The 110663-nt window shown below is 72.8% G+C and carries 120 protein-coding genes and 2 tRNA genes (1 of these 122 running past the window's edge); 58 read left to right on the forward strand and 64 right to left on the reverse strand.

Annotation, left to right across the window (positions count from 1 at the left end):
- Positions 1 to 1187: DUF222 domain-containing protein (locus DSZ44_RS07170; protein ID WP_146237494.1), on the reverse strand; the 1187-nt coding region annotated here is incomplete at its 3' end.
- A gap of 113 nt (positions 1188 to 1300) precedes the next feature.
- On the opposite strand from DSZ44_RS07170, the gene DSZ44_RS07175 reads away from it, so the two are divergent.
- From DSZ44_RS07175 to DSZ44_RS07225, 11 genes are all read left to right on the forward strand, one after another.
- Positions 1301 to 2158 (forward strand): DUF72 domain-containing protein, encoded by an 858-nt coding sequence (locus DSZ44_RS07175; RefSeq protein ID WP_110851947.1) that lies wholly within the window; start codon positions 1301 to 1303, stop codon positions 2156 to 2158.
- Positions 2155 to 2568, forward strand: a complete 414-nt coding sequence (locus tag DSZ44_RS07180; protein ID WP_110851948.1) for a pilus assembly protein CpaE — start codon at positions 2155 to 2157, stop codon at positions 2566 to 2568. The genes DSZ44_RS07175 and DSZ44_RS07180 overlap by 4 nt, the downstream gene beginning before the upstream one ends.
- A gap of 209 nt (positions 2569 to 2777) precedes the next feature.
- On the forward strand, positions 2778 to 3677 hold the full coding sequence (locus tag DSZ44_RS07185; protein WP_110851949.1) for a CAP domain-containing protein: 900 nt from the start codon (positions 2778 to 2780) through the stop codon (positions 3675 to 3677).
- Between the two features lie 154 nt (positions 3678 to 3831).
- The gene (locus tag DSZ44_RS07190) at positions 3832 to 5463 is read left to right on the forward strand and encodes a TIGR04028 family ABC transporter substrate-binding protein (protein ID WP_110851950.1); all 1632 of its coding nucleotides are present in this window, start codon (positions 3832 to 3834) and stop codon (positions 5461 to 5463) included.
- On the forward strand, positions 5460 to 6467 hold the full coding sequence (locus DSZ44_RS07195; protein WP_110851951.1) for an ABC transporter permease: 1008 nt from the start codon (positions 5460 to 5462) through the stop codon (positions 6465 to 6467). The genes DSZ44_RS07190 and DSZ44_RS07195 overlap by 4 nt, the downstream gene beginning before the upstream one ends.
- The gene (locus tag DSZ44_RS07200; protein WP_110851952.1) at positions 6464 to 7339 is read left to right on the forward strand and encodes an ABC transporter permease; all 876 of its coding nucleotides are present in this window, start codon (positions 6464 to 6466) and stop codon (positions 7337 to 7339) included. Before DSZ44_RS07195 ends, DSZ44_RS07200 begins: the two co-directional genes overlap by 4 nt.
- Positions 7336 to 8952 (forward strand): dipeptide ABC transporter ATP-binding protein, encoded by a 1617-nt coding sequence (locus DSZ44_RS07205; RefSeq protein ID WP_110851953.1) that lies wholly within the window; start codon positions 7336 to 7338, stop codon positions 8950 to 8952. Before DSZ44_RS07200 ends, DSZ44_RS07205 begins: the two co-directional genes overlap by 4 nt.
- A complete protein-coding gene (locus DSZ44_RS07210) occupies positions 8949 to 9584 on the forward strand; it encodes a CMD domain protein (protein ID WP_110851954.1) in 636 nt (211 codons plus the stop codon). The genes DSZ44_RS07205 and DSZ44_RS07210 overlap by 4 nt, the downstream gene beginning before the upstream one ends.
- Positions 9581 to 10186 carry an alkylhydroperoxidase domain protein gene (locus tag DSZ44_RS07215; RefSeq protein ID WP_110851955.1) on the forward strand — a complete coding sequence of 202 codons (606 nt, stop codon included), beginning with the start codon at positions 9581 to 9583 and terminating at the stop codon, positions 10184 to 10186. The genes DSZ44_RS07210 and DSZ44_RS07215 overlap by 4 nt, the downstream gene beginning before the upstream one ends.
- The gene (locus DSZ44_RS07220) at positions 10183 to 11199 is read left to right on the forward strand and encodes a putative FMN-dependent luciferase-like monooxygenase (protein WP_110851956.1); all 1017 of its coding nucleotides are present in this window, start codon (positions 10183 to 10185) and stop codon (positions 11197 to 11199) included. Before DSZ44_RS07215 ends, DSZ44_RS07220 begins: the two co-directional genes overlap by 4 nt.
- 111 nt (positions 11200 to 11310) lie before the next feature.
- Positions 11311 to 11535, forward strand: coding sequence for an ECF-type sigma factor (locus DSZ44_RS07225; RefSeq protein ID WP_110851957.1), 225 nt, complete (start codon positions 11311 to 11313; stop codon positions 11533 to 11535).
- 18 nt (positions 11536 to 11553) lie between these two features.
- Here the strand turns inward: DSZ44_RS07225 and DSZ44_RS07230 are convergent, their stop codons facing one another.
- The 3 genes from DSZ44_RS07230 to DSZ44_RS07240 are packed head-to-tail and all read right to left on the reverse strand — an operon-like array spanning position 11554 to position 14428.
- Positions 11554 to 12627: a Gfo/Idh/MocA family protein gene (locus DSZ44_RS07230; RefSeq protein WP_110851958.1), complete on the reverse strand. Its 1074-nt coding sequence runs from the start codon at positions 12625 to 12627 to the stop codon at positions 11554 to 11556.
- On the reverse strand, positions 12627 to 13658 hold the full coding sequence (locus tag DSZ44_RS07235; RefSeq protein ID WP_110851959.1) for a Gfo/Idh/MocA family protein: 1032 nt from the start codon (positions 13656 to 13658) through the stop codon (positions 12627 to 12629). The genes DSZ44_RS07230 and DSZ44_RS07235 overlap by 1 nt, the downstream gene beginning before the upstream one ends.
- Positions 13655 to 14428: a FadR/GntR family transcriptional regulator gene (locus DSZ44_RS07240; RefSeq protein WP_110851960.1), complete on the reverse strand. Its 774-nt coding sequence runs from the start codon at positions 14426 to 14428 to the stop codon at positions 13655 to 13657. The genes DSZ44_RS07235 and DSZ44_RS07240 overlap by 4 nt, the downstream gene beginning before the upstream one ends.
- Positions 14429 to 14515: 87 nt before the next feature.
- Here DSZ44_RS07240 and DSZ44_RS07245 point away from each other — a divergent pair, with 87 nt between their 5' ends.
- The 7 genes from DSZ44_RS07245 to DSZ44_RS07275 all read left to right on the forward strand — a co-directional run bounded on the left by DSZ44_RS07245 (position 14516) and on the right by DSZ44_RS07275 (position 22680).
- Positions 14516 to 16129, forward strand: a complete 1614-nt coding sequence (locus tag DSZ44_RS07245) for an ABC transporter substrate-binding protein (protein ID WP_110851961.1) — start codon at positions 14516 to 14518, stop codon at positions 16127 to 16129.
- 68 nt (positions 16130 to 16197) lie between these two features.
- On the forward strand, positions 16198 to 17154 hold the full coding sequence (locus DSZ44_RS07250; RefSeq protein ID WP_110851962.1) for an ABC transporter permease: 957 nt from the start codon (positions 16198 to 16200) through the stop codon (positions 17152 to 17154).
- A 2-nt stretch (positions 17155 to 17156) separates the two neighbouring features.
- Positions 17157 to 19130 carry a dipeptide/oligopeptide/nickel ABC transporter permease/ATP-binding protein gene (locus DSZ44_RS07255; RefSeq protein ID WP_110852172.1) on the forward strand — a complete coding sequence of 658 codons (1974 nt, stop codon included), beginning with the start codon at positions 17157 to 17159 and terminating at the stop codon, positions 19128 to 19130.
- The gene (locus tag DSZ44_RS07260; RefSeq protein ID WP_110851963.1) at positions 19127 to 19930 is read left to right on the forward strand and encodes an ABC transporter ATP-binding protein; all 804 of its coding nucleotides are present in this window, start codon (positions 19127 to 19129) and stop codon (positions 19928 to 19930) included. The genes DSZ44_RS07255 and DSZ44_RS07260 overlap by 4 nt, the downstream gene beginning before the upstream one ends.
- Before the next feature lie 66 nt (positions 19931 to 19996).
- Positions 19997 to 20935, forward strand: a complete 939-nt coding sequence (locus tag DSZ44_RS07265; RefSeq protein WP_110851964.1) for a dihydrodipicolinate synthase family protein — start codon at positions 19997 to 19999, stop codon at positions 20933 to 20935.
- Between the two features lie 61 nt (positions 20936 to 20996).
- On the forward strand, positions 20997 to 21983 hold the full coding sequence (locus DSZ44_RS07270; RefSeq protein ID WP_110851965.1) for an ROK family protein: 987 nt from the start codon (positions 20997 to 20999) through the stop codon (positions 21981 to 21983).
- A 10-nt stretch (positions 21984 to 21993) separates the two neighbouring features.
- The gene (locus DSZ44_RS07275) at positions 21994 to 22680 is read left to right on the forward strand and encodes an N-acetylmannosamine-6-phosphate 2-epimerase (RefSeq protein WP_110851966.1); all 687 of its coding nucleotides are present in this window, start codon (positions 21994 to 21996) and stop codon (positions 22678 to 22680) included.
- Here DSZ44_RS07275 and DSZ44_RS07280 read toward each other — a convergent pair.
- Positions 22677 to 23462: a DUF1206 domain-containing protein gene (locus tag DSZ44_RS07280; RefSeq protein WP_110851967.1), complete on the reverse strand. Its 786-nt coding sequence runs from the start codon at positions 23460 to 23462 to the stop codon at positions 22677 to 22679. The two genes, DSZ44_RS07275 and DSZ44_RS07280, sit on opposite strands and share 4 nt — an antisense overlap.
- 118 nt (positions 23463 to 23580) lie before the next feature.
- Here DSZ44_RS07280 and DSZ44_RS07285 point away from each other — a divergent pair, with 118 nt between their 5' ends.
- The 13 genes from DSZ44_RS07285 (at position 23581) to DSZ44_RS07340 (ending at position 36418) form a co-directional block, all read left to right on the forward strand.
- Entirely contained in the window at positions 23581 to 24285 is a 705-nt protein-coding gene (locus tag DSZ44_RS07285; RefSeq protein ID WP_181424560.1) for an NADPH-dependent FMN reductase, read from the forward strand.
- Positions 24286 to 24453: 168 nt separating this feature from the next.
- Positions 24454 to 24738 carry an HU family DNA-binding protein gene (locus DSZ44_RS07290; protein ID WP_110851969.1) on the forward strand — a complete coding sequence of 95 codons (285 nt, stop codon included), beginning with the start codon at positions 24454 to 24456 and terminating at the stop codon, positions 24736 to 24738.
- 242 nt (positions 24739 to 24980) lie between these two features.
- The gene (gene nagB / locus DSZ44_RS07295) at positions 24981 to 25766 is read left to right on the forward strand and encodes a glucosamine-6-phosphate deaminase (protein ID WP_110851970.1); all 786 of its coding nucleotides are present in this window, start codon (positions 24981 to 24983) and stop codon (positions 25764 to 25766) included.
- Between the two features lie 73 nt (positions 25767 to 25839).
- Complete coding sequence (locus DSZ44_RS07300) at positions 25840 to 26184, forward strand: DUF3039 domain-containing protein (RefSeq protein ID WP_110852173.1); 345 nt, start codon at positions 25840 to 25842, stop codon at positions 26182 to 26184.
- Positions 26185 to 26210: 26 nt separating this feature from the next.
- Positions 26211 to 28019 (forward strand): DEAD/DEAH box helicase, encoded by a 1809-nt coding sequence (locus DSZ44_RS07305; protein ID WP_110851971.1) that lies wholly within the window; start codon positions 26211 to 26213, stop codon positions 28017 to 28019.
- Between the two features lie 133 nt (positions 28020 to 28152).
- On the forward strand, positions 28153 to 29487 hold the full coding sequence (locus tag DSZ44_RS07310; protein ID WP_110851972.1) for a nicotinate phosphoribosyltransferase: 1335 nt from the start codon (positions 28153 to 28155) through the stop codon (positions 29485 to 29487).
- A 97-nt stretch (positions 29488 to 29584) separates the two neighbouring features.
- Positions 29585 to 29740, forward strand: coding sequence for a hypothetical protein (locus DSZ44_RS18230; protein ID WP_181424561.1), 156 nt, complete (start codon positions 29585 to 29587; stop codon positions 29738 to 29740).
- A gap of 118 nt (positions 29741 to 29858) precedes the next feature.
- Entirely contained in the window at positions 29859 to 30164 is a 306-nt protein-coding gene (gene clpS, locus DSZ44_RS07315; RefSeq protein ID WP_110851973.1) for an ATP-dependent Clp protease adapter ClpS, read from the forward strand.
- Position 30165: 1 nt separating this feature from the next.
- Positions 30166 to 30780: a DUF2017 family protein gene (locus tag DSZ44_RS07320; protein ID WP_110851974.1), complete on the forward strand. Its 615-nt coding sequence runs from the start codon at positions 30166 to 30168 to the stop codon at positions 30778 to 30780.
- 17 nt (positions 30781 to 30797) lie between these two features.
- A complete protein-coding gene (gene murI / locus DSZ44_RS07325; protein WP_110851975.1) occupies positions 30798 to 31622 on the forward strand; it encodes a glutamate racemase in 825 nt (274 codons plus the stop codon).
- Positions 31619 to 32413, forward strand: a complete 795-nt coding sequence (locus DSZ44_RS07330) for an MBL fold metallo-hydrolase (RefSeq protein ID WP_110851976.1) — start codon at positions 31619 to 31621, stop codon at positions 32411 to 32413. The genes murI and DSZ44_RS07330 overlap by 4 nt, the downstream gene beginning before the upstream one ends.
- Before the next feature lie 223 nt (positions 32414 to 32636).
- Positions 32637 to 33605, forward strand: a complete 969-nt coding sequence (locus DSZ44_RS07335; protein ID WP_110851977.1) for an NAD-dependent epimerase/dehydratase family protein — start codon at positions 32637 to 32639, stop codon at positions 33603 to 33605.
- Positions 33606 to 33745: 140 nt separating this feature from the next.
- On the forward strand, positions 33746 to 36418 hold the full coding sequence (locus tag DSZ44_RS07340) for a phosphoenolpyruvate carboxylase (protein ID WP_258369301.1): 2673 nt from the start codon (positions 33746 to 33748) through the stop codon (positions 36416 to 36418).
- A 77-nt stretch (positions 36419 to 36495) separates the two neighbouring features.
- Here the strand turns inward: DSZ44_RS07340 and DSZ44_RS07345 are convergent, their stop codons facing one another.
- Genes DSZ44_RS07345 through DSZ44_RS07360 form a run of 4 tightly spaced genes read right to left on the reverse strand, consistent with a single transcriptional unit; the run spans position 36496 to position 41556 of the window.
- Positions 36496 to 38055, reverse strand: coding sequence for an ATP-binding cassette domain-containing protein (locus DSZ44_RS07345; protein WP_110851978.1), 1560 nt, complete (start codon positions 38053 to 38055; stop codon positions 36496 to 36498).
- Positions 38052 to 38900, reverse strand: a complete 849-nt coding sequence (locus DSZ44_RS07350; RefSeq protein ID WP_110851979.1) for an ABC transporter permease — start codon at positions 38898 to 38900, stop codon at positions 38052 to 38054. Before DSZ44_RS07350 ends, DSZ44_RS07345 begins: the two co-directional genes overlap by 4 nt.
- Positions 38897 to 39886: an ABC transporter permease gene (locus tag DSZ44_RS07355; protein WP_110851980.1), complete on the reverse strand. Its 990-nt coding sequence runs from the start codon at positions 39884 to 39886 to the stop codon at positions 38897 to 38899. Before DSZ44_RS07355 ends, DSZ44_RS07350 begins: the two co-directional genes overlap by 4 nt.
- An 11-nt stretch (positions 39887 to 39897) precedes the next feature.
- The gene (locus DSZ44_RS07360) at positions 39898 to 41556 is read right to left on the reverse strand and encodes an ABC transporter substrate-binding protein (RefSeq protein WP_110851981.1); all 1659 of its coding nucleotides are present in this window, start codon (positions 41554 to 41556) and stop codon (positions 39898 to 39900) included.
- Between the two features lie 81 nt (positions 41557 to 41637).
- Between DSZ44_RS07360 and DSZ44_RS07365 the strand changes: the two genes are divergently transcribed.
- Positions 41638 to 42249 (forward strand): TetR/AcrR family transcriptional regulator, encoded by a 612-nt coding sequence (locus DSZ44_RS07365; protein ID WP_110851982.1) that lies wholly within the window; start codon positions 41638 to 41640, stop codon positions 42247 to 42249.
- Positions 42250 to 42259: 10 nt separating this feature from the next.
- Here the strand turns inward: DSZ44_RS07365 and DSZ44_RS07370 are convergent, their stop codons facing one another.
- A complete protein-coding gene (locus DSZ44_RS07370) occupies positions 42260 to 43684 on the reverse strand; it encodes a lipase maturation factor family protein (RefSeq protein WP_110851983.1) in 1425 nt (474 codons plus the stop codon).
- Between the two features lie 124 nt (positions 43685 to 43808).
- Between DSZ44_RS07370 and DSZ44_RS07375 the strand changes: the two genes are divergently transcribed.
- From DSZ44_RS07375 to DSZ44_RS07395, 5 genes are all read left to right on the forward strand, one after another.
- A complete protein-coding gene (locus DSZ44_RS07375; protein ID WP_110851984.1) occupies positions 43809 to 44831 on the forward strand; it encodes a LacI family DNA-binding transcriptional regulator in 1023 nt (340 codons plus the stop codon).
- A gap of 363 nt (positions 44832 to 45194) precedes the next feature.
- Positions 45195 to 46502 carry an ABC transporter substrate-binding protein gene (locus DSZ44_RS07380; protein WP_110851985.1) on the forward strand — a complete coding sequence of 436 codons (1308 nt, stop codon included), beginning with the start codon at positions 45195 to 45197 and terminating at the stop codon, positions 46500 to 46502.
- Between the two features lie 79 nt (positions 46503 to 46581).
- Positions 46582 to 47589 (forward strand): carbohydrate ABC transporter permease, encoded by a 1008-nt coding sequence (locus tag DSZ44_RS07385; protein WP_110851986.1) that lies wholly within the window; start codon positions 46582 to 46584, stop codon positions 47587 to 47589.
- Positions 47586 to 48476 carry a carbohydrate ABC transporter permease gene (locus DSZ44_RS07390; protein WP_110851987.1) on the forward strand — a complete coding sequence of 297 codons (891 nt, stop codon included), beginning with the start codon at positions 47586 to 47588 and terminating at the stop codon, positions 48474 to 48476. The genes DSZ44_RS07385 and DSZ44_RS07390 overlap by 4 nt, the downstream gene beginning before the upstream one ends.
- A 55-nt stretch (positions 48477 to 48531) precedes the next feature.
- Positions 48532 to 49968 (forward strand): GH1 family beta-glucosidase, encoded by a 1437-nt coding sequence (locus DSZ44_RS07395; RefSeq protein WP_110851988.1) that lies wholly within the window; start codon positions 48532 to 48534, stop codon positions 49966 to 49968.
- A 53-nt stretch (positions 49969 to 50021) separates the two neighbouring features.
- Here DSZ44_RS07395 and DSZ44_RS07400 read toward each other — a convergent pair whose 3' ends face one another.
- Together DSZ44_RS07400 and DSZ44_RS07405 are read right to left on the reverse strand one after the other, a co-directional pair.
- Positions 50022 to 50669, reverse strand: coding sequence for a response regulator (locus DSZ44_RS07400; protein WP_110851989.1), 648 nt, complete (start codon positions 50667 to 50669; stop codon positions 50022 to 50024).
- Positions 50666 to 51883 (reverse strand): sensor histidine kinase, encoded by a 1218-nt coding sequence (locus tag DSZ44_RS07405; protein ID WP_146237496.1) that lies wholly within the window; start codon positions 51881 to 51883, stop codon positions 50666 to 50668. The genes DSZ44_RS07400 and DSZ44_RS07405 overlap by 4 nt, the downstream gene beginning before the upstream one ends.
- 113 nt (positions 51884 to 51996) lie before the next feature.
- Between DSZ44_RS07405 and DSZ44_RS07410 the strand changes: the two genes are divergently transcribed.
- The 3 genes from DSZ44_RS07410 (at position 51997) to rdgB (ending at position 54216) form a co-directional block, all read left to right on the forward strand.
- Entirely contained in the window at positions 51997 to 52725 is a 729-nt protein-coding gene (locus DSZ44_RS07410) for a GAP family protein (protein ID WP_110852175.1), read from the forward strand.
- Positions 52726 to 52822: 97 nt separating this feature from the next.
- The gene (gene rph, locus DSZ44_RS07415; protein ID WP_110851991.1) at positions 52823 to 53593 is read left to right on the forward strand and encodes a ribonuclease PH; all 771 of its coding nucleotides are present in this window, start codon (positions 52823 to 52825) and stop codon (positions 53591 to 53593) included.
- Positions 53590 to 54216, forward strand: a complete 627-nt coding sequence (gene rdgB, locus DSZ44_RS07420) for an RdgB/HAM1 family non-canonical purine NTP pyrophosphatase (protein ID WP_110851992.1) — start codon at positions 53590 to 53592, stop codon at positions 54214 to 54216. The genes rph and rdgB overlap by 4 nt, the downstream gene beginning before the upstream one ends.
- 131 nt (positions 54217 to 54347) lie before the next feature.
- On the opposite strand, the gene DSZ44_RS07425 is transcribed toward rdgB, so the two are convergent.
- From DSZ44_RS07425 to bcp, 4 genes are all read right to left on the reverse strand, one after another.
- Entirely contained in the window at positions 54348 to 54794 is a 447-nt protein-coding gene (locus DSZ44_RS07425; RefSeq protein ID WP_258369302.1) for a DUF3054 domain-containing protein, read from the reverse strand.
- Positions 54791 to 55324 (reverse strand): NUDIX hydrolase family protein, encoded by a 534-nt coding sequence (locus DSZ44_RS07430; protein ID WP_110851993.1) that lies wholly within the window; start codon positions 55322 to 55324, stop codon positions 54791 to 54793. Before DSZ44_RS07430 ends, DSZ44_RS07425 begins: the two co-directional genes overlap by 4 nt.
- Before the next feature lie 50 nt (positions 55325 to 55374).
- Positions 55375 to 55456 (reverse strand) — tRNA-Leu (locus DSZ44_RS07435).
- Positions 55457 to 55475: 19 nt separating this feature from the next.
- Entirely contained in the window at positions 55476 to 55952 is a 477-nt protein-coding gene (gene bcp / locus DSZ44_RS07440) for a thioredoxin-dependent thiol peroxidase (RefSeq protein ID WP_110851994.1), read from the reverse strand.
- A 98-nt stretch (positions 55953 to 56050) separates the two neighbouring features.
- On the opposite strand from bcp, the gene DSZ44_RS07445 reads away from it, so the two are divergent.
- Positions 56051 to 56542: an ArsR/SmtB family transcription factor gene (locus DSZ44_RS07445; RefSeq protein ID WP_181424562.1), complete on the forward strand. Its 492-nt coding sequence runs from the start codon at positions 56051 to 56053 to the stop codon at positions 56540 to 56542.
- Complete coding sequence (locus DSZ44_RS07450) at positions 56539 to 57372, forward strand: M23 family metallopeptidase (RefSeq protein ID WP_181424563.1); 834 nt, start codon at positions 56539 to 56541, stop codon at positions 57370 to 57372. The genes DSZ44_RS07445 and DSZ44_RS07450 overlap by 4 nt, the downstream gene beginning before the upstream one ends.
- A gap of 41 nt (positions 57373 to 57413) precedes the next feature.
- Here the strand turns inward: DSZ44_RS07450 and DSZ44_RS07455 are convergent.
- Positions 57414 to 57489 (reverse strand) — tRNA-Lys (locus DSZ44_RS07455).
- Positions 57490 to 57626: 137 nt separating this feature from the next.
- Between DSZ44_RS07455 and DSZ44_RS07460 the strand changes: the two genes are divergently transcribed.
- Together DSZ44_RS07460 and DSZ44_RS07465 are read left to right on the forward strand one after the other, a co-directional pair.
- Positions 57627 to 58541 (forward strand): ATP-grasp domain-containing protein, encoded by a 915-nt coding sequence (locus DSZ44_RS07460; protein ID WP_110851996.1) that lies wholly within the window; start codon positions 57627 to 57629, stop codon positions 58539 to 58541.
- 91 nt (positions 58542 to 58632) lie between these two features.
- Positions 58633 to 59208, forward strand: coding sequence for a dihydrofolate reductase family protein (locus tag DSZ44_RS07465; protein WP_110851997.1), 576 nt, complete (start codon positions 58633 to 58635; stop codon positions 59206 to 59208).
- Here DSZ44_RS07465 and DSZ44_RS07470 read toward each other — a convergent pair.
- Positions 59193 to 59753 (reverse strand): DUF488 domain-containing protein, encoded by a 561-nt coding sequence (locus DSZ44_RS07470; RefSeq protein ID WP_110852178.1) that lies wholly within the window; start codon positions 59751 to 59753, stop codon positions 59193 to 59195. The two genes, DSZ44_RS07465 and DSZ44_RS07470, sit on opposite strands and share 16 nt — an antisense overlap.
- A 36-nt stretch (positions 59754 to 59789) precedes the next feature.
- On the reverse strand, positions 59790 to 60119 hold the full coding sequence (locus DSZ44_RS07475) for an ArsR/SmtB family transcription factor (RefSeq protein WP_110851998.1): 330 nt from the start codon (positions 60117 to 60119) through the stop codon (positions 59790 to 59792).
- Between the two features lie 16 nt (positions 60120 to 60135).
- On the opposite strand from DSZ44_RS07475, the gene DSZ44_RS07480 reads away from it, so the two are divergent.
- Positions 60136 to 60612, forward strand: a complete 477-nt coding sequence (locus DSZ44_RS07480; RefSeq protein ID WP_110851999.1) for an SRPBCC family protein — start codon at positions 60136 to 60138, stop codon at positions 60610 to 60612.
- A gap of 10 nt (positions 60613 to 60622) precedes the next feature.
- Here DSZ44_RS07480 and DSZ44_RS07485 read toward each other — a convergent pair whose 3' ends face one another.
- Positions 60623 to 62164, reverse strand: coding sequence for an SDR family oxidoreductase (locus DSZ44_RS07485; protein WP_110852000.1), 1542 nt, complete (start codon positions 62162 to 62164; stop codon positions 60623 to 60625).
- A 93-nt stretch (positions 62165 to 62257) separates the two neighbouring features.
- On the opposite strand from DSZ44_RS07485, the gene nadE reads away from it, so the two are divergent.
- On the forward strand, positions 62258 to 63100 hold the full coding sequence (nadE, locus tag DSZ44_RS07490) for an NAD(+) synthase (RefSeq protein ID WP_110852001.1): 843 nt from the start codon (positions 62258 to 62260) through the stop codon (positions 63098 to 63100).
- Between the two features lie 97 nt (positions 63101 to 63197).
- On the opposite strand, the gene DSZ44_RS07495 is transcribed toward nadE, so the two are convergent.
- Entirely contained in the window at positions 63198 to 64148 is a 951-nt protein-coding gene (locus DSZ44_RS07495) for a DUF808 domain-containing protein (protein ID WP_110852002.1), read from the reverse strand.
- A 122-nt stretch (positions 64149 to 64270) separates the two neighbouring features.
- Between DSZ44_RS07495 and DSZ44_RS07500 the strand changes: the two genes are divergently transcribed.
- The 3 genes from DSZ44_RS07500 to DSZ44_RS07510 are packed head-to-tail and all read left to right on the forward strand — an operon-like array spanning position 64271 to position 66695.
- Complete coding sequence (locus DSZ44_RS07500; RefSeq protein ID WP_110852003.1) at positions 64271 to 65248, forward strand: zinc-dependent alcohol dehydrogenase; 978 nt, start codon at positions 64271 to 64273, stop codon at positions 65246 to 65248.
- On the forward strand, positions 65249 to 65635 hold the full coding sequence (locus tag DSZ44_RS07505; protein WP_110852004.1) for a 6-pyruvoyl trahydropterin synthase family protein: 387 nt from the start codon (positions 65249 to 65251) through the stop codon (positions 65633 to 65635).
- 4 nt (positions 65636 to 65639) lie between these two features.
- The gene (locus tag DSZ44_RS07510; RefSeq protein WP_110852005.1) at positions 65640 to 66695 is read left to right on the forward strand and encodes a glycosyltransferase family 4 protein; all 1056 of its coding nucleotides are present in this window, start codon (positions 65640 to 65642) and stop codon (positions 66693 to 66695) included.
- Here DSZ44_RS07510 and ribA read toward each other — a convergent pair.
- The 4 genes from ribA to DSZ44_RS07530 form a co-directional block, all read right to left on the reverse strand.
- Complete coding sequence (ribA, locus tag DSZ44_RS07515) at positions 66672 to 68081, reverse strand: GTP cyclohydrolase II (RefSeq protein ID WP_110852006.1); 1410 nt, start codon at positions 68079 to 68081, stop codon at positions 66672 to 66674. The two genes, DSZ44_RS07510 and ribA, sit on opposite strands and share 24 nt — an antisense overlap.
- Before the next feature lie 36 nt (positions 68082 to 68117).
- On the reverse strand, positions 68118 to 68801 hold the full coding sequence (locus DSZ44_RS07520) for an HAD family hydrolase (RefSeq protein WP_181424564.1): 684 nt from the start codon (positions 68799 to 68801) through the stop codon (positions 68118 to 68120).
- 78 nt (positions 68802 to 68879) lie between these two features.
- Positions 68880 to 70553, reverse strand: a complete 1674-nt coding sequence (locus tag DSZ44_RS07525; protein ID WP_181424565.1) for a sodium:solute symporter family protein — start codon at positions 70551 to 70553, stop codon at positions 68880 to 68882.
- Positions 70550 to 70870, reverse strand: coding sequence for a DUF4212 domain-containing protein (locus DSZ44_RS07530; protein WP_110852008.1), 321 nt, complete (start codon positions 70868 to 70870; stop codon positions 70550 to 70552). The genes DSZ44_RS07525 and DSZ44_RS07530 overlap by 4 nt, the downstream gene beginning before the upstream one ends.
- A gap of 259 nt (positions 70871 to 71129) precedes the next feature.
- Between DSZ44_RS07530 and DSZ44_RS07535 the strand changes: the two genes are divergently transcribed.
- From DSZ44_RS07535 to DSZ44_RS18235, 6 genes are all read left to right on the forward strand, one after another.
- On the forward strand, positions 71130 to 71633 hold the full coding sequence (locus tag DSZ44_RS07535) for a hypothetical protein (RefSeq protein WP_110852009.1): 504 nt from the start codon (positions 71130 to 71132) through the stop codon (positions 71631 to 71633).
- Positions 71630 to 71947 (forward strand): hypothetical protein, encoded by a 318-nt coding sequence (locus tag DSZ44_RS07540; RefSeq protein ID WP_110852180.1) that lies wholly within the window; start codon positions 71630 to 71632, stop codon positions 71945 to 71947. The genes DSZ44_RS07535 and DSZ44_RS07540 overlap by 4 nt, the downstream gene beginning before the upstream one ends.
- Positions 71944 to 73563 carry a sodium/solute symporter gene (locus DSZ44_RS07545; RefSeq protein ID WP_110852010.1) on the forward strand — a complete coding sequence of 540 codons (1620 nt, stop codon included), beginning with the start codon at positions 71944 to 71946 and terminating at the stop codon, positions 73561 to 73563. The genes DSZ44_RS07540 and DSZ44_RS07545 overlap by 4 nt, the downstream gene beginning before the upstream one ends.
- Positions 73563 to 74876, forward strand: coding sequence for a histidine kinase (locus DSZ44_RS07550; protein WP_258369303.1), 1314 nt, complete (start codon positions 73563 to 73565; stop codon positions 74874 to 74876). Before DSZ44_RS07545 ends, DSZ44_RS07550 begins: the two co-directional genes overlap by 1 nt.
- A gap of 59 nt (positions 74877 to 74935) precedes the next feature.
- Positions 74936 to 75733, forward strand: a complete 798-nt coding sequence (locus tag DSZ44_RS07555) for a LytR/AlgR family response regulator transcription factor (protein ID WP_110852182.1) — start codon at positions 74936 to 74938, stop codon at positions 75731 to 75733.
- 505 nt (positions 75734 to 76238) lie between these two features.
- On the forward strand, positions 76239 to 76391 hold the full coding sequence (locus tag DSZ44_RS18235) for a hypothetical protein (protein WP_181424566.1): 153 nt from the start codon (positions 76239 to 76241) through the stop codon (positions 76389 to 76391).
- 200 nt (positions 76392 to 76591) lie between these two features.
- On the opposite strand, the gene DSZ44_RS07560 is transcribed toward DSZ44_RS18235, so the two are convergent.
- The 17 genes from DSZ44_RS07560 to DSZ44_RS07635 all read right to left on the reverse strand — a co-directional run bounded on the left by DSZ44_RS07560 (position 76592) and on the right by DSZ44_RS07635 (position 93607).
- Positions 76592 to 76999 carry a hypothetical protein gene (locus DSZ44_RS07560; protein ID WP_110852011.1) on the reverse strand — a complete coding sequence of 136 codons (408 nt, stop codon included), beginning with the start codon at positions 76997 to 76999 and terminating at the stop codon, positions 76592 to 76594.
- A complete protein-coding gene (locus tag DSZ44_RS07565) occupies positions 76996 to 77382 on the reverse strand; it encodes a DUF7718 family protein (protein ID WP_146237497.1) in 387 nt (128 codons plus the stop codon). The genes DSZ44_RS07560 and DSZ44_RS07565 overlap by 4 nt, the downstream gene beginning before the upstream one ends.
- A gap of 217 nt (positions 77383 to 77599) precedes the next feature.
- Positions 77600 to 77899: a hypothetical protein gene (locus tag DSZ44_RS07570; RefSeq protein ID WP_110852013.1), complete on the reverse strand. Its 300-nt coding sequence runs from the start codon at positions 77897 to 77899 to the stop codon at positions 77600 to 77602.
- A gap of 10 nt (positions 77900 to 77909) precedes the next feature.
- Positions 77910 to 79244, reverse strand: coding sequence for a PKD domain-containing protein (locus tag DSZ44_RS07575; RefSeq protein WP_110852014.1), 1335 nt, complete (start codon positions 79242 to 79244; stop codon positions 77910 to 77912).
- A 14-nt stretch (positions 79245 to 79258) separates the two neighbouring features.
- Positions 79259 to 80323: a hypothetical protein gene (locus DSZ44_RS07580; protein WP_110852015.1), complete on the reverse strand. Its 1065-nt coding sequence runs from the start codon at positions 80321 to 80323 to the stop codon at positions 79259 to 79261.
- The gene (locus DSZ44_RS07585) at positions 80320 to 81378 is read right to left on the reverse strand and encodes a hypothetical protein (RefSeq protein ID WP_110852016.1); all 1059 of its coding nucleotides are present in this window, start codon (positions 81376 to 81378) and stop codon (positions 80320 to 80322) included. The genes DSZ44_RS07580 and DSZ44_RS07585 overlap by 4 nt, the downstream gene beginning before the upstream one ends.
- 147 nt (positions 81379 to 81525) lie before the next feature.
- The gene (locus DSZ44_RS07590) at positions 81526 to 82038 is read right to left on the reverse strand and encodes a hypothetical protein (protein WP_110852017.1); all 513 of its coding nucleotides are present in this window, start codon (positions 82036 to 82038) and stop codon (positions 81526 to 81528) included.
- Positions 82039 to 82042: 4 nt separating this feature from the next.
- A complete protein-coding gene (locus DSZ44_RS07595) occupies positions 82043 to 83035 on the reverse strand; it encodes a hypothetical protein (protein WP_110852018.1) in 993 nt (330 codons plus the stop codon).
- Positions 83035 to 83205, reverse strand: coding sequence for a hypothetical protein (locus DSZ44_RS18240; protein WP_181424567.1), 171 nt, complete (start codon positions 83203 to 83205; stop codon positions 83035 to 83037). Before DSZ44_RS18240 ends, DSZ44_RS07595 begins: the two co-directional genes overlap by 1 nt.
- A 61-nt stretch (positions 83206 to 83266) precedes the next feature.
- Entirely contained in the window at positions 83267 to 83524 is a 258-nt protein-coding gene (locus DSZ44_RS07600; protein ID WP_110852019.1) for a hypothetical protein, read from the reverse strand.
- 16 nt (positions 83525 to 83540) lie between these two features.
- A complete protein-coding gene (locus DSZ44_RS07605) occupies positions 83541 to 83984 on the reverse strand; it encodes a hypothetical protein (RefSeq protein WP_110852020.1) in 444 nt (147 codons plus the stop codon).
- Positions 83981 to 84175 (reverse strand): hypothetical protein, encoded by a 195-nt coding sequence (locus DSZ44_RS07610; protein WP_110852021.1) that lies wholly within the window; start codon positions 84173 to 84175, stop codon positions 83981 to 83983. Before DSZ44_RS07610 ends, DSZ44_RS07605 begins: the two co-directional genes overlap by 4 nt.
- Positions 84175 to 86886, reverse strand: coding sequence for a tail fiber domain-containing protein (locus DSZ44_RS07615; RefSeq protein ID WP_110852022.1), 2712 nt, complete (start codon positions 86884 to 86886; stop codon positions 84175 to 84177). Before DSZ44_RS07615 ends, DSZ44_RS07610 begins: the two co-directional genes overlap by 1 nt.
- Positions 86886 to 88376, reverse strand: coding sequence for a hypothetical protein (locus tag DSZ44_RS07620; protein ID WP_110852023.1), 1491 nt, complete (start codon positions 88374 to 88376; stop codon positions 86886 to 86888). The genes DSZ44_RS07615 and DSZ44_RS07620 overlap by 1 nt, the downstream gene beginning before the upstream one ends.
- On the reverse strand, positions 88373 to 89383 hold the full coding sequence (locus DSZ44_RS18245; protein ID WP_181424568.1) for a hypothetical protein: 1011 nt from the start codon (positions 89381 to 89383) through the stop codon (positions 88373 to 88375). The genes DSZ44_RS07620 and DSZ44_RS18245 overlap by 4 nt, the downstream gene beginning before the upstream one ends.
- Positions 89384 to 89405: 22 nt before the next feature.
- Positions 89406 to 90263: a hypothetical protein gene (locus tag DSZ44_RS07630; protein WP_110852024.1), complete on the reverse strand. Its 858-nt coding sequence runs from the start codon at positions 90261 to 90263 to the stop codon at positions 89406 to 89408.
- Entirely contained in the window at positions 90260 to 93607 is a 3348-nt protein-coding gene (locus DSZ44_RS07635) for a phage tail tape measure protein (RefSeq protein ID WP_110852025.1), read from the reverse strand. The genes DSZ44_RS07630 and DSZ44_RS07635 overlap by 4 nt, the downstream gene beginning before the upstream one ends.
- Positions 93608 to 93651: 44 nt before the next feature.
- Between DSZ44_RS07635 and DSZ44_RS07640 the strand changes: the two genes are divergently transcribed.
- On the forward strand, positions 93652 to 93834 hold the full coding sequence (locus DSZ44_RS07640; RefSeq protein WP_146237498.1) for a hypothetical protein: 183 nt from the start codon (positions 93652 to 93654) through the stop codon (positions 93832 to 93834).
- Here DSZ44_RS07640 and DSZ44_RS07645 read toward each other — a convergent pair.
- The 15 genes from DSZ44_RS07645 to terL form a co-directional block, all read right to left on the reverse strand.
- Positions 93831 to 94121 carry a hypothetical protein gene (locus DSZ44_RS07645; RefSeq protein ID WP_110852027.1) on the reverse strand — a complete coding sequence of 97 codons (291 nt, stop codon included), beginning with the start codon at positions 94119 to 94121 and terminating at the stop codon, positions 93831 to 93833. The two genes, DSZ44_RS07640 and DSZ44_RS07645, sit on opposite strands and share 4 nt — an antisense overlap.
- A 41-nt stretch (positions 94122 to 94162) precedes the next feature.
- On the reverse strand, positions 94163 to 94762 hold the full coding sequence (locus tag DSZ44_RS07650) for a hypothetical protein (RefSeq protein ID WP_110852028.1): 600 nt from the start codon (positions 94760 to 94762) through the stop codon (positions 94163 to 94165).
- Positions 94763 to 94878: 116 nt separating this feature from the next.
- The gene (locus DSZ44_RS07655; protein WP_110852029.1) at positions 94879 to 95394 is read right to left on the reverse strand and encodes a phage tail tube protein; all 516 of its coding nucleotides are present in this window, start codon (positions 95392 to 95394) and stop codon (positions 94879 to 94881) included.
- A gap of 4 nt (positions 95395 to 95398) precedes the next feature.
- On the reverse strand, positions 95399 to 95578 hold the full coding sequence (locus DSZ44_RS07660) for a hypothetical protein (RefSeq protein WP_110852030.1): 180 nt from the start codon (positions 95576 to 95578) through the stop codon (positions 95399 to 95401).
- A gap of 10 nt (positions 95579 to 95588) precedes the next feature.
- The gene (locus tag DSZ44_RS07665; protein WP_110852031.1) at positions 95589 to 95993 is read right to left on the reverse strand and encodes a hypothetical protein; all 405 of its coding nucleotides are present in this window, start codon (positions 95991 to 95993) and stop codon (positions 95589 to 95591) included.
- The gene (locus DSZ44_RS07670) at positions 95990 to 96352 is read right to left on the reverse strand and encodes an HK97-gp10 family putative phage morphogenesis protein (RefSeq protein ID WP_258369304.1); all 363 of its coding nucleotides are present in this window, start codon (positions 96350 to 96352) and stop codon (positions 95990 to 95992) included. The genes DSZ44_RS07665 and DSZ44_RS07670 overlap by 4 nt, the downstream gene beginning before the upstream one ends.
- A complete protein-coding gene (locus DSZ44_RS18065; protein ID WP_146237499.1) occupies positions 96349 to 96810 on the reverse strand; it encodes a DUF6093 family protein in 462 nt (153 codons plus the stop codon). Before DSZ44_RS18065 ends, DSZ44_RS07670 begins: the two co-directional genes overlap by 4 nt.
- 3 nt (positions 96811 to 96813) lie before the next feature.
- Complete coding sequence (locus DSZ44_RS07675; protein WP_110852032.1) at positions 96814 to 97185, reverse strand: hypothetical protein; 372 nt, start codon at positions 97183 to 97185, stop codon at positions 96814 to 96816.
- Between the two features lie 148 nt (positions 97186 to 97333).
- A complete protein-coding gene (locus DSZ44_RS07680) occupies positions 97334 to 98461 on the reverse strand; it encodes a phage major capsid protein (protein WP_110852033.1) in 1128 nt (375 codons plus the stop codon).
- A 10-nt stretch (positions 98462 to 98471) separates the two neighbouring features.
- Positions 98472 to 98810: a DUF2190 family protein gene (locus DSZ44_RS07685; RefSeq protein ID WP_110852034.1), complete on the reverse strand. Its 339-nt coding sequence runs from the start codon at positions 98808 to 98810 to the stop codon at positions 98472 to 98474.
- Position 98811: 1 nt separating this feature from the next.
- Positions 98812 to 100098, reverse strand: coding sequence for a hypothetical protein (locus DSZ44_RS07690; RefSeq protein ID WP_110852035.1), 1287 nt, complete (start codon positions 100096 to 100098; stop codon positions 98812 to 98814).
- Between the two features lie 220 nt (positions 100099 to 100318).
- Entirely contained in the window at positions 100319 to 101365 is a 1047-nt protein-coding gene (locus DSZ44_RS07700) for a phage minor head protein (RefSeq protein ID WP_110852037.1), read from the reverse strand.
- 2 nt (positions 101366 to 101367) lie between these two features.
- Positions 101368 to 101556: a hypothetical protein gene (locus DSZ44_RS07705; RefSeq protein WP_110852038.1), complete on the reverse strand. Its 189-nt coding sequence runs from the start codon at positions 101554 to 101556 to the stop codon at positions 101368 to 101370.
- Positions 101556 to 103166 (reverse strand): hypothetical protein, encoded by a 1611-nt coding sequence (locus DSZ44_RS07710; RefSeq protein ID WP_110852039.1) that lies wholly within the window; start codon positions 103164 to 103166, stop codon positions 101556 to 101558. The genes DSZ44_RS07705 and DSZ44_RS07710 overlap by 1 nt, the downstream gene beginning before the upstream one ends.
- A 21-nt stretch (positions 103167 to 103187) precedes the next feature.
- The gene (gene terL / locus DSZ44_RS07715) at positions 103188 to 104714 is read right to left on the reverse strand and encodes a phage terminase large subunit (RefSeq protein WP_110852040.1); all 1527 of its coding nucleotides are present in this window, start codon (positions 104712 to 104714) and stop codon (positions 103188 to 103190) included.
- A gap of 85 nt (positions 104715 to 104799) precedes the next feature.
- Here terL and DSZ44_RS07720 point away from each other — a divergent pair, with 85 nt between their 5' ends.
- Complete coding sequence (locus tag DSZ44_RS07720; RefSeq protein WP_110852041.1) at positions 104800 to 105078, forward strand: CRISPR-associated endonuclease Cas2; 279 nt, start codon at positions 104800 to 104802, stop codon at positions 105076 to 105078.
- A 97-nt stretch (positions 105079 to 105175) separates the two neighbouring features.
- Positions 105176 to 105688: a hypothetical protein gene (locus DSZ44_RS07725; RefSeq protein WP_110852042.1), complete on the forward strand. Its 513-nt coding sequence runs from the start codon at positions 105176 to 105178 to the stop codon at positions 105686 to 105688.
- Positions 105689 to 105768: 80 nt separating this feature from the next.
- Here DSZ44_RS07725 and DSZ44_RS07730 read toward each other — a convergent pair whose 3' ends face one another.
- From DSZ44_RS07730 to DSZ44_RS07755, 7 genes are all read right to left on the reverse strand, one after another.
- Positions 105769 to 106737, reverse strand: coding sequence for a hypothetical protein (locus DSZ44_RS07730; protein WP_110852043.1), 969 nt, complete (start codon positions 106735 to 106737; stop codon positions 105769 to 105771).
- A gap of 5 nt (positions 106738 to 106742) precedes the next feature.
- Positions 106743 to 106868 carry a hypothetical protein gene (locus DSZ44_RS18750; protein WP_258369306.1) on the reverse strand — a complete coding sequence of 42 codons (126 nt, stop codon included), beginning with the start codon at positions 106866 to 106868 and terminating at the stop codon, positions 106743 to 106745.
- Entirely contained in the window at positions 106865 to 107548 is a 684-nt protein-coding gene (locus DSZ44_RS07735; RefSeq protein WP_110852184.1) for a hypothetical protein, read from the reverse strand. Before DSZ44_RS07735 ends, DSZ44_RS18750 begins: the two co-directional genes overlap by 4 nt.
- Positions 107549 to 107550: 2 nt before the next feature.
- A complete protein-coding gene (locus tag DSZ44_RS07740) occupies positions 107551 to 107847 on the reverse strand; it encodes a hypothetical protein (protein WP_110852044.1) in 297 nt (98 codons plus the stop codon).
- Entirely contained in the window at positions 107844 to 108383 is a 540-nt protein-coding gene (locus DSZ44_RS07745) for a hypothetical protein (protein WP_110852045.1), read from the reverse strand. Before DSZ44_RS07745 ends, DSZ44_RS07740 begins: the two co-directional genes overlap by 4 nt.
- A gap of 11 nt (positions 108384 to 108394) precedes the next feature.
- A complete protein-coding gene (locus DSZ44_RS07750) occupies positions 108395 to 108820 on the reverse strand; it encodes a hypothetical protein (RefSeq protein ID WP_110852046.1) in 426 nt (141 codons plus the stop codon).
- Between the two features lie 208 nt (positions 108821 to 109028).
- Positions 109029 to 110663 carry the 3' portion of a phage/plasmid primase, P4 family gene (locus DSZ44_RS07755; protein WP_110852047.1) on the reverse strand. 996 nt of this gene lie beyond the right edge of the window, so only the last 1635 of its 2631 coding nucleotides appear in the window; its start codon lies beyond the right edge, outside the window; the stop codon is at positions 109029 to 109031.

A 110663-nucleotide genomic window follows, 5' to 3' on the forward strand; every position in this document is an offset into this window, starting at 1 on the left:
GGCGCGTCCGCATCACGAGCCTGCTCGACGCCGGGTCGCCGACCGGCGTCCTGCTGGGGCTCGGCGGCCGGGTCCAGCGGCGGGCCCGCGTCCTGTGCACGGTCCTGGCAGCCGCAGGGGCAGGGGAGGTGGGCGCCTGGGCCGATGTGGCCGAGGGTGAGGGCGGTGTGGCCGATGAGGGCGAGGCTGTCGGCTCGTAGCTGGTCCAGGGTGCGGGAGTCGCCGGCGTTCTTGGCTGCGCGGGCAGCGCCGTCCAGGGCGAGGTCCATGGCGATGGCGTCGGCGGCAGGCAGCCGCGCGGAGAGCATCGCCATGCCGTCGGGCAGGGGGCGGGGGTGGTAGACGCAGCGCTTCTGGCGGGCGGCGATGTGGCGGTGGTCGGCGGAGTCGGGGTCCACGGCGATGACGGCCTTGGCGAGGTCCTCGCGGACCTGGCGCAGCGTGCGGCCTGGTGCCTTGTCGAGGACGTCCCACTGGGCGGCGAGGGCGACCTCGGCTGGGAGGTCGATGAGGGTGGTGACGATGGCCTGGGCTCTGGGCCAGTCGATGAGGCCTCGGTCGAGGAGCTCGCCGGTGGGCTGGAACATGCCGGTGAAGGCGCGGCCGCAGGTGGCCATCTTGACCGCGGCCTGCTTGGTGACCCGTAGCCGCATGGACAGCTCCTGGCCCACGACGCACTCCCCGCGGGTGCGTCCGGGGACGTCACCGGGCCAGGTGGGGTTGACCGAGTCCCGCTCGGCGAGGACCGCCGCGGCACGGGCCGCCTGGCCCGCGGACCAGGCTTCCATGCGCTTGTGGGCGGCGACGACCTCCACGAGGGAGAAGTCGTCCACGTCGGCGGGGTCGATCTCCTCCAGCACCCGCGCCAGACGCAGGCCCGGGGGCAGGTGCTCCAGGTACTCACCCAGCGCGCCGGGCTCGGGGATGAGCTCGGCGAGCACACTGCGCGGCCACCCCGGCGTCTCGCCTTCCCGGTAGGCCGGCAGGCGGAACTGCGCCCACTCGACTGGCGGAGCGTGCTGCGGGCCGGTGGGACGGGAGATGTCGATACGGATCCGGTCCTCACCCGGCGAGGCGAGCTCGAGGCTCTCGAGGTAGGGGACGACCAGACCGGCCGAGGCGTCCTCGACGGGACCGGCGGGCGCGCTGCTCGCCGCGGTCTCGGGCTCCTTGTCGTCGCGGTCCACCGGCGGCACCTCCTCGTACCACGATGATATCGAACACACGTTCGAGTGGCAAGCCCTATGTGCACCGAAGCGGCAGGGGGCGCTCGCCCGTGCGCCTCCCTACACTCGCTCCCATGGCCGAGGTGCGGATCGGCGTCTCCGGGTGGCGGTACGCCCCGTGGCGCGGCGACTTCTACCCGCCCGGGCTGGCCCAGCGACGGGAGCTCGAGTACGTCGGCCAGACCTTCCCGACGGTCGAGCTCAACGGCTCCTTCTACTCCCTCCAGCGGCCCGAGTCCTACGCGCGCTGGCGCGAGAGCACCCCGCCCGGGTTCACGTTCGCGGTCAAGGGCGGCCGGTTCATCACCCACTTCAAGGCGCTGCGCGACGTCGAGGTGCCGCTGGCCAACTTCTTCGCCTCGGGCGTGCTCGCGCTCGAGGACCGGCTCGGCCCGTTCCTCTGGCAGCTGCCGGCCCGTCAGCAGCTCGACCTCGACCGGGTCGCCGCCTTCCTCGACGCGCTGCCGACGAGCACCACCCGGGCCGCTCTCCTCGGCGAGCGGCACGACGAGCGCCTCGACGGCCGCGCCTGGACGACGACCGACGCCGACCGGCCCCTCCGTCACGCCCTCGAGGTGCGCCACGAGAGCTACGCGGACCCCGCCTTCCTGCGGCTGCTCGCGGAGCACGACGTCGGCCTCGTCGTCTCCGACGGCGGGGAGACCTGGCCCGTGTTCGAGGACGTCACGGCGAGCCTCGTCTACGTGCGCCTCCACGGCGCGACCGAGCTGTACGTCAGCGGCTACGACGAGCCGGCACTCCAGTCCTGGGCCAGCAAGGTGAGGGCCTGGTACGACGCGGGGCACGACGTCGTCGTCTACTTCGACAACGACGCGAAGGTGCGGGCGCCCTTCGACGCGCTCGCGCTCACCGACATGCTCGCGGACATCGCTGAGCGCCCCGCCGCCACGGTCGGCACACTGGGTGGATGATCAGCGACCGTCTCGCCCGTGAGCTCGAAGCCGCCGGACTGCGCTGGGACCCCGCACCCGGCGACCGGTTCCGCATCAAGGCGGAGGAGCTCTCCGAGGACGTCTTCATCCTGTCCCACATGGTCATCGAGGCCCGCACCTACGACACCGGCACCGTGCTGAACTTCAACGGGACCACCGAGTGGGCGCTGGACAACGTCGACCAGGACGACGCCCTGTGGCTGCCCCGCGAGGACCAGCTGCGCGAGTACCTCGGCGGGACCTTCCGCGGGCTGGAGCGGGCGGACGGGGAGTACGTCGTGACGACCGCCGGCCCGGACGGCGCGGATGTCACCTACCGCGCCGTCGACGTCGAGGACGCCTACGCAGCTGCGCTCCTCGAGCTCGTGGAGCGCGCGGTCTCGGCGTAGCGCGCCACTGAGGCGTTCGCCACGACGCCGTGACCAAAGCGTGACATTGCGTCGCGTGCGGGGTTAGTGTCGCCGGTGTCCCGCGAACCCTCCACGTGGGGCCCTCGGCCGGTTCCCTCTCCCGCCGCCGCCCGAGGACGACGACCCAGCGGCGGGTGGTGCCGTCCGGCCCCGTGCCGACGAGCCCAGGGAGTGAGAAGGGCCGGCCCGTGGCCGCACCGTCCCACCGCACCTCCACCCGTACCGAGCGCCTCGAGCGACTGCTCCCGCGCGAGCAGGTCGCCGCGCCGCTCCAGCGCCGCTACCGCGCGGGCCTCGCCGGTGCGCTCGCCGTCGCCCTCGTCTCGGGTGTCAGCGCCGCCGCCGTCGTCGACGACGGCGCCTCCGCGGCTCGCGCCGACCTCGCCGCCCTCGGGCTCGAGACCGGTCACGGCGTCGCGCCCGGCATCACGGTGCCCAGCTCCGCAGGCCTCGCGCTCGAGCCGCTGGACGTGGACGTCGAGCTGAGCAAGGACGACATCCAGGACCTCCCCGACGCCGTCGCGACCCTTGAGGCCGAGCAGGAGGCCGCGCGCCAGGCCGCAGCTGCCCGCGAGGCCGCCGCGGTCGCGAGCCGGTCCGCGTCCCGCTCCGAGGCGCCGGCAGCCGAGTCCGGTGGGGAGTCCGCCGAGGAGTCCGGTGCCGAGCCCGACGACGCCCCCGCGGCCGCCGTCTCCGTCGGACAGGGCGGCGAGCGCGGCGCGATCGGCGCCATGCTCAACAACTTCCGTGCCCAGAACGGCCAGCACACCCTCGGCCGTGACGGCACCCTCGACCAGGTCGCCCAGGGCTGGGCCGAGTGGATGGCATCGAACCAGACCCTCCAGCACAACCCGAACTACCGCTCGCAGATCGGCGGCGGCTGGTCTGCCTCCGGGGAGAACATCGTCCGGAACACGGGCGGTGCCTCGATGTCCTCCAGCGCGATCACGAGCTGGATGGTCGACTGGTGGAAGAACTCCAGCGTCCACCGCGCGAACATGCTCAACGGCAAGTACACCCACGTGGGCGTGGGCTACGCGATGGGCTCGGGCGGCCCCTACGCCGTCCTCCTCTTCGGCGGCCGCTGAGCCCAGCCGTCTCACCGCGCGCGGCGATGAGCCCCGCGCTTCTCACGCGCTGAGATTTCGCCCGAGCCCCCGGTTACACGGCGGCGGTCCACCTCCACGCTGATGGTCAAGCGTTCAACCGAACGCTCGACCATCGCCCGAGAGGACCGCCCCGATGAGCACCACCCATCGCCGCACGCTCGCCGCAGCCACCGCTGCCGCCGCGACCCTGGTCCTCGCCGCCTGTAGCGGCAGCCCCGGCGCCACGAGCGAGGCAGCCGCCGACGACGGCGCGCCCCGCCAGGGCGGCACCCTCACCTTCCTCGAGTACCAGTTCCCCACGTGCTTCTACGCGGGCGGCTCCGGCTACTACCCGGTCGCCACCGTCCTCAACCAGATCGCCGACAAGCTCACCTACCAGGACCCCGAGACCCGCGAGATCCACCCGTGGCTCGCCGAGTCCTGGGACGTGTCGGAGGACGCCACCGAGTACGTCTTCCACCTGCGCGAGGACGTCACCTTCTCCGACGGCACCCCGTTGACCGCCGAGCACGTCGCGGCCAACTTCGACCACCTCGGCCTCGGCGACGAGGAGCTCGGGCTCGCGAGCCAGGAGTTCGTCTCGAACTACGCCGGCTCCGAGGTGCGCGACGAGCACACGGTCGCCTTCGCCTTCGACGCCCCCGTGCCCGGCTTCCTCCAGGCCACCTCCGTCGTCGGCGCCGCGATCGTCGGCCCCGCGACCTACGAGCTGCCCTACGAGGAGCAGTGCCAGCTGGAGAACCTCGTCGCAACCGGGCCGTTCACCGTCACCGAGGTCGTGCCCGAGCAGGAGTACACCCTCACCGCGCGGGAGGACTACGACTGGGCGCCCCCGCACCAGGAGCACCAGGGCCGCGCCTACCTCGACGAGATCCACATCGTCGTCACCCCCGAGGACTCGGTGCGCATCGGCGCCCTCACCTCCGGGCAGGCCGACGCGGTCCGCTCGGTCCAGGCCTACGACGAGCCCACGATCGAGGCGGCCGGCTACCAGCTGTACGCGCCGCAGACCAACGGCGTGAGCCCGCAGATCGCGCTGCGTGCCGACAACCCGGTCCTCACCGAGCTGCCCGTCCGGCAGGCGCTGCTCAAGGCCACCGACACCCGCGCGATCGTCGACACGCTCTTCACCGAGAACTACCCGGTGGCCACGTCACCGCTCAGCTCCGGCGCCACGGGCTACGTCGACCTGTCCGGGGAGCTCGCGGCGGACCCGGAGGAGGCCAACCGACTGCTCGACGAGGCCGGCTGGGAGCGAGGCCCGGACGGCATCCGGACCAAGGACGGCCTGCGCCTGGAGCTCACGACGATCGTCCCGGCGGTCTTCCCGCTCGGCCAGGAGACCGCTGAGCTCGTCGCCCAGCAGTGGGAGGCGGTCGGGGCCCAGCTCCACATCGAGCTGCCGGACCCCGCCACCGCCGTCCAGCGCCAGCAGGACCCGGCCGACGTCGGAGTCCTCCTCAGCCACGTCGGGCGCGTGGACCCCGACGTCCTCTACAGCGCCTTCCACAGCAGCCAGCGCGACTACCTCGTCTCCACCGACGAGACCCTCGACGGCCTCCTCGAGGAGATCACCTCACTGCCCGGCACCGAGGAGCGCTACGCGAAGGCCGCTGAGGTGCAGGAGTACCTCGTCGACAACGCCCTGACCATCCCGCTGTACGACATGCCCCAGACCTACGCGGCCGGACCGCACGTCCACGGCCTGGGCTGGGAGCCGGTCGGGCGCCTGCGCCTGTACGACACGTGGCTGGAGGAGCGGTGACCGCCCGCTACGTCGTCGGACGGGTGGGGCAGGCGCTCCTCGTCCTGTGGGCCGCCTACACCCTGTCCTTCCTCCTCCTCGGCGCGCTGCCCGGGGACGGCATCCTCATCAAGTTCGAGAACCCCGAGCTGGGCCTGTCCGCCGACCAGATCGCGGTGATCCGCGAGTACTACCGCGTCGACGACCCCCTCCTCCTTCAGTACGTGCACGCGCTCTCCGGGACGCTGCAGGGAGACCTGGGCTACTCGGTCGAGACGGCCACCCCCGTCCTGGACCGCATCTCGGCCGCCCTGCCGGCCACGCTCCAGCTCGCGTCACTGGCCTTCGTCGTGGCGGCTGCCGTCGCCGTCGTGCTCGCCCTCGCGGCGAGCTACGCCCGCGGCCCGTGGCTGCACAACACGATCACCGCGATCCCCTCGCTGTTCGTGTCCGTCCCGGCGTTCTGGCTCGGCATCGTGCTGCTGCAGGTCTTCTCCTTCCGGCTCGGCTGGGTGCCAGTCATCGGGGCAGAGGGCTGGCAGCAGCTCGTGCTGCCCGTCCTCACCCTCGCCGTCCCGGTCAGCGCGCCGCTCGCCCAGATCGTGCTGCGCACCCTCGACGACGTCGCCACCCGGCCCTTCGTCCACGTCGTCGAGGCGAAGGGCGCCTCGCGGTGGTGGACGCTGACCCGGCACACCGCCCGCAACTCCCTGCTGCCGGTGCTGACGATCAGCGGGCTCCTCGTCGCCGAGCTCATCGCCGGCTCGGTCGTCACCGAGTCCGTCTTCGGCCGCGACGGGCTGGGCCGGCTGACCAACCTCGCGGTCGCGGCGCAGGACCTGCCCGTGATCCAGGCGATCGTCCTCGTGGCGGCCCTCGCCTTCGTCACGGTCAACCTCGTCGTCGACCTCCTCTACCCCGTCCTCGACCCGCGCCTGCGCCGGACGCGGACGACGACGGCGCCCCCGCCCGCCGTCGTCGCCGCCCCCGCCGCCGCCCGCCCGTTGGAAGGAGCCCGGTCATGACCGCGACGACCACCCGCGACCCCGCCGCGCCCGCGTTCCCCGTCGCCGTCACCCCCGACCCCGCGCCGGTGGCGCGCCGACGGCGCCCGGTCCCCGTCGGCCTCGTGCTCGCCTGGGCCGTCCTCGCCACCGTGCTGCTGTGGGCGGTGCTGCCCGGCGCCCTCGCCCCCTTCGACGCCTACACGAGCGTCGCGGCCGGGCTCCAGGCGCCGGGGGGCGAGCACCTCTTCGGCACGGACGCCAACGGACGCGACCTGTTCTCCCGCGTCGTCCACGGTGCCTCCGAGTCGCTCGCCGGCGCCGCCGTCGCCGTGACCCTCGGGCTCACCGCCGGCACCCTGCTCGGGGTCGTCGCGGGCACGGTCGGTGGGGTCGTCGAGGAGGTCCTCATGAGGGTGGTCGACGTCCTGCTCGCCATCCCGGGGCTCCTGCTCGCGCTCACCGTCGTCGTCCTCCTCGGCCCGGGCACCGTCAACGCGGCGCTCGCCGTCGGCGTCGGCGCGGTGGCCGGGTTCGCCCGGCTCGTGCGGGCGGAGGTCGTCCAGGTGCGCGCCACCGAGTACGTCGAGGCGGCCTACGGCAGCGGCGGGCGCGTCCTGTCGGTGCTGTGGCGGCACGTGCTGCGCAACTCGCTGCGGCCGGTCGTCGCGCTCGCGGCGATGCAGGTGGGCACCGCGATCCTCGCGCTGTCCACCCTCGGCTTCCTCGGCTACGGCGTCACCCCGCCGGACCCGGAGTGGGGCATGATCATCGCCCAGGGCCGCGACCTCCTCGCCGCGGCGTGGTGGGTCACCACGCTGCCCGGCCTGGTGATCGTCGCCGTCGTCCTGTCGGCGAACCGGGTCAGCCGCTCCCTGGGGAGCGAGCGATGAGCCTCCTCGACGTCCGCGACCTCTCCGTCACCTACCGCACCCGCCGCGGCGAGCAGCACACCGCCGTCGACGGCGTCAACCTCACCGTCGCTCCTGGGGAGGTGGTGGCGGTGGTCGGGGAGACCGGCTCGGGCAAGACGACGACGGCGCACGCCGTCCTCGGGCTCCTCGCACCGGGTGCGACGGTCACCTCGGGACAGATCCTCCTGCACGGCACCGACATCCGCGGCTGGTCGGACAAGCGGCTGCAGGACGTGCGCGGCCGGCGCATCGGCCTCGTCCCGCAGGACCCCGGCAGCTCCCTCGACCCTCTCCGGACCGTGGGCTGGCAGGTCGCCGAGACCCTGCGGGTGCACGGGGAGCGGGACGAGGACGCCCTGCGGGCCCGGGTGGCCGAGCTGCTCGACCGCGTGGGCCTGCCCGGCCCGCGCGTGGCCGGCGCCTACCCGCACGAGCTCTCCGGCGGCATGCGCCAGCGGGTGCTCATCGCCGCGGCGCTCGCGCTCCGGCCCGAGCTGCTCATCGCCGACGAGCCCACGAGCGCGCTCGACGTCACCGTCCAGCGGCGCATCCTCGACCTGCTCGACGAGCTGCGCACGCAGGACGGCACCGGCGTCCTCCTCGTCACCCACGACCTCGCCGCCGCCGCCGCCGAGCGCGCCGACCGGATCGTCGTCATGCAGGGCGGACGGGTGGTCGACTCGGGGCCGGCGAGCGAGGTGGTCGGCGCTCCCCGCAGCGACTACACGCGGCGTCTCGTGCGTGACGCGCCGGCGCTCAACCCGGCGCCGCTGCGTCCCGTCCCGCCGGTGCCCCCGCCCGGCGCGGTCCCGGCGATCGAGCTGCGCTCCGTGCGCAAGGACTTCACCGGCCGCGGCGGGCAGCACGTGCGAGCCGTCGACGACGTGAGCCTCACCGTGCCGTCCGGGACGACGCACGCCGTCGTCGGAGAGTCCGGCTCGGGCAAGTCGACGACGGCACGGATCCTGCTCGGGCTGGAGACGGCGACGGCGGGGACGGCCCAGGTCCACGGCACCGACGTCGCCTCGCTGCGCGGGGAGGCACGGCGCCAGTGGCGCCGCCAGGTCCAGCTCGTCCACCAGAACCCCTTCGGCTCCCTCAACCCCCGGATGACCGTGCTGGACATCGTGGCCGAGCCGCTGCGCAACTTCCGGCTCGGTGACCGGCGCGAGCGGCGGGCGCGGGCGGCGGCGCTCCTCGAGCGGGTCGCCCTCGGTCCCCAGCTGCACGGGCGGCGGCCACGCGAGCTCAGCGGCGGGCAGCGCCAGCGGGTGGCGATCGCGCGGGCGCTCGTCCTGGACCCGGGCGTCGTCGTGCTCGACGAGCCCGTCTCCGCGCTCGACGTCAGCGTCCAGGCCCAGATCCTCGGCCTGCTCGCCGAGCTCCAGCGCGAGCGCGGCCTCACCTACCTGTTCATCTCCCACGACCTCGGCGTCGTGCGCCAGGTCTCCGACACCGTCACCGTCATGCAGCACGGCCGGGTGGTGGAGAGCGGCACCACCGCCGAGATCTTCCACGGCCCACGCACGGAGTACACCCGCGAGCTGCTCGACGCCGTCCCCACGGCCCACGCCACCAGGAGAGAGCCATGACCCACGTCCTCGACCACACCCGCGCGCCCGCCGGGACCGCCGACGTCCTGCGCGAGCTCGCCGGGATCCCCGCCGGCGGCGCCGTCGACACGCTGCGCGACCTGCGGCCCGCCGCGCGGGAGAACGCCCAGCTCGCCTACCGGCTGCTCCTCGCCCCCGACGACGACGGCGAGGTGTCGGTCCTCGACCGCCTCGCCGTCGCCGTGTTCGTCGCGGCCCTGCACCGCGACGAGCGGGCCGTGGCGCACTACCGGCGCGCGCTGCTGGCCGCCGGAGGGTCGGACGCGCTCGCGGCCACCCTCGTGGCCGAGGCGGGGAGCGCCGGCGCCCTCGGGCCGGTCGGGACGTACCGGGAGCCGGGGCTGGCCACGGAGTCCGTCCCGGCCCCGGCCTACCGCGTCGTCGCGCGCGAGGTGCTGGGGGAGCGGCTGGCGGCCGCGGTCGAGCACGCCCGGCTGCTCGTCCTGCACCCCCGCGACGCCCGCCCGGCCGCGCTCGAGCGCCTCGTCGCGGCCGGCTGGACCGCGAACGGGACCGTCACCCTGTCCCAGCTCGTCGCGTTCCTCGCCTACCAGCTGCGCGCCGCCGCGGGCCTGTCCGTCCTCCACGCCACGCCGGGAGGCCCGCGATGATCCACCACCACCCCGAGCTCGCCCGCCCCGAGGCCTTCACGCGTGAGCCCCTCGGCTGGGTGCCGTGGCTCGAGCCGCTCGCCAAGGAGGAGCTCACCGAACGCCACTACGCGGGGCTCATCGAGCGGGCGCGGGCCGACTTCGCCTACTTCCGCCTCCTCGCCCGCGACCCCGAGCTGCTCGGGGCGCGCACCCGCCTCGACAACGACATCTTCTTCACCGAGGACGCCGGTCTGCCCCGCGCCGAGCGCGAGCTCGCCGCGGCCGCGGCCTCCCGCGTCAACGGCTGCGTGTTCTGCGCCTCCGTCCACGCCCGGGCCGCGGCCCGCCTCTCCGGACGTCCCGAGGACGTCGACCGGCTGCTCGACGAGGGGACCGGTGCCGAGCTCGGCGAACGGTGGGAGGCGATCGTCGCCGCCGCCGAGGCGCTGACGGCGACGCCCGTCCGCTTCGGTCCCGGGCACGTCGAGCGGCTGCGGGCGGCTGGCCTGGGCGACGACGAGATCCTCGACGTCATCGGCGGAGCCGCCTTCTTCAACTGGGCGAACCGGCTCATGCTCTCCCTCGGCGAGCCCGAGGTGCCCGCCAGGAGGCGCTCGTGAGCGGCCCCCGGCTCGGCTTCTTCACCCGGGTGCTCGACGACGCCCCGCCGGCGGAGCGCTACCGGCTGGCGCTCGAGCAGATCCGCACCGCCGAGGCCGCCGGGTTCGACGCCGTCGCCGTCGCGCAGCACCACCTCGACGGCGGCGAGGGCGGGCTGCCCTCGCCGCTCGTCCTGCTCGCCCACGTCGCAGCGGTGACCGCCCGGGTGCGGCTCACCACCGGCGTCATCACCCTCGCCCTGGAGGACCCGGTGCGCGTGGCGGAGGACGCCGCCGTCCTCGACCACCTCAGCGGGGGGCGGGTGGAGCTGGGTCTCGCCTCGGGCGGCTCACCGGGCGCCTTCGCGGCCCTCGGCCTCGACTTCGCCGACCGGCACGCCGTGTTCACGGCCAAGCTCGACCGTCTCGAGGCGGCCCTGCGAGGCGAGCCGGTCGCGTGCGGGCGGGCGCTGTACCCGCCGGCGGGGACGCTCACCGACAGACTGTGGATCGGCACCTTCTCCGAGCCGTGGGCGGTGGAGGCGGGACGGCGTGGCCACGGACTCATGCTCTCGCGGACCCAGCCGCGCCCGGCCGGCGAGCCCGACCTCGGTCTGGGTGCCCTGCAGGAGCGGCTCGTCGACGCCTACCTCGAGCACCTCCCGGCCGGGGTCGAGCCCCGAATCAGCGTGGCCCGCACCGTCGTCGTCACCGACGACGAGCGCCGGGCCACCGAGCTCGCCGAGTCCGGCCTGCGGAAGGTCGCACCCCTCGTCGAGCGGACGACGGGACGCCCCGCCGTCGGCCTGTCGACCGCCGAGCTCGTCGCGGCGACCGACTCGCACGTCGGGAGCCCGGCCACCGTCCTGGCCGGGCTCCGCGCCGACCCGGCCGTCGCCCGCGCCACCCACCTGTCCTTCCAGGTCCACTCCGTCGACCCGCCCCACCCCGAGGTGCTGCGCTCGGTGGAGCTCCTCGCGGGGGAGGTGGCGCCGGCGCTGGGCTGGCGTCCGGCGGCCCTGGTCACGGCCTGAGGCGCAACGCAGGACCCCGCCAGGCGCCCGCAGGAGCCAGGTCAACCAGGGTTGACGGACCGAACCTCGTCAACGTAGGTTGACACCGTGCCCGGCACCGAGGAGGTCCCGATGAGTGCTCTTGCCCACGCGGTGGACGACGACGGCGATGTCGTCGCCGCCCTCCACGCGCTCTCCGAGCTGCGCAGGCAGGCCGACCGCCGGGAGGCACTCCTCGTGAGACGCGCCCGGGCCCGGGGCCTGACCTGGGCCGAGATCGCGGTCCTGCTCGGCGTGTCCAAGCAGGCGGTCCACAAGAGGTACGGCGGGTCGCGGCGCGAGGCACGCTCACAGTAGGCGTGTCCGCGCCGTCGCTCACCCCGCCAGGTGCGGCCCCTCGCTGAGCGGCGGGGCCGGCAGGAGGGCGACGACGTCACCGCTGTGGGCCGAGCGGTAGGCGGCGTCGATGACGGCGATCGCGTCGCGGGCCTCGTGCACCGTGTAGTCCGGCGCCGTGCCGGCCAGCAGCGAGTCGACGACGTGGCGCAGGTACCGCTCCAGGGCCACCTGCCCGGCGTCGGCGACGATCGCGCCCGCGCCGTCGGGTCCGAACACCTCGACGGCGGGCGTGTCGTCGTCGGCGACGGCGTGGCCGTGGGAGCCGAGCAGGCGCAGCGAGCTCGTCGTCGGGGTGGTGCCGGGCGCGAAGGGGACCCGTCCGAGCGTCACCGTGGCGGTCACCCCGCGGTCCAGGAGCAGGCTGACGACCGCGCTGTCCTCGACCTCGTGCGCGGCGTGCGCCTCGGAGAACAGGGTGCCGGTGAAGGCGTGGACCTCGCGGACCGGCAGGCCGGTGAGGTACCCGATGGCGTCCACGCAGTAGCCGAGGAAGTTGAGCACCTCCCCGCCGCCGGACAGGGTGGGGTCGACGACGAGCTCGGGCCGCTCCACCGAGGTCGAGAAGTGGGCACCGGAGGCGAAGAGCTCCATGTCGACGTGCCTCGGCAGGCCGACGTGGCCGGCGTCCACCCAGGCGCGTGTGCGGCGCAGGGCGGGGGCGTGGGTGCGGTTGACGACGGCGCAGACGCGTCCGGTCCGTTCCACCGCGGCGACGAGGGCGTCGGCGTCGTCGAGGGTCGTCGCCACCGGCTTGTCGACGAGGACGTCGACGCCGGCGAGCAGCGCCGCGAGCGCGAGCCGGGCGTGCCGGGTGGGCGCGCCGCACACGAGGACGAGGTCGACCCGCTCCGGGTCGAGGACCTCCTCGACCTCCTCGGTGTAACGGAGGCCGGCCCGCCCGGCAGCGGCACGGGAGTCCGCGCGCACCCAGTCGGGCGCCGAGGGCTCCTCCGCCACGGCCACGAGCTCGACGCGCTCGTCCTGTCCGAGGATGCGCAGGTAGTCCGCGGCGTGCCGCACCGCGGAGAGGACACCGATCCGCAGCACCATCACAGGACCTCCTCGACGTCGACGTGCGCCCCGACCTCGGGGTCGCCCTCGATCTCGGTGACGTGGATCCGCCGTCCGGTGACGAGCGAGCGCTGGGCGGCGAGTGCGCCCGCGAGCGCGGCACGGACCTCGTCCGTCCGCACGAGCGGCTCGGCCTCGCCCGTGACGACGTCGGCCCAGTGCTCGAGCTGGTCGCGCAGCGCGCCCTCCAGGGACAGGGGGGCGGGGCGGGCGGCGTCGGAGACGAGGCCGGGCTCGTTCTCGGTGGTGTGGCTCAGTGTGCCCCCGGTGCCGACGAGCACGACGCGGCGCAGCATGTCCCCGCGCTGGCGCAGGGCGTAGCACAGCTCGAGGGTGGCGAGCCCGCCGTCGGCCGTCCGGAGCTGGACCTGGAAGGAGTCGGGGGACTCCATGTCGGGGGAGAAGGTGCGCATCCCGCGGGCGAAGACCTCGGTGGGGGCCGAGCCGAGGAGCCAGGTGGCGGCGTCGAGGATGTGCGTGCCGTTGTGCACGGGGTGGCCGCCGGACAGCGCCGGGTCCAGCTGCCAGCTGCGCCAGCCACCGGGCCAGGCGTGGCCGGTGTACCAGGTGAGGTGGAGCAGCCGGGGGTCCCCGACGCGTCCGTCCCTCACGGCCTGGGCGAGGCGGCGCACGGCGGGCTGGAAGCGCACCGTCTGCCCGACCATGAGGCTGGTGCCGGCGGTCGCGGCGACCATCGCGTCGAGCTCGCCGAGGGCCAGGGCCGCGGGCTTGTCGACGTGCACGTGCTTGCCGGCGCGGCCGGCGGCGATCGTCCAGGGAGCGTGACCCGGCGTCGCGTTGACGACGTCGACGGCGTGGACCGCCGGGTCCGTGACGGCGGCGCGGATGTCGGTCGTGGCGCGCGCTCCCACCATGCCGGCGAGCTCCTCGGCGCGGTCGAGGTCGGTGCCGGCGACCCAGGCGACGCGCAGCCGCGGCACCTGGCGCAGCGCGAGCAGGTGCTCGCGGGCGAAGGCGCCCGTCCCGACGACGGTGACGAGAGCCGTCATGGCTGGTCCTCCAGTCCGGCGGTGGCGGAGGTGCGCTGGGGGCGCACTCCCTCCAGTGTCCGCACGATCGGCTCGTAGTGCCGCCCGACGGAGGCGATGAAGGCCTCGGCGTCACCCTCCTCGGCGGCGCGCAGCATGTCCCCGTGGGCCATGGCCGTCTGCACCATGTCGGCGGACGGGGCGACGCCCAGGCTCGGCATGACGGCGGTGTGGACGTCCCAGAACGCCCCGACGAGCTGGCCGACGAGCTCGTTCTCGATCCGGGCGAGCAGCGAGGTGTGGAAGGCGCGGTCCTGGGCGGGGAACATCTGGCCGCGCGAGGCGAGGTCGACCATCTCGTCGACGAGGTCGTGGAGGTCCTTGTTGTAGGTGCCGCGCATCGTGGTCGCCACCTGCTCGGCCATCGCCGTGTCGAGAGCCTGGCGCACCTCGACGATGTCCCGCAGGGCGCGCAGGTCGTCACCGGGGATGAGCACGCCGCGGAAGACGAGCGACTCGACGAGGGCGTCCAGGCTCATGTCGCCGACGAAGGTCCCGTGGCCGTGCCGCACGGAGACGATGTTGAGGGTCGTGAGGGTACGCACCGCTTCCCGGACGTTGGACCGGGAGACACCGAGGAGCTCGCACAGCTCGGACTCGGTGGGCAGGCTGTCGCCCGGCTTGAGGCCGTTCGCCAGGATGTACTCCTTGATCTGGTCGGCCGTCGTCGCCCGCCGCCCCGCGGTCTCCCGTGCGCTGCCGTTCGCTCGTGCGCCTGCCGTGGTCGCCATGTCCGTCCTTGACCTTTCGCCGTCGGTGAGTCTAAGGTCACCCTACTACGTCAGACATCAGACGTCATCTGTCTCATAGGAGAGCTCATGCGGACATTGTCCTTCACCCGCCCTCGCCGGGCGGTCGGCCTCACGGCCGCTGTCCTCGCCGGGGCACTCGCCCTCACCGCCTGCGGTGGCGGCGACGCCGACGAGCCGGACACCGGCGCGACCGGGTCCGGGACCACCCCGGCCGGTGAGGTCGACCCCGACGCCATCATCGAGGCGGGCATCTCGTACCCCCTCAGCGGCGGCTTCGACCCGATGACGACCTCCGGCGCGGTCACCGTGGCGGCCAACTGGCACACCCTCGAGGGCCTCACCGAGCTCGACCCGGTGACCCGTGAGGTCTACGCCGCCCTCGGTGCCGAGCTGCCCGAGCAGATCGACGACACGACGTGGCAGGTGACGCTGCGCGACGGCGCCGTCTTCCACAACGGTGACCCCGTCACCACCGACGACGTCGTCTACAGCTTCGAGCGCGTGATGGACCCGGCGAACAACTCGCTGTACGTCTCCTTCATCGACTTCATCGAGTCGGTCGAGGCCGTGGACGAGACCATGGTCCAGATCAACCTCGAGCACCCCTTCAGCCTCACCCCCGAGCGCCTGTCGGTCGTCAAGATCGTCCCGCAGGCGGTCGTCGAGGCCGACTACGAGGCGTTCAACGCCCTTCCCACGGGCACCGGCCCCTACGTCCTCACCTCCGCCACCCCGGACGACGCGATCACCTTCGAGCGCTTCGAGGACTACACCGGTCCGCGTCCGGCCCAGGCGGCCGGGATGAACTGGAACCTCCTCGCCGACGCCGCCGCCCGCGTCACCGCGATGAGCTCGGGCACCGTCCACGCCATCGAGGACGTCCCCTACATCGACGTGCCGGCCCTCGAGGGGCAGGTCGACGTCGAGTCGGTCCAGTCCTTCGGCCTGCTCTTCATGATGTTCAACACCGACCTCGAGCCCTTCGACGACGTCCGCGTGCGCCAGGCCTTCCACCACGCGCTGGACCTCGACTCGATCATCGAGACCGGCATGCTCGGCAACGCCACCGCCGCGACGAGCTTCCTGCCCGAGGACCACCCGAACTACACCGAGGCCGAGACGGTCTACTCCTACGACCCGGAGCGCGCCCAGGAGCTGCTCGCCGAGGCGGGCGTGGAGTCCCTCGCCGTCACGCTGCTCACGACGGACACCGGCTGGGTGGCCGACGTCGCCCCGCTGATCAAGGAGGACCTCGACGCCGTCGGGATCAACACCACCCTCGACATCGGCCAGTCCGGTGGTCAGTACACCAAGGTGGACAACGGCGAGCTCGAGGTCATGGTCGCCCCCGGTGACCCCTCCGTCTTCGGCAACGACCCCGACCTCCTCATGCGCTGGTGGTTCGGTGACAACGTGTGGCCCCAGGACCGCTACCGCTGGGACGACACCCCCGAGTACGCCGAGCTGACCGCGATCCTCGACGAGGCCGTGCGCACCGAGGGCGAGGAGCAGCAGCAACTGTGGAACCAGGCCTTCGACCTCATCGCGGAGCAGGCCGTCCTCTACCCGCTGTTCCACCGTCAGCTGCCCACCGCGTGGAGCAGCGAGGACCTCGTCGGCTTCGCCCCCGTGCCGCTGACCGGGCTCTCCTTCCTCGACGTCGGCGTCGTCGCCGAGTGATCACCCGGTGCGGCGGCCGGCACCCCGGCCGCCGCACCGGTCCCACCCCTACCTAAGGAGCCCAGAGCGTGACCGCACTGCTGCGCCTGACGGGTCGGCGCCTCCTCCAGCTGCCCGTGATGATCCTGGGCATCACCCTGCTCGTCTTCGTCGTGATGTCCTTCTCCCCGGTCGACCCCGCCATCAACGCCCTCGGCGAGGGCGCCTCCGTCGAGGCACGCGAGGCCTACCGGGAGGCCAACGGCCTCGACGAGCCGCTGTGGACGCGCTACCTGCTGTTCCTCGGGGGTCTGCTCCAGGGTGACTTCGGCACCTACAGCGCCCGTCAGGTCCCGGTCGTCGACGAGATCGTCCGGGCCTTCCCGATCACCCTCCAGCTGACGTTCCTGGGCCTGTCGATCGGCATCCTCGCCGCCTTCGTCCTCGGCGTCGTCGCCGCCCTCTACCGTGACCGCTGGCCCGACCAGGCCATCCGGCTCGTCTCGATCGTCTCGCTGGCCACGCCCTCCTTCTGGCTGGCCGTCCTCCTCATCCAGGTGTTCACCCTCGGCCTGGGGTGGCTGCCCGGCTCCGGGCCGCTGCCGACCTTCCCCGAGGACCCCGGCGGCTACCTCGCGCGGATGGCGCTGCCCGCCTTCGCCGTCGGCCTGCCGCTGTCCGGCTCGCTCACCCGCGTGGTGCGCACCGCCGTCGTCGAGGAGCTCGACAAGGACTACGTGCGCACCGCGATCGGCGGCGGCGTCAGCCGGGTCGAGGTCGTGGCCCGCAACGTCCTGCGCAACGCCCTCATCACCCCGATCACCGTCCTCGGCCTGCGCATCGGCTACGCGATGGGCGGCGCCGTGGTCATCGAGGTCATCTTCGCGCTGCCCGGCATGGGCACGCTCATCCTCTCCGGCGTCACGGCCAACGAGCCGAACATCGTCCAGGGCGTGACCCTGACCGTGGCGCTCGCCTTCGTCATCATCAACATCGTGGTCGACATGCTCTACCTGCTCGTCAACCCGCGGATCAGGACGGTGTGACCGTGCGACGCAAGCTCACCGAACGTCTCTCCACGCCCGGCCTGCGGCTCGGCTCCCTGCCCCTGGGTGCCAAGGTCTCCCTCGGCGTCGTCCTCCTCGTCGCCCTCGCGGCCGTGCTCGCCCCGCTCGTGGCCACCCACGGCCCGCTCGCCAGCGGCGCGCCGGTCCAGCCGCCCAGCGGTGAGAACTGGTTCGGCACCGACCGCCAGGGCCGCGACATCTTCTCCCGCGTCGTCCACGGTGCCCGCTACTCCCTCGTCATCGGCCTCGGCGCCACCCTCGTGGCACTCGCCGCCGCCGCCCTCTTCGGCTCCATCGCGGCGACGGCGGGCAAGAAGGTCTGCGAGGTCATCATGCGGGTCATGGACATCATCATGTCCTTCCCCGGCATCGCCCTCGCCGCCGTCTTCGTCAGTGTGCTCGGCCGCTCGCTGCCGGTGCTCGTCCTGACGATCGCCTTCCTCTACACCCCGCAGCTCACCCGCGTGGTCCGCGCCAACGTGCTGGCCGCCTACGGGGAGGACTACGTCGCCGCGACGAAGGTCATGGGCGCCTCGACGCCGTGGATCGTCGTCAAGCACGTCGCCCGGAACACCATCGCGCCGGTCATGGTCTTCGCGACCGTCCTCGTCGCGGACGCGATCATCTTCGAGGCCTCGCTGTCCTTCATCCAGGCCGGCGTCCCGGACCCGGACCCCTCGTGGGGCAACATCATCGCCGCCGGCCGCGACCTCGTCATGAGCGGCTACTGGTGGGCGACGTTCTTCCCGGGCCTGGCGATCATGATCACCGTCCTGTGCCTCAACATCTTCTCCGAGGGCCTCACCGACGCGATGGTCGCGCCCAGGCCGGCCGGCAAGGGCCTCACCGCGCGCGACGAGGTCGTCGCCCCGGCCCGCGCCGCGGCCGCGACCCACGCCCCGGCGTCCGGCACCTCCCTGGAGGACCACCTCGCCCAGCTCCGCGAGGTCGAGCTCGCCCGCGGCGACCGTCTCGTCTACGACCGCGACGAGCCGCCGCTGCTCGAGGTCCGCAACCTGTGCATCCGCTTCCCCGAGCGCCACGGCGACGTCAACATCGTCGACAACGTCTCGTTCACGGTCCGCCCGGGGGAGACGATGGCCCTGGTCGGCGAGTCCGGCTGCGGCAAGTCGATCACCGGCCTGACGATCATGGGCCTCATCGACCGCGCCGCCGAGGTCAGCGGCGAGATCCTCTACAAGGGCCGCGACCTCCTGGCGATGTCGCCCAAGGAGCGGGCCGCGCTGCGCGGCCACCACGTCGCGATGGTCTACCAGGACGCCCTGAGCTCGCTCAACCCCTCGATGCTCATCCGCACCCAGATGAAGCAGCTGACCAGGCGCGGGGGGACGCGGACCGCGGAGGAGCTGCTCGAGCTCGTCGGCCTGGACCCCGAGCGCACCCTGGGCAGCTACCCGCACGAGCTCTCCGGCGGCCAGCGCCAGCGCGTGCTCATCGCCATGGCGCTCACCCGCGACCCGAGCCTCATCATCGCCGACGAGCCCACCACGGCCCTGGACGTCACCGTGCAGGCCCAGGTCATCGACCTGCTCAACGAGCTGCGCGAGAAGCTCGGCTTCGCGATGGTCTTCATCAGCCACGACCTCGCGCTCGTCGCCGAGCTCGCCCACCGCGTCACCGTCATGTACGCCGGCCAGGTCGTCGAGCAGGCCCCCACGCGGGACCTGCTCACCGAGCCGGTCCACGAGTACACCCGAGGTCTCCTCGGGGCGGTGCTGTCGATCGAGTCCGGTGCCGACCGCCTCCACCAGGTGCCCGGCACGGTGCCCTCCCCGCGGGACTTCCCCACGGGCGACCGGTTCGCGCCGCGGTCCTCACGACCGGACGTCGGCCTGGACCAGACGCCCGTGCTGCGCCGCATCGAGGGCACCGAGCACTACTACGCCGCGCACGTCGACGACGCGCCGGTCCTCGCGACGGGAGCCCTGCGATGAGCCAGACCACCACGCCGGTCATCGAGCTGCGCGACGTCCGCGTCGTGTACTCCGCGCGCACCGGCACCCTCTTCACGCCCGTCGAGGTCAACGCCGTCGACGGCGTGAGCCTGAGCGTCATGCCCGGCCGCACCCTCGGAATCGTCGGGGAGTCGGGCAGCGGGAAGACGACGACGGCGCGCATCCTCCTCGGGCTCGAGCAGCCCACCTCCGGTGAGGTGTGGTTCAAGGGCCACCTCACGGGCAGGCGCAACGCCCGCCAGCGCAAGGACATCGGCCGGGTCGTGTCCGCCGTCTTCCAGGACCCCGCGACGGCGCTCAACCCGCGCATGGTCATCCGCGACGCGCTGCGCGACCCGCTCGACGTCCACGGCATCGGCAGCGGCACGGAACGGGCAGCGAAGGTCCGCGAGCTCATCGAGCTCGTCGGGCTGCCCGCCTCGGCCCTCGACATGCTGCCCACCCAGCTGTCCGGCGGGCAGCGCCAGCGCGTGGCCATCGCCCGCGCCCTCGTCCTGGACCCGGACGTCATCGTCGCGGACGAGCCCACCTCGGCGCTGGACGTCTCGGTGCGCGCCCAGATCCTCAACCTGCTCGCCGACATCAAGTCCGAGCTGGGCCTGGCGATGGTCTTCATCTCCCACGACATCCAGACGGTGCGGTACGTGTCGGACGACATCGCCGTCATGAACCGCGGCCGGCTCGTCGAGCTGGGCCCCGCGGAGGAGGTCTTCACCAACCCGGAGGACGCGTACACGCGGACCCTGCTCGGCGCCGCGCCGTCCCTCCTGGCGGGGTGAGCGGCCGTCCCCACCACCACTCGCACGACAGTTCAGCCACACCCGGCGGCACCGCGCCGCACCCGAATGGAGCTCTCCGTGACCACCACCCGCTTCCGCGGCGTCATCCCCCCTGTCATCACCCCGCTCACCGCCGAGGGCGAGGTCGACACCACGACCCTCAGGTCGGTCGTCGAGCACCTCGTCAGCGAGGGCGTCGACGGCGTCTTCGCCCTCGGCTCCACCGGTGAGGTCGCCTACCTCGACGACGCGCAGCGCGACGTCGTCGTCCGCACCGTCGTCACCGCCGTCGCGGGCCGCGTGCCCGTGCTCGTCGGGGCCATCGACACGACGAGCGGGCGCGTGGCGCAGGCCGCCCGCCGGGCCGCCGAGGCCGGCGCCGACGCGATCGTCGCCACCGCCCCGCTCTACGCCATCAACGACCTGGCGGAGATCGAGCGCCACTTCCGTGCCGTCGCCGCGGCCACCGAGCTGCCGCTGTTCGCCTACGACATCCCGGTGCGCGTGCGGACCAAGCTCCCCGCGGACCTGCTCGTGCGCCTGGGCACCGACGGCGTCCTCGCCGGCGTCAAGGACTCCTCGGGCGACGACGTCGGCTTCCGCCGCCTCGTGGCCGCCAACGTGGCCGCGGGCCGCCCGCTCGCCGTCCTCACCGGCCACGAGGTCGTCGTCGACGGCATGCTCCTGCTCGGCGCCGACGGCGTGGTCCCCGGTCTCGGCAACGTCGACCCGGGCGGCTACGCGCGCCTGTGGCAGGCCGCGCAGGCCGGCGACTGGACCCGTGCCCGGGAGGAGCAGGACCGCATCGCCGCGCTCTTCGAGATCGTCTTCCAGGCGCAGGGCCGCTCCGGTGACGCGTCCGGTGTCGGCGCCTTCAAGACGGCCATGCACCACCTCGGTCTCATCCCCGGCGCGACGATGGCCTTCCCGGTCGAGCCGCTGGACGACGCGACCGCGGCGCGCATCGCCGCGATCGTCGACGCCACCATGCCCGCCCGCGTCTGACCGCTACCCTTCCCGCCGAGCGCCGGATCTCTCACCGGCATCCCTACGGAGAGGACCACACGTGAGCGACGTCGTCGTCGGGGTCGACCTCGGAGGAACGAAGACCGCGGCCGCGCTGGTGGGCGCGGACGGGGCCGTGGGCCCGGTCCGGTCCGTGCCCACCCCCGCCACCGCGGGACCGGACGCGGTGCTCGACGCCGTCGCCGCCCTCGTGCGTGACGTCGTCGCCCACGGCGGCACGCTCACCGCCGCCGACGGCACGACGACGGATGTCACCTCGCCCGTCGCCGTGGCCGGCCTCGGCGTCGGGACCGCCGGCGTCGTCGACACGACGACGGGCACGATCCTCTCGGCCACCGACGCCGTCCGCGGGTGGGCCGGCACCGACGTCCGCGGCGGGCTGCGCGCCCGGCTGGGGGAGGTCCTGGGTGACGGGCCGGTCACGGTGGAGAACGACGTCGACGCGCACGCCGGCGGCGAGGTGTGGCTCGGTGCCGCGGCCGGCGGGGACAGCGCCCTCATGGTCGCCGTCGGGACCGGCGTGGGGGCGAGCGTCGTGCTGGGCGGCCGGCCGCTGCGGGGCGCCCACCACGTGGCCGGGGAGATGGGTCACCAGCCCAGCCCCGACGCCGCGGGCCTGCGCTGTGGCTGCGGGCGCCCCGGCCACCTCGAGGCCATCGGCTCCGGACCGGCCCTGTACCGCCACTACCTGCGCCTGGGCGGGGACGTGGCCGTCGCGGACACCCGTGAGGTGTGCGCCCGGGCGGCCACCGGGGACGAGGTCGCCGAGCGGGCCGTGCGCGAGTCCGCCCGCGCCGTCGGCCGCTGCATCGCCGGCGTCGTCACCGTGCTGGACCCGGCGGCCGTCGTCGTCGGTGGCGGCATGAGCCAGGCCGGCCCGCTGTGGTGGGAGCCCATGGTCACCGCCCTGCGCGCGGAGCTCATCGAGCCCCTCGCCGACATCCCCGTCCGCCCGTCCGCGCTGGGGCCGGTGGCCGCCGTCCTCGGCGCCGCCCGCACCGCGCTCGCCGGGCGCGACCGACCGTAAGGAACCCCGCATGTCACCGATCCTCGAGCGCCTGCGCGGGCGGCTCATCGTCTCCTGCCAGGCCTACCCGGGCGAGCCCCTGCGCGTGCCGGAGGTCATGCAGCGCATGGCCCAGGCGGTCGTCGCCGGGGGAGCGGCCGGGCTGCGCGCCCAGGGCCTGGAGGACATCCGGCTCATCGCCGCCTCCACCGACGTCCCCCTCACCGGCCTGTGGAAGGACGGGGAGGACGACGTCTTCATCACCCCCACCCTCGAGCACGCCATCGCGGTGGCCGACGCCGGGGCGGACATCGTCGCGCTCGACGGGACCCGCCGGCCCCGCCCCGACGGGCGCACCCTCGCCGAGACGATCGCCGGCCTGCGCGCGCACGCCGACGTCCTCGTCATGGCCGACTGCGGCAGCCTCGACGACGCGCTGGCCGCGGAGGACGCCGGCGCCGACGTCGTGGGCACCACGCTGGCCGGCTACAGCGGCGAGCGGGAGAAGACCGACGGCCCGGACGTCGCGCTCATCGACCAGCTGGTCGCCCGCTGCCGGCGACCAGTCGTCGTCGAGGGGCGCGTCCACACCCCCGCCCAGGCCGCGGACGCGATCGACCGCGGCGCCTTCGCCGTCGTCGTCGGCACGGCGATCACCCACCCGACGACGATCACCAGCTGGTTCGACGCCGCCGTGACCGGACGCGCCCGTCGCTAGACCCGCGCGTGCCGCGCGCGGCCGAAGGAGTACACGCCGTACGCCGCGATCCCCAGGCCGACGGCGGTGAGCAGTGCCGTGCCCAGCGGCAGCTCGAGGAGGCTGCGCAGCGCGCCGTCGAGCCCCTTCGCCTCCTCGGGGTCGTTCTGCACGGCGGCGACGACGAAGAGCGCGCCCACGATCCCGAGCGCGATGCCCTTGGCGATGTAGCCGACCCTGCCGGCGACCGTCACGGCCCGGCCCGGGTTCCCCCGCAGGTCCTCGAGGAATCGCTCCCGCCAGCCCTTGACGACGTGGTAGCCGCCGACGACGACGACGCCCAGGCCCACCAGGCCGACGGCCACCTGCCCGAGCGGGTGCTCCATGACGCGCGCCGTGAGGCTGGTGGTCTGCTCCGACCCGCCCCCGCCGCTCTTGCCCGTGGCGGCGCGCGCCGCCAGCCCCGTGAGGACGAGGTACGTCGCCGCCTTGCCGACGGAGTTGAGCCGGTCCTTCGTCCCACCCGTGGCCACCGCGGTGGCGACCTGCCACAGGGTGAGGAGGGTGAAGCCGGCGACGACGACCCACAGGAGGAACGCGCCGAGGGGCGTCGAGCCGAGCTGCTCGAGGGCGCCGGACTGGTCGGCCGACTCACCCGAGCCGCCGGTGCCCCAGGCGAGGCCCACCGCGGTCCAGCCGAGGACGAGGTGGAGCACCCCGCTGGCCGCGTACCCGAGCCGGGCCCCGGTGGTGAGCGCGGGGTGGTCGTCGAGCTCTGCCGCGGTGCCGCGCACGGTGTTCATGCGCCACACCCTGCAGGATCCGGACGGGCGGCGCGACCCCTGGGCCAGTGCCGGAGGTCCCGGCCACCCGCACCGCGGAGCGGATACCGTGGCCGCTGTCCCCGGACCAGGAGCACCGATGATCCGCCTCGCCGTCCTCAACGCCGCGACGAGCCCGAACCGGCTCGGCAACCACATCACCGACTGGGTCATCGACCGGCTCGGCACGAACCGCGCCTTCGTCATCGACCGCATCGACCTCCGCGACGTCGGCCTGCCGCTCTTCGACGAGCCGGGCCTGCCCCGCTACGGCCGCCACCGCCACGAGCACACGCGGCGGTGGGCCCGGCGCATCGACGCCGCCGACGGCTTCGTCGTCGTCAGCCCCGAGTACAACCGCGGCTACTCCGCGCTGCTCAAGAACGCCCTGGACTACCTCGTCCAGGAGTGGGCCTTCAAGCCCGTCGGGATCGTCAGCTACGGCTCGGGGATGTCCGGCGGGCTGCGCGGGGCGGAGGCGCTGCGCACGGTGCTCAGCGCCCTGCAGATGTACCCGGTGCGCGAGATGGTCGTCGTGCCCTTCGTCACCGAGGCCGCCGTCCGTGAGGGCACCGTGGCGGCCTCCGCGGGGATGGTCGAGGGGATGGAGCTCATGATGGACGCCCTCGTGCGGATGGACGCCGCGATGCACCTGCTCCGGGCGCCCGACGAGGAGCTCGGGGACCAGCAGGGCGAGCAGGCCGGCCGCGACGGCGCCGAGACGCACTCCCACCCGCGCGATTCCGGGACGGACGCCGGGTGGAGCGCGACGAGCGCGCTGAAGCGTCCTCCGGGCTTCGTCTGAAGGCCCCGCGCACGGGTCACATCCACCCCACGCGCCCCACGACGGGGGCAGATCCGCAGGGACACGCCGAAATCTCGGCGCGTGAGGGCGACAACGGCCGCTCCGACGCCGTAATGTCTGCCCCGTCGCACCCACAAGGGTGCGCACGCCGACTGAGAGAGGGATTTCATGTCCGTCAACCGCACCGAGCTCGTCGCCGCCGTGGCCGAGCGCTCCTCGCTCACCAAGTCCCAGGCCGACGCCGCTCTGTCGGCGCTGCAGGACGTGCTCGTCGAGTCCGTCAGCAAGGGCGAGGCCGTCAAGATCACCGGCCTCCTCGCCGTCGAGCGTGTCGAGCGCGCCGCGCGCACCGGCCGTAACCCGCAGACCGGCGCCGAGATCCAGATCCCCGCCGGCTACGGCGTCAAGATCTCCGCCGGCAGCGCCCTCAAGAAGGCCGTCTCCAACAAGTGACGTCCTAGCGACATCACCGCAAGGCGGGCAGGACGAACGATCGTCCTGCCCGCCTTGCTGTTTCCCTACGGCCCGCGTGCGCTGACCTACCCGCTTGTCCTCCCACCTCCCACCTCCGCCCCGCGCTCGACGAGGAGAACCGGGGAGCTCGGGCCGGGAGTCCCTGCCGCGAGCAGTGGGGTCACATAGTCTGGAGTGCGGGTGCGCCCGCACCACGTTGCACGCAGAGGAAGAGGTACCCGGTGGAGGTCGTCATCACGTCCGGTGCGCAGGAGAGCGCACGGCTCGCCGCGGACGCCGTCGAGCAGCTGCTCGCCCGCAAGCCCGACGCCGTCCTCGGCCTGGCCACTGGGTCGACCCCGCTGCCCACGTACGACGAGCTCGTCCGCCGGCACGAGGCCGGGCAGGTCAGCTTCGCCCGCGCCCGCGGCTTCACCCTCGACGAGTACATCGGCCTGCCCGCCGACCACCCGCAGCGCTACCGCAACGTCATCGACCGCGAGCTCGTCGGCCGGGTCGACTTCGCGTCGGACGCCGTCACCGGGCCCGACGGGCTGGCGGAGGACCTGCAGGCGGCCGCCGAGGCCTACGAGCGCGCGATCGCCGCGGCCGGCGGCGTGGACCTGCAGATCCTCGGGATCGGCACGAACGGGCACATCGCCTTCAACGAGCCGGGCTCCTCCCTCGCCTCGCGCACGCGCGTGCAGCCGCTCGCCCCGCAGACCCGCACCGACAACGCCCGCTTCTTCGAGGACGACGTCGAGGCCGTGCCCCGCCTGTGCTTCACCCAGGGCCTAGGCACCATCATGGAGGCCCGCCACCTCGTGCTCATCGCCACCGGTGAGGGCAAGGCGGCCGCGGTGCAGCAGCTCGTGGAGGGGCCGGTGAGCGCGAGGTGGCCGGCGACGGTCATGCAGCACCACCCGCACGCGACCGTGCTCCTCGACGAGGCCGCCGCCTCCCGGCTCGAGCTCGCCGACTACTACCGCGAGGCCTACGCCGCCAAGCCGGAGTGGCAGGGGATCTGAGCCGGCAGGTGTGACGACCACGGCACGCCGGGCCACCGGGACCCGGGACGGGGGACGACCTAGACTGGTGACCATGAGTTCCACCGAGCCCCCCAGCACCCCGAGCGAGCCGTCGACGTCGTCGGGAACGAGCGTCCTCGAGCGCGAGGAGCTGCGCGAGCACGAGGCCGGTGACAACGACCGCTACGCCCACTACGTGAAGAAGGACAAGATCATGTCCTCCGCGCTGTCGGGCCAGCCGGTCGTGGCGCTGTGCGGCAAGGTGTGGACCCCGGGCCGCGACCCGAAGAAGTACCCGGTGTGCCCCACGTGCAAGGAGATCTACGAGGGCATCCAGGGCGGGGGCTCCGGCTCCGGCTCCGGTGGCGGACGCTTCGGCGGCTTCGGCCGCGGCGGCCGCGGCGGAAGCGGAGAGTGAGCGCCGCTCCACAGCGCAGGCCGGCCGTGACGACCACGCAGGGCACCCCTGCGGCCGTCTCCACCGCTGCCGCCGAGCACCTGCCCCCCGCCTACCCCGCGCGGGCGGCGTGGGGCACGGCGTCGCGGCTGCGCGCCTGGCAGGCCGAGGCGCTGGAGACGTACCTCGCCGACGACCCGCGCGACTTCCTCGCCGTCGCCACCCCCGGCGCCGGCAAGACGACCTTCGCGCTGCGGGTGGCCACCGAGCTGCTCTCACGCGGGGAGGTCACGGCGGTCACCGTCGTCGCCCCGACCGAGCACCTCAAGGGGCAGTGGGCCGAGGCGGCCGCGCGCGTGGGCATCCAGCTCGACCCGGCGTTCCGCAACGCCCAGGAGCGGCACGGCGCGAGCTTCGACGGCGTCGCCCTCACCTACGCGCAGGTCGCCGCCAACCCCGACCTGCACCGCCGTCGCACGACGAACGAGCGCACCCTCGTCATCCTCGACGAGGTGCACCACGGCGGGGACGCGCTGAGCTGGGGCGACGGCATCCGGCTCGCCTTCGAGCCCGCCCGCCGGCGCCTGGCCCTCACCGGGACCCCGTTCCGCTCGGACACCGCCGCGATCCCCTTCGTCACCTACGAGCGCGACGCCGACGGTGTGCGCCGCTCCCGGGCGGACTACTCCTACGGCTACGCGGACGCGCTGCGCGACGGCGTCGTGCGGCCGGTCATCTTCCTGTCCTACTCCGGGCAGATGCGCTGGCGCACCCGAGCCGGCGACGAGGTGAGCGCCGCCCTCGGCGAGCCGCTGACCAAGGACCTCGTCGCCCAGGCCTGGCGCACCGCCCTGGACCCGAAGGGTGACTGGGTCCCCGCCGTCCTCGCCGCCGCCGACCGGCGCCTCACCGAGGTGCGCCGCGGCGTGCCCGACGCCGGCGGCCTCGTCATCGCCACCGACCAGACGAAGGCGCGCGCCTACGCGCGGGTCCTCACCGAGCTCACCGGTGAGAAGCCGACCGTCGTCCTGTCCGACGACGACGGCGCCTCCGCCCGCATCGACGAGTTCGCCGCCGGTGAGCAGCGGTGGATGATCGCCGTGCGGATGGTGTCCGAGGGCGTGGACGTGCCCCGCCTCGCCGTCGGCGTCTACGCGACCTCCGCGGCCACGCCGCTCTTCTTCGCCCAGGCGATCGGCCGCTTCGTGCGTGCCCGACGACGCGGGGAGACCGCCTCGGTGTTCCTCCCCAGCGTGCCGGTGCTCCTCGAGCTCGCCGCCCAGCTCGAGGTGGAGCGCGACCACGCCCTGGACCGCGTCCTCACCTCCGAGGAGAAGGGCGACTTCTTCAGCCCGGAGGACGCCCTCGTCGCGGCCGCCAACCGCGAGGAGAAGGCCAGCGACGAGCTGATGCTGCCCGGCTTCGAGGCCCTGGACGCCCAGGCCTCCTTCGACCGGGTGCTCTTCGACGGCGGTGAGTTCGGCGCCGGCGCGGAGGTCGGGTCCATCGAGGAGGAGGAGTACCTCGGCCTGCCCGGGCTCCTCGAGCCGGAGCAGGTGCACTCGCTGCTCCGTGCCCGCCAGGCGGAGCAGGTCAAGCAGCAGAAGCGGCAGGCGGCTGCCCGTGCCCAGCGGGACGAGAACTCCGGGGTCTCGGACCACAAGCGGCGCGCGGCCCTGCGCAAGGAGCTCTCCGGCCTCGTGTCCGCGTGGTCGCGCCGCAGCAACATGGCCCACGCCATCGTCCACAGCGAGCTGCGCAAGGCCTGCGGCGGCCCCGAGGTGCCCCTGGCGAGCACCGAGGAGCTCGAGGCGAGGATCGCGCTCCTCCGCAACTGGTTCGTCGGCCGCAAGTAGCCCCCCGGCTTCGCGATTGGTCGAGTGACCGACGGGTCCGGGCGCTGAACCGTCGCCAGGTCGACCAGTTGCGAAGGTGGGGGACGTGGACCGGGGTCTGCGCGGGTCCCGCGACGTCGCTAGGTTTGTCCGCATGCCACGCGCGACGACCGCCCTCCTCACCGACCGCTACGAGCTGACGATGCTCGAGGCCTCGCTCCAGTCCGGTGCCGCGCACCGGCGCAGCGTCTTCGAGGTCTTCTCCCGGCGCCTGTCCGGCGGGCGCCGCTACGGCGTCGTCGCCGGCACCGGCCGCGTGCTCGACGCGATCGCCGACTTCACCTTCTCGGGCACCGAGATCGACTGGCTGCGTGAACGGGAGATCGTCAGCGGCGAGACGCTCGACTACCTCGCCGGGTACCGCTTCGGCGGGGACGTCCTCGGCTACGGGGAGGGGGAGTGCTTCTTCCCCGGCTCACCGATCCTCACCATCCGCGGCACCTTCGCCGAGGCCCTCCTGCTCGAGACGGTCGTCCTGTCCGTCCTCAACCACGACTCCGCCGTCGCCGCGGCCGCCTCGCGCATGACGACGGCGGCGCACGGGCGCCCGTGCGCCGAGATGGGTGCCCGGCGCACGCACGAGGAGGCGGCCGTGGCCGCCGCGCGGGCCGCCGTCGTCGGCGGTTTCGCCGCGACGAGCGTGCTCGAGGCGGGCCGCTCCTACGGGATCCCCACGATGGGGACCGCCGCCCACTCCTTCACCCTCGTCCACGACGACGAGGAGGCCGCCTTCGACGCGCAGGTGCGGGCGATGGGCCCGGGCACCACCCTCCTCGTCGACACCTACGACGTCGAGCGCGGCGTCGAGCGGGCCGTCGCGGCTGCTCGCCGCCACGGCGGGGAGCTCGGCGCGGTGCGTCTCGACTCCGGTGACCTCGTCGCCCAGGCCTTCACCGTCCGCCGTCAGCTCGACGCGCTCGGCGCGACGACGACGAAGATCACCGTCACCTCCGACCTCGACGAGTACGCCATCGCCGCCCTCGGCGCCGCGCCGGTCGACGCCTACGGCGTGGGCACCAAGCTCGTCACCGGCTCCGGGCTGCCGACGGCGGAGCTCGTCTACAAGCTCGTCGAGCGGGAGGGCGCGGACGGGCAGATGGTCGACGTCGCCAAGGCCTCCGCCGCCAAGGCGACCGTCGGCGGCTTCAAGGTGGCCGGGCGCGTCTTCGAGAACGGGGTGGCCCAGGAGGAGCTCGTCGTGGGCTGCGACGACGAGGCCGCCGGCGCCAAGGTCCTCGAGGAGCACGGCGCCCGCCCGCTCCAGCTGCCGCTCGTGCGCCAGGGCGTCATCGCCGAGGAGCACCGCGGCCCGGACGCGGTGCGCGCGGCGGCCGAGCGGCACGTCGCCTCGCGGGCCGCGCTGCCCTACGAGGGCTGGCGGCTGAGCGAGGGCGAGCCGGCCATCCCCACCCGCCACGTCCTCGGGTGAGTTGTCCCACGCCCGTTCAAGATGCCGACGTGAACAAGGTCCGCAACGATAAGGGCCACTGCGGTGCCGGACAGGCACCGGAACGAAGGGAGCTCGTATGTCCTTGTGGCTGATCCTCATCATTGTCGGCGTGATCATGCTCATCATCGGCGTGGCCGTCGAGGCCGCCCAGATCCTCATCTGGATCGGTGTCGCCATCCTCGTGATCTCGCTCATCCTCTCGCTGGTGGGACGCGGCAAGAACAGGGTGTAGCGCCTGGCGCGGTGGCCCTCCACCCGCGCACCGAGGCCCGGCAGGAACCTTCCTGCCGGGCCTCGCCGTGTCCGGGGTCATGGGCGCACCCGTCCCCGCTCGTGCCTAGTCTGGGAGCATGACGGTCACGACACCACGCCCGGTCACCGTGCCGGAGGAGACGCAGCAGGAGGAGCGCCGGCCCGCTCGCCCCTGGCGCACCATCGTGTGGAACGACCCGGTCAACCTCATGAGCTACGTGACCTACGTGTTCCGCACGTACTTCGGCTACTCCCAGGAGCGTGCCCACGAGCTCATGCTCCAGGTCCACCACGACGGCCGTGCCGTCGTCGCCGAAGGTGCCCGCGAGACGATGGAGGTCCACGTGACAGCGATGCACTCCTACGGCCTGTGGGCCACCCTCGCCCCCGAGGGAGAGGGCTGAGGTGCGCGCCTTCACCGCCGTCCCCGGCGGGTACGCCTGCGAGCTCGAGCAGGCCGAGCTGCGGATCATCGCGCGCGTGACCGCCGACACCTGCGAGCTCCTCGGCCTGCCCCTCGACGAGGCCGCCGTGGACGACGACGACGGCTCGCCCGCGCCGTCGACCGACGAGGAGGTCCTCGCCTCCCTCGACTGGGACCCCGCCGCCGGTCAGACGCCACGCGACCCGGCCCTTGCCCGGCTGCTGCCGCCGGCGAGCACCGACGACGACGAGCTCGCCGCCGAGATGCGCCGACTCACCGAGGGCTCGCTGCGGGAGACGAAGACCGAGCAGCTGCGGGTGGTCCACGACGCCCTCGCGGCGAGCACCGGCCTCGTCGTCGTGCGGGCGGGGCAGGAGCGGGCGTGGCTCGCCGCGCTGACCGACCTGCGCCTCGTCCTCGCCGCCCGGCTGGGCATCGAGACCGACGACGACGCCGAACGGGTCTACGAGCGGGCCGGCGCCGAGGAGCCGCAGACGGCGGCGGACGAGCTCGACGCCGCACTCACCAGTCTCTACGCCGCGCTCACGTGGTGGCAGGAGTCACTCCTGGAGGCCATGTCGGGCGGGACGTCGTGACACTACGCTCGGGCAGCGTGAACGACGCACCGATCGGTGTCTTCGACTCAGGTGTCGGAGGCCTCACGGTCGCGCGTGCGATCCTCGACCAGCTGCCCCACGAGTCGATGCTCTACATCGGAGACACCGCGCACACGCCCTACGGCCCCAAGCCGATCGCCGACGTCCGCGCCCTCGCGCTCGACGTCATGGACCGGCTCGTCGCCTCCGGGGTCAAGGCCCTCGTCATCGCGTGCAACTCGGCCTCCTCCGCCGTCCTGCGCGACGCGCGGGAGCGCTACTCGGTGGGCGGGGGGGTGCCCGTCGTCGAGGTCATCCAGCCCGCCGTGCGCCGCGCCGTCGCCGCCACCCGCAGCGGGAGGGTCGGGGTCATCGGGACCCGCGCGACCATCGAGTCCGGGGCCTACCGTGACGCCTTCGCCGCCGCGCCACACCTCGACCTCACGATGAACGCCGCCCCGCGCTTCGTCGAGTTCGTCGAGCGGGGCGTCACCTCGGGCCCGGAGGTCCTCGAGGCCGCCCGGGAGTACCTCGAGCCGGTGCGGGCAGCCGGCGTGGACACCCTGGTCCTCGGCTGCACCCACTACCCGCTGCTCACCGGCGTCATCTCCTACGTCATGGGCGAGGAGGTCACGCTCGTCTCGAGCGCCGAGGAGACGGCGAAGGACACCTACCGGATGCTCGTCGCCCACGACCTCGAGCGGGACCCGGCCGCCCCGCCGCCGGAGCACCGCTTCCTCGCGACGGGTGACGCCGCGAGCTTCTCCCGGCTGGCCCGCCGGTTCCTCGGGCCCGAGGTCGACCGCGTCGACAGCGACGCCGAGCTGGAGGTCACCGCATGAGGCTGACTGTCGTGGGCTGCTCCGGGTCGATGTCCGGCCCCGACTCCGCCGCCTCCTGCTACCTCGTCCAGGCCGACGCGCCGGACGAGGACGGCACCACGCGGACCTGGAGCATCGTCCTCGACCTCGGCTCGGGCGCCTTCGGCGCGCTGCTGCGCCACCTCGACCCTGCCCGGCTCGACGCCGTCGTCCTCAGCCACCTCCACGCCGACCACGTCGTCGACATGACCGGCCTGGAGGTGTACCGCCGCTACCACCCGGCGGGCGCTCTCGGGCCGGTGCGGGTGCTCGGCCCGGCCGGCACGCCCGAGCGGATCGGCGCACTGACGATGGAGGAGGACCTCAGCGCCCTGGACGCCTCCTTCACCTTCGCCGCGCACACGCCCGGCCGGGCGGTGACCGTGGGGCCGCTGCGGATCGAGTCCGCCCCCGTGGACCACCCCGTACCGGCGTACGGGGTGCGGGTGACCGGGCCGTCGGAGGACGGGGAGCGCGAGGTCGTGCTCGCCTACTCCGGGGACACCGACGAGTGCGCGGGGGTGGTCGACGTCGCCCGCGACGCCGACCTGTTCCTCTGTGAGGCGGCCTTCCAGGAGGGCCGCGACTCCGTGCGCGGGATCCACCTCACCGGCCGGCGGGCCGGTGAGGCGGCGACGCGTGCCGCCGTCCGGCAGCTCGTCCTCACCCACCTCCAGCCGTGGACCGACGCCGAGGTCGTCCGCGCCGAGGCCGCCGCGACCTACGGCGGTCCCATCGAGCTCGCGCGCCCCGACGCCGTCTGGCAGCTCTAGCCCGACCCCCATCCCGCCTCCCCCCTCCCGCCGACAGCGCACTTGCCGCCGACAGCGCACTTGTCGCCCCTCCGTCACCCGCGCTGACCTCCCCGGTTCTCCCCACCCCAGACCGTGCGGACCGGGGAGGTGGGACGGGAACCGGGGAGGTCGGCGCGTGCGCCCTGGGCGGAACTCGGGCCGGGGCCTTCCGCTGCGGGCCCGGAGCCGCTTGGCTACGGTGATGCGACGCGTCCTCGTCCTCGGCGGCACGGCCTGGCTCGGCCGTGAGGTGGCCGGCGCCGCCGTGGCGGACGGCGCCGAGGTGGTCTGCCTCGCGCGCGGGACGTCGGGCGACGTGCCCGACGGCGCGCGTCTGGTTCGCGCGGACCGCACTCGGCCCGGCGCGTACGGCGACCTCGACGGCGAGTGGGACGCCGTCGTCGAGCTCGCCTACCAGCCCGAGCTGGTGGGGCCGGCCCTCGACGCGCTCGCCGACCGGGCGGCCCACTGGACCCTCGTGTCGAGCATCTCGGTCTACGCCGGCCACGGCGAGCCGGGCGCGGACGAGTCGTCCCCGCTCGTCGACCCCACCGACCCCGCCGACTACGCGCACGCCAAGGTCAGCGCCGAGCGCGCCAGCGCCGAGCGCCTGGACGGACGGCTGCACGTCGTGCGGCCCGGACTCGTCGCCGGGCCGGGGGACCCGAGCGACCGCTTCGGGTACTGGCCGGCACGGCTCCGGCGGGGCGGCCGGGTCCTCACCCCGGAGGCCACGGGCCAGTTCGTCCAGGTGGTCGACGTCGCGGACCTGGCGGCCTGGATCGTCCGGGCGGGTCTGACGGGGTGGGCCGGGACCGTCGACGCCGTCGGGTCCAGCCTCCCGCTCGGCGACGTGCTCGGCGTGGTCGGCCGCGCGACCGGCTTCGCCGGCGAGCTCGTGCCGGCGGAGGAGGGGTGGCTGCTGGCCCACGACGTCCGGTACTGGGCCGGCCCGCGCTCGCCGCCGCTGTGGCTCCCCGCGAGCCACTCCGGGCACTCGCGACGGAGCAACGCGGCGTACCTCGCCGCCGGGGGCACGGTCCGCCCGCTGGGCGAGACCGTCGACCGGGTCCTGCGCGACGAGGTGGCGCGCGGCCTGGAGCGGGAACGCCGCTCGGGGCTGGGCGTGGCGCAGGAGGCGGAGCTCCTCGAGCTCCTGACCGGTCGGTAAGTGCGCTCTCGGCGGTAGGTGCGCTGTCGGCGGGAGGGGACGGAGGGGCCCGGCACCTACCACGACGCCCGGACTCCCGCACCCGTGCACCTGGTGGACGCGACGCACGACCCCGAGCCGGGTGTCGTTAACCTGAGCCCATGATGCAGACCTCCTCACCGGACGAAGCACGGAGCAACGCCCGCCTCGACATGCCCGACGACCTGCGCGCCGACGTCCGCACCCTCGGTGCGCTCCTCGGGCGGGTCCTGCGCGAGGACGGCGGGGACGAGCTCTTCGCCGACGTCGAGCGCCTGCGCGAGCTGGCGATCGGCGCCGTCGAGGACACCGACGGCGACGGTCGCCTGGCCGAGGCGCAGGCTCTCATCGACTCCTTCAGCGTCGAGCGCGCCGACCAGGTCGCCCGGGCCTTCACCTGCTACTTCCACCTCGTCAACCTCGCCGAGGAGTACCACCGGGTCCGCGCCCTGCGCGCCCGGGAGGACGCCACCCCGCGTGCCGACGCTCTCGCCGGCGCCTACGAGCAGCTGGCCGCCGAGACCTCCGAGGAGGAGGCCGCTCGCCGCCTGCGCGACATCGAGTTCCACCCCGTCCTCACCGCACACCCGACCGAGGCCCGCCGCCGCGCCGTCTCCGGTTCGATCCGCCGCATCTCCGAGCTCGTCGCCGAGGCGGACGACCCGCGCCTGGGCGCCAACGGCCGGCTGCGCATCGAGCGCCGCCTCCTCGCCGAGATCGACACGATGTGGCGTACCGCACACCTGCGCGAGACGAAGCCCTCGCCCGTCGACGAGGTCTTCACGGCGATGTCCGTCTTCGAGGCCACCCTCTTCGAGGTGCTGCCGCAGGTCTACCGCCAGACCGACGACTGGCTGCTCGGCGAGGAGCGCGGCCTCGCCGCCCCGCGCGCGACGCCCTTCGTGCGCCTGGGCAGCTGGATCGGCGCGGACCGCGACGGCAACCCCAACGTCACCGCGAAGGTCACCCGACAGGCCGCGGCGATCGCCGCCGAGCACGTCCTCACCGCCCTCGAGCGGGAGACCACGCGCGTCGGTCTGGCGATGACTCTCGACGAGAAGACCACCCCGCCCTCGGCCGACCTCGTCGCGCTGTGGGGCACCCAGCGCCAGCTCTCCGAGGAGGTCACCGCGCAGGTGGCCGCGCGCTCCCCGCGCGAGCCGCACCGCCAGGTGATGCTCGTGGCGGCGGCCCGGCTCGCCGCCACGCGTGAGCGCGATGCCGACCTCGCCTACGCCGGCGCCGAGGAGCTGCTCTCCGACCTGCGCGTGGTCCAGGACTCCCTGCGTCAGGCAGGTGCGCTGCGCAAGGCCCACGGTGACCTGCAGAACCTCATCTGGCAGGTCGAGTCCTTCGGCTTCCACCTCACCGAGCTCGAGGTCCGCCAGCACTCCAAGGTGCACGCCCAGACCCTCGCGTGGATCGCCGACCCCGAGTCCATGCCCGACCCGAGCGTCGCCCCGGAGGAGGTCCTCGAGACCTTCCGCTCGATCGCCGCGATCCAGCGCCGTCACGGCGTCGACGCCTGCCGCCGCTACACGGTGTCCTTCACCCGCAGCAGCGAGGACCTCATCGCCGTCTACCGCCTGGCCGAGCACGCGCTGGGCTCCGCCGAGGCGGCGCCGGTCCTCGACGTCGTCCCCCTGTTCGAGACCTTCGACGACCTCCAGAACGCCCCGCGCATCCTCGAGGAGATGCTCGAGGTGCCGCAGGTGCAGGAGCGTCTGGAGAAGACCGGCCGGCGCATGGAGGTCATGCTCGGCTACTCCGACTCCGCCAAGGACGTCGGCCCGGTCTCCGCGACCCTGGCGATCTACACCGCCCAGGAGGAGATCGCCGCCTGGGCGCAGCGCCACGACATCCGCCTCACGCTCTTCCACGGCAAGGGCGGCGCCCTGGGCCGCGGTGGCGGCCCCGCCAACCGCGCCATCCTCGCCCAGCCGCCGCACTCGGTGGACGGCCGCTTCAAGCTCACCGAGCAGGGTGAGGTCATCACCGCCCGCTACGGGGACCGTGCGATCGCCGCCCGGCACATCGACCAGGTGGCCGCCGCCACGCTCCTCGCCTCCGCGCCGTCGACGGAGAAGCGCAACGCGGAGGCCGCCGAGCGCTTCGCCGACCTCGCCGGCACCATGGACGGGCGCTCGCGCGAGCGGTTCTTCGAGCTCATCCACGCCGAGGGCTTCGCGCCGTGGTTCGCGCAGGTCACCCCGCAGGAGGAGGTCGGCCTGCTGCCGCTCGGCTCGCGCCCGGCCCGCCGCGGCCTGTCGGTGGAGTCCCTCGAGGACCTGCGCGCCATCCCGTGGGTCTTCGCCTGGACCCAGGCGCGCATCAACCTCACCGGCTGGTTCGGCCTGGGCACCGCGCTCGCCGCGGTGGGCGACATCGAGCAGCTGCGCACCGCCTACCGCGAGTGGCCGCTGTTCAACACGCTCATCGACAACGTCGAGATGTCGCTGGCCAAGACCGACCGGCGCATCGCCCGCCAGTACCTCGAGCTGGGCGACCGGGAGGACCTCGCCGAGCTCGTGCTCGAGGAGCTCGACCTCACCACCGAGTGGGTCCTGCGCATCACCGGGCACGACTACCCGCTCGAGGGGCGCCGGGTGCTGGGCCGCGCGGTGCAGCTGCGCAACCCCTACGTCGACGCGCTTTCGCTCATCCAGCTGCGCGCCCTGCGCGCGCTGCGCACGCAGAACGGTGAGGCCCGCAGCGAGGAGGAGCAGGCCGAGATCAAGCGCCTCCTCCTCCTGTCGGTCAACGGCATCGCCGCCGGCCTCCAGAACACCGGCTGACCCACTCCGACACGATCGCGCCGAGAGCTGAGTTGTTCCGCGGAACAACTCAGCTCTCGGCGCTCTTTCTTGGGGTGTCAGGCGTCGGGGACGGCGGCGGCGGCTGCCAGGAGGGCCCGGGTGAGGTCGGCCCGGGGCTCGGCCCACACCCGGTCCACCGGGCCTTCCTCCACCACGCGTCCGTCCTGCATGACGACGACGGCGTGGCACACCTGCCGCACGACGGCGAGATCGTGCGACACGAGCAGCAGGGCGGTGCCGGTCCGTTCCTGGAGCTCCACGAGGAGCTCGAGGATCGCCGCCTGGACGGTGACGTCGAGCGCGGAGACGGGCTCGTCGAGGACGAGCACGTCCGGGTCGGCCGCCAGGGCGCGCGCGATCGCCAGGCGCTGGCGCTGGCCGCCGGACAGTGCCCGCGGCCGCCGTCCCAGCGTGGCGGGGGGCAGCCGCACCAGCTCCAGCAGCTCCGCGGGCGTGCGGTCGCTGCCCGACGCCCTGATCGCCGCACGCAGCACCCGGCCGGCGCTCCAGCGCGGGTCGAAGGAGCCCAGCGGGTCCTGCGGGACGAGCCGCACGAGGTGGCGCCGGGGCCGGCGCCGGCGCTCGGGCAGCTCGCTCCACGGCTCCCCGGCCAGCTCCACCCGCCCGGCGTCCGGCTGCTCGGCGGCCACAAGCATCCGCGCGAGCGTCGACTTCCCGCTCCCGGACTCCCCGACCACCCCCACGGCCTCGCCGCGCCGCACGACGAGGGAGACGTCGTCGAGAGCGTCGACGCCGCCGCCGCCCGGGAGCCGGTAGCGGCGGTGCAGCCCCGTCGCCCGCAGCACCTCCGGCCCCGGCTCGCCCACCGGCGGCCGCGACCCGCGCGGGACGGCGGCCAGCAGCGCCCGCGTGACGTCGTGGGCGGGACGGGTGAGGACGACGTCGGCCGGTCCGGACTCGACCACGCGCCCGCCGTCGAGCGCGACGACGTCGTCGGCCAGCCGAGCGACGGCACCGAGATCGTGGCTCACGAGGAGGATCGCGGTCCCGGCGTCACGCAGCCGGCCGAGCATCTCGAGGACGCCGCGGGCGACGGTCGCGTCGAGCGCGGTGGTGGGCTCGTCGGCGACGAGGAGCGCGGGACCGGAGACGATCGCCGAGGCGATGAGCGCACGCTGCCGCATGCCGCCGGACAGCTCGTCCGAGCGCTGGGCCGCGCGCGTGGCCGGCTCGTCCAGGCCGGCCGCGGCCAGCGCGGCCAGCACCCGCTCGTGCCGCTCGGCACGCCCCACCCCGCGCACCGCGAGGGACTCGCCCACCTCGGCGCCCACGGTGCGGAGCGGGTCGAGGGACTGGAGGGCGTCCTGGAGGACGAGACCGACCTGCTCCCCGCGCAGCGCACGCCACTGCCGCTCGTCGGCGCCGAGCACGTCCTGCCCGGCCACGGTGAGCCGCTCGGCGCGCACCCGCGCGGGGGCGCCGCCCTCACCGGCCAGGCCCACGAGGCTGCGCGCCAGCACCGACTTCCCGGCGCCGGACTCCCCGACCACCGCGAGGCAGCGCCCCGCCTCCAGGCGCAGGTCCACCCCGCCCAGCACCTCACCCACCCCGGGGAAGGCGACGGTGAGCCCGGCGACGTCGAGCACGGCGCTCATGAGGGCGCCACCGCACTCAGCCGCCGCCCGAGCATCGTCAGGGCCGCCGCGGTCACCGTGATCGCCAGCCCGGGCGCCACGGTGAGCCACCACGAGGTCGTGATGTGGAGGCGGCCGGCGTTGAGCATCGCGCCCCACTCGGGGGAGGGCGGCAGGGCGCCGAGGCCGAGGTAGCTGAGCGCGGACACCCAGACGATCGCCTGGCCGACGCCGAGCGTCGCGACCGCCACGAGCGGCCACACCGTGTTGGGCAGGACGTGGCGGACGAAGGTGGTGGGTGCCCAGACGCCCTCGAGCCGCGCCGCGCCGACGTAGGCGCTCTGCGCCACCGCCTGGGCCCGCGCGCGCAGGATCCGGGCGTAGCCGGGCGCCGTCGCGAGCCCCACCGAGATGACCGAGGGCCCCACACCGGCGCCCAGCACTGCGACGAGCAGGAGCGCGAGCACGAGGCTGGGCAGGGCGAAGAGCACCTCGATGACCCGGCTGAGCAGGGCGTCGAGCCATCGCGGCCCGAGCGCGGCGCCGAAGCCGAGCACCACCCCGAGGGAGAGCCCGATCGCCGTCGCGAGCGCGCCCACCCCGAGGGACTGGCCGGCGCCGTGGACGACGCGCGTGTACACGTCGCGCCCGGACGCGTCGGTCCCGAGCAGCGCCCCGGCACCCGGAGGCTGGTAGGCCTCCGCGGGGGCGACGGCGGTCGGGTCGCCGGGGGCGAGCAGCTGCGGCCACAGCGCGGCCAGCAGCACGAGGGCGACGACGGCGGCACTCACCACCCCGCCCGGGCCCAGCACCTGCCACGCCCGGCGGGTCCACGTCCGCTCCGCACGCGTCGTGGTGGCCGTCACGAGACCACCTGCCCCTGCGGCGCGCTGCCCACGGCCTCGACCCGCCCGCGCAGCCGCGGGTCGACGACCCGCTCGAGGACGTCGGCCACCGACATGACGACGACGTAGCCGAGGGCGATGACGAGCACGACGCCGATGACGACAGGCACGTCCCGGGAGTGGGTCGCGTCGATGAGGAGCCGGCCGAGGCCGGGCCGGCCGAACAGCGTCTCGACGACGACGGCGCCGGACAGCAGCGAGCCGAAGGCCCAGCCGGACAGCGCGATCGCCGGCAGTGCCGCGTGCCGCAGCGAGTGGCGCCACAGCACCCGGCCCTCCGACGCGCCCCGGGCGCGCGACGTCGTCGCGAAGGGCGCCGCGTGCGCCTCCTCCAGCCCGTCGCGCATCACCTGGCCGAGGAAGCCGGCCACCGGCACCGCGAGGGTGACGGCGGGCAGGAGGAGGGAGCGCAGCGAGCTGTCGCTGCTCGTGGCGGGCAGCCAGCCCAGGCCGCCGGCGAAGACGGCGATGAGGACGGCTCCCAGCCAGAAGTGCGGCATCACCGAGGCGACGACCTCCGCCCCGCGCAGCAGCCCGACCGCGCGGCGCGCCACCCGTCCGCGGGCGAGGACCGCCGCCGTCGCCACCGCGAGCGCGATGACCCAGGCGAGCAGCAGGCCCAGCGCCGCGAGCACGAGCGTGCCGGTGAGCTGGTCGCCGACGAGCTCGGAGACCGGCCGCCGTCGGGCGTAGGAGTCCCCGAGCTGGAAGGTGACCGTGCGCCCGAGCTGGAGGAGGTACTGGACGACGAGCGGCTCGTCCAGGGAGTACTCCTCACGGACCCCGGCCACCGCCTCCGGGCTCGCCTGGGAGCCGGGCCCGCCGAGGATCGCCTCGGAGGGGTCCCCGCCCGCCGAGCGCAGCGCGAAGAAGACGACGGTGGCGACCACCCAGGCCACGAGCGCCGCCGCGGCGAGGCGCCCGAGCAGCCAGCGCAGCACGGTCATCTCCGGCGGCCTCAGGAGGTGAGCCGGGCGTTGACGAACGTCGGCGTGGACACCGTGCCCAGCGTCGTCACGCCCTCCACCCCGCGGGTGAGGAAGTGGTTCTGCTGGTCGTACAGCGGCAGGATGTAGTAGCCCTCGAGCACGCGGCGCTGGGCCTCCTCGTACAGCTCGGCGCGCCGGCCCGGGTCGGTGAGCCGGGCGGCCTCGTCGAGGAGGGCGTCGATCTCCGGGTCGGTGACCTGGGAGAGGTTGGCGAAGTAGCCGCTGGGCGCGGGGACCGTGCCGTCGGAGTGGTAGAGCGTGCGCAGCACGTCCGGGCCCACCTTCGTGTACGGGGCGCTGACGGCCTCGTAGGTGTTCTCCCCGCCGTCCTCGGGGGCGGCGAGCGCGCCGTACCACGCGGACAGGTCGAGCGGGGTGAGGACGACCTCGAAGCCCACCCGCCCGGTGTTGGCCTGGACCTGCTCGAAGAGTGCCTGCTCGGCGGCGACGGACTGGTTGGTGCTCACGGGGAAGCGGACGGTGAGCCGCTCCCCGTCGCGCACCCGGTAGCCCTCGGCGTCGACCTCGTCCCAGCCGGCGTCCTCGAGGAGCCGCTCGGCCTCCTCGAGGTCGGTGACGAAGAGCGAGGGGTCGCTGTAGCCCATCGGCTCCACGCTCGACAGCGGGGAGTGGGAGCGGGTGGCCACGCCCTGGTAGAGCGCCTCGATGCCGGGGTCGACGTCCGCGGAGTACACGAAGGCCTGGCGCACGCGGGCGTCGTCGAAGGGCGGCTGGGAGGAGTTGAGCTCGATGCGGTTGACCGAGCCGGGGCGCGGCGCGTCGATGTGGGTGATCTCCTCGCCCGCCTCGGCGGAGACGACGGCCTGCGGCTCGGGGTTGTCGATGACGTGGACCTCCCCGGACTGCAGGGCCGCACCGCGGGTCGCGGGGTCGGGGAGGAAACGCCACTCGATGCGCTCGAGGTGGGCGGGACCGTCGTGGTCGGCCTCCGGGCCGTGGGTGGCGTAGTCCTCGTTGCGCTCGAGGACGACGTGCTGCTGGGGGACCCACTCGGCGACGACGAAGGGCCCGGTGCCGATCGGCGCGGCGCAGTTCTCGTCCTGGCCGCGGGCGATGCCGGCGGGGGACTGCATCGCCGTCCACTGCATCGACAGCGACTCGAGGAGCGCCGAGTCCGGCTCGGAGAGGTGGAAGCGCACGTGGGTGGTGTCCACCGGCTCGACCTCCTCGATCTTCCGCACGCCGAGGTAGCCGGTGGATGAGGCGGTGTCCGGGTCCTGCAGGTGCTCGATGTTCACCTTGACGGCCTCGGCGTCCAGCGGCGTGCCGTCGGTGAAGGTGATGCCGTCGGCGAGGGTGAGGTCCCAGGTGAGGCCGTCCTCGCTCACCTCCCAGTCGGTCGCGAGCCACGGCTGGATCTCCCCGGCGGCGTCGCGGCCGACGAGCGGCTCGAGGTACTGCGTGCTGATGAGCGCCTGGGGGTAGTTGCCGCCCACGTGCGGGTCCAGGCAGGTGGGCTCGGCGTCGCCGGTGGCATAGACGAGCGTGCCGCCCTCGACGGGCTCGCCGCCGCCCGTCGCGGCGTCGTCGCCCCCGCCTCCTGCGCACGCGGCGAGGAGCAGGGAGGCCGCGACGGCGGCGGCGGCGAGGGACGTGGCCTTGGCCATGGGTGCACCGTTCACTCGGGGTTTCTGGTCCGCGTCCAAGAATAGACCTGCGGCGACGACGGCGGACCGTAGGATCTCGGTATGCACGAGGGACGCCGGGCGGGCCGGCCGCGGTCCGCAAGCCGCGAGATGCTCGAGGAAGCGGCCGTCGAGCTCTTCCTCGAGCAGGGGTACGCCGACACCTCCGTGGCGGACATCACCCGCCGCGCGGGCGTGAGCCGCGCCACCTTCTTCAACTACATCCCCGCCAAGAGCGACCTGCTGTGGACCTCCGTGGACGACGCTCTCGCGGCGCTCGCCGCGGACCTCGCCCCTGCCGACGACCGCGTGCCGGGCAGGGACGTCGGCGCCCCTGCCGGCGAGGGAGCCGTGGGGGAGGCGTGCGCGGCGCTCGTGCGCACCGCCGAGGCCCTCGAGCCGGGCACCGTCGTCCTCGCCTTCGGCAACGCCGAGCCCATGGGGGTGGCCGAGGAGCTCGAGGAGTCCGCGGCACGCCGCCAGCGGCGGGCCGCCGCCCTGCTCGGTGGCTTCCTCCGCCGCCGCGGGGTGACCGAGCTGGAGGCGGAGGTCCTCGGCGCGGCGCTGGCCGGCGCCTTCCTCGCGGCACTGCGCTCCTGGTCGCGCGCACCCGTGCCGCGCCCGCCGCTCACCGAGGTGCTCCACCGCGCGCTCACGGCGCTCGGCGCGGCCTGACGCCCACCCGCTACAGGCACCGCGGCGCCGTGAGCGCCCCGACCTCGCGGCGCACCCACCACACCCGCTCGCGCCGCAGCTCCTCCCACGTCGAGTACCGGTAGCGGAAGACGCGCGCCCGCACCCACGCCGGCCGCTCGCCGTCGAAGGGGTCGTGGGCGAGCAGCCGCAGGGTGGGCGGGTCCGCCTCCAGGAGCCGGTCGAGGAAGGGCAGGAACCACGAGAGCTGGGCGGAGGAGCCGAGCCCGAGGAACCACATGCCCCAGTCCAGGCGCAGGTGGTACGGCGCGTACTGGCGGGGCAGGCGGCCAGGTGGTCCCGGCTTGCCGCGGAAGACGTACTCCTGCCAGTCGTCCTCACCCGGGTCCGCGGCCCGCGTGCCCTCGACGACGATCTCCTCCCGCCGCCGCGTGATCGACCCGAAGGCCCCGTAGGCGCCCATGAGGTGGAAGGCGTTGAACGAGGCGTTCATCCGCTGCCGCCGCGAGAACAGGTTGCGGGCCGGCCACCAGCTGAGCACGAGCAGCACCGCCCCCACCGCGAGGACGACGACGGCGAACCACAGCGGGGTGGGGCCGTGCGCCTGCGCCGGGACGAGGACCGGGACCAGGCCGGCGACGACGTCGTCGCCCACCGCCGAGAAGGCGAGCACGATCGTCACCCAGTTGAGCCAGGCGAAGTTGCCCGACAGCACGAGCCACAGCTGCGTGACGACGACGGCGACGGCCGCCCACGTCGCGACCGGCTGCGGGGCGAGCAGGAGGACCGGCACGACGAGCTGGGTGACGTGGTTGGCGGCCACCTCGACCTTGTGCAGCGGGCCGGGCAGGTGGTGGAAGAACCAGCTGAGCGGGCCGGGCATCGGCTGGGTCTCGTGGTGGTAGTGCAGCGCGGTGAGGTCGCGCCAGGCCGGGTCGCCGCGCAGCTTGATGAGGCCGGCGCCGAGCTCGACGCGGAGGAGCAGCCAGCGGAAGGCGATGAGCGTGATCCACGGCGTGCCCACCCGGTCCGAGCCGAGGAAGGCGGCGAGGAAGCCGGCCTCGAGGAGCAGGGACTCCCAGCCGAAGCCGTAGAAGACCTGACCGACGTTGACCACCGACAGGTACAGCCCGTAGAGCACGAGGAACGCGAGCATCGGCACCCACGGCGGGCCCTGCTGCGGCAGCCCGAGGACGACGGCGAGCGCGAGCGCCAGCCCCGTCCAGGAGACCGCCCGCAGGAGCCGGTCGGAGGGGTAGCGCCAGTGGAACAGGCTGGGGGCGGCGCTCGCGGGGACGCGGGCGGTGAACCTCGGGACCGGCAGCAGGCCGCGCTCGCCGAGCAGGACGGGGAACTGCCGCAGCACGGCGACGAACGCGACGACGTACAGCACCGCGACACCGCGCTGCAGCACGACGCGCGCGAGCCCGTAGTCCTCCGCGACGAACCAGTCCACCGCTGCCCTCCCGCGCCCATGGAACACCTCACCGGGGGAGCCTGCACGCCTGGGTGGTGCTCCCGCTCCGTGGAAGCGGTGTGCATACTGTCCACCACGACCACCTGCCGGAGGGAGGAGCCTCATGGTCACGCCCCTGAGGGACACGGCCCCGACCCTCGACACGGTCGCCGAGCGTGCCGGTGTCTCCCGGGCCACCGCCAGCCGCGTGCTCAGCGGGGACCCCCGGGTCAGCGACCGCGCGCGGGAGGCGGTCCGCGCGGCCGCCGCCGAGCTCTCCTACGTCCCGCGCCAGGCCGCTCGCTCGCTGGCGACCAGCCGCAGCGACGCGCTCGCCTTCGTCGTCGCCGAGTCCGGTGAGAAGTTCTTCGCCGACCCGTTCTTCGCCGGGGTGCTGCGCGGGGCCCAGGTCGCCGCGGCCGAGCGCCGGCGCCAGCTGCTCTTCGTCGTCGTGAGCAGCGACGACGACCGCGCGCGGCTGGAGGAGTACGCGGCCGGTGGCCACGTCGACGGCGCGATGTTCCTCTCCGTCCACGGCGACGACCCGCTGCCCGGGCGCGTCAACCGCCTCGGGGTGCCCGTCGTGCTCGCGGGCCGCCCGCCGAGCCGCCGTGCCTCCTTCCCCTTCGTCAGCCCGGACAACTTCACCGGGGGGCGGCTCGCGGCGCAGGCGCTGCTCGCGCGCGGGTGCCGCAGGCCGGCGACCATCACCGGACCGCGTGACATGACCGCCACCAGCGACCGGTTCGGGGGCTTCCAGGCGGAGCTCACGGAGCAGGGCGTGGAGCTGCCGGACGCGCGCGTCGTCGAGGGCGACTTCACCATCGGCGGCGGCTACCGGACGATGCGGCAGCTGCTCGGCTCGGGGGAGGAGCTCGACGGGCTCTTCGCGGCGAACGACCTCACCGCCGTGGGCGCCCTGCGGGCGCTGCGCGAGCGGGGCCTGCGCGTGCCGGAGGACGTCGCCGTCGTCGGCTTCGACGACGTCCCGATCGCCGTCGACGCCGACCCGCCGCTCACGACCGTCCGCCAGCCACTCGAGGCGATGGGGCGGCAGATGGCCCGCATGCTCATCGACCTGGCCGACGGTGGCCAGGCCACGTCGGTGACCCTCGACGTCGCCCTCGTCCCCCGCGACTCCGCCTAGCCCCCCGGCGGGCCCCCGGCTGACCCGACCCGGCCACTCGCCGGCAGGCCCGGCTCCCTTGCGTCGTCCCTTCCGCTCCTCCGGGGACGACGGAGAGGGCGCCGCACGATCGGGAAGGGCGACGCACGTCGCGACGCCGGCCGCGCGCTGCCACCTCGGCGCCGTGACCTTGTCGTGACCTGGGTGGCGCTTGACACCACGTCGCTCCACCGGCACAGTACGTGGAACGTCATGGAACCGCTTCCACGGCGCCCATCCGTTCCCGAGCCGCCCAGGAAGAACTGGGGGCACGGACGGGGTGGACCAGGAAGGCCTGGTCCGCCCGCCGACACCAGCCGGCCGCTTCGGCCGGGAGGAGGAGCAATGCACACCAGGAAGTCTGTGGCCGTGATCGCGGCCATGACGGCGGGCGCACTGACGCTGTCCGCCTGCGGGGACAGCGCCAGCAGCGACTCGGCCGCGGCCGACGCCAGCAGCGACGGGAAGACCACCCTCACCGTCTCCCTCTTCGGCACCTTCGGCTTCGAGGAGTCGGGTCTCTTCGAGCAGTACATGGAGGAGAACCCCGACATCGTCATCGAGTACGACTCCACCCAGGGCGAGGACAAGTACTGGCCCGCCCTGCAGACCAAGCTCAACTCCGGCAGCGGCACCGCGGACATCCAGGGCATCGAGGTCGCCCGGATCTCCGAGGTCACCGCCAACCAGGCGGACCTGTGGACCGACCTGAGCGAGACCGTCGCCGGCGACCGGGTCGAGGACTACGTCCAGTGGAAGGCCGACGCCGCCACGACCGCCGACGGCCGCGTCCTGGGCCTGGGCACCGACATCGGCCCGATGGCCCTGTGCTACCGCTCCGACCTCTTCGAGGCGGCCGGCGTGCCGACGGAGCCCGAGGAGCTCGCCGCGCAGCTCGGCTCCTGGGAGGACTTCCTCGCCCTCGGTGAGGAGTTCACGGCCGGCGCCCCTGACGGCACCGCCTTCCACGACTCGGCCGGCGGCCTGTACAACGCGATCATCTCCACCGAGTCGGAGATCTACCACGACGAGAGCGGCGAGCTCGTCGTCGACAGCAACCCCGCCGTCCGCGCGGCCTTCGACATGGCGGCGCAGGCCGGCCAGGACGGGCTGACCGCCAAGCTCGAGCAGTTCGTCGACCCGAGCTGGGACGCCGGCTTCGGCAGCGGCACCTTCGCCTCGATCGCCTGCCCCTCGTGGATGATCGGCTACATCAAGGGCAAGGCCGGCGACGCCGGCAGCGGCCAGTGGAACATCACCACGCTCCCCGGCGGGCAGGGCGGCAACTGGGGCGGTGCCTACCTCGGCATCCCGGCCGCCAGCGAGAACAAGGAGGAGGCTGCCGAGCTCCTCGCGTGGCTGACCGACGCCGAGCAGCAGGCCGCCGTCTTCGAGAACGTCGGCAACTTCCCCTCCAACACCGGCGCCATCGAGCTCGTGGGCGACACGACCGACGAGTACTTCAACGGGGCCCCCACCGGTGAGGTGTTCACGACGTCCGCCGAGAACGCGCCGACGCAGATCCTCGGCCCGCACGACGGCGTGGCCAAGAACGCCCTCGTCCAGGCGCTGCTGTCGGTCGAGGTCAACGGTGTCGACCCGGCCGAGGCCTGGGAGAACGGCGTCTCCCAGATCCTCAACCAGGTCGGCTGACGGTCCCCGGTGGGGCGGGCGTACGCCGCCCGCCCCACCGGTCCGCCTCCTTCCCGTCCCGTCCCGCCGAGAGGCCCCCATGACTTCCACCGTCCCCGTGCGGCCGGCAGCGAGCGCGCCGGTCCCCGAGCCCCCGACGCGTCCCGCGCCGAAGCCGCCCCGCCGCACCCTGCGGTCGCGGATCTTCCGGTGGGAGGCCGTGACGGCGCCCTACGTCTACGTCGCGCCGTTCTTCCTGCTCTTCGCCGCCTTCGGGCTGTTCCCCCTCATCTACACGGTGTGGGTCAGCCTCTACGACTTCCGCCTCAACTCCGAGATGACATGGGTGGGGCTGGACAACTTCGTCTGGCTCTTCGAGAACCCGAAGTTCTACAACGCGCTGCTCAAGACCTTCACCATCGGGGTCCTGTCGACGGTGCCGCAGCTGATCCTCGCCCTGGGCCTGGCGCACCTGCTCAACTACAGGATGCGGGCCCGGAACTTCTTCCGGATCTCGATGATCATGCCGTACGCGACCTCCGTCGCCGCGTCGACCCTGGTCTTCGCGCAGATCTTCGGGCGCGACGGCGGCTTCGCGAACTGGATGCTGTCCCTCATCGGCATGGACGCCATCGACTGGCGCAACGGCAACCTCAGCGCGCAGATCGCGATCGCCGTCATCGTCACGTGGCGGTGGACGGGGTACAACGCCCTCATCTACCTCGCCGGCATGCAGTCGATCCCCTTCGACCTGTACGAGGCAGCCTCCCTCGACGGCGCGAGCCGGTGGCAGCAGTTCCGCCACATCACGCTGCCCGGCCTGCGCCCCACGATCGTGTTCACCGTCGTCGTCTCGACGATCGGTGCCACCCAGCTCTTCGGTGAACCCCTGCTCTTCGGCGGCGGCACACCCAACGGTGGCGCCGTCAACCAGTACCAGACCCTGGGTCTGTTCATGTACCAGCAGGGCTGGCAGTTCGGCAGCCTCGGCCGGGCGGCGGCGGTCGCGTGGGTGACCTTCCTCCTCATCGTCGTCCTCGTCCTGCTCAACACCGCGCTCGTGCGCCTGCGCACCCGCCAGCGCCTCACCGACGGGGGAGACCGATGACGACGATCACCCGCCCACCCGCCATCCCGGGCACGCCGCTGGCCGCGCCGCGCCGTTCTCGCAAGCGCGACAACCACGGGGCCGGCTGGCTGACCTACGTCATCCTCGGCGTCACCGCCTTCCTCTTCGTCGCGCCCTTCTACTACATGATCGTCGCGGCGAGCCGGCCGATGTCGGAGATGGTCCAGTCACCGCCTCCGCTCACGCCGGGCCCGAACCTGTGGGCGAACATCCAGACTGCGCTCGACCAGCAGAACATCGGCCTGGCCATCACGAACTCGGTCATCGTCTCCGGCACGGTCACCGTCGCCACGCTGCTCTTCTGCACGCTGGCCGGGTTCGCCTTCGCCAAGCTCCACTTCAAGGGCAAGAAGCAGCTGTTCGCCATGACTCTGGGGACGATGATGATCCCGCCGACGCTCGGCGTCGTGCCCCTCTACATGGTCATGTCCGAGCTCGACCTCGCCGGCCGGTTGTCCTCGGTCATCCTGCCGACGCTGGTCACGGCCTTCGGCGTCTTCTTCATGCGCCAGTACCTCATGCAGTCCCTGCCGGACGAGCTCATCGAGGCCGCCCGGGTGGACGGCGCGACGTCGCTGCGCACGTTCTGGAGCATCGTCCTGCCGATCGCGCGCCCCGGGATGGCCGTGCTCGGCATGCTCACCTTCATGACGGCCTGGAACGACTTCTTCTGGCCGGTCATCACCCTGAACTCCACCAACCCGACCGTCCAGGTCGCGCTCAACAACCTCGGCAGCGGGTACGTCCCGGACACGGCGATCATCATGGCGGGCACGCTCATCGGCACCCTGCCCGTCGTCGTCGTCTTCCTGCTGCTCGGCCGCCAGATCGTCAGCGGCATCATGGCCGGCGCCGTCAAGGGCTGACGCCACCTCTCACCCACGTAGAAGGGAGCAGGGCGTCAGCGCCCTGATTCACACCATGAGCATCCAGACCACCACCGCGCCCGACGCGCTCCGCCTCGACCTTCCCAAGAGCTTCGTCTGGGGCGCGGCGACCGCGGCCTACCAGATCGAGGGCGCCGCCCACGCGGACGGCCGTACCCCCTCCATCTGGGACACCTACAGCCACACCCCCGGCAAGGTGCTGAACGGGGACACCGGTGACGTCGCCGACGACCACTACAACCGTTTCCGCGAGGACGTCGCGATCATGAAGGAGCTGGGCCTGCAGACCTACCGCTTCTCCATCGCCTGGCCCCGCATCACCCCGCAGGTCACCGCCGACAGCCTCGGCCCGGTCAACGAGGCGGGCATCGACTTCTACTCGCGGCTCGTCGACGAGCTCCTCGCGGCCGGCATCACCCCGGCCGCGACGCTCTACCACTGGGACCTGCCCCAGGCCCTCGAGGACGCCGGCGGCTGGCCGGCGCGGGCGACGGCGGAGCGCTTCGCCGAGTACGCGGGCGTCGTCGCCGCCCGGCTCGGTGACCGCCTGCGCACCTTCATCACCCTCAACGAGCCGTGGTGCTCGTCCTACCTCGGCTACGGCAGCGGTGTCCACGCCCCGGGCCGCACGGACCACGCCGACGTCCTCGCCGCCGTCCACCACCTCAACCTCGCCCACGGCCTGGCCACGACGGCGATCCGCGCCGAGCGCCCGGACGCGACGGTCGGGCTCACGCTCAACCTCGCCTGGGTCAACCCCGCCAGCGACTCGCCGGCCGACGTCGCCGCCGCGCAGCGCATCGACGGCCTGCAGAACCGCGTCTTCCTCGACCCGGTCCTCAGCGGCTCCTACCCGCGGGACATCGTCGAGGCCACGGCGTCGGTCACGGACTGGTCCTTCGTCAAGGACGGTGACCTCGAGCTCATCAAGCAGCCCCTCGACGTCCTCGGGGTGAACTACTACAGCCCCACGGTGGTGCGCGCGTACGACGGCACGGGGGAGCGCGAGGAGGCCGACGGCCACGGGGCGAGTGCGGCCAGCCCCTGGCCGGCGTGCTCGGACATCGAGTTCCCGCAGCAGCCCGGCCCGTACACCGAGATGGGCTGGTCCATCGACGCCCGCGGTCTCACCGAGCTCCTCGTGCGGATGCACCGTGAGCACCCCGGCCTGCAGCTCATGGTGACGGAGAACGGAGCCGCCTTCCCCGACCAGGTCCAGGCCGACGGCAGCATCCAGGACCTGGACCGCATCGAGTACCTGCGCGACCACGTCCAGGCCGTCAGCGACGCCGTCGCCGCCGGTGCCCCCGTGCGCGGCTACTACGTGTGGTCGCTGCTCGACAACTTCGAGTGGGGCTACGGCTACTCCAAGCGCTTCGGCGTCGTCCACGTGAACTACGAGACGCAGGAGCGGACGAAGAAGGCCAGCGCCCACTGGTACGCCGACCTCATCAGCGCCCAGCAGGCCTGAGGAACCGTTCGGCCCCGCCCGCCGCACCACCCGGTGCGGCGGGCGGGGCCGTCTCACGCGAGGCCGGCCTCCCGCGCGCGGATGGCGGCCTGCACCCGTGAGGTGCAGCCCAGCTTGGCGAGCACCCGGGACACGTGGGTCTTGGCGGTCGCCTCGCTGATGTGCAGCGCCTGCGCCAGGCCCGCGTTCGACAGCCCCTGGCCGAGCCCCGCCAGCACCTCCCGCTCCCGGTCGGTGAGCGCGGCGACGTCGGCGGGGACCTCCGGCTCCACGTGCTCCGGTGCCTGCGCGAAGGCGGCGAGCAGCCGGCGGGTCACCTCCGGCGCGACGACGCCCTCCCCGGCGGCGACCCGGCGGACCGCGTCGAGGAGCGTCGCGGCGTCGGCGGTCTTGAGGAGGAAGCCCGCGGCGCCGGCCCGGAGCGCCCCGAAGACGTACTCGTCGAGGTCGAAGGTCGTGAGGACGAGGACGTCGGCCAGCCCGTCGGTGACGATCGCCCGGGTCGCGGCGATCCCGTCGGTCCCGGGCATGCGGATGTCCATGAGGACGACGTCGGGGCGCAGCGCCCGCGCGTTCGTCACCGCGCTCGCGCCGTCGGCGGCCTCGGCGACGACGGCGACGTCCTCGTCCGCCTCGAGGATGAGCCGCAGCCCGGAGCGGATCGCGGCGTGGTCGTCGGCGATGAGGACGCGGATGGTCACGGGGTCTCCTCGAGGGGGATGGTGGCGCGGACGAGCCACCGGCCGTCGGCCGGGCCGGCGTGGAAGCTGCCGCCGAGGGCCTCGGCGCGCTCCCGCATGGTGAGCAGGCCGACGCCCGTGCCTGCCGCGGGGACCGCGCCGTCGTCGACGGCGTTGGTGACCTCGACCCGCACCGCCGCGCCGGTGTGGGCGACGGTGACGTCGACGGGCCCGCTACGGCCGTGCTTGAGGGCGTTGGCGAGGGACTCCTGGACGATGCGGTAGGCGGCCTGGTCGACCGCCGCGGGCAGCTCGGGGGACGCGGCGGGGGAGGAGACGGTGAGCTCCATCCCCTGGCCGCGGAACCCGGCGGTGAGCGCGTCGAGCTCGGCGAGCCGGGCGGGGCTCGTGCGGGCCTCGTCGCCCGTGCGCAGGAGGTCGATCATCGCGCGCATCTCCCGCAGGGCCGCCACGCTCGCGGAGCGGATCGCGGTGAGGGCCTGCCGGTCGCGGCGGGCGGCACGGTCCTCGTCGTCGGCCCGCGGCGAGCTCAGGGCGGCCTCGGAGTGGATCGCGATCGCGGAGAGGTGGCTGGCGAGCGCGTCGTGCAGGTCGCCGGCCATCCGGGTGCGCTCGGCGTGGACCACCTCCTGCTCGCGCAGCTCGCCGATCCGCGCGAGGTCCCGCGCACGGGCCGAGGCCAGCGCGGCGAGCTCGGTCTGCTGGCGCACCGACCGTCCCCACCACAGCGGGGTGCCGAGCACCGCGAACGCGAGGAGGGCGACGTTCGCCGTGGCCCGCAGGTCACCGGTCGCGACGAAGGTCGCCGCCGCGCCGCCCGTGACGCTGAGGACGACCGCGACGCTCAACCTCCGGAGGGCGGCCCCGCCCACCCGCAGCGCGGCCGAGTAGATGAGGTCGAGCAGGCCGAGCATCGCGCCCATGCTGCCCCCGAGCAGGGCGTCGGCCCCGAAGACGAGGACGCCGGCACCGAGCGACGGCAGCGGGCTGCGCGCCTTCGCGAGCATGACGGCGCACATGACGACGAGGGTGAGGACGAACCACCACCGGTTCGTCGCGAGCGCAGGCCCGCCGCCCCACAGGCCGACCAGCCCGACGCCGAGCAGCGCGAGACCGGCGACGAAGGTGGCGACGGCGTCGCTCACGACGCGAGCGCGCTCGGTCCCGCGCACCCGCTGTCGCAACGTCCCGACCAGGCCTGGCACGCGTCCCATCCCAGCACACGCTCGGACACGACCAGGTCCGTCGAAGGATGTACGCGTCATGGCGGTGGCGTCGGTCCGTCGGCGGACGACGGCGACGGCAGGTGGGCGGCACCGTCGAGGGCATGACCACCGCGACCGCCGCGACCCTCGCCGTCCTCGCCCTCGTCGACTCGACGAGCTTCGGCACGCTTCTCATCCCGATCTGGTTCCTCCTCACCCCCGGCCGGGTCCGGGTGGGGCGGATCCTCCTCTTCCTCGGGACGGTGGCGGGCTTCTACCTGCTCCTCGGCGTCGCGCTCGTCGCCGGGCTGGGCGCGGTGCTCGGCGACCTCGACACCGTGCTCGAAAACCCGCTCGTCGCCCGGCTCCAGCTCGTGCTCGGGGTGGGGATGCTCGTCGGCAGCTTCTTCATCGGGCGCAGGCGGCCGGGGGAGCCCGCCCGGCCGGGGAGGCTGCTGCGGTGGCGGGAGCGGGCGATGGGGACGGAGACCGACTCCGGCGTGGGTGGCCTCGTCACGCTCGCGCTCGCCGCCGCGCTGCTCGAGGTCGCGACGATGCTGCCCTACCTCGCGGCGACGGGCATCATCGGCTCGTCCTCGCTCGCGGCGCCGGCCCGCCTCGGGGTGCTCGCCGTCTACTGCGTCGTCATGGTGCTGCCGGCGCTCCTGCTGCTCGGCGGCCGGCTCGCCGCGCGCCGGGCTGTGCAGCCGTTGCTCGAGCGTGTCGCGGCGTGGATGGAGCGCAGCGGAGGCGAGACGACGGCGTGGATCGTCGGCATCGTCGGCTTCCTCGTCGCGCGGGACGCCCTCGGCCGCATCCCCGAGCTCCTCTCCCTCCTCGACACACTGTGACGGCCGACGAGCGCCGCCGCGGGTCGACGGGGCGAGGAAGGTCACCTCGGCCGCTCGCGTCTCGCCCCGACGGCCGGGTAGTCGTTAGCCTGTCGGGATGACCAACACCTCCGCGAGCACCATCGTTCCGCGCGCCGACGGCCGCGCCCCCGACGAGCTCCGCGAGGTCCGGTTCACCCGAGGCTGGCTCGACAGCGCCGAGGGCAGCGTGCTCGTCGAGTTCGGCGCCACCCGGGTGCTGTGCGCCGCGTCCTTCACCCAGGGCGTGCCGCGCTGGCGCAAGGGCTCGGGCCAGGGCTGGGTCACCGCGGAGTACGCGATGCTGCCCCGCTCGACCAACACCCGCAGCGACCGGGAGTCGATCAAGGGGCGCGTCGGTGGCCGCACCCACGAGATCTCCCGTCTCATCGGCCGGTCCCTGCGCGCCATCATCGACGTGGGCGCGCTGGGCGAGAACACGATCGTCCTCGACTGCGACGTGCTCCAGGCCGACGGCGGCACCCGGACGGCCGCCATCACCGGCGCCTACGTCGCCCTCGCCGACGCCGTCGCCTGGGGAGTCGCCCACGGCGCCATCGCCGCGCGCACGACGCCGGTGCTCACCGACTCCGTGGCCGCCGTCTCCGTCGGCATCGTCGACGGGCAGCCCGTCCTCGACCTGCCCTACGTCGAGGACGTCGCCGCCGAGACGGACATGAACGTCGTCGTCACGGGGTCCGGCGGCTTCGTCGAGGTCCAGGGCACCGCCGAGCGCAAGCCCTTCGAGCGCCACGAGCTCGACGAGCTGCTCGACCTCGCCGTCACCGGCACCGCCAAGCTGACCGAGCTCCAGCGCGCGGCCCTCGCCGCGCCGCTCGCCGGCCGGTGAGCGCCGCAGCCGGGGCGCGGCTCGTCCTCGCCACGCACAACGCGCACAAGATCGGGGAGCTGCGCGCGATCCTCGCCCCGCTCCTGCCGGACCTCGACCCCGCGTCAGTCGTCGGCGCCGCCGACGTCGGTGCGCCCGAGCCGGTCGAGGACGGTGTCACCTTCGCCGAGAACGCGCTCGTCAAGGCCCGTGCGCTGGCGGCGGCGACGCGCCTGCCCGCCGTCGCGGACGACTCCGGACTCGCCGTCGACGTGCTCGGCGGGGCGCCGGGGATCTTCTCCGCCCGCTGGTCCGGCAGGCACGGCGACGACCGCGCCAACCTCGACCTGCTCCTCGCCCAGCTCTCCGACGTGCCGGTGGAGCACCGCCGCGCGCGTTTCGTGTGCGCCGCCGCCCTCGTGACGCCGTCCGGTGAGGAGGTCGTCGAGACCGGCGAGATGCCCGGGCGGCTGCTCACCGCGCCCCGGGGCAGCGGCGGCTTCGGCTACGACCCGATCCTCCAGCCCGACGGCGAGGACCGCTCCGCGGCCGAGCTCAGTGCCGAGGAGAAGAACGCGATCTCCCACCGCGGCAAGGCCTTCCGCGCCCTGGCCCCCCACATCGTCCGCGTCCTCGCGAACTGACGACCCGCCCGCCTAGCAGCCTCGCCCGCCCCGCACCCCCCTCCGCGAGTACGCACAGACGGTCACCTGGCGGGCGCCCGAGGGGCGTCCAGGCGACCGTATGTGCGTACTCGGCGAGGAGGAGGTGGGTCTCAGCGGTGGCGGGGGCGGGGGCGGGTCATCAGGAGCCACATGAGCCACATGAGCCGCCAGCTGAGGAACAGGGCGCCCAGGACCCCGAGGGCCACGAGGACGAAGGGCAGCGCTGTGCCGCCGCCGAGGGCGGCGCGCAGGGCCAGGCCACCGGCCCAGGTGACGAGCCAGGCGACGACGCCGCCGGGCCACAGCCGCAGCGACCCGTGCTGCACGAGCACGGTGACGAGGAGCCGCGCGACGAGGAAGGGCAGGGCCACCTCGAGGACGTCGGCGACCGACCGCCCGCCCTCGTGGGCACCGCGCCCGAGGTAGGCGAAGAGCACGACGGCGGCCATGTCGAGCAGCATCGCCGCCCCGCGCTGGCCCCACGTGCCCGGCCCGGCGGCCCGGGACGCGCGGCCCACGTCCAGCCCCTGCGGGCCGGTCCCGGGCTGGATGCTCACGGCAGGCGGCCGACGTGCGCCAGGGCCTGCCGCAGGAGGGTGCTGTGCCCGTCGACGAGCTCGGCCTGCACCTCGGGCAGCAGGGCCTCGCGGGGGGTGAACCAGCCGACCTCGAGGGTGTCCTGCTGGGGCTGGCAGTCGCCGTCGACGGGGACGACGTAGGCGAGCGACACCGCGTGCTGCCGCGGGTCGTGGAAGCCCTGGCCGGGGGTCGGGAAGTACTCACCGACCGTGAAGGGCTGCGGGGAGAGCGGGACGCGGGGCAGGCACAGCGAGCCGAGGTCCTTCTCCAGGTGGCGGGTCAGCGCCTCGCGCAGCGTCTCGTGGAACAGCACCCGGCCGGAGACGAGCGCGCGCTGCAGGCGGCCGTCGGTCGCGCGCAGGAGCAGGCCCACCTGCTGCACCTGGCCGGTGGCGTCCACCCGCACGGGCAGGACGTCGACGTAGAGCATCGGGACCTGACGGCGGACCCTGTCGAGGTCCTCCGGCGGCAGCCAGGGGGTGATGTCGTCCGAGGCCAGTCCGCTCATGGTGCTTCTCTTCCGTGTTGCGTGGGTGCCCGCGCGGGGCGAGTGCGTCGTGCGCGAGGCGGGACTCGAACCCGCACGTCCGAGGACACCAGGACCTAAACCTGGCGCGGCTGCCAGTTACGCCACTCGCGCGCGGGACCAGCCTACGGGGTCAGTCGACGCCCAGGTCCTTGCGCAGCCGTGCGACGTGGCCGGTCGCCTTGACGTTGTACCTCGCCAGCGTGACGGTCCCCTGCGGGTCGACGACGACGGTGGAGCGGATGAGGCCGGTGTAGGTGCGCCCGTAGTTCTTCTTCTCGCCCCACGCGCCCCACGCCTCGATGACCTCGTGGTCGGGGTCCGAGGCGAGCGGGAAGGTGAGGGACTCCGCCTCGGCGAAGCGGGCGAGCGTGTCGGTGCCGTCGGGCGAGACGCCGACGACGGCGTAGCCCTGGCCCTGGAGGGCCGCCAGGCTGTCGCGGAAGTCGCAGGCCTGGGTGGTGCAGCCCGGCGTGGACGCGGCCGGGTAGAAGTACACGACGACGCCCTTGTCGGCCGAGTCACGCAGCTGCGCCAGGCTCACCGTCGAGCCGTCGGCGGCGGGCAGGGTGAAGTCCGGGGCGGTCTCGCCGGGGGAGAGCTGGGGCACGGGGTCCTCCGTCGGTCGTGTGGCAGTCTCTCCCAGCATCGCACGGCCGGATGGCGCGAGGGCTATGCACGTACGAAAGTACGTAATAGCGTGGAGGGATGTCAGCAGACCGGATCGCCGCCCTCGAGGAGCGCGTCGCCGCCCTCGAGTCCCGCCTCGCCACCGAGCCCGACGACGTCGCCCCCGACAGTCCGCTCTGGGCGCTCGAGGGCCTGCAGGCGCGGGAGGAGGACCCGGGCGCGGTGCTCCTCGTCGGTCACGTCGAGCTGCCCGACGGGCGCCGCGCGCAGTGGCAGCTCGGCGCCGTCACCGACGACCTCCTCGGTGCCGACTGGACCGAGGGCGCCGACGTGCTCGTCGCCCTCGGCCACCCGGTCCGGCTGCGGCTGCTCCAGCGCGTCCTCGGTGGGGCCATGACCGTCGCGGAGCTGGTCGACACCGACGGCGTCGGCACGAGCGGGCAGGTCTACCACCACCTGCGCCAGCTCACCGCCGCCGGATGGCTGCGCGCGCTGGGCGGCGGCCGGTACGAGGTCCCTGTCGCGCGGGTCGTCCCGCTGCTCGCCGTCGTCCTCGCGGGGCGGCGATGAAGCGCGCCGTCGCCCGCCGGCAGACGTGGTGGACCCGGCTGTTCGTCGCGGCTGTCCTCGCCGCCGTGATCCTGCCGGTCCCGCAGCCGTGGGGGCTCGTCGTCGCCGCCGCGCTCTTCGCCCTGTCCCTCGTCCGCCCGCCGGCGACGACGTGCGAGCCCGTCGAGGTCGACGCGCCGCTGCGTGGCCGGTGGGTCGTCGTCAACGGCCCGGGGACGGCGGTGCCCAGCCACGGGATCACGGCCTACGGGCAGGCCTACGCCGTCGACGTCCTCCAGCCCGCACCCGACGCCCGCACGTCGGTCGGCTGGGGCCTGCGTCCCCGCCACCCGGAGAGCTACCCGGCCTTCGCTCGCCCCGTGCACGCGATGGCGGACGGCACGGTCGTCCGGGCGCGAGGCGCGCAGCGGGACCACGGCGCGCGCGACACGTGGCCCCTGCTCGTGTGGATGATGACCGTCGAGGGGTTCCTCCGGGACCTCGCCGGCGTCGGCCGGATCCTCGGCAACCACGTCGTCGTCCGGCACGAGGACGGCACCGTCGCCGTGTACGCGCATCTGCGCCGCGACTCGCCCCGGGTCCGCGAGGGGGAGGCGGTGCGCGCCGGTCAGGTGCTGGCCGAGGTGGGCAACACCGGCAACACCTCCGAGCCGCACCTGCACGTGCAGGTGATGGACCGGGAGCAGGCCACCGCGGCGGCGGGAGTGCCCATGCGCTGGCGCGGGGTCACGGCCGACGGCGAACGCGACCCGCGGTGGAGCACCGCGAAACGCCGCCCGACGGCGCTGCCGGACTTCCCGGAGAACGGGCACGTGCTCGAGCTCGGCTAGCAACGACGAAGGCCGCCTCCCGGGGGGAGACGGCCTTCGGCTGGTGCGCCATCTAGGACTTGAACCTAGAACCCACTGATTAAGAGTCAGTTGCTCTGCCAATTGAGCTAATGGCGCTCGCTGGTGCCCTGCGGCAGTGCTAAACGTTACCACCGGCTCCGGGCGGTGCCCAGCCGGGACGGGGCCTCGTGACGAGGATCACCGGGCCCGGCGACCGAGCCGCGACGTACCGCGGTTTCGGATAGGTTGAGCCCGTGCCGAAGCCTCGTGTCACTCTCGCGACCTGCCTGGACCACCCCGAGCTCGACCACGGTGAGGAGGGGCTCCCCGACGCCCTCGCCGAGCGAGGGATCGACCCGCGCGTCGCCGCGTGGGACGACGAGTCCGTGGACTGGTCCGAGGCCGGCATCGTCGTGCTCCGCTCCGTCCACAACTACGCCACCCGCCGGCAGGACTTCCTCGCGTGGGCCAAGGGCATCCGCAAGCTGCTCAACAGCCCGGACACCGTCGAGTGGAACACCGACAAGCACTACCTCCAGGAGCTGGGCGCCCGCGGCATGCCCACGATCGACACCGTGTGGCTGGAGCCGGAGAAGAACCTGTCCAAGCACCAGGTGCACACGCGGTTCCCCTCCCTCGGTGACTTCGTCGTCAAGCCGGCCGTCTCCTCCGGCTCCCGGGACACCGGCAGGTACACCGCGCGCGACGCGACGTCGCGCATGCACGCGATCCAGCACGCCTACGGGCTGCTCCAGGAAGGCCGCGCCGTCATGGTGCAGCGGTACGTGCAGTCGGTGGACGAGCGTGGTGAGACGGCGCTGGTCTACCTCAACGGCGTGCTGTCCCACGTCGTGGAGAAGGAGCCGATGCTCCTCGGTGCGCAGGCGGCCGCCGACGACCCGGGCGACGAGGTCGCCGCCGCGCGGCACGCCACCGAGGCCGAGCTCCGGGTCGGGGAGAGTGCCCGCGCCGCGATCCACGGCTACATCAAGTCCCGCATGGGCCGCGACGCGCAGCTGCTGTTCAGCCGCATCGACATGGTCGAGGGCGACAACGGTGAGCCGTGCGTCATGGAGGTCTCGCTCGTCGACGCCTCCCTCTACCTCGGTGCCGTCGAGGGTGCCGTGGGCGGCTTCGCCGACGCCATCGCCTCGCGCGCCTTCTGGTGAGCCGGGCGGCCCCACGCAATTCGCTCGCCGCGTCGTCGTCGACGACGGCAGGATGGCGCACGTCCGACGCCGCCTGACGAGGGGAGACTCCGTGCGCCGCCTCACGTACTACATCGCCGTCTCGGCCGACGGCCGGATCGCCGGCCCGGGGGACGAGGTCGACTTCTACCCCCAGCCGGAGGGGTACAGCGCGTGGATGCTGGAGGAGTACCCGGACACGATCCCCAGCCACGGCCGCGCCCACCTCGGCATCGCCGACCGCCCGAACCGGCACTTCGACACCGTCGTCATGGGCAGGCGGACCTACGAGCAGGGCCTCCGGGAGGGCGTCACCAGTCCGTACGCGCACCTGCGCCAGTACGTCGTGTCGACGACGCAGGAGGAGCTGGACGCGGACGTCACCATCGTCCGTGACGACCCTGTCGCCCTCGTGCGCCGGCTCAAGGCCGAGGACTCCCCGCTCGACATCTACCTCGCGGGCGGGGCGCGCCTCGCCGGAGCCCTGCTCGCGGAGATCGACCGTTTCGTCGTCAAGCTCTACCCCGTGGTCGCCGGCGCGGGTCGGCCCATGGTCGAGGGCGCCGGCTTCGCACCCGGTGAGCTCGAGCTGACGGACGTGCGGACGTTCACCGGCGGGAACGTCGTCCTCACCTACGACCGGCGCTGACCGCTCACGCCGGCGTCCGCGTCCCAGACGACGACGCCGTCGCCCACCCTGGCACCGGGCGAGGGCTCGTGGAGGCGGACCTCGCCGTCGTGCATGAGGTGGTGGACGGGCAGGTCGAGCAGGAGGGTGGCGACGTCGGCGACGAGCCGGCGGTGGCAGCGCCACCACACCGCCTCGGAGCACATGACGGCGACGCGGGCGTCACCGCGGGCCTCCTCGGCCACCTCGGCGAGGGCAGCGGTGAACTCCTCGGTGCGGGTGTACCCGGCGTACGCGCGGAAGGCGTCGACCTGCCACCACGTGTCGGGAGAGGCGGCGTCCTCGGACTTGCGCAGGTGGCGCCGCCCGCCCAGGCGCGGCTCCCACCGGTAGGCGACTCCTGCGTCGGGAAGCCACTCGCTCAGGGCGTCCCGCGCGACGTCGGGGTTGCGGCGGCTGCCGGGGAAGCGGCGGATGTCCACGACGGTGCCGACCCGCCTGCCGGTGAGGAGGGAGGAGAGCCCGGCGCGCTCGAGCGCGCCGTGGCCGACGGTGAGCAGAGGCACCACGCCATTGTTCGACAGGACGAGCGTGGGCGCAGGTCAGTCGCGGTCGAGGTCCTCGAGCAGCTCCACGGCCGCGCGGGCGTACGCGCCGATCCACCGGTCGTGGATGCGCTTGATCGGCAGCGGGGCGAGGGAGAGGTGGCGCTCGCGGCCGACCTTGCGTCCGGTGACGAGCTCGGCGCGCTCGAGGACGCGCAGGTGCTGGAGCACGGTCGTGCGGTCGAGCTCGGGGACCTGCGCGGCCAGCTCGCCGGTCGTCCGGGGGGCGACCTTGAGGAGGTCGAGGATGCGGCGACGGGTGGGTGAGGCGAGGGCCTTGAACACGAGGTCGTCACTGTCGGACCTGTTGACGTCACTCCCAGACATGTTGTAAAAATATCACATGAACACACCGGAACAGCTGACCGAGCTGAGCTTCACCGTGTCCGGGCGCGTCGCGCGGCCCTGTGCCGAGGTCTACGAGGCGGTCGCCGACCCCGCCCAGCTCTCGAGGTACTTCACCACCGGGGGCGCACAGGGGCGCCTCGAGGCCGGCACCGAGGTCACCTGGGACTTCCACGACTTCCCCGGCGCCTTCCCCGTGAAGGTCCTGGAGGCCGACAAGCCGCGGCGCATCGTCATCGAGTGGGACGGTGAGGCGACGGCGAGCGAGCGGGGGACGACGACGGTCGTCTTCGAGTTCGAGCCGCTCGACGACGACTCGCGCACGCTCGTCACCATCACGGAGTCCTCGTGGCGGGCAAGCCGGGACGGTGCCCAGCGCGCCTTCGACAACTGCGAGGGCTGGACGAGCATGCTGAACGCGATGAAGGCCTGGGTCGAGCACGGCATCAACCTGCGCGAGGGCTTCTACCGCTGACCGACCGGCGTCAGGACGGGTTGCCGGTCACCGGGTGCCGCTCGGCCTCGTGCAGGATGTTGCGCGCCATGACCGGGAAGATCAGGGTGTGGAAGGGCAGCACGGCCAGCCAGTACAGGCGCCCGAGGATGCCGCGGGGGAAGAAGATCGCGCGCTGCCGGTAGAGGGAGCCGCCGCTCGGCAGGGCGTCGACGGACAGCTCCAGCCAGGCCCGGCCCGAGGAGCGCATCTCGGCGCGCAGCGTGAGACGCCGCCCGGGCTCCACCGACTCCACCCGCCAGAAGTCGACGTGGTCCCCCACCTGGAGCCGGTGCGGGTGGCGCCGTCCGCGCGCCATGCCGGGGCCGCCGACGAGCTTGTCGAGGAACCCGCGCAGCCGCCACAGGAACGCGGGGGAGTACCACCCGTTCTCCCCACCGATGCCCTGGACCACCCGCCACACCGACTCCGGTGCGGCCCTGCCGTCGCGCTCGCGGACGTCGGTGTAGACGGTGTGGCCAGCCCAGTCGGGGTCGGAGGGCAGCGGGTCGGCCGGTCCGGCGGACGCGGTCACGTCGTCGTCCCAGCTGGCCGTCACCCGCCCGGAGACCTGCCGCTCGACCGCGAGCCGGCACGCGTCGGGGTACTGGGTGAGCCCGCCGGGAGGGTCGGGGATGACCGTGGCGATCTCGTGGTCCCCGGCCACGGCGTCCTCGGCCATCGACGCGGCCAGCGGCATCGCCAGCCCGCGGGGGATCGGCGTCGTCATCCCGATCCAGAAGCCCGACAGGCGCGGCGCCGGGATCGGCAGCGCCCAGATGCGCCGGGGCCGCAGCCCGGCCACCTTCGCATAGTCCGAGAGGAGGTCCTTGAAGGGCTGCGGCTTGCCGGAGCCGATGTCGAAGGTGCGGTTGACCGGCTCCTCCAGGGCGCTCGCGTGGGCGAGGTAGTAGAGGACGTCGCGGATGGCGATCGGCTCGATGAGGTTGTCGAGCCAGCGGGGGCCGGGCATGACGGGCAGCCGCTCGGTGAGGTGGCGGATCATCTCGAAGGACGCCGAGCCGGACCCGATGACGACGCCGGCGCGGAGCACGACCGTGGGGACGCTGGAGTCGAGCAGGATGCGGCCCACCTGCTCGCGCGAGCGCATGTGGTCCGACAGCTCGTCGAGCTCCTTGTCGGGGTGCAGGCCGCCGAGGTAGACGATCTGCTCCACGCCCTGCGCGGCGGCCGCCTCGGCCACCGTCCGGGCGATCTGGGCCTCCCGCTCGACGAAGTCCCCGCCCCCGCCCATCGAGTGGACGAGGTAGAGGACCGTGTGGACGTCGGCCATCGCGGCGCGCACCTGCTCGGCGTCCTCGAGGTCGGCGGTGACGAGCTCGACGTCCTTGGCCCAGGGGCGGTCCTCGAGCTTGCGCGGGTCGCGCGCCCCGGCGCGCACCGTGAAGCCGGCGGCGACGAGCTCGGGGACGAGCCGTCCGCCCACGTAGCCGCTCGCTCCGGTGACGAGGATCCGCCGGCCACCGCCGTCGGGCAGGGACAGGTCGAGCGGCGAGGTCGGGTTGGAGCTCATCCGCCCACGCTAGAGGCGGGTCGCTCCAGGCACCCGCCGAGAGTCCGGCCGTCCGGAATGACGACGAAACAATGCACCAGTAGATTCACGGGAATGGACACGCAGCTGCAGTCGGAGATCATCGCCGCCCTCGAGGTCATCGACCCCGACACCTTCGACGCCGCCGCCGAGGCAGAGCGTCGCATCGAGCTCCTCGCCCGCTACCTCCGGGACACCGGCGCCAAGGGCCTGGTCCTCGGCATCAGCGGCGGCGTCGACTCGACGGTCGCCGGGCGTCTGTGCCAGCTCGCCTGCGAGCGGGTGCGAGAGGCAGGCGGGGAGGCGACGTTCGTGGCCGTGCGCCTGCCCTACCGGGTGCAGAAGGACGAGCACGACGCCGTCGCCGCCATCGAGTTCATCGACGCCGACCTCGTGGAGACCATCGACATCGGGCCGGCCACCGACGCCCTGTGGGACCAGGTCCTCGCCTCGCGCACGCCGGTCACCGACGACAAGGACGACTACCACAAGGGCAACGTCAAGGCCCGGATGCGGATGGTCAGCCAGTACGCCATCGCCGGCGCCCGCGGCATGCTCGTCGTCGGCACCGACCAGGCGGCCGAGGCGGTGGTCGGCTTCTACACCAAGTACGGCGACGGCGCCGCTGACATCACCCCGCTCTTCGGGCTGACCAAGCGCCGTGTGCGGGACATCGGGCGCCACCTCGGCACGCCCGAGGAGCTCGTCAACAAGGTCCCCACGGCCGACCTCGAGTCGGACAAGCCGCTGCTGGCCGACGAGGAGGCGCTCGGCGTGCGCTACGAGGCCGTGGACGACTACCTCGAGGGCCGTGAGGTCTCGGCCGAGGACGAGGCGACCATCGTCGGCTGGTACCGCCGCACCGGCCACAAGCGCGCCCTGCCCGTGACGCCCGACGGCTACCTCGGCCGCCCCTGAGGCTCACCGCCAGTCACAGCTCAGCTCTCGGCGACAGGACGCCTGTCGTGTGCTGCGGCGACACATCCCCTGTCGCCGAGAGCTGAGCTGTTGCTCGTCAGTGGGCGGCGGCGTCCTTCTTCCTGCGCGGGACGAGGTGCATGACGGCGACGACGACGGCGCCGACGACGAGCCCGATGACCGCCGAGGACAGCGTGTTGACGAGCCAGGTGACGAAGCCGGCCAGCGCGCCCAGCCCACCGGCCACGGCCTCCTCGAGGTGGTGGACCAGCTCGTAGGGCGCGTGCCAGCCGAGGTCGTCGACCCCGACGAGCAGGATGTGGCCACCGACCCACAGCATCGCGACCACGCCGACGACGGACAGCACCGCGAGCACCTTCGGCATCCCCTTGACGAGGAGCCGGCCCACCGTCTGGGCGGCGGCGGAGTCGCGCTTCGCGAGGCTCAGCCCGATGTCGTCCATCTTGACGATGAGCGCGACCATCCCGTAGACGAGCAGCGTGATCCCCAGGGCCACGACGACGAGGATGATCGCCCGGTTGAGGAGCGGCTCGTCGGCGACCTCGTTGAGCGCGATGACCATGATCTCGGCGGAGAGGATGAAGTCGGTGCGGATCGCGCCGCTCACCATCGTCTTCTCGTGGTCCTCGCCCTTCGCGGCGGCGGGTGTCGCCGTCTTCTCCTTGTGGTGCCCCGTCACGTACTCGTAGAGCTTCTCCGCGCCCTCGTAGCTGAGGTAGAGCCCGCCCACCATGAGGATCGGGGTGAGCAGCCAGGGGAGGAACTGGCTGAGCAGGAGGATCGCCGGGAGGATGAAGACGAGCTTGTTGCGCAGCGAGCCGGTGGCGATCTTCCGGATCATCGGCAGCTCGCGGTTGGCGGTGAAGCCGTGGACGTAACGCGGGGTCACCGCGGTGTCGTCGATGACGACGCCCACGGCCTTGGTACTGGCGCGACCCGCTGCGGCCCCGATGTCATCGACCGAGGCGGCGGCGATCTTGGCCAGGGCCGCGATGTCGTCGAGCAGGGCGGCAAGGCCACCGGCCATGAGTTCTCACTTCCGTTCACGAGGCGTTCGTGCCGTTGTCAGCGTGAGCATAGGGCGTGCGGGAACCGTCGGCGCGCGCGTGCCGTTCGCGCGGAGCCGCGCTCGGTGGGCAGGATGGGCACGTGACGGCAGAGGCGTACTGGACGGTCGGGCCCGAGCAGGGAGAGATCCGGCAGGCGCCTCTCGCCCCTCCCGGCCCCGAGGAGGTGCTCGTCCGCGCCCTGTCCTCGGCGATCAGCCGGGGCACCGAGACCCTCGTCCACCGCCACGCCGTGCCCGAGGCGGTCCGCCCGCTCATGCGGGCACCCTTCCAGGAGGGCGACCTGCCCGGTCCGGTGAAGTACGGCTACCTCTCGGTGGGCGTCGTCGAGGAGGGACCCGGTGAGCTGGTCGGCCGGCGGGTGTTCTGCCTGCACCCCCACCAGACCCGGTACGTCGTGCCCGCCTCCGCCGTCGTCCCCGTGCCCGACGACGTGCCCACCGGGCGCGCCCTGCTCGCCGGTGCGGTGGAGACCGCCGTCAACGCGCTGTGGGACGCCGCGCCGCGGCTGGGTGACCGGGTGGCCGTCGTCGGCCTGGGGATGATCGGCGCGTCCGTGGCCACCCTGCTGACCGGTTTCCCGCTGGAGCGGTTGCAGGTGGTCGACACCGACCCCGCGCGCCGTGGGCTCGCCGACCGCCTCGGGCTGGAGCTCGTCGCGCCCGACGACGCCGCGGGGGACTGCGACGTCGTCCTCCACGCCTCCGCGAGCGAGGCCGGGCTCGCCACCGCCCTTCGTCTGGCCGGTGAGGAGGCGGAGGTGGTCGAGCTGTCCTGGTACGGCACCGACGCGCCGCGCGTCCCGCTGGGGGAGGCCTTCCACGCCCGGCGGCTGACCCTGCGCGCCAGCCAGGTCGGTGCGGTCAGCGCGGCACGCCGGACCCGCCGCACCACCACCGACCGGCTGGCGGTGGCCCTGGACGCACTGCGCGACCCGCGCTTCGACGCCCTCCTCACCGGCGCCAGCGACTTCGCCGAGCTGCCCGAGGTCATGGCCGACATCGCCTCCGGCCGGCTTCCCGCCCTGTGCCACGTCATCCGCTACCCCGAGGAGAGCTGAGTGTTCAGCGTGACGGTCCGCGACCACATGATGGTCGCCCACTCCCTGCCCGACCCGTTCTTCGGGCCCGCGCAGGGTCTGCACGGCGTCACCTACGTCGTCGAGCTGACCTTCTACCGCCCCGAGCTCGACGAGCACGGTGTGGTCATCGACATCGGCGCGGCCACCGAGCGGCTGGCCGAGGTGACCGGTGAGCTGCGGTACCGGAACCTCGACGACCTCGAGGTGTTCGCCGGCACGGTCACCACCACCGAGGTGGTGGCCCGGCACGTGGCCCACCGGGTGGTCGAGGGTCTGGACACGGCGCCGTTCACGGCGGTCGAGGTCACCCTCCACGAGCACCCCGACGCCTGGGCCACCTACCGCCTCGACCTCACCAGCCCGTAGCGCCGTGACGCCGCTGCGGTTCGTCGTCCCCGCCCGGGGAGCCGGGCCCAGCGGCGGTGACGTCTACGACTCCCACCTGGCCCGCGCCTGGGACGCCGAGCACGGCCGGGTCGACGTCCTCGCGCTGCCCGGGACGTGGCCCCGGCCCGGCGCGACCGAGCGTCACGCGCTGGCGCTCGCGCTGCGGACCACGGGCACGGTGCTGCTCGACGGCCTCGTCGGCAGCCCCTGTCCCGAGGAGGTGGAGCACGCCGTCGCCGCCGGCGCACGCGTCGTCCTGCTGGTGCACCTGCCCCTGCCCGCCGAGGCCGGGCTGCCCCCGCGGGAGGCCGAGCGGCTCGCCGGGCTCGAGTCGCGCACCGTCCGCGCCGCCTCCGTCGTCGTCACCACGAGCCACTGGGCGGCCGGCGACCTCGTGCGCCGCTACGGCCGCGACGACGTCGTCGTCGCCGTGCCGGGTGCCGTCCGCGGTCCGGCGGCGACGGGCAGCCGGCCACCGCACCTGCTCGTGCTCGGCGCGCTCACCGCGGTGAAGAACCACGCCGTCCTCGTCCCGGCGCTCGCCACGCTGCGGGACCTGCCCTGGCAGGCGACCTTCGCCGGACCGACCGGTGCCCAGCCCGCCGTCGCCGGCGGTGTCGCCCGCGCGCTCGCGAAGGCTGGACTGGCGGGCCGGGTGGACCTGCCGGGCTCGGTGACCGGCGCGGACCTGGAGGCGCTGTGGGTGCGCACCGACCTGCTGCTCGTGCCCTCGCTCGTCGAGACCTACGGGCTCGTGGTCACCGAGGCGCTCGCCCGCACCGTCCCCGCCGTCGTCGCGGCCGGGACGGGCGCGGTGGAGGCGCTCACCGGCTCGCCCACCCCGCTCCCCACCGACGACGTCGGGCCCGGGGCTGCCGTGCCGCCCACCGACCCGGCCGCCTGGGAGCGGGTCCTGCACCGCTGGCTCACCACCCCGCAGCTGCGGGCGGGGTGGCGGGCGGCGGCCCAGGTGCGCCGGGAGCAGCTGCGCACCTGGGCCGACACCGCAGCGGACCTACGGCGCGGGCTCCTCGGCTGAGCGCAGCGCGCGCAGGTCGAGCTCGGTGCACACGTCCTCACCGAGGAGGAACCGGCGTGACCCCGTGCGGATCGCGTCGGCCAGCAGGTCCGAGCCGGCGAACCGCAGGCCCGGGACGCCGTCGCCGATGAGCACCGGCGCGGTCGTGAGGTAGAGGCGGTCGAGCACCCCGGCGCGGAGGAAGGCCGAGACGACCCGCCCGCCGCCCTCGACGAGCACCCGTCCCAGGCCCCGTCCGCGCAGCAGCCCCAGCACGCGCACGGGATCGGCCGGGCCGTCGTCGTCCAGGCGGACGACGTCGACGTGCTCCGGCAGGTCCGTCGGTGCCGTGGCCCCTGGGCCGAGGAGCCACAGCGTGGGCGCGGCCCCGTCGGTGAGCAGGCGAGAGGTGAGCGGGGCGCGGCCCCGGGGGTCGAGCACCACCCGGACCGGGTTGTGCCCGGGGACCGCACGGACGGTGAGACGCGGGTCGTCCGCGGTCACCGTCCCCACCCCGACGACGACGGCGTCGACCAGTGCCCGCATCCGGTGCAGGTGCTCCCGGTCCGCCTCGCCGGTGACGAACTCCGCGTCACCGGTCCGCGAGGCGATGAACCCGTCCAGGCTCTGCCCGAGCTGACCGATGACGTAGTCCGTGCCGAGCGAGACGAGGGGGCCGTACCGGTCGACGAGCTCGTGGGCCGCGTCCTGCGGACCGACCACCGGGACGGCGCCGCCGAGCAGCGCCTGCCACGGGTCGTCGACGAGGGGGCGGTCGTGCCGCATCCGCTCCCGCTTGGTGGCGAGGTAGGTCTCGTTCTGCGGGTGGGCCGGGACGATGAGGCTGACCCGCTCGGTCACCTCGATCCCCAGGTCCGTCAGGGCCTCCTCCTTCGCCGGGTTGGAGGACAGCAGGCGGACCCGGCTGATCCCGAGGTCGCGCAGGATGTCGGCCGACTGGTCGTAGCTGCGGGCGTCGGCAGCGTGCCCCAGGGCCACGTTGGCGTCGACGGTGTCCGCCCCGAGGTCCTGCAGGGCGTAGGCCCGCAGCTTCTCCAGCAGCCCGATCCCGCGCCCCTCGTGGCCGCGGACGTAGACGACGGCCCCCTCGCCCTCGGCGGCCACCGCGGCGAGGGCGGCGTCCAGCTGCTCCCCGCAGTCACACCGCCACGAGCCGAACGCGTCACCGGTGAGGCACTCGGAGTGCACCCGTACGAGCGGGGTGGTCAGTGGGCCGGGGTCGGTCAGGCCGCGCACCAGCGCGACGTGGGTGGTGCCGTTGACGTCGCGGTACCCCAGCATGCGGAAGGGGCCGTGCCGGGTCGGCAGGACGGTCTCCACCTCCCGCTCGACGACAGGAGCGTCCGGGGGGAGGCGTCGGTGGGCGCGTTCCTCGAGCTGTGACATGGGGGTGATTCTGCCTTCGGAGGGGGGCCTGACCAACTAGCGCTCCGGGAGGAGCGAGGCGAGGTCCGGGACGGCGACGGCGGCGCCGGCCGCGAGGAGCTCGGCGCGGCGAGCAGGGTCGGGGGACAGGCCGATGCAGGGCATCGCGGCCGCGGTCGCCGCGTGGACGTCGGAGGCGCTGTCGCCCACCATGACGGCCTCGCCCGGGCCGGTGCCGGCCTCGCGCGCGGCCGCGAGCAGCATGCTGGGGGAGGGCTTGAGCCGCTCGAGCGCGTCGGGCGTGCGGCCGTGGACGGGCAGCGCGGTGAGCGGTGGCCCGCCGTGGGCGAGGACCGCCGTGACCGCTCCCGCTGCGTTGTTCGTGACGACGGCGACGCCGGTGCCCCGCTCGTGGCACGCCCGGACGAAGGCGCCGGCCGCTGCGACGGGGCGAGCCGCGGCGGCCGCCTCGAGCTCCCGCTCGGTGCACCACCGCTCGACGGCCCGCGCGGTGGCGGCGTCCCGCCGGGAGACGAGCCGCAGGAGCTGGACGTGGTCGGTCTGCCGCGCCAGCTCGTCGTCGAGGACGACACCGAGCGACACCGCCAGCTCGCGTGCCCCCGCCGCGACCCGGAGGAACTTCTCGCCGGGCAGCAGCCGGGCGAGGGGGCCGTCGAAGTCGAGCACCACCAGCCGGCAGCGGTGCAGCAGCGCCCGTACGGCGTCCACGGAGTCGGTCACGGCGCGATCGTACGGGGCGGGACGGACGGCGGCCCGTCCCGGTGGTGCCGGGACGGGCCGCCGCGTGGTGGGCAGGGTCTACGCGGACGACTTCGCCCGCGTCGCGGGGTAGCGGATGGACTCGACCATCTCCTGCACGTGCTCCGACGGTGGGCGGGTCAGCGTCGAGACCGTGACGGTCACGACGAAGTTGACCAGGGCGCCGATGGCGCCGATGCCCTCGGGCGAGACTCCGAGGACGTGCTCGTTCGCGCTGAGGCCGAACACCTCGAGCGTGTAGAGCATGTAGCCGCCGGTGAACAGCAGACCGGTGAGCATGCCCGCGGCCGCGCCGGTGGCGTTGGCCTTCTTCCAGAAGATGCCCAGGATGAGGATCGGGAAGAACGTCGATGCCGCGAGCCCGAAGGCGAAGGCCACGACCTGTGCGACGAACGCGGGCGGGTTGAGGCCGCCGAAGATCGCGACGACCACGGCTCCGGCCATGGCGAGCCGGCCGACGAGCATCTGCTTCCTCTCCGACGCCCTCTCCTTGGAGACCATCCGGAAGTAGATGTCGTGCGAGGTGGCGGAGGAGATGACCAGCAGCAGCCCGGCAGCGGTGGAGAGTGCCGCCGCCATGCCGCCCGCGGCCATGAGCCCGATGATCGGCGCGGGAAGGCCGCCGATCTCGGGGGAGGCGAGGACGAGGATGTCGTTGGAGATGATGAGGTCCGCGCCCGACGCCGCCGAGTTGGAGACGCTCTCGATCAGCCCACCGCCGTTGTTGAGCGTGACGTAGCCGGCGTCCGCCCAGGGAGCGATCCACTCCGGGAGGTCCTGCGCCGTGGCGCCGTCGACGTCACGCAGCAGGTTGAGGCTGGTGAAGGCGCCGACCGCCGGTGCCGTCAGGTAGAGCAGCGAGATGAAGAACAGCGCCCAGAAGGCCGAGAACCGGGCGCCACGCACCGTCTTGGTGGTGTAGAAGCGGATGATGACGTGCGGCAGCCCGGCGGTGCCGAGCATGAGGGAGGCGGTGACCAGGAAGACGTCGAGCTGCCCACCGGGACGTCCGACGAACGCCTCGGTGAACTGGTCGAGCCCGAACTCCACCCGCAGGGCGTCGAGCTCGGCGAGGATCGACCCGTAGGAGATCTGCGGGATCGGGATGTTCGTCATCTTCTGGGCCACGGCCACCGCCGGGATCAGGTAGGCGGTGATGAGGACGACGTACTGCGCCACCTGGGTGTAGGTGATGCCCTTCATGCCGCCGAGCACGGCGTAGAAGAAGATGACGGCGGCCGCGACGACCACCGCCCACTCGGCGCTCAGCCCGAGGAACCGGGCGAAGACCACGCCACCACCGGTCATCTGGCCGACGACGTAGGTGAAGGACACGACGACGGCGGCCACCGCCGCCACGAACCGCACCGTGTCGCTGTAGCGCTCGCCGACGAACTCGGGAACGGTGAACTTGCCCCACTTGCGCAGGTACGGCGCCAGCAGGAGGGCGAGCAGCACGTAGCCGCCGGTCCAGCCCATGAGGTAGACCGAGCCGTCGGAGCCGAGGAAGGCGAGCATGCCCGCCATGCCGATGAAGCTCGCCGCGGACATCCAGTCGGCCGCGATGGCCGCACCGTTGGCGATGGTCGGCACACCCTGGGAGGCGACGTAGAACTCCCGGGTCTCCTTCACCCGGGAGCGCCAGGCGATGTAGAGGTAGATGCCGAACGTGAGGATGAGGAAGAAGGCGGTCCAGAACTGCATGTCGCTCACAGCCGCTCACCGTCCCCGTTCCGCTCCGAGACGCCGAACTCGTCATCGATCCGGTCCATCCGCAGTGCGTAGACGAGGATGATGAGGAGGAACGTGAGGATCGACCCCTGCTGGGCGAACCACAGGCCCAGGGGGAAGCCGGCGATCACGATCGTGTTGAGCTGCTCGATCAGCAGGATGCCGAAGCCGAACGAGACCGTGAACCAGACGGCCAGCAGGACGAGCATCAGCCGCAGGTTCTTCTTCCAGTACCGGCGTCGCCAGTCGTTCTCCGCCGGAGGCGCGGTGCCTCCGCTGTCGCGCGTCACCTCGGACATTGAGGCTCCCTTCGTTGGTACGCGAGTCGCCCCCAACAAACTCCACGAGCGGGCGCACCACAACGACATGGGCCCTGCGACTTCACGGACGGTGCCGGCGCGTCGCCGGGCGGCGCCTTCCGGGCCGCGAGCGGTCACGGCGTGGCGCGAGGCCCGCTCGTCGGCCCGAGCGGACCGCTCGTCGGGCGGAACGGCCCGCTCGTCCGCCTGGGCGACGGGGGAGGTGACGCGTGAGCCGGGTCACTCCTAGCATGGGCCCATGATGACTACGGCGTCACAGCGGACCATCCCCAAGGGCCTTGCCGGTGTCGCGCTCCGGCTGCGCGAGGGGAAGGCCACCGGGTGGGGGGTCTTCCACCCGGGCAGCTGGTCGATGGCGACCGGCGGGATGATGCTGGTCATCGCCGCGTTCCTGCCCTGGGTGTACGTGAGCCTGACGCAGGGGATCACCGGGGAGGCGTTCGTGCTGCGCGGCACGGACGGGCCAGGGGTCGTCACCCTCGCCCTGGGGTTCCTCGCCTTCGCCGGGGCCTTCGTGCCGCGGCGCAGGCTCGCGATCGTCCACGCGGCCCTCCCCGGAGCCCTGACGGCGCTGATCGTGCTCGCCCAGGCCTGGAACATCGTCAGCGCCTCGGTGCAGACGGCGTGGGGTGCCTTCCTGCCCGGGATGGGGGTCGTGCTCGCCGGTGGCGGGGCCGTGGTCCTGGTCAAGGCCGCCTGGACGATGGCCCGGCAGTGGGCGCAGGCACCGCGCACGGCGTGAGCGGCGATCCGGAGGTCCAGGACACCCCCGCCGAGGTCGACGCCGCCTTCCGCACCCTGCGCCGGATCGCGGTCACCTACTTCATCCTCTTCGTCGTCGTGCTCGCCTCGTTCCCGGTCCTCACGATGACGCTGGGCTGGTGGACCGAGTCGCGGCTCGGGGGCCTCAGCCCCGCCTACCTCACGGCCGCCGTCGGGCTCTACGTCGTGTTCGCCGTGATCGGGATCGCCGCCGCCACCCTCAGCTCCTCGGTCGAGACCCGCATGCTCGGGGGGACACCGGCCGAGCCGGACGCGGTGGCGGAGGAGACGTGAGTCCCACGGCGGTGGTCACCCTGACGGCCGTCGTGGTCGTCGTGCTCGGCGTCTCGGTCGCCACCCGGCCCCGCAGCTCCTCCACGGTGGACTTCTACCTCGCCGGGCAGCGGGTGGGGGTGGTCACCAACTCCTGGGCGATCTGCGGGGACTACCTCTCGGCCGCCTCGTTCCTCGGGGTCGCGGCCGCGGTCTACGTCTCCGGCCTCGACGGCGCCTGGTACGCCGTCGGCTTCGCGGCGGGGTTCGTCCCGGTGCTGCTCTTCGTCGCCGCCCCCCTCCGGCGGTTCGGTGAGTTCTCCCTGGCGGACTTCCTCGGCCGCCGCCTCGAGTCCGACGCCGTGCGGCTCAGCGCCGTCGGCGTGGTCCAGCTGGTCATCCTGTGCTACCTCGTCCCGCAGTCGGTGGGGGGCGGGATCACCTGGGAGCTGCTCGTGGGCCACGGCCTGTTCGGGTTCTCGCCCTACGCGACCGGGGTGCTGCTCTCCACGGCCGTGGTGGCCGTCGTCGTCGCCTACGGCGGGATGCGGGGGACGACCTGGAACCAGGCGGTCCAGTTCCTCCTCCTGTTCTCCGCGCTGCTGTGGCTGGCGGTGACGGTGACGGCGGACGGGTTCCACCTCACCGACGTGGCGCCGCTGGAGACCGTCGGCACCCCGGACGGCCTCGCGGTGGCGGGTGGGCCGGCGGTGCGCGAGGGACGCCTCGGCCAGGTCGCGCTGGTGGTGACGCTGGCGCTGGGGACCGCCGGGCTGCCGCACGTGATGAACCGCTACTTCACCTCGCCCACCGGCCGCGCGGCGCGCACCACCACGCTGTGGGTGCTCGTCCTCGTCGGCGCGTTCTACGCGCTCGCGGTCGTGCTCGGCACCGCGGCCCGGGACGTCATCCCGGCGGCGGTCGCGGAGCACGCGTGGCTCGAGGAGCTCACCGAGGGCGGCGTGCTCCTCGTCCCCGAGCACGCCCTGCCGGTGCTGGGGCGCATCTACGGCGGAGAGGCGGGGCTGGGGCTGGTCGCGGCGGCGGCCCTCATCGCCGCGCTGTCCACCGTGGCGGGCCTGCTCCTGGCCTCCGCGGCGACGTGGGGGCACGACGTGTACGAGCGCTACCTCAACCCACGAGCCACCCAGCGCCAGGCGGTCCGTGCCGGCCGGGTGACCACGCTCGTGGGGGCGTGCCTGGCCGCGGGGCTGGCCGTCCTCATGCGGCCCGACGGCTTCACCCCCACCGCGCCCTCCCTCGTGGCCACCATGGTCACCTGGGCCTTCGCCGTCGCCGGCTCGGCGCTCACCCCCGTGGTGGTGCTGTCCATCTGGTGGCGGGGCATGACCGCCGCTGCCGCGGCGGCGGGGATGCTCACCGGTGCCACGCTGGCCGTCACCCTGTTCATCACCGCCGAGCTCATGCCCGCCTCCCCGGTCCGCGACCTCGTGTCCGCGCCGACCCCGGTCGCAGCGTCGGTGGCCGTCGTCGTCATCGTCCTCGTCTCCCGGCGCTCGGCCCGGCCCGCGGGCACGGGTGCGGCGTGGCTCACCATGCACGGGACGGCGGCGGACCGGCAGGCCGAGCGGCTGGCGCGGATGATGGTGGACCGCGGCCGTGGGCGGCGGCGCTGATGCGGGGCAGCATGGTCCTGGCCGGCGTCGTCGTCGCGGTCTGGGTGGTCCTGTACGTCGTCACCCAGCTGCTCGTCGACCCGCCGCTGACCACGCTGCCCACGGTGGCCGCGGGTGTCGCGGTCACCGTGGCCGTCGTCCTGGGCTACCCCTCGGTGCTGCGCGGCCCGCGCGACGGCGTGTGGGGCCGGGGGACCACCCGGAGCACCGACCCCGAGCGGGGTGTCCGCGACCTCGCAGCCGCCGGCCGTTCGGTCCCGCTGCGCGCCGGGCTCACCCCCGACGCCGCCCGCCGCACCTGCGAGCTCCTTCGCCCGATGCTGTCCGGGGACGCCGTCTCCATCACCGACACCGAGGCCATCCTCGCCTACGTCGGCCCCGGCCAGGACCACCACATCGCCGGGGAGGTGATGCAGACCTCGGCGGCGCCGCGCACCGTGCGGCAGGGCCGCACCCAGGTGGTCCGCGACCGCGCCGGGGTCGGGTGCCGGCAGCCGGACTGCGAGGTGGTCTCCGCCGTCATCGCCCCGCTGCGCATCGGTCAGCGCGTGGTCGGGACCCTGGGGGTGTACCAGGCGCGCACCGACCCCCCGCCCAAGCGGCTCGTGGAGGACATGGCCAACATGCTCTCCCTCCACCTCGAGCTCGCCGAGCTCGACCGGGAGCGGAACCTGGCCACCGACGCGCGTCTGGACGCGCTACGCGCCCAGATCAACCCCCACTTCCTGTTCAACATCCTCAACACCATCGCCTCCAAGGCCCGCACCCGGCCCGAGGAGGCCCGCGAGCTCGTGCTGCGGCTGAGCGAGTTCTTCCGGTACGCCGTGCGCCAGGAGGGGCACTTCGCCGAGTTCGCGCAGGAATACTTCTTCGTCCGCACCTACCTGTCCCTGGAGCAGGCACGCTTCGGGGAACGCCTGGACATCCGGTACGACATCGACCCGCAGGTGCTCACCTCCCGGGTGCCGGTGCTCACCATCCAGCCCCTCGTGGAGAACGCGGTCAAGCACGGGGTGGCCGGCAAGGTCGAGGGCGGCACCGTGCGGCTGCGCGCCCGGGTGGACCCCCTCACCCGGACGGTGTTCATCCGGGTGAGCGACGACGGCGTGGGGATCGACCCGGCGGTGCTCGCCGGGCTCGCGGACCACCGCGGCCAGGGGCACGAGCCCGACGGCACGGGGGCGCACGCGGGCGTGGGCCTGCGGAACATCTTCGAGCGCCTCGACGCGCTCTTCGGGGACCGGTACGACATGCGGATCTCCACGCCGCGGTCCGGGGGGACCGTCGTCGACCTCACGGTCCCGCTGAGGTAGGGAGAAGCAGCAGACCGAGGGCGTCCCCCGTGCGGGCGGCTCGCCCTATGCTGGGCCGGGTGCCGCCCCGTGCCCTCATCGTCGACGACGAGGCTCCCGCCCGCGAGGAGCTGCGCTACCTCCTGCAGGAGATTGGGCCCGTCGCGCAGGGCGCACCGGTCCAGGTGGTGGGGGAGGCGACGAACGGCGAGGAGGCCCTCGTCCTGCTCGGGTCCCTGGAGTACGACCTCGTCCTCCTGGACATCCGCATGCCGGGCCTCACCGGCCTGGAGGTGGCCCGCGCGATCACCGGGCTGGTCCACCGGCCCCAGGTCATCTTCACCACCGCCTACCCGGACCACGCCGTCGACGCCTTCGACCTCGCCGCTGCCGACTACCTCGTCAAGCCCTTCGACGCGGAGCGGCTCAGGCGGGCCGTGGAGCGGGCGCTGTCCGCCGGGCCGGAGCGCACCGGGGAGGACGCCGCGTCCGCCGAGGCGCGGCGGCCGGGGGAGGGGAACGGCGCCGCCGGCCGTGAACCGCCGAACCTCGTGCGCATCCCGGTCCAGAAGGACGGGCGGACCGTCCTCGTCGCGGGGGACGCGATCGTCTACGCGGCCGCCGCCCGCGGGTACGCCTCCCTCAAGCTGCCCGACGAGCGGGTGCTCGTCTCCTTCTCCCTCAACGAGCTCGAGCGACGGCTCCAGGGGCACTTCCTGCGGGTGCACCGGTCCTACCTGGTCAACCTGCGCCACGTCCGCGAGCTCGTGCCGGACTTCCAGGGTGGCCTCGCCCTGGTGATGAACGACCGCCAGCGCAGCCGGGTGGAGGTCTCCCGCCGTCACGCCCGCGAGCTGCGCCGGCGTCTGGGGATCTGAGGCCCGGCCGGCCGCACGCGAAACGGCCCCGGCGAGTGCCGGGGCCGTTCCTCTCGGGGTGAGTGACGGGACTTGAAAGCGTCCAACACTCGCCCGGTTGGGGCCGTAGCTCGCGGAATGTCGCGGGACGGTGGTCGTGCTCGATGCCCTCAGAGTAGGCCGAATGCCCCTCACGCGTTACCTAGGTAACGCCGTGAGTCGCGCTCCCGACGGGGAGCCATGCGCCGATGGCCTGCCGGGCATACAGGAGACGCCGTCCCGGCCGGGTCCGTCGGCCGGGGGGAGCCGTGGGACTCGGGCCGCAGGACGGCGCCTCACCCTCCACCATCGGCACAGCGCGCCGCGACGTGAGTAGTTCACCCCAACCTCCGGAGGGGGGCACCTCCTACGTAGGGCGGAACTTGCTGCCGGTCCCGGCTCTGGCGCCCAGGCCCGGGCTACGTTGGGGTCAGCTGTTGATCGGCGCCACGGGCGGTGGCGTCGGCACCCAACGGGAGGGAACCCCATGGGCAGGCAACCGATCACGTCGACAACCAAGCAGACCGCGACCACGCGCACGTCGTCCTGGCGTGACATCGTCGCTGCACAGTACGAGCTCCAGCAGGCGCGGCTCCGCATCACCATCGAGGACGACGGCGACACCGAAGAGCACCTGTAGGAGTCGCCGGCATCGGCAGGCCGGCGGTGACCTGCGCGCGGCGTGGCGGGATCGGCACCTCGTTGAGCAGCCGCTGCCACTGGTCGCGGTCGGCGTCCCACGCGAGCCGCTCCTGACTCATGCCACCCAGTGTGGACCCCGGGTACGACGAAAGGCCCCGCTCCACCCTGAGTGGGTGGGGCGGGGCCTTGGAGCGTTCGTTACGCGAACACGGCCATGCGGCCGACGTTCATCCGCTCGAACTCCGGGTCGCCGACGCGGAACGTGAAGTGGCTGCCATCGCGGCGCTCGAGGTAGTCAGCGAGCATGCCAATCGTCGACGTCCCACCCACGTGGTCGTCACGCTCGGCGTTGCTCGGATCCCCTGGTGTGAGGGCGAGGTAGCGCAGGCTGTCGCGACCAGGGTGGTAAAGAGCCACCAGGACCGGCGGACGGTGCTTCATCACCTGGTCCATGACGTCCTCGAGGCGATCTTCCTCGAGGACAACGACGATCTGCTCGCCAGACTTGTAGCCGTTCCTCGCATAGAGGCGCCGGACGTCTGGGTCGGCGTAGGCACGGGCAATGGCTCGCCCAGCGCGCAGACGATCGTTGCGATCTCCACTCACTGTCGCCACCTCCTCAGGTTCTCTTCCCACTCATTGAACATCGTCTCGGATGCTTCTGCATAGGCAGCATCCACTACTTCCCACCCGTCTGTGGCAGGAATCGCAACGATCTCTCGTCGCTCGTACACATCCCGACCGCGCCTGTCGTACTGGTGTCGGTGCACCGTGCCGTGGCAGCAATCGATCCTAGCCACGTGAACTTCTTCGCCGTCGTCGCGGACGGACAACTGCATGATCGCGAAGTCCACGATCTTCCCCCGATAGATCGCCATCCGGATGTGCAGGCGATCCGTCTCGGTCAACTCGATCGGCAGCACCTGCACGTCGCACGCCGACTCCGGGGGAGGCTTGTACTGAGCTTCCGGTGTCGTCTGCCCGCTCATGTCTACGAGCCGTCGGCGCGCCGCTCGCGCAGGAATCTTCCCCATCGGCTCCCTATCGTCACTGATGAGGATCGAGGCTAACACTCGCCACCGGGACGGCGGGACCCTCCACGTCCGACATCGTCATCGTGCTGGGCTATCGGCGATCGGTCCCCGAACGCAAGAAAGGGCCCCGCCCCACCCGTGAGGGTGAGGCGGGGCTTCATCGTGCGTGGCGCTACAGCGGGACGAGTTCGGTCGGTCGCCAGACCGAGTCATCGCCGATCGAGTACAGCGACGCGTCGGCGTCGGGAGGCGGCTCCCATGGGGACCCGATGACGCCCAGTGCGCTGATCTGCACCCGAGCCGGCAGCGGGGACCATGGGACGGCGGCGACGGTCAGGGCGGCGATCTGCACCCGCGGCGGCTGAGCCGCACGTGGCGAGCCCACGACCCCGACCATGGCGACCTGCACGACCGCGGGGTAGACGATGGGGTCTCCCATCGCTCCCGCGGCGCTGATCTCAACGGTGGCCATCAGGCTCCCCTCACGCGGCGGTGACCGAGAAGGTGGCGCGGACGCCGGCCTCCCAGTCGGCGGGGGAGATCGCGGCGAGCGCCGACAGCGGGAAGGTCACGTCGACCTGCCCGAAGGTGTCGTAGATGGACACCGGGTCGCTCGTCGCCCGCAGCGTGGCGCCCGTGTAGAGCCGAGCGACCACGCTGGCCGAGCCCGCGTTGAGCGCGCGGGCCCGGAGGCGGAGCTGCACGGGCTGGTCGGGCACGGACATCGGCGGGAGGCGCACGTCGAGGATCTGGTTGGTCGGGTTCTCGCTCGACGTGATGAGGGTGGCGTCGTCGCTGTCGGACAGGACGTCGAGGACCGTGCCCCCGGTGGGCGCCCACCCGGTCGAGGCGTTGACCGCCGCGAACGGGAGGTAGGTGAGGGTGCGGAGCACGGTGAGCGTGAGGGTGTCGCTCGCCGTGCCGCTGCCGTCCGTCACCGTGCAGCGCAGCTCGTAGACGCCGGGGGTGCTCCCGGGGTCGAAGGTCGCGTTCGGCGCCGTCGGGTCGACGAACGTCCCACCGCCGGACGGGCCCGACACGATGGTCCAGGCGAAGGTCTTCGTGCCCGTGCCGCCCGTCGCGGAGGCCGAGAGCTGGACGGGGGCGTCGACGTTGATGGTGCGGTCGGCACCCACGTCGACGGCCAGGGGCTGCGGTCCCTCGCCCTGCACGATCGTGGCCGTGAGCTGGACGAGGGTGGTGCTGCTGTTGCCTGCCGCGAGGTCCCACGCGGGCCCGGTTGTCTCCGGGGACGCGCCGACGACACGGAACGCGGAGACGGAGTGGACGCCCGACGCCTTGTGGTTCCCGATCTCGACGAAGCCCGTCCCCTGGAGGATGAGGGTGCGGTTGGTGACGCCCGTGCTACCGGCACCGACGACGAGAGCGCCAGCCGGCGCCTCGACGGTTCGGGCCGGGTAGGTGGTGGCGTCGGCCGAGACACCCGGGTTGCTGGCCCCGATCTTGAGGGACGAGGGGACACCGGCGAACTCGTAGACGTGGAGGTGGATCTGGCTCGTGCCGGGCACGGTCGCGGTCACCGAGGTCACGCCGCCGGCCGGGGCGGTCCGGACCGCGACCGCCAGGCGGGTCGAGGAACTCTCACTGCCCGCGAGGGGCGAGATGTCCCAGGTCCCGCCGTGGCTGTCGGTGACGGTCACCGGGGGGTTCGGCCCGGGGGTCGTGGTCGGTCGCACCGCGACGACCGCGACCAGGCCAGAGCCGGCGGCCGCGGGCACCGCCGTGTTCGTGCTCGAGATGAAGCCGCTGGATCCGGCGGTGACAAGCGGCCACGCGCGGGTGGGGACGATAGCCATGGGGAGGCTCTCCTCTACTGGTCGTTGAAGGGCAGGAGCTCGCCTGCCAGGTAGGTCCGCTCGTTGCTGGCGCTGCCGGGCTGCACCGTGAAGGTCTGCAGCGCTCGGTTCCCTGAGCGGACGTTGCCGTCGACGCCCCACGGGATGTTCCCGGAGGTGAGGCCGAACTGGTAGCCGCCGTACCAGTAGTTATCGAGGATCTTGAGGTCGTAGGGCTCGAGCGTCGACCCGTCCCCCATCCCGAGGATCATCCCGTAGGACGGAGAGGCCTGCGGGGAGATCACCCGGCCGTCGGGCATGGTGATGGTCCCGCCGACGATGTTGCCCTCGTAGGTGACCGAGTGCATGAACCCCTGGTCGAGGTACATCCCGAGGTTGGAGCTCGAGGAGTCGGTGAGCAGGTTGCGGCGAGCGATGCCGTGGGCACCCATGAACCGGATGCCGGAGGCGTGCCCGCCCGGGGGGTGACCGAAGTCGTGGAAGAAGTTGTACTCGGCCACGCACCGGTTCTCGAGGCGGCCCCCGGTGATCGTCCCGAAGACGTCGTTGTGGCGGACCGTCACGGCGGTGGAGTCGGTGAGGGCCGGGCGCAGCATGAAGGGTGCCGCCTCCGTGTTGCTCGCCGCGACGGTGCAGAACTCCACCACGCACCCGGTGAAGGTCGTTCCCGTCGTCGGGTAGAGCTGAACGGCGTAGATCGTCGTCGGGGACGGCACGATGCGGCACCGGCGGATGGTCACGTTGTTGTGCCGGATCCGGAAGCGGCTCGCGACCTTCCCCTCGATGACCTCGCCGTCGTACTGGCTGTCAATCCCAGCCCCCGTGCCGGTGAGGTCCTGGACCTGCAGCGGCATGTCGAACGGGTCGGCCGGGTTGATGCCGTCGTGGCCGCTGTAGGCCTCGTACCAGAGCACGGCCTGGGTGACGTCCATCGCGTCGACAGCGGCCTGCCACGACGCCGGCGCCGGGGGCGGATCCTCCGGGTCGGGGTCGGGTGGCGGGGTGGCGACGTAGGGGATCAGCGGCTGCCCCCGTGCCGCCCAGCCGAGGTCCTCGGCGAGGTAGAGCAGCGCGGTCACTGGAGCGCTCCCGGGGCCCAGTAGTCCTTACCCGGCAGGCAAGTGGGCGGCACGGGCGGCTGGGCGCCGCCCCGGAAGATGAAGTTGATGTCGGTGCGCGAGCTGGGTCGCTGCGCGGGCCACGCGGTGCCGTTCCACGCGACCGAGAAGGTCGAGCCGGTGGGGACGTCGTCGTAGTCGACGGGCCCGCCGCCGCCGGCGGGCGGGTCCGTCCACTCGAGGTCGTGGTTGAGCACCGTCTTCTTTCGGAGCACCTGGCCCTGCAGTCCACCGGTGGGCACGGCGGCTGCCGCTGCCGCTGCCGCGATCGCCGACCGAGCTGCGGCCTGGGTCGTGCCTGCGGCGACGACGGGGGGCTTGCCGGTGAGGCCGTCCCACGTGGCCTTGACCGCGTCGGGGTTCTGCTCGATGAAGGTCTCGACGGCGGTCGCGACCTGGGCGGGGCCGACGTCGCCGACGACGTTGCCGTCCGCGTCGACGACCTTGCCGTCGTCGTTCAGCGGGGCGATGCCGCCGGGCGACCCCTTCTCCGTCAGGATCGCTTCGACCTGACGGATGGCGTACTCGTTGACGACCCACCGCTCGACCGGCGTGGGCGACATCGCCGCGTGCTCACGCACCCACATGGGGTTCTCGCGCGTGAACTCCTCGGTGACGTGGAGGTTCTGGATCTGGCCGATGGCCTGCACGCCGCCGGTCAGGCGGTACGTCACCGTCCACACGCCCGTGATGAGGGCGTGCGGGGACACCTTCCCGGTCTGGTCCGAGACGAGCAGTCCCTTGAGCTGGGACTTCGTCATCCCCGCGGGTAGCTCGGTGCCGGGCGGCTCGTCGTCGCCCTGGTGGATGTGGAAGACGTGGTCCTCGCGCAGGACCGTGGTCTTGCCCTCGCCGGCGGCCATGACCTTCACCGCGGGCGTGAACGTGACGGTGCCCTGCGCGGGGATGCCGTCGGGCAGGTCGTCGCTGTCGCGGTCGGTGTCCATGACCCCACGCAGGATCCGGTCAGCGACGTACCCGTAGGTGACGTCAGGGGGCAGCGCGGTCGGGCTCATCGTGCTCCAATCGGGGTCGTCTCAGCGGCGTGCACGGGCGCGTTCCTGCCGGTCCTCACGCTCGTGCTGGTCCTCGCAGCGCTCCCACGCCCGCAGGGAGCCGTAGCTGCGCCCGCAGCTGCACACGTGCTTGGACATCGGACTCGGTCAGTCCGTGTGGGGCGGGTAGCCGTCGTCGTCGTCCGGGCGCACGATGCTCGCGGACGTACTCGAGCCGCCGTAGTAGATGCCGTGACCGCCGTGGTCGACGCGCAGGTTGGTGACGGAGAACGAGCCGTCGGTGTTCCTGGTCGCGGGCACGGGCTGCGTGTTCGGCACGACGCCGACAGCGAGCGCGCCGATGCCGGCGAGGAGGACGAGGAGCCACTGTGCGGGGGCGACGTGGCCCTCGACGAGGAACGGCACCAGAGCCTGCAGGGCGGTACCCAGGACGGCGACGACGGCCTTCGCGTACTGCCGCCACCCCTCGGGGGCGTTGGGCACCCAGTAGACCGCGACGGCGGTCAGGAACGCGAGACCGACGTTCGCGAGCTCGACGGAGTCCACGACGGTGTCGGTGAGCGCCGCTGACAGGACGGTGACGACGGCGACGAGGGTCGCGACGATGGCCTTCGAGTACCGCGAGGGCAGCTCGACGGGCTCGAACGGGGTAGTGGTCATGAGGTCATGCCTCCTGGGGGTTGGCGGCGTCAGCGAAGACGCTGCGGACGGCGTCCTTCACGACCTCGCTGCTGATCGAGCCCTCGAGCTTCTCGGCGAGCTCCTCCGCGAGCGCCGCGGCGAGGGTGTCGGTGTTGACGGGCGCGCCGACCCGCGCGGCGATGCCGGGCAGGGCGGCGTTGGTGGCTGCTGCGGCGTGGTAGCCGAAGCGGGCCAGGGAGAAGAGCGAGAACTTCTCGCTCTTGGTCGTGTAGTTCGCGACGGCGTCGGCGACGAGACCCGGCAGGGTCTCCTTGATGTCCGCGTGGATGTTCTCGATCCAGCGGTTGATCTCGTCCATCTGTGCCTTGGTGGTCACGTCGTCCTCCTGGACGGTCGGGGTGGTGCCGCGGCGTGCGGCCTTGATCTCGGCGATGCCGTCGGCCCGGGAGTAGCCACGGCGGTCGGACTTGCGGCCCTTGGGTCGTGCCCAGGTCGAGTGCTCCATGTGGGCGTCGTCGGTGACGCGGCCGCCGTGACGCTCGGACAGCCAGTCGATGATTCCGGCGTTGGCGGCGCCCATCTTGGCGCGGAAGCCCGGGGGCCAGTCCGCGTCGTCGAGGCCGCCCTCGAACTCGGTGCCCCACGTGTAGTAGCGGCCGTCGTCGCGGGGGATGGTGATGCCGTCGACGGTGATCGGTCCGCCCGGGCCGGGGTGGTTCGCCAGGCCCATCGTGATGATGCGGTAGACGCCGTCGAAGCCCATGTAGCCGTTGCAAAGCGGGCCGGGCACGTCGGGGCGGCCCTTCTTCACCAGGAACAGCAGCGGGGTGGTGCCCTGTGAGCGCCGGGAGACGACGTGGTGGGACATCTCGGCGCGGTGCCAGTCGTGGCCCCAGTAGCCGGAGTCACCGGCGCCGCGCTGTAGCTCGATCGACACCTTCACGCCGTGGCGCTCGAGGTGCTTCTTGAGGCGACGGGCCTCGGCGACGGCCTGGTCCTTGGTCAGCCAGCCCATCAGTCCAGGCCTCCGTTGTCGTCGTCGTCGTCCGGGTCGATCGCGACGCCGAGCTCGTTGCCGGCGGCGACCTCCTCGGGCGTGGGCTCGAGCTCGGCGAGCTCGGGCGCGAAGGTGCCGCTCTTGGGCGGCGTGTCGAGCACGGGCAGCTCGACGGGGGTGTCGCTCACAGGGGTTTCTCCTCACATGCGTGAGCCCCGCGCGAAGGCGGGGCTCGGAGTGGGCTGGGGTCTACTGCGGTGGAGCGGTGCGGGACGGCCACGTCGGCATGTCGTCGTAGTCGACGCCGTGGTCGGCGAGCATCTGCCGGGTCTCGTGGAGTGCCTCCTCGAGGCGGCGGCGCTGCCGGGCCTCCGCGTCGCGCTGCTCCCATGCGGTCTGCTCGTCCTGGATGCGTCCCTTGCGGCGGTCCAGGAGCCGATCGACGAGCTTCGTCAAGATGGTGCCGAGGCCGAATGCTGTCGCGAGGACCGCGATCTCTCCGAGCACGAGCTACCCCCGTAGGTCAGTCGGTGGGGGTGGAAGTCACCCGGTCCGGGTCGTAGGGCCGTTGCTTCACGCGATGCCAGCGCACGAAGTGGAGGGCGCCCATGCCGAACACGAAGCCCGCCTGCAGGAGCCGGTTCGAGGACGGGTCACCGGTCACCTGCAGCGAGAGGATGATCGCGAGGTAGACCGCGCTCGAGAGGATGACCAAGGTCACGGCGGTGCGTTCCAGCCACCAGATGCCCGCGAGCGCTGTCGGGACCCCGAGGGCGCCACCGACGGCGAGCGTCGCTGCGAGGAGCCGCATCGAGAAGGTCCCGACGGCGCCCTCCACTGTCGTCGGGGGGACGACGAGGGAGTAGAGCGCGACTGCCGTGAGGACGGCGTAGACGAGGGCGTGGGTGACGGAGATGGTCCGCGGCTCGTTGATGTGGCGCCACAGGCGCACCGCGAGGCCGATCACGTCGCCTGCCCGCCGTCGGCAGGCTGCTCGGTCGGGGCGGTTGCGTCGGCGAGCTGCTGGCGCAGCTGGCCGATCTCGGCCTTCGCGGCCTCGAGCTCGGTGCGCGTGGCCGCGAGCGTCACCTCGAGGTCGATGGCACGACCACCCATCGACTGTGTGAGGTGCGTGAGCATCGCGTTGGGGTCGAGCATCAGGGGCGTCCTTCCAGGGAGGTGACTCGGTCGCGGAGGTCGCGGACGAGGGGGATGAGCAGGGTCCACAGCCGCCCGTAGGCCAGGCCTTCGACCTGGCCGTCGTCGCCGTAGGTGACGAACTCGGTCAGGCCGGCGGCCTCGACGTCCTCGGCGATGAGACCGGGGATGCGTCGCAGGGGCTGGATGGCGTCGAGCTCGGCCGGATTCGGCTCGGGCCCGAACGCCGTGCTGCGGGAGATGTAGTCCGCGAGGCGCTCGGCGTCGCCGTGGTCGAACCACGTGACCGGGTCGACGTCGAGGAGCCGGGCGGGCACGTCGGTGTCGACGGGCTCGATGACGTCCTTGTAGCGGCGGGCCGAGGTGGACCGGGCGAGGGTGCCGTTGGACGGGGCAACGAACATGTTCGGGTCCGTCGTCGTCGTCGTGTTCGCCGCGCCGGGTGCGCGGACGCGGCCGCCGCCGATGTTCTCGAAGTAGAACCGGGTGTCGGTGTTCGCGGTCAGGCCGATCGAGTCCGCGTTGATGCGCCCGTTGATGTCGAGCGCGGAGAAGGTCCCAAGCCCGTCCGGCTGGATCAGCCAGCGCCCCACCGAGTACAGCGTCCCGGCGGGCATGCCGGTGATGCCGCCGTCGACGCGGATGTAGCCGCCCGTCCTCGCCGAGAGCATGAGGTCCCACTGCGGGTAGCCGTCCCAGTTGAAGCCGGCCGTGATGTACGCGTCGGACCAGTACCCCTCCCCGGACTCGGAGAAGACGAGGATCGGGTACCCGCGGTTCGACTGCGTCGCGAGCATCCCGGAGGACCCCGGCCGGGCGGTGCGGAACTCGCCGGCGAGCCAGTTGCTCACGCCGTCGATGTTCACGGTCTGCTGCAGGCCCGCGTTCCATGCCCGCAAGCCCACGGTGTCCAGCTGGGTGCGTTGCCCGGTCGCCGCGGTGCGGAAGGTCCCGCCGGTGAAGGTGCCGCCGATGAAGGTGCGGCCCTGGAACAGGTCCGCGGTGACGAACACGGAGCGGAGGTCGACGAGGTCGATCTGCAGCGCCTTGATCGAGTCGGTCTCGATGCGGCCGCCGTCGATCCTCGTCGTCCCGGTTGCTGTCCACGCCGTGACCCGCTCGCGGATCTCGTCGTACAGGCCCAGGCGCCCGGGCAGGCCGTTGACCTTCGACTGCTGCAGCACCGGGATGCGGGCATCCGCGAGGGTGCCCGACCCGATCTTCGACGCCGGCAGACTGCCGACCTCCGACGCCTGCCACGGGCCCCCGACGACGAGCGTCGCCGTGCGCAGCGAGCCGACGAAGCCCTCGTCGGCGGCGAACGATCCCAGGTCAGCGTGGACGGCGGTGACCTTGTTGGCCGCGAAGATGTTCGTGAAGATCTTCTTGGCGACGGCCTCGTTGAGGTTCGTCGTCCCCGTCACCCGCAGCTGGCCGACGTCGAGCTCGACGAACTGGCCGGCCGCCGCGGCGATCTTCCGGGCGACGACCTCGATGATGTCGGCCGCGCCCGCGGTGAGCTTGCCGATATCGACGTTCGCGATCGCCTCGGAGCGGATCGGGGTCGCGACCCACGTGCTGTTCGACCGGGTCCACTGGCCGACGACCTGCCCCGAGACCGTGCCGATGTGCTGGAAGTACACCGAGCCGTTGGGTGCCTGCAGCTGCTGTGAGGGCGCCGTGGTGCCGTGGAGGACCTTCGGCAGGTTGTCGGCGTGCGCCTTCGCCGCGTCGAGCGCGGCCTGGATCGCGGCCGGGTCCGACAGCGGCACCCACTCGGTTCCGTCGTGGTACTTCGGCACCGGCGCCTCACCGGTGGTGTCGATCCAGATGTCCGCGTCCGCCGGCGCCGGGGCCGTCGTGCCGACCTTGATGCGCTGCCCCGAGCCCGTGACGATCGAGGAGACCTGCTGCTGGATCGCCTGCACGTCATCCGTCAGCCACGCGAGCGTCGTCGGGAAGGTGACGTTGACGAGCTGCTCCGCCGAGGCGAGACGGTCGCGCGCGTCAGCGAGCTGGGTCTCGTTGTCCTGCAGACGCTCATCCAGCTCGGCGACGACGGCCGAGTCGAGCACCGAAAGGACCGTGCCCGTAGCGATGCCCGAGGGCGCCGACCGGCGGCCCGGGATGCTCTTGGTGACGAGCACGACCATCCACGACCCCAGCGTCAGAGTCGCCGTCGTCGTCCCGCCCGACGCCGGGAACGTCGCCACCAGGCGCGCGCCCTCGAGGTTCGGGAAGGGGTCGTCGACGTCGTCGAGGTCTGGCACCGGCTCCGGCGGGGTCGGGTCGTCCGGGTCGTCCTCGGGGTCGGGGACCGGCTCCGTCTCCACCTCGGCGGGCTCGCCGACGTCGGACGCCGGCAGCGGCCGCACCCACGCCTCCACGCCCTCCCCATCCATCGGGAAGCGGTCCTCGTCCGAGGCCATGCGCCCGTCGTAGGAGATGACCAGGCGCCCGACGCCGTCCTGGACGACCGGCGCCGACGGCACCGGAGGGATCGGCCCGTCGATCGGGTACGCACCCCACGTGCCGTCGTGCTGGTCGCCGATGACGACGACCGGCGAGCCAGTCTCCGGGTCTACGACGTCCAGGGACGAGCCCGGCGTCGCGGGGATCGAGGAGTAGGGCAGCCGGGGGGTGTTCTCGAGCACGGAGAGGCGACGGCCCTGCTGGAGGAGCAGCCCGGCAACGTTCTCGATCGCACCCATCAGGCTCCCTCCGTGCTCGGGGTCACCCGGAGCTTGATCACCGCCGGTCCGTCCGGCGTGTACGTGATGGCCATGACCCGCAGCCACATGTCGACCTCGGCCCAGTCCAGGCGACCCATGAGTCGGATCTCGTCGCCCAGCTGGACCGCACCGACCGGTGCGTGCGGGTGGTCGTAGACGGTCAGCTCGGTGATCCGCAGCCCGCCGCGTAGCGTCGGCGCCAGGACCCGGGCACGCTGGTCGGCGGCCGCGGCCGTGGTGACCGTCTTGTCGGTGTGGGTGTGCACTCGCCGCATGCCCGTGGCGGCCGTGGACTGCATCGAGCGGACCATCTTGTGGCCCTCGCCGGCGCCGAAGACCTGCACGTCGGAGGCGTAGTCGTCACCCCACGCGGCCTCTCGCGGGACGGCGACGTTCTCGCCGATGACGTAGCGCAGGTCGTTGCGGCGTGCCCCTCGTCGCGGGTAGGCCAGCTCGAGCCGGTGGACGAGCTGGTCACCGACCCACTCGGTGTGCTCGACCATGTCGAACGGGGTGTCGGTGGCGAGGTCGTCGACCACCTTCCCCAGGTCGTGCGTGGACCACGAGTTGATGAGGAACGGGTCCTCGTCCTGCCGGTCCTGCACGTCCTGGAACGCCTTACGGGTCTTGTCGTTGACGGTCTTCGCGGCGTCGTAGGCCTTGTCCGCCTGGTCGTGCGCCGTCGTCGCTGCGGCCGCCTTCCGTGCATCCGCGAGCGCCGCGGGGACGCTCACCCACGCGGCGGGGGTGCCTGCGACCTTGTGGGCCCGGTTCTTCGACGGCCGGTACCAGAGGTTCTTCTTCGTCTTCGACGGCTCCTTGCCGTCCTTGTCGAGCTCGGCGACGACGACCTTCCCGGTCATGTCGGTCAGGCCGGCCGCACGCAGCGCGGCCTTCGTGGTGGTGTCGAGGAGCGCCTTGGCCTTATCGAGCGTGGTCTTGGCCTCGTCGAGGGTCGCCTTGGTCTCCTCGGCCCGCAGGCGTGCTGCCCGGCGGCCCGGGTCCTCGGGGACGCCGACGGTGACGGGACTGGTGGTGTCGTCGACAACGAGCCCCAGGGCCCCGGCGGGGAAGGACTGCACGTGGGCGAAGATGTCGCGCACGATGTCGAGCGGGTCGGTCTGCAGGTAGCGGCGGTAGGTCGCCGTCCATGGCGTCCTGGCGATGAGCGCACCGGACAGGCCGGTGCACCGGACCTGCAGCGCCTGCCCGTCGTCGGTGAGCGGGGTGCTCGTGACGATGCCGCCGCCGCGGATCTGGCCGCCGGCCTCCGCCCAGATGGCCGTGTGCCAGGGCTTGATGAGGGGCTGGCCGTCCTCGCCGAGGAGCGCGGCCACCGCGAAGGGGATCGAGCCCCCGAGACCGCCGGGGGCGTTGAGTGCCGGTGTGACCTGCACGTCGGTGAGGGGCAGGTCCCAGTGGAGGAACTCACCCGACGGGATCCGCTGGGCAATGTACCGCCAGGTCACGCCGGCCCCTCGGTGAACTGGACGTCGACCATGATGGAGGACGCGTTGTCCATGCGGGGCGGGCCGCCGTTGACGAGCCTGGTCCCGACGAGCCGGATCGGCTGGCGGGTGCCGCGCATGGCGGCGGGGATGGTGACGTCGTCGGACACGCCCCACGTCTCGCGCATCTCGACGCCGTCGGCGGCCGTCGGGTCGAGCGCCCACTTCACGTCCTGGGTGCGGACGTTACCCTCACCCCAGTCGCCCGGGCGGCCGATGCGCGCCCAGATGGTGCCCTGAGCGGCGGAGCGGGACACGCGCACACCGCCCCAGGTGGCGACGATGTTCGCGTGCGTCGCCCACTCGGGGACGTCGATCTCCCAGATGGCCTCGGCGAAGTCGGGCCAGTACTCCGAGGACGGGGACGCGGTGTCGAGCGCGTGGACCGTGGAGCCCTCGAGGTTGTGCGTGAACAGGCGCCGGTAGGTCTTCGGCTGGGCGACCTCACGGAGGTCAGTGATGTGCTCCGCAAGGACGTCCCCACGGTTGGCGGGGCGCGTGATCTTCGCGAGCGCGATCGCCGGGTAGTTGAGGCCAAGCTCGCGGATCGACCGGATGCTCGAGGAGACGTTCTGGATGACCGCGAGGCGCCGGTACTCGAAGCCGTTCGGGTTCGCCGGCGCGTTCCCCTCGTACTGGGGGTCGAGGATCCGCGCGATGACGAGGTCGGTGCGTCCGCTGCCCGACGGCGTGGGCGGCAGGACGGTGGGGCCGTTGAGGATCTGCTCGGAGAACCAGCGCGCTGAGTACGTCTGCAGGGTCCCGCCCGGGTAGCGGTTGAGGAGCAGGCACCCGCCCGGTGCGACGCGCACGCCGTTGCCCGTGGGTGTCATCGGCAGCACCCGCAGCGACTGCGGCGAGGAGATGCCCTCCGCGCCACCCGTCGAGTCGTACAGCTCACCGCGGGCCACCTCGGGCGAGTGCTCCGCCCCGCCACCCACGAACCACGGAGTCGAGTCCGCTGCCATCAGGCCCTCCTAGAAGTCGTCATCACAGGGACCACCAGGCGTCGCGCCAGGTGACCGTCGCGGTCGCCGTACCGGTCCCGTCCGTGCCGCCGAAGGTGATCTCCTGCTGGCCGGGCTGCAGAGCTGCGTCACGCAGCCGGGTGCGGCGGGTGAGGCGGCCCCCCACCGACGCGCCGTCCGACCGCAGGGCCGTCGTCGTGAGTGCGTCGACGGTCACGGTCTCGTCGTAGGCGATGTGCCCGGCGACGCCGATCTCCCAGCCGAGGGCGCGCACGAACGGGTCGCTGATCGGCCCGCGGAACGTCACGGCCACCGGGGCTGGCGCGTCACCGGCGGCGGTCACGAACCCCGCGCGCGGCGCGCTGGAGCGCACCGTGGACAGGGGCGCCGCCAGTGGTGCCATGAGGCCCCCCACGGACGCCGGCACGATCGACAGCGTCACCGACTTCGCCACGTCGTTGAAGTGCCGCGGGTCGGCCAGCTGGAACGTCGCCAGGACCGGCGCCCGGCCGTGGTGCCAGGCGTGCCGCACCGCCTCACCCGCGGGGGTGAAGCGGCGCGGCCGCCCGTACACACGGCGCTGGCGACCCGGCAGCCCGTACCGCAGCACCGACAGGGCTCCCGGGGTGTCCGGGCCCTGCCATGTACGGCGCAGACGCCCGAGAGCGTTCAACGTTTGCCCCTCGGCGCGGACCCGCAGGTCGAACGTCCACTCGGGAGCGTCCTCACTGTCGCGGCCCATGAGCCGGCCGAGCGTCCCGGCGATGTGCTCGTCCGCGGTGACCCGCGCACGGGTGCCGAGGTCGAGCTCCTGGACCCACACGTCGTGGTCCTCGGTGCCGAAGGAGTAGCCGTCGAGGATGAACTCTCCGTCGATCACAGGTCGATCCCCCCTCCGAAGCCGGACGTCAGGCCAGCTGCGTGGAGCGCGTGGACGAGGGTCTTGCCGGTCTCGTTCGCGACGTCCATCGGGACGGCGTTGAGGTAGATCTGGACGGGCGGCGGGGTGGATCCTGTCCAGGCTGGCTGGTAGGCGCGCGGCGCGACGAGGGACCCGGTGCCGTTCGCGAGGCCGGGCAGGCGCGGGAACGTGCCTGCGTGGATCGCCTCGAGGATCGGCCGGTACTCGGCCGTCCGCTCCTTGGTGGTGACCCACTCGCCGCGGTGGACGACGCCGGCGGGCTCAAACTTGCCGCCGTCACCGGTGTACCCGCCGGACCAGAACTCGCCCTGTCCCATCTGCACGGTCCGCTGGTATGTCGTGACGGAGCGGCCGTTGTTCCGGGCGACGAACTGGTCGAGCTGCGACTGTGCCGTGCCGGTGTTCGCGGTGATGTTGACCGCCGCGGACGAGGACCGGATGGTGTGAAGCAGGCTCGACAGCTCACGTTGCGCCTGGGCGTCGTTCCCGGCGATGTCCGCGACGCCCCGGCTGCCGTTGATGGCGGCGATGAGGTCGTCGAGGGTCATGTCGGCGGGGACGCGGTTGCCCAGGAGGGTGACCGTCCCATCGGACTCGTTGACGTTCCCGAGGAGCTCCCCGAGGGTCGAGTCGGCCGGGACCCGGTTGCCGTTGATGGACACGGTGCCGGTGGCGTTGTCGACCTCGACGAGGTAGCCGCCGAGGTCGATGAGGGCCTGCTCGGTGTTCGCGCTGATGTGCGTGCCGTAGGTCTCCTCGTCGACCTGCTGCCCGAACCGGGCCAGGTCGTTGAGGGCCGGCTCCGTGTCGGCCTCGATGCCCAGGTGGACGGGCTGCTCGTTGAACGCCGCGTCGACGTCCGCCGCGACCTCCGCCGCGACAGCATCACCCGTGCCGGTGTACGCCTCGATGAGCTCGCGGCGCTGCTCGGGGGCGGCGTCGATGAACGCCTGCAGCATCGGGGCGCCCTCCGCGCCGGCCGCGAGGAGGTCGTTGACCATCTGCTCACCGGCGGCCTGCAGCTCCCGGGGCATCTCCTCACGGACCAGGCGCGCGGCCGCGACCGCGTTCTCACCCCAGTTCGCGAGCGCCTCGCCCTGCTCCTTGAGCTGGGCGATCCAGTCGGCCATGGACACGTCCTGGCCGTTGTAGAAGTCATCCCACGAGTCATCCGCCGTCTCCGTGGCGGCGGCCTGCTCCTCGGCCCACTCCCGGGTCTTGTCGATGACGGCCTGGTAGGCGTCGGTTACTCCACCGAACGACCCGCCCGCCTCGAGCATCATGTCGAACCACTTCTCGAAGGCCTCAGATGCGGCCTCGAGTTCCTCGGCGGACTGCCCGACCTGACCGGAGAACTCGCCGGTCGCCGCGGTCGTGGCCGCGGTCGCGTCAGCGGTGAGGACCTGCTCGGCCTTCATCGCGGCGAGCGCGTCCACGTAGCCAGGGACGAGCTCGCGGAGGTCCTCGATGTCCCCGCCGCCGGCCTCCCACGCCTCACGGAGGGTCTCGAACTGGGCGCGGGCCTCCTCGGCGTGACCGGACTGGACCATGCTGGCGAGGGACTGGCCGATGGCGTCGAACTGCTTGACGATCGCGTCGCGCTCGACGGACCCCTCACGGTCACCGAGGGACCAGATCTCACCGCCGAAGTCGTTGAGCCGGTCCATGATGCTCGGCGACGTGAGCCGTTCGATGGCTCCCTGGAGGCCGTCGATCTTCCGGAAGTTGATGTTTGAGCCGAGGTTGCTGAACATCGCGTCGATGTCCCCGGCGGCCGTATCCAGGCCCAGGAGCGCCGCGGTGGTCTCGTCGACCGACGCCGCGCCCTCGGACATCGATGTGAGGACGCCGTCGATGATCGTGAGCGTCGCGAGCGCTGCGGCGGTGGCCCCGGCCGCGCGCGTCACGCGACCGAGCCCGGTCGCGAGACCGGGTGCCATGGTGCGCAGGTCACGGAACGCCTTGACGGTGTCGATGACGCGGGGGAACAGGAGCAGGAATCCGCCCGCGGCGAGGGACGCCACACCGGCTACGGACCCGAGGGTGACGAACGTGTTCTGCAGCGGGTCGGGCAGGTCGGAGATCCACCCGAAGAAGTCGGAGACGGCCTCGGACGCGCCCACGATCGCGGGCAGGAACGTCTCCCCGAGGCTGATGCCGGCGTCGACGATGTTGTTCTTCGCGATGTCGAGCTGTGCGGCGGTCGTCTCGAGGCGCTTGCCGAACTCATCCTGCAGGGCGGTGTTCGACTGCCACGCGGCGGCGCCCATGTCGAGGGACTCGGTGAGGAGGTCCCCGGACTCGGCCATCGTGAGGAGCGCCTGGGATACGCGGATGTCGGACATGCCGAGCTCGGACAGGACACCGAAGACGTCCCCGCCGGCGGCGGAGATGCCGCCGAGGCCCTCGATGAAGGTCGCGACCGCGCGGGCCGGGTCCTCCTCGAAGGCGGCGGCGAAGTCCTGCGCGGACATGCCCGCGACGTCGGAGAACGCGGTCAGGTCGTCGCCGCCCTGGGAGACCGCCGAGGCGATGTCCATGAACACGCGGCTGATGGCGGTGCCACCGGCCTCAGCGTTGATGCCGACGGAGGCGAGGGCGTTGGCGTAGCCGAGGACGTCGGCCTCGGACATGCCGATGACGGACGCGGTGGAGGAGATCCGCTGCGCCATGTTGAGGATCTCGGCCTCGGTCGACGCGCCGTTGTTCCCCAGCTGGACGAGGGTGGCGCCGAAGCGCTCGACGCCGGCGGAGCCCTCGCGGTCGAGGGTGCCCATGACGTTGGAGATCTGGGCGATGTTGGTGGCGGCCTCGTCGGCGGTGAGGTTCGTCGTCTCACCGAGGGCGATCATCGTCTGCGTGAAGCCCTGGACGTCCTCGGTCTTCACACCGAGCGCGCCGGCGGCCTCGGCGACGGCAGCGATCTCGCCGTGCGCGGCGGGCAGCTCGCGGGCCATGCCCCGCAGGCCCGTCTCGAGGCCGGCGAGCTGGGTCTCGGTGCCGTCGACGGTCTTCGTGACCCCGGCCCACTGGGACTCCCAGTTGACCGCGGCTGCTGCGGAGGCGCCGAGCCCGGCGACCGTGGCCGTCCCGAACCCCACCATGGTGGCGCCGGCGAGGTCCCACGACTCGCGCTGCAGGTCGGCGGACTGGACCAGGCGGCCCATGCCGGTCTGCGCGACGGTCGAGGACTGGTCGGCCTTCTTCGCGAGCTGCTCGAGGGACTGTGCGCCGGAGTCGATCTGGCGCTTGAAGTCGGCGACGTTCGCGCGGAGGGTGACGGAGACGGAGCGGTTCGTCACGAAGACACCTCCCGGGCGGTATGAAGTTGGGGCACACTGGGTCGATGGACACGACCCGTGAGCAGGGCAAGGCCCGCTGGGTGACGGTGGCGCTCGTGGTGGCGCTTCTCGTGGCGGGGTGGGGGATCGGCGCGTTCGCGGTCGACCGGTCGGAGTTCGGTCTGCTCGTGGCGATCCCAGCGGTCGTGGTGGCCGTGCTCGCCTACCAGCGCCGCGGCCGCGCCTAGCCCCGCCGCCCCTTCTTCGGGGCGCGCTTGGTGAGCTTCTGCACCCACGTCAGCGTCCCGGGCGTCGGCCGGGAGTCCTTCCCGGAGTGGGCCTCCTGCCACTGCTCCCGCACCGCGCAGGCGTGACAGGTGACTTCCTGTACCTCGAAGCCGCCGCTGTGCGCGCCGTCGTGGGCCTCGTCGATGTAGTGGCCGCACCCGCCGGCACACTTCGACCGCTCGTGGATGACGTGCGCCTCGGCGAGGAGGGTGTCGGTGGTGGACCATCCGCCGTCGCTGATCCGCATGACCTGCAACGGCGGACGGCCTCCCCACGCCTTGGCGGTCTCTACCGCGAGGAGGATCCCCGCCCACCGCTCTTGGCGGTAGAGCCGCGCAAGAAAGGGGCGTCCACGCTCACCGGCTGCGTGTTGGCCAGGGTGGCGGCGACGACGACCTTCTTGACCTGCGGCTCGGACACGCGGCGGAACTGCTCGAGGAGCTCGTAGGTGACGCCGGCGGGCTCGACGATCTGGGCGGCGACCCTGCGGAGGACCTTCTCGGTGGCGTCGGTGACGCCCTGCTCGTCGAGGTCGGCCTCGACGCGCGCGATCCAGTCGTCGGAGCGGCCCTCGACGACGACGTCGATGACAGCGCCGGGGGCGGTCATCTGCTCGACGATGCCCTCGGCCTGCTTGCGGAGGGTGAGGACCTTCTTCTGGTTGCCGGCGCGGGCGGCGAGCTCGATGTCCTCGCCGATGCGGTCGAGCTGGGCCTTGAGGTCGGCGCGCGCGTAGAGGGTGACGGCGCGGCGGGTCGGCTTCGCGCCGGTGACGAACGCGGCGAAGTCGAACGTCTCGGCGGACAGGGACGCGTCGGGGCCGACGTCACGGATGCCGTCGGTGAGGGGGGTGCTGGCGGGCTTGGTGCCCAGGGTCTCGTCGGTCACTTCGGGCCTCCACGGCTCTCGTCACTGCTGGATGGGTGGGTCCACGGCTCGTGTGGTGGTTGGGGGCCGGTGGGGGCGCGGAGCCGTGGATGAACACGCGCCCCCACCGGGGTCTGTCAGCCCGCGGCGGCGATCTTCTGGAAGCGGAAGAACTCGCCGACCGCGAGGGGGGTGACGTACTTGATGAAGCCGCCACCGTCGGACGGGTCCTGCATGTCGTCGGGGCGGACCGTGTAGATCGAGTACTCGTCGGCCGCGGTCCACTCCTCGTCGGGGTCGGGACCGAGGCGGTCCATGACCCACATCTCCTGGCCCTTCTCCTTGAAGAGCGCGAACACGGTCTCCGTGTCGGAGTCGGTGAGGGGCCGGCCGTTGGCGTCGAGGTCCCGGAACGGGGTGACGTTCCCCGAGGCCTGCGACTGCGCGAAGTGGGAGTGCTGCCCCTTCGCGCCGAGCGGCGTGTCGTTGTGGGTCGTGGACCCCGTCGGGGACAGCCGGTAGTCCGACTTGAGGACGTGGTCGTGGATGTCGATGCCGGCGTTGGCCTCGGTGGCCGTGACGGCCTGGAGGTTCGCGGGCTTGGTGGTGAGGACGGTGACCTTGCGGCCCCCGTCGGCGGCGGTGAACGGCATGGGCTCAGCCCTCCTGTCGGTCGGTGGCGGAGCCCGTGACGGGCGGCGCCTTGGGGGTGGGCCCGCCCGAGGGCGGGGTCTTGCGGAACGGCTTGGACAGGCGCGGGTGCTCCATCCACGCCTCGGGGACGGAGACCCGCGCCCCGGTGTCCTTGCGGTAGACCAGGACCTTGCTCGTGGCCATGGGTGCCTCCTCAGGCGGTGGTCGAGTAGTACAGCGGCAGGAAGTACCTGGCCGGCGTGGTGTCGGGGTCCTTCTGGACGGGGACCTCGGTGTCGGTGCGCTCCCGCAGCCGCACCCACGGCGTCAGTGCGGCGCCCTCGAGGCGTTCCCGGACGACGCCGATCGCGGCGAGGAGCCAGCTGGTGGTGCCGGCGACGACGGTGACCTGCGGGTTCCAGGTGAGGTGCCCGCCCGGGTCGTCGGAGACGGGCCGCTCGACGGTGGGGCGGCCGGCGGTGGCCCACACGACGACGTAGGGGTAGACGCGGCCCTGTGGGTCGGCGGGTGGGTGCGGGGGGACCTCGCCGTCGTACAAGGTGACCGTGGCCCCGGTGAGCCGCGCGAGGAGCGCAGCGTGGAGGTCGGCCGCGGTCACAGGACGCTCCCGCCGAGCTGCGCGATGGCCTCGATGAAGACGGGCTCGTGGCGGTCGGCGGCGGGGAACAGGAACGGCTGCGCCGCCATCTTCGAGGTGCCCAGCTCCTGCCAGAGGCCATAGGACGCGGTAGGGCCCACCTCGGCGGACATCTCGCCGTGGCGACCGTCGCCGGTCACGGTGGTGGAGATGGAGGACTGCAGGTTGCCGAACTCATAGGGCGCGGCGATCTGCGCGTCCCGCTGAATGTCGAGTGCGGTCTTGCGGACCGCCTTGGAGGCCTTGGCGCCGACGTGGCCGGCAGCGTTGGTGAGGGTGGCGGCGAGCTCGCGGACCTCGGAGGTGTCGAAGTCGATCACGGCTCCTCCTGGGCGGGCTGGTTCGTCAGGTCGAGGTCGCAGTACAGGTCCCGCTCGAACCGGTGCGAGGCGTGCGTGACACCGGTGACGGTGAGGACCTTCCCGACCAGCTGGGGGTCGTCGGGGCACTCGTCGACGCGGACCCTGGCGCCGACGGGTGTCTCGGCGGCGTCGGCGGCGACGGCGAAGAGGTAGGCGCGGGGGGAGACGTCCTGCCCGGCCGCGTCGCGGGACTGCTCGCGGGTGGTGAGCGCCTGCGCACGGAAGGCGCCGACGTGGACCTGTGCGCCCGGGCCTGGGTCGGCGGGGGTGGTGGGCCCGGTCTGGGGGTCCCAGCCACCGGCGGCCGCGGCCGTGGGGGCGGTGATGGTGCACCGCCCGGTGAGGGTGCCGGTCGCGACGGGCTGGTGGTGGGCGGACCAGTCGGGGTGGATGACCCTGGTGGACGGGAAGGGCATGGGTCACCGCCAGGGGTGGAACTCGAGGACGCCGATGCTGTCGCCGTCGTCTTCGTCGGTCTCGGCGCGTTCCTGGGCGGCGCGGGCACGGTGGCCGGCGGCTTGGGCGCGGAGCTCGGCGGCGACCTTGACGCCGTCGGTGGTGAGGTCCTGGGTGCGGATGACCTTCCCGACGAGCGCCTCGGACACGGCGATGGCGTCGAGGGCGTCAGCTGCGGCGAGGCGGACCCGCCATCTGTCCGTGGTATCGATCTCGAGCTGCGGGTCGGGGATGTCGTTGAGGGCGAGGTAGCCGGTGAGGTGGTCATCGGTGAGGACCTGGCGGTCGGGGTCGACGTCAGCGAGGAGGAGTCGGAGCGTGTCGAGCGGGACCATCTGTCCTCCTCAGGGAGTGGGTGGTTGGGGCGCAGGTCGGTGTGTGCGGGAGAGAAAGGAACCCGGCATGGCTCCCCCTGAACCGCCTTCACGCAACAGTGCGGCCGGGGACGTGTTGACGCCCCAACCACCCGGGGTGGCGGCCTGGTCAGGCCTGGCCGGTGGCGGCGTAGGTGTGGATCGGGTCCACGTTCGCCGAGCCGACGACGTGACGGACGCGGTAGAACACGCCGTCCTCGTTGAACGACCCCTCGGTCGGGTCGATCGACCCGCCGCCCGGACGGTTGCCGGCGTCGTTCTTGATGCGGATGTCCGGCGTCTCGTGCCCGCGGAGGAACGCGACCGCGATGGCCGGGCGGGGCCCGTTCGGCTCGGGGAGCACGAACCAGGCGAGGCCCTTGATGCGGCGGTTGACCTCGAGGCGGATGCTGACGTTCCGCAGCGGGTTCGGCTCCACGACCGTCTTGTTGCCGGTGACGGTGCGGATCTCGGTCGCGTTGAGGATCTGACGGGCCGTCATCTCCTGCGCCGGGCCGACGACGAGCACGAGGCCACCGTCCGGCGGCACGAGGTTGCCCTCGTCGTCCTCCCGGGTGGAGACCTTCGTGATGGCCGCGCCGAGGTTCGCGTGGTCGAGGACCTTCGCCTCGGGCGCGTTCCCGTTGTCCGCCTTGAAGAACTCCGGGTTGGGGGCGCCCGTGGCCGGGACGACGAGCCGCTCGAGCGCGGTGACGTCCTCGGTGATGCCGGCGGCGGCGGCGAAGTTCGACGGGATGCGCTGCAGCTCGTCGAGGTCGTCGTTGATGCTGGCCTCCCACGAGAACCCGAACCGGCGGCCGAACTTGGCGACCTCGATCTGGTACTCGCGGGTGTCGTGCACAGCCTCGGGGTACTCGGTGAGCTCGGGGACGCGCTCGAGGGCCGTGCGGCCACCGAGGAGATCGACGAGCTTCTTCGGCTTGAAGTTCCGGACCGTGGTGCGGGTCGCGAACCCGGCCCACTGGGGGGTCTGGGCGCGGTAGGCCGCGAGGAGCTCACGGTCGAGGACGTCGCCGGTGACCGACCGGAACAGGTCGGACGTGGACAGGGCCTCGCGGACGAGGAGCGCGGCGCGCTCGGAGCCGTCCCAGGCGCGGCCCCACATGGCGGCGGCCTCGACGATGGCCTGCGCGCGCTTGGGGGAGTACTGGCGGCGCTGGGTGGGGGAGGCACCGAGGAGGGTGCCCGCGTCGGTGAGCCCGAACGACTCGCCGACGTTGATGATGCTGCTGCTCATGGGGGCCTCCTCAGACCTGGGCGAGAGCGACGCGGATGACGCCGGCGCCGGAGCCCTTGGTCTCCAGCGCGTAGCCGAACAGGGTGTTGTCCGTGGCGGTCGCCGTGAGGGCGTTGCCGGACGTGATGTAGACGGGCGTGCCGACCGAGGCGATGGCGCCGGTGACGGGCAGGTCGTAGGCGCCGTGGCGCCACACCGAGGCGTAGCCCTCCGGGTTGCCGCCCTGGCCCTCCTTGGTGACGGTGACACCGATGAGGGAGCCGACCTTGACGGGGGCGCCGGACTCGGTGTTGTTGGGGACGGGGAGGGACACCTTGAGGCCCTCGTGGAACGCGACGTTCTTGGCCATGTCAGGCCTCCTTCACGGTGCGGCCGAACGCGCCGCCGACGGCGGCGTCGATGGCGGACTCCGACACGGCGGTGTCGCCGCCGGTGAACTGGGTGTCGCCGCCGAGGCCACGGACGCGGCCGGTGCCGGCCGCCTCCTGGGCGGCGGCAGCGGCCTCGGTGACCGCAGTGGTGAACGCGGCCTGGTCGAGGCGCCCGTCCTCCCCGAGGGGCAGGTCGGCGAGGAGGCCACGGGCCTCCAGGGCGTTGAAGTCGTGGTCGGCCTCGGCGATGATCCGGGCCGCGCGCTCACGGTCGGTCTCGCGGTGGGCCTCGGTGACGGCGGTGCGGGCCTCGTCACGTTCGCGGGTGAGGGTGTCGCGCTCGGACTCGAGCGCGGTGGCCCGGCCGGCGTCCGTCTCGAGCTGACGCAGTCGCGTCTCCTCGATCTGGATGGATGCCATGGTGTCCTCCTTGAGGGACTCGGTGGCGGTGGACTGCCCGGCCGGACGGCTCGGGACACTTTCGGTGACGGGCACGTAGGTCACGACCCGCTGCACTTCGACGGGGGTGCCGTCGAGGGCGGTCGCGACGTCGTTCGTCACGGTGTACGTCTGCGTGTAGGTGCCGCTGTTGCCGCCGTTCTCGACCTCGAACGTGACGGTGCGGGCGGTCTCGTCGTAGTCGATGACGTAGGCGTACTGGCCCGAGCCGGTGGCGTGCGCGTCACGGACGAGTTGGCGGAGCTCCTCGGACCGCTGCTGGTTCGACGCCTCGACGACGGTCGCCTCGGTGACGATCAGTGGGGACCGTTCCCGGGCGGACTCGTAGACCTCGCGGATGCGGCCACCGCGACCGGCCTTCGTGACGAAGTCGACCGAGATGGCCTGGTCGATGGACTCGATGATCGGCTTGCCGGTCGCTGGGTCCGCGGACTCGGACACGGTGGCGCCGGCACGGATGCTGCAGCCGATGGCGTCCTTCATCTCGTGGAGGACCTCGCGCCAGGGGCCGAAGGGCTTGGCCTCGGCGACGAGCTCTCCGCCGTCCCAGCGGGCGTCCTCGACGGTGACGGCGGCGAGGTCCTTGATGGACCGCTCGGGGCGGTCGTACATCTCGGTCTCGCCGGGGTGGTCGGCGAACATGGGGGTGCCGGCGGGGAAGACCTTGTTGGTGGCGGCGGCCTCGAGGACCTCGGCCGGGTAGACGCCGGAGGAGCCGACGCCGGGGGTGATGAGGGTGATGAGCATGTTGCCGGACGTGCCGGTCCCGGTGAGGGTGGCGGACTCGCGAATGGTGCTGGTAGCCACGGTGGCTCCCTTCCGGGATGCTGGGGGGCGTGGGGCTGGATGACGCGAACGACGCGCGCGGTGAGCCTGGGGCGTGCCCTGGGCACGACTTCGTGCTGCAGTCGATGAAGGCGACGGCCGCGGGGACCGAGATGGTGCACGAGTGCACGCTGTGCGGGGCCGTGACGTTCCGGGCGCCAGGCTGGTCGACGAGGGGGGAGACCTCGCCCGGGCTGTCGTTCTAGGCCGCCCTCGGAGCCTTGCTGGGCACCATGCTGTCGCGCCACCCGTCCGTGGTGCGGCGGGTCGTCCACGCCTCGCGCGGGTAGTCACCGCGGAGCCACGCGGCGTGGCCCTTGTCGCCGAGGATGCCCCGCTGCTGGTCGACGGTCAGGCTGTCGAACCATGCGTCGGCGTCCGGGGTGGAGTCGGACGGGTCGGTGATTCCGGTGAAGCCGAGCTCGGCCCACGTCTTCGTCTTCGGCACCCGCGCGCACCGGCCCTGCTGGTGGTCGAGCGGGCCGGGCTCGTTGAGCGCGTGGACGGTGCCGTGGTTCGCGACGCACGACCGGCACGTGGAGGGGTCGAGGTGCGCGACCCACGTCCACCCGGTGAGGACGTCGGCGTTCGCCTGGTCCGTGACCTGCTGGGCGGTGCGGGCGGCGTCGAGCATCTCCGTGCGGGAGATGGTGAGCGCCCGGGTGAGGCCCCCGTTGAACCGGTCCTCGAGGCCGCGGACCATGCGCCGTGCGGCGGCCCTGGGGTTCTCGCCGACGGCGATGCCGCGGAGGAGCTCGCGGCGGATCGCGGCGGCCGCCTCGGTGCCGATGGGGCGGGACTGGGCGGTGATCCGCTGCGTGGCCCGCTCGACCATGGCCGCGATCTGCACGGGGTCGGCGCGGACGAGCGTGGCCTGCAGCTCGGCGCGGCGGATCCCGGTGAGCTGGGAGGCGATCATGTCGTGCTCGGCGCGGGCGGCGTAGTCGATGACGACCTGCACGTCCTGGCCGATGGTGATGCCGGTGCCCTCGGCGAGCCGGTCGAGGGCCTGCGCGGTGGCCTCCATGGCAGCCTGCGCGCGCTGGGAGCGGATCACCATGGTGCGGGTGACGCGGCCGCGCTGGGCGCCGAGGGCGAGGTCGGTGACGGCGGCGTCGAGCTCGCCGACCACCTGCTCCCACGCCAGTCCCCAGGCCTCGACGAGGCGGCGGGTGCGGGTGTCGGTGACGCCGGTGAGGAGCTGGTTGAGCTCGTTCTCGATGCGGAGGGTGTCGCGGTTGATGGCCACGGTCAGTCCCCCCGCACCTCGACGGTGCCGTCCTCCTTCGCGGGGCGACGGCACTGGCAGGAACGGCGGGCGCAGTAGGTGCGCGGCTCCTTCTCGCCGAGCACGTGATCCACGACGAGGATGCAGGGCTCGACCGCGTCTGCGGGGACGACGTACTCACCCGCGCGGAGTGTCCCCTTGATGTCCGTCATCACTGCCCTCCCCTCAGCGCCTCGGCCGGGTCCCGGCCCTCACGCCACGCGTCGACCGCGGCCCGGCCGGCCGTCGCCTCCGGGTCGACCCAGTTCCCGTCGTCGTCGGTGGCCTGGTCTACGAGCTCGTCGATGTCCCGGACCCCGAGCGCCGACAGCATCAGCTTCAGGGTCTGCACCGGCGGCATCTTGCCGGTGCCGTCCGCGTCGACGATCGCCTTCATGATCGTCTCGAGCGGGGTGTCGTCCAGCGCCGGCCACACGACCTCGATGGTGTCGTCGTCCGCGTTCGCATCCCCGGCCAGGGACACGACCTCGCGGGGCGCGTGCGGGTCGCGGATGACGGTGCCCTTGAGCGGCCCGCCTGGCGCTTTCACGGCTTGCCGGATCACGTACTGGGCGAGGGCCCGGTACGTGTCGGTCCACAGGGCCTGCCGCTGCATCATGGCGAGCCGGGTGGGGAGGTTGAGGGTCTCGGCGACCGCGCGCGCACCGGTCTGGCCGGGGTCGGACAGGAGGGTGGTGACGGGGATGTCGAGGGCGGCGGCGACCATGGTGGCGAGCGGCCGCCCGGACTCGGCGTCGATGGTGGCGCCGGTCTTCGGGATGGCCTCGAGGGTGACGTCCTCGGGGCCGTGGAACGTGGCGCCCGCGTTGGTGTCGTTCCCGGTCGGGGTGGTGCCGGCGGGGCGTCGGGAGAGGGCCTGGCGGAGCTTCGCGGACTTCGAGCCCTTGGAGGTGGCCCGCCACGCGAACTGCGACAGCGACTTGACGAGGGTGGCCCAGTCGGCGAGGAAGTCGCGGTACGCGCGGGCCCAGGCGAGGGCGGCGTAGGCGTCTCCGATGCCGAACTGCCACCCGTCGAGGTGGTTGACCTTCACGTGGTGGACCGGGGCGTCCCAGTGGACGGGGTGGCTCTGCTCGCCGTGCTCTATGAAGCGGGGCCGGCGTGCGGGCCAGTAGTCGAGCGCCGGGTAGAAGTCGGTGCGGATCGTGGACACGACCCGGCCCTGCTCGTTCACCCCGCGGGCGGTCCACTGGCGGCGGTAGAACCACGGCTCGGACCGGTCCTCGGGGTTCGTGATGACCTCGGCGACCTCGTCGAACGGGATGGTGCGCAGCTGCACGTGCCCGGTGCGGGGGTTCGTGAAGCACGCGATGAACAGGTTCCCGTCCGTTCCGAGGCCCCGCTCGAGGGTCTCCTGCGCCTGCCCGCCGGTGACGGCGGCCTGGTTGCCGGGGTCGCCCCACCATGCCTGGATGACGGCGTTGACGTCCTGCTGCCCGTCCTCGCCCTGCCCGTTGGCGCGCGCGGAGATCTCGACGCCCTGCCCGAACACGTAGGCCTGCCGCACGGCGAGGCCGCGCTTGATGAGGGGGTTGCCGATGGCGAAGACGCGGGCGTTGCGGGCCATCGAGCGCAGGCCCTCGCGGGAGAACTCCTGCTCCATGCCGGCGGTGAGCTTCGTCCAGCCGGCGTCGTCCATGGCGAGCTCGAGGTCAGCGAGGGACTCGCGCAGGACCTCGACCTCGTTGCGGTAGCGGGCGGTCTCTTCGACGGCGTGCTCGATGAGCGTGGAGCGGGTGAGGAGGTTGCCGAGCAGGGCCACGGTGTCTCCTCTCCGCGGGGGTCAGTACGTGCCGAGGTAGGTGTGCGGGTCCATGTCCTCGACGAGGTCGTCGCTGGTGACCATGTCCTCACCGGCGATGAGCGGGTGGAGGAGCAGCTGGTTGATGGCCTGCGACAGGGCGTCGATGGTGTCGTCGTGGGAGCCGTTGGGGAACGCGCGTGCTTCCTCGAGGAGGTCCTCGACGTTCGGGAGGAGTGCCGCCTCGGGGATGTGCACGTTGCGGGAGTGCACGAACGGGGAGATGGCGGCGGCGCGCGCGTACTTGCTGCCCTCGGGTTCGACGGGGATGAGGCCGGGGACCTGCCGGGCGAGCGCGTTGATGACCGCGGGCCCGTTGGCCTTGTCCTCGACGAACTTCGCGGACGCCTGCGGCCACCTGGCGGTCATGGCCTTCACGGCGGCGATCGACTTCGTGAACGAGAGCCGGTCACGGACCTGGTCGAGGAGCCACACGTCGACGCCCTGCCGGAGCCACACCTGCCCGACGACGTAGTCGCTGGACTTCGTGTCCTTGAACGCCATGTCCCACGACTGGACGAGCTCGAAGTCGTGCCCGGGGATGATCCTGGCGCCGTCACCGCGGTCGTACCAGAGGGGCTGGTCGTAGCGGGACCACTCGGCGGGGAACAGGTCGCCGGAGTCGGGGGAGGGGCGGCCCTGGTAGAGGCTGGCCCAGGTGCGGGGTCCGGCCTGCCGTTTGCGGCGCTCCCACTGTGCGCGGGTGCGGGGCACGAGGCGGCCGGTCTTGCGGTCCTTGTAGGTGCGGGCCGACTCCATGAACTCGCCGGGCTGACGGCCGAGGGGGTCGGTCTCGCCCTTTTCGGGGCGGTGGTCGGCCTGGGCGGGGATGTTGACGACGCGCCACTGGTCGCCGTCGTCGGACTTGAGGAGGCGGCCGGCGAGGTCGTCGTGGTGCCACCGGGTGAGGATGAGGATGACCGGGGCGCCGGGGGCGAGACGCGCGGACGCGACGTCGGTCCACCACTCCCACACGCGCTCACGGAACGTCTCGGAGTCGGCCTGCTCACGGTTCGACAGGGGGTCGTCGATGAGCATGACGTCCGCGGGCCTCGAGGTGAGGCCACCGCCGATGCCGACGGAGTAGACGCCGCCGACGTGGCCGGCGAGCTCGAACTCGTTCTGCGCACCGACGTCGTCGGCGATGCGGATGCCGAGCTCGTCGGCGTGGGTGGTGATCTCGCCGCGGATGAGGCGGCCCATGCGGCGGGCGGGCCCGGCGGCGTAGGACGCGACGACGATGCGGTCGTCGGGGTGGGTGGCGAGCCGGTGGACCGGGGTCCACTTCGTGGTGAGCGTGCTCTTGCCCTCCTGCGGGGGCATGGACACGATGAGGCGCCCGTCGAGGGTGTCGAGGGTTTCGGCGATGGCCTCGTTGATGAGGTCGATGGCGGGGGTGCGCCGGAACTTCGGGTCGAGGGCGCCGGCCATGTCCGCTGGGGTGGCCCAGCGGGGGGCGGCGGGGGGCTCGAAGGAGCGGGCGGCGTGCTCGAGGAAGGCGAGGTCCATCGAAATTGAACCTCCTTGAGCCAACCTCCTGGGATGCTCCTGAGTGATCCCCACACCGGCGGGGAAACGAGACGAGGAGAAGTCGATGACGACGTACTTGGTGACCTATGACCTGACCGCTCCCGGCCGCAACTACGACGACCTATATGAAGCGATCAAGTCCTACGGGACGTGGGCGCATGTCGTGGAATCGGTCTGGGAGATCTGCTCGGACACGACGACTGCCGCGCATGTCCGCGATCATCTCGGCCAGTTCCTGGACGGTAACGACAAGATTTTCGTGACCGTCGTCGGGAGAGAGTCGGCTTGGCGGGGACTGCGCGAGTCTCTAACGGCGTGGCTGAAAAAGAACCACGGCGAGTGAGTATGCGGCGAGGCGCGACGATTCGAATGTCAGAGGTCCGTGCGACTCTCGGCTCGATCTCCACATCGGGTGGAGGCAGAGACCGAAGGAACGCCAGATGAGTTTGACCTATGAGCAGCAAGAGCGTGCGCAGAAGCTGTACCAGGCCATGCTGACGACGCCGCACTGGGTGGGAGGTGACGGCAGAAGCCCTCTGTGGTGGGGGCACCTGGTGTCGTCGATCCTCGTCGTGACGGGTGAGGATGAGATCACCTACGTGACCCTGCGGAGCGAGGGCCGTGAGGATGAGGCCGGCGCCTTCGACCTCGAGGGGGTCATCTTCACTGATCGGGTCGCCGTTCACTTCACCGGTGTTGCGGTGGACCGCAATGACTACCTCAGGGAGCCGGCCGTCCAGGCCGTGCCGCTGAGCGAGCTCACGTCGGTCGACGTCTGGTCTGAGGCGGACACTCAGGATCAGCTCACGGGGATGACGTGGCCGGGGAACGTAAAGGCGACGTTGCTGTTCCGGTCAGGGAAGTCGGTCGCCATTCCGCTGCGGCGACCTCAGAACCAGGACGAGCGCACACCGCTGCAGAGGGTGGTGGTTGGGCTGTCGCGCCACCTGTGAGGACCGCGAACGCCCCTCGGCCGCCGGGGGCGGGAGGGGCGTTCGACCCGGTGTCTAGAGACACCTGTCCGAGGCGAACGTTACGAGACTCTGTCCCGCGGCGCAACCATCGACACGCCGAGGGCGTCGCGGAGGTCGCCGAGGCGGAACAGGGGCCGACCGGACCGGTCCTTGCCGCGCATCGGCACGGGTGCGGTGGTCGTGCCTTCCGCGTGGTCGCGCTTGGCCCGGTGTGCCCACACGCGCAGGGTGCCGGGCCGGGCGTCGGGGAGGGCGGCCTCGGCGTCCTTGACGGTGACGAGGGTGTCGGGGTCGAGGCGTGCGGCGTCGGCGAGACGGATCCGCGCGGCCATCCGGTAGGCGGCGTCGCTGTAGTGCATGCCGCAGGTCTCACAGGTGATGTCGTCCCCGAGGCCGTCGCGGCGCCACTCGCGGACGAGGTGGCCGCCGCACTCGATGCAGGACTCTCCGGTGCGCTGGGGCCGGTAGGGGTCGAAGGCCTGGGCGGTGTGGAGGAGCTCGCGCATCTCGGTGCGGTAGTCGTCCCAGGCGGCGGGGCCGGGGTGGTTGGCGGCCCAGATGAGGTGGGCGCTGAGGTAGTTCGCGGGGGCGGTGGTGCTGGCGCCCGGGTCACCGGACTTCTCGGCCCAGGCGTCGGCCCACTCGGTGAGGACGTCGTCGACGCCGGCGGGGGAGCGAACGCCGCGGGCCTGGTAGTACCAGTCGTCGATGTCGCGGCCGAGGTCGTGGGGGATGGTGGCCTCAGAGGGGCTGCCGCCGACGTTCGTGGGGTCGTAGGCGATGGCGCGCACCGGGGATGGCGGGTCATGGGCGATGCGGTCGCGGGCGGTGACGATGTCGGTGAGGAGCTGCTGCTCCTGCTCGAGGCAGCGGGCGCAGATGGGGAGGGAGGTGCCGGTGGGGTGGCCCTCGTCGGGCTCGTCGGATGGGCGGTGGACGATGCAGGTGGGGGAGGTTTCGGGGCAGGTGGCGCAGGTCCAGGTGCCGTGCTCGTCGGGGACGGTCCAGATGTGCAGGTGCTCGGTCATGTGGGTCAGTCCCCTTCGCGGTCGTGGTGCTGGTGTTCGGTGGCGATGTCGTGGGCGATGGCGGCGGCGACGATCGCGATGAGGCCGGCGTAGATGCCGAGCGCCCAGTCGAGGAACTCGTGCGCGGTCACGGCGCCCCACCTCCCGCGGCCAACGCCCGAAGCTCGCGCGGCACGATCTCCACCACGGACTCCTGCCACACGTCCCGCATCCCCGGCGCCATGCCGGCGGCGAGGAGCTGCTCGAGCATGCCGTCCAGGACCCGGCGAATCACACCGGCGACGAGAGCGCCCTGCGACTCGGCGAGCCGCACCCTGCGCTCCTCCACACCGGCCTTCAACGCCGCGGAGGCGACGGTGACGAGGTGCTTCCGCTCCCGCTCGTACAGCACGTACCAGATGGACGGGGCGGCCTCCTGCGTCGTGCCACGATCATCACCGCCGGTCTTCTCCCGGGTGACACCCCACACGAGCGAGTGCTGGCCACCCAGGTCGGCGAGCTCACCGTCGGAGTCCTCGACCTCACGCGACGGCTGCTGCTCGAGTTCCTGCACCTTCCCGCGCAGCCACTGCACGTGACCCGCCGTCCACCGCACCTCCTCGAGCAGCGCCTCCGTCGGGCTGATGTCACGCGGCAGCCCCAACGTCGTCACCGCCGCGAGCGCCTGCTGCTCCGCCACACGCCGCGCCGCAGCGGCCCTCGCACGCTGCGTGGCCCCGCCATGGACGCGGCACACGGTGCCCCCGGCGATGGCCTGACGGGCGCACTGCTGCCCGGTGGACTTCGCGGTCGCGCTGCACTGCTGCGCCATGGTCACACCCGCCCTTCATGAGGATGGTTCTCGGCGGGGGGCTCCATGAGGGTCGCCAGCGGGTTGGCCTCCATCTCGGCGAGCTGCTCACCGAGAGCGGCCAGGCTGGTCGCCACCTCTGCCTGACTGATGCCGCAGTCGCGGGCCAGGCTGTCGAACGCGTGGGCGGCGTTGATGACGGCCTGGTCGTGGGCCTCGAGCCAGGTGTTGAACACGGCTTCGGGGTCGACGAGCCTGCCGAAGCGGGCGCGGATGCCCTGGGTGACCATGGTGTGGACGTCGCTGGTGGTGAGCATCATGGCTGCTCCTGGGTGGGCCAGTGGGCGGCGTCGAGGGCCGCGGTGTGGGTGAGGGGCATGTCGTCGATGGGGTGGCCGAGGTGTCGGGTGCCCATGGCGGCGAGTACGAGCGCGTCGGCCTCGTTGTTGTTCACGACCTCGACGGTCGGGTAGCGGCGGGCGACGGCGAGGAGGACGGCGTCCTTGGGGGCGTTGCCCTTGCCGGTGGCGTACTTGGCGCGACCGGCGGGGGTGACGGTGGCGGTGGGGTAGCCACGGCGGTGGAGGGCGTGCGCGACGAGCCACCACAGGCCGTGGCGGTCGAGCTGGCCGCCTTGGCGTGCCTGGCCGAGGGAGGGGGACTCGAGGACGACGAGCTGGGCGTCGCCGAGGTTGTCGAGGATGGTGGTGGTGAGGCGGTCGAGACGGGCGGCGCGGGCGGGGAGGGTGGCGTCGGCGGTGCCCTTGCTGGTGATGGTGTCGACGGTGGTGCCGCCGGTGTACGCGTGGGCGATGCCGGTGGCGGTGAGGGAGAGGTCTATTCCGACGACGTGCATTTCGGGGCCTTTCAGTACGGGGGGTTTTCGGGGAATCCGTGGTTAGTGGTATTTGTCGTGGGAATGGGTGGGCCGGTGGCGAGTGGGCGAAAGCCGCACCGGTGCTTTATGACGACGACGCATTCGGTGGCGGGTCGGTGGCGGGTGATGGGGCGGATGCCGGGCCAGGTGCGGCCGGAGAGCTGGTGGCGGCCGGGGGTGCCGTGGAGCTGCCAGGTGGGGAGGCCGAGGATGATCGCGGCGGCTTCCTCGAGGGGGGTGGCGGGGTGGGGGTCGACGATGGCGAGGGTGGCGATGGCGGGGGCGTCGTAGCCGGCGATGACGGCGCGGCCGCAGCGGGGGCACCAGCCGGGCTTGGCGTAGCCGGCGGCGAGGCCGAGGGGGAGGCCTAGGCGGGTCTCGATGGCGGTCTGGACGTAGGTGGGGAGGCGGCTCATCGGTCCGCTCCGGATGACGGATGACACTTCTTGTGAAGTCGGTTGCCGCCACACCCGTGTGTATGCGCGCGCGTTAGGGGCTTTGGGGTGTGAAGAAGTGTCACAAGCGTCATAAGCGTCACGACATAGGGGCTGACCTGCGGCGATGCGAGGTGACACTTGGGTGACACTTCTCCGGGAATGACACTTAGGTGGAGGCTCATGGGGGTCACCAGCCGTACTCGGAGCCGGGTGATGACACTTCGGGTGACGGATCGTCGTCGTCGGATGACGCTTCGGTGAGGCGGATGCCGTCGTAGAAGCGGGCCTGGCTGGAGCGGCTGGAGGCGACGCTGTAGCGGGCCTTGAGCTGCTGGGTGAGTGAGCGGGCGGAGACAGGCTCGAGGCCCTCGGCGTGGCACCAGGTCTCGTAGGCCTGGCGGAGGGTGGTGGTTCGCACGTGCATGTGCTGTGCGTTCGCTGGGCCGGTCTCGCAGCGTTCCTCGACGAACTGGGCGACGGTGTCGGTCTCGTGCTGGTAGCTGGCGGTGGCGGCGGTGACGGAGGCGGGGGTGGTGATGCCGTGGGTGAAGTAGTCGGCGGCGCCGGTGAGGATCCAGGAGAGGATGCCGGGGCCTTCTTCGTTGACGAGGATTTCGCGGAGGTTCTTGACGCGCTTTTCTTCGGGGACGGTGTGGAGGAATGGAATTTGGCGGATTCGGCGCCAGAATGCTTCGCCGCCGGCGCGTACTTCTGGTTCGTGGTTGGCGTGGAGCCAGAGGGTGTGGGTGGGGACGAACGTGAAGGGGTTCTTTCCCATGAAGCGGGCGTTGATGGGGTCGCCGCCGGTGAGCTGCTTGACCTTGGCCTCGGCGAAGCGGGCGCCCTGTTCGAGTTCGCCGCCGATGGCGATGCGGACGCCTGCGAGCTGGGCGATGGTGGCGGGGTGGTCTTCGCGGGCGCGGGCGACGAGCATGTCGGCGGGGATGGAGGCGGCGTAGCCGCTGTCGCCGATGCCGGCGAGGTCTTGGACGGTCTCGAAGAGGACGCTCTTGCCGTTGGCGCCGGGGCCGAAGGCGAAGGGGAGGAGCTGTTCGAGGACGGTTCCGACGAGGGAGACGCCGAGGAGGCGCTGGACGTAGACGATGGTGTCGGGGTCGCCGGCGAAGGTGTCGGCGAGGTACTGGGTCCAGCGTGGGGTGGGCTGGTGGGGGTCGGGGGCGACGGTGGTGGTGCGGGTGTGGAGTGCGGCGGGGTCTGGTGGGTGGAGGTGGCCGGTGCGGAGGTTGACGACGCCGGCGGGGGTGTTGAGCTCGTAGGGGCGGGCGTCGAGGGCTGCGAGGTGGGTGACGGCGCGTGGGTCGCTCTGTGCGAGGGCGGTCATGGCTTCGATGCCGCGGCGGGAGAGGCTGTACTTGCGGTGCTTCTCGGCGGGCTTGTCGTCGTCGGGGAGGGTGCGGGCGATGTTGCGTGCGAGCTCGCGGACGTGGCCGGCGTCGTCCCAGGTCCAGCGGTGGCCGTGCCAGGTGAGCCACTGTCCGCGCTGGGGGATGTAGCGGATGTGGTCGTGGTGGGTGTCGATGAGGCGTAGGGCGTTGCCGTCGTCGGTCTCGGTGTAGGTGGTGGGCTGGACGACGGTGAGCTGGGGCCGCGGGGACTGTTCGGTGTGTGGGGCGAGGGCGGTGGCGCCGTCGGTGGCTGGGGTGGTGGGGAGGAGGATGCCGTCGAGGTCGTCGGTGGGCTGGGTTGGTCGTGGTCGTTCGGCGCGGCGGCCGTAGCCCTGGCGTGCGAGTTCGCGGGCGGCGGTGGGGTAGTCGCCGCCGTGCTCGAGGAGGGTGTAGGCGGCGAACTTGGAGTAGGGGCG

Origin of the sequence: Georgenia satyanarayanai (assembly GCF_900116375.1) — a bacterium.
Taxonomy (GTDB): Bacteria; Actinomycetota; Actinomycetes; order Actinomycetales; family Actinomycetaceae; genus Oceanitalea; species Oceanitalea nanhaiensis.

Coding starts and splice junctions, on each gene's coding strand:
- DSZ44_RS18235 (WP_181424566.1), top strand. CDS start 76,239: ATGGGCAGGCAACCGATCACGTCGACAACCAAGCAGACCGCGACCACG.
- DSZ44_RS07750 (WP_110852046.1), bottom strand. CDS start 108,820: ATGAGCCGCCTCCCCACCTACGTCCAGACCGCCATCGAGACCCGCCTA.
- DSZ44_RS07260 (WP_110851963.1), top strand. CDS start 19,127: ATGAGCCAGACCACCACGCCGGTCATCGAGCTGCGCGACGTCCGCGTC.
- DSZ44_RS07290 (WP_110851969.1), top strand. CDS start 24,454: ATGTCCGTCAACCGCACCGAGCTCGTCGCCGCCGTGGCCGAGCGCTCC.
- DSZ44_RS07405 (WP_146237496.1), bottom strand. CDS start 51,883: ATGGGACGCGTGCCAGGCCTGGTCGGGACGTTGCGACAGCGGGTGCGC.
- DSZ44_RS07275 (WP_110851966.1), top strand. CDS start 21,994: ATGTCACCGATCCTCGAGCGCCTGCGCGGGCGGCTCATCGTCTCCTGC.
- DSZ44_RS07230 (WP_110851958.1), bottom strand. CDS start 12,627: ATGGTGCTGCGGATCGGTGTCCTCTCCGCGGTGCGGCACGCCGCGGAC.
- DSZ44_RS07410 (WP_110852175.1), top strand. CDS start 51,997: ATGACCACCGCGACCGCCGCGACCCTCGCCGTCCTCGCCCTCGTCGAC.
- DSZ44_RS07345 (WP_110851978.1), bottom strand. CDS start 38,055: ATGAGCGCCGTGCTCGACGTCGCCGGGCTCACCGTCGCCTTCCCCGGG.
- DSZ44_RS07310 (WP_110851972.1), top strand. CDS start 28,153: ATGCCACGCGCGACGACCGCCCTCCTCACCGACCGCTACGAGCTGACG.
- DSZ44_RS07180 (WP_110851948.1), top strand. CDS start 2,155: ATGATCAGCGACCGTCTCGCCCGTGAGCTCGAAGCCGCCGGACTGCGC.
- DSZ44_RS07530 (WP_110852008.1), bottom strand. CDS start 70,870: ATGTCCGAGGTGACGCGCGACAGCGGAGGCACCGCGCCTCCGGCGGAG.
- DSZ44_RS18230 (WP_181424561.1), top strand. CDS start 29,585: ATGTCCTTGTGGCTGATCCTCATCATTGTCGGCGTGATCATGCTCATC.
- DSZ44_RS07680 (WP_110852033.1), bottom strand. CDS start 98,461: ATGAGCAGCAGCATCATCAACGTCGGCGAGTCGTTCGGGCTCACCGAC.
- DSZ44_RS07645 (WP_110852027.1), bottom strand. CDS start 94,121: ATGCGGATCAGCGACGGCGGATGGTCCACCACCGACACCCTCCTCGCC.
- DSZ44_RS07570 (WP_110852013.1), bottom strand. CDS start 77,899: ATGGCCACCGTTGAGATCAGCGCCGCGGGAGCGATGGGAGACCCCATC.
- DSZ44_RS07450 (WP_181424563.1), top strand. CDS start 56,539: ATGAAGCGCGCCGTCGCCCGCCGGCAGACGTGGTGGACCCGGCTGTTC.
- rph (WP_110851991.1), top strand. CDS start 52,823: ATGACCAACACCTCCGCGAGCACCATCGTTCCGCGCGCCGACGGCCGC.
- ribA (WP_110852006.1), bottom strand. CDS start 68,081: ATGTCACAGCTCGAGGAACGCGCCCACCGACGCCTCCCCCCGGACGCT.
- DSZ44_RS18065 (WP_146237499.1), bottom strand. CDS start 96,810: ATGCCCTTCCCGTCCACCAGGGTCATCCACCCCGACTGGTCCGCCCAC.
- DSZ44_RS07495 (WP_110852002.1), bottom strand. CDS start 64,148: ATGGCCGGTGGCCTTGCCGCCCTGCTCGACGACATCGCGGCCCTGGCC.
- DSZ44_RS18245 (WP_181424568.1), bottom strand. CDS start 89,383: ATGGCAGCGGACTCGACTCCGTGGTTCGTGGGTGGCGGGGCGGAGCAC.
- DSZ44_RS07655 (WP_110852029.1), bottom strand. CDS start 95,394: ATGCCGTTCACCGCCGCCGACGGGGGCCGCAAGGTCACCGTCCTCACC.
- DSZ44_RS07395 (WP_110851988.1), top strand. CDS start 48,532: ATGAGCATCCAGACCACCACCGCGCCCGACGCGCTCCGCCTCGACCTT.
- DSZ44_RS07745 (WP_110852045.1), bottom strand. CDS start 108,383: ATGCACGTCGTCGGAATAGACCTCTCCCTCACCGCCACCGGCATCGCC.
- clpS (WP_110851973.1), top strand. CDS start 29,859: ATGACGGTCACGACACCACGCCCGGTCACCGTGCCGGAGGAGACGCAG.
- DSZ44_RS07355 (WP_110851980.1), bottom strand. CDS start 39,886: ATGACCGTGCTGCGCTGGCTGCTCGGGCGCCTCGCCGCGGCGGCGCTC.
- DSZ44_RS07445 (WP_181424562.1), top strand. CDS start 56,051: ATGTCAGCAGACCGGATCGCCGCCCTCGAGGAGCGCGTCGCCGCCCTC.
- terL (WP_110852040.1), bottom strand. CDS start 104,714: ATGGACCTCGCCTTCCTCGAGCACGCCGCCCGCTCCTTCGAGCCCCCC.
- DSZ44_RS07615 (WP_110852022.1), bottom strand. CDS start 86,886: ATGGGTGCGATCGAGAACGTTGCCGGGCTGCTCCTCCAGCAGGGCCGT.
- DSZ44_RS07225 (WP_110851957.1), top strand. CDS start 11,311: ATGAGTGCTCTTGCCCACGCGGTGGACGACGACGGCGATGTCGTCGCC.
- DSZ44_RS07330 (WP_110851976.1), top strand. CDS start 31,619: ATGAGGCTGACTGTCGTGGGCTGCTCCGGGTCGATGTCCGGCCCCGAC.
- nadE (WP_110852001.1), top strand. CDS start 62,258: ATGGACACGCAGCTGCAGTCGGAGATCATCGCCGCCCTCGAGGTCATC.
- DSZ44_RS07380 (WP_110851985.1), top strand. CDS start 45,195: ATGCACACCAGGAAGTCTGTGGCCGTGATCGCGGCCATGACGGCGGGC.
- DSZ44_RS07485 (WP_110852000.1), bottom strand. CDS start 62,164: ATGAGCTCCAACCCGACCTCGCCGCTCGACCTGTCCCTGCCCGACGGC.
- DSZ44_RS07685 (WP_110852034.1), bottom strand. CDS start 98,810: ATGGCCAAGAACGTCGCGTTCCACGAGGGCCTCAAGGTGTCCCTCCCC.
- DSZ44_RS07265 (WP_110851964.1), top strand. CDS start 19,997: ATGGAGCTCTCCGTGACCACCACCCGCTTCCGCGGCGTCATCCCCCCT.
- DSZ44_RS07575 (WP_110852014.1), bottom strand. CDS start 79,244: ATGGCTATCGTCCCCACCCGCGCGTGGCCGCTTGTCACCGCCGGATCC.
- DSZ44_RS07190 (WP_110851950.1), top strand. CDS start 3,832: ATGAGCACCACCCATCGCCGCACGCTCGCCGCAGCCACCGCTGCCGCC.
- DSZ44_RS07705 (WP_110852038.1), bottom strand. CDS start 101,556: ATGACGGACATCAAGGGGACACTCCGCGCGGGTGAGTACGTCGTCCCC.
- DSZ44_RS07365 (WP_110851982.1), top strand. CDS start 41,638: ATGCACGAGGGACGCCGGGCGGGCCGGCCGCGGTCCGCAAGCCGCGAG.
- DSZ44_RS07475 (WP_110851998.1), bottom strand. CDS start 60,119: ATGTCTGGGAGTGACGTCAACAGGTCCGACAGTGACGACCTCGTGTTC.
- DSZ44_RS07740 (WP_110852044.1), bottom strand. CDS start 107,847: ATGATGCTCACCACCAGCGACGTCCACACCATGGTCACCCAGGGCATC.
- DSZ44_RS07565 (WP_146237497.1), bottom strand. CDS start 77,382: ATGAGCGGGCAGACGACACCGGAAGCTCAGTACAAGCCTCCCCCGGAG.
- DSZ44_RS07245 (WP_110851961.1), top strand. CDS start 14,516: ATGCGGACATTGTCCTTCACCCGCCCTCGCCGGGCGGTCGGCCTCACG.
- DSZ44_RS07175 (WP_110851947.1), top strand. CDS start 1,301: ATGGCCGAGGTGCGGATCGGCGTCTCCGGGTGGCGGTACGCCCCGTGG.
- DSZ44_RS07210 (WP_110851954.1), top strand. CDS start 8,949: ATGACCCACGTCCTCGACCACACCCGCGCGCCCGCCGGGACCGCCGAC.
- DSZ44_RS07430 (WP_110851993.1), bottom strand. CDS start 55,324: ATGAGCGGACTGGCCTCGGACGACATCACCCCCTGGCTGCCGCCGGAG.
- DSZ44_RS07375 (WP_110851984.1), top strand. CDS start 43,809: ATGGTCACGCCCCTGAGGGACACGGCCCCGACCCTCGACACGGTCGCC.
- DSZ44_RS07660 (WP_110852030.1), bottom strand. CDS start 95,578: ATGGCCACGAGCAAGGTCCTGGTCTACCGCAAGGACACCGGGGCGCGG.
- DSZ44_RS07585 (WP_110852016.1), bottom strand. CDS start 81,378: ATGAGCCCGACCGCGCTGCCCCCTGACGTCACCTACGGGTACGTCGCT.
- DSZ44_RS07215 (WP_110851955.1), top strand. CDS start 9,581: ATGATCCACCACCACCCCGAGCTCGCCCGCCCCGAGGCCTTCACGCGT.
- DSZ44_RS07640 (WP_146237498.1), top strand. CDS start 93,652: ATGGACACGACCCGTGAGCAGGGCAAGGCCCGCTGGGTGACGGTGGCG.
- DSZ44_RS07285 (WP_181424560.1), top strand. CDS start 23,581: ATGATCCGCCTCGCCGTCCTCAACGCCGCGACGAGCCCGAACCGGCTC.
- DSZ44_RS07735 (WP_110852184.1), bottom strand. CDS start 107,548: ATGGCGCAGCAGTGCAGCGCGACCGCGAAGTCCACCGGGCAGCAGTGC.
- DSZ44_RS07610 (WP_110852021.1), bottom strand. CDS start 84,175: ATGCTCGACCCCAACGCGATGCTCACGCACCTCACACAGTCGATGGGT.
- DSZ44_RS07235 (WP_110851959.1), bottom strand. CDS start 13,658: ATGACGGCTCTCGTCACCGTCGTCGGGACGGGCGCCTTCGCCCGCGAG.
- DSZ44_RS07550 (WP_258369303.1), top strand. CDS start 73,563: ATGCGGGGCAGCATGGTCCTGGCCGGCGTCGTCGTCGCGGTCTGGGTG.
- DSZ44_RS07480 (WP_110851999.1), top strand. CDS start 60,136: ATGAACACACCGGAACAGCTGACCGAGCTGAGCTTCACCGTGTCCGGG.
- DSZ44_RS07385 (WP_110851986.1), top strand. CDS start 46,582: ATGACTTCCACCGTCCCCGTGCGGCCGGCAGCGAGCGCGCCGGTCCCC.
- DSZ44_RS07360 (WP_110851981.1), bottom strand. CDS start 41,556: ATGGCCAAGGCCACGTCCCTCGCCGCCGCCGCCGTCGCGGCCTCCCTG.
- DSZ44_RS07390 (WP_110851987.1), top strand. CDS start 47,586: ATGACGACGATCACCCGCCCACCCGCCATCCCGGGCACGCCGCTGGCC.
- DSZ44_RS07240 (WP_110851960.1), bottom strand. CDS start 14,428: ATGGCGACCACGGCAGGCGCACGAGCGAACGGCAGCGCACGGGAGACC.
- DSZ44_RS07340 (WP_258369301.1), top strand. CDS start 33,746: ATGATGCAGACCTCCTCACCGGACGAAGCACGGAGCAACGCCCGCCTC.
- DSZ44_RS07590 (WP_110852017.1), bottom strand. CDS start 82,038: ATGACCACTACCCCGTTCGAGCCCGTCGAGCTGCCCTCGCGGTACTCG.
- DSZ44_RS07200 (WP_110851952.1), top strand. CDS start 6,464: ATGACCGCGACGACCACCCGCGACCCCGCCGCGCCCGCGTTCCCCGTC.
- DSZ44_RS07675 (WP_110852032.1), bottom strand. CDS start 97,185: ATGGTCCCGCTCGACACGCTCCGACTCCTCCTCGCTGACGTCGACCCC.
- DSZ44_RS07280 (WP_110851967.1), bottom strand. CDS start 23,462: ATGAACACCGTGCGCGGCACCGCGGCAGAGCTCGACGACCACCCCGCG.
- DSZ44_RS07335 (WP_110851977.1), top strand. CDS start 32,637: ATGCGACGCGTCCTCGTCCTCGGCGGCACGGCCTGGCTCGGCCGTGAG.
- DSZ44_RS07595 (WP_110852018.1), bottom strand. CDS start 83,035: ATGGGCTGGCTGACCAAGGACCAGGCCGTCGCCGAGGCCCGTCGCCTC.
- DSZ44_RS07730 (WP_110852043.1), bottom strand. CDS start 106,737: ATGACCGAGCACCTGCACATCTGGACCGTCCCCGACGAGCACGGCACC.
- DSZ44_RS07535 (WP_110852009.1), top strand. CDS start 71,130: ATGATGACTACGGCGTCACAGCGGACCATCCCCAAGGGCCTTGCCGGT.
- DSZ44_RS07725 (WP_110852042.1), top strand. CDS start 105,176: ATGAGTTTGACCTATGAGCAGCAAGAGCGTGCGCAGAAGCTGTACCAG.
- DSZ44_RS07205 (WP_110851953.1), top strand. CDS start 7,336: ATGAGCCTCCTCGACGTCCGCGACCTCTCCGTCACCTACCGCACCCGC.
- DSZ44_RS07720 (WP_110852041.1), top strand. CDS start 104,800: ATGACGACGTACTTGGTGACCTATGACCTGACCGCTCCCGGCCGCAAC.
- DSZ44_RS07300 (WP_110852173.1), top strand. CDS start 25,840: ATGAGTTCCACCGAGCCCCCCAGCACCCCGAGCGAGCCGTCGACGTCG.